The organism is Bradyrhizobium sp. UNPA324, from assembly GCF_006658635.1.
Classification (GTDB): domain Bacteria; phylum Pseudomonadota; class Alphaproteobacteria; order Rhizobiales; family Xanthobacteraceae; genus Bradyrhizobium; species Bradyrhizobium nanningense.
This window is the reverse complement of sequence record NZ_LFJD01000004.1, coordinates 2,820,989-2,935,514: the sequence shown is the minus strand read 5'-3', so window position 1 is coordinate 2,935,514 and position 114,526 is coordinate 2,820,989. Positions and strand designations below refer to the sequence as shown.

The 114,526-nt window shown below is 64.8% G+C and carries 103 protein-coding genes (2 of these 103 cut by a window edge); 65 read left to right on the top strand and 38 right to left on the bottom strand.

Going from position 1 to position 114,526, the window contains the following annotated elements; translation table 11 throughout:
- Together UNPA324_RS14265 and UNPA324_RS14260 are read left to right on the top strand one after the other, a co-directional pair.
- Positions 1-38, top strand: partial view of a thiamine pyrophosphate-binding protein gene (locus UNPA324_RS14265; RefSeq protein WP_141934947.1) — the 3' portion only. It extends 2,326 nt beyond the left edge of the window; only the last 38 of its 2,364 coding nucleotides appear in the window; its start codon lies off the left edge, out of view; the stop codon is at positions 36-38.
- Positions 39-364: 326 nt separating this feature from the next.
- Positions 365-1,795: an aldehyde dehydrogenase family protein gene (locus UNPA324_RS14260; protein WP_128916924.1), complete on the top strand. Its 1,431-nt coding sequence runs from the start codon at positions 365-367 to the stop codon at positions 1,793-1,795.
- A 272-nt stretch (positions 1,796-2,067) separates the two neighbouring features.
- On the opposite strand, the gene UNPA324_RS14255 is transcribed toward UNPA324_RS14260, so the two are convergent.
- Positions 2,068-3,045, bottom strand: a complete 978-nt coding sequence (locus tag UNPA324_RS14255; protein WP_141934946.1) for an SMP-30/gluconolactonase/LRE family protein — start codon at positions 3,043-3,045, stop codon at positions 2,068-2,070.
- 89 nt (positions 3,046-3,134) lie between these two features.
- Between UNPA324_RS14255 and UNPA324_RS14250 the strand changes: the two genes are divergently transcribed.
- Positions 3,135-3,959 (top strand): NAD-dependent epimerase/dehydratase family protein, encoded by an 825-nt coding sequence (locus tag UNPA324_RS14250; protein WP_141934945.1) that lies wholly within the window; start codon positions 3,135-3,137, stop codon positions 3,957-3,959.
- 219 nt (positions 3,960-4,178) lie between these two features.
- Here the strand turns inward: UNPA324_RS14250 and UNPA324_RS14245 are convergent, their stop codons facing one another.
- On the bottom strand, positions 4,179-4,862 hold the full coding sequence (locus UNPA324_RS14245; protein WP_128916927.1) for a GntR family transcriptional regulator: 684 nt from the start codon (positions 4,860-4,862) through the stop codon (positions 4,179-4,181).
- A gap of 172 nt (positions 4,863-5,034) precedes the next feature.
- On the opposite strand from UNPA324_RS14245, the gene UNPA324_RS14240 reads away from it, so the two are divergent.
- From UNPA324_RS14240 to UNPA324_RS14225, 4 genes are all read left to right on the top strand, one after another.
- Positions 5,035-6,750: an IlvD/Edd family dehydratase gene (locus UNPA324_RS14240; protein WP_164935915.1), complete on the top strand. Its 1,716-nt coding sequence runs from the start codon at positions 5,035-5,037 to the stop codon at positions 6,748-6,750.
- Positions 6,751-6,807: 57 nt separating this feature from the next.
- Complete coding sequence (locus tag UNPA324_RS14235; RefSeq protein WP_128916928.1) at positions 6,808-7,815, top strand: TRAP transporter substrate-binding protein; 1,008 nt, start codon at positions 6,808-6,810, stop codon at positions 7,813-7,815.
- A 173-nt stretch (positions 7,816-7,988) separates the two neighbouring features.
- Positions 7,989-8,567 carry a TRAP transporter small permease gene (locus UNPA324_RS14230; RefSeq protein WP_128916929.1) on the top strand — a complete coding sequence of 193 codons (579 nt, stop codon included), beginning with the start codon at positions 7,989-7,991 and terminating at the stop codon, positions 8,565-8,567.
- On the top strand, positions 8,564-9,904 hold the full coding sequence (locus tag UNPA324_RS14225) for a TRAP transporter large permease (RefSeq protein ID WP_128916930.1): 1,341 nt from the start codon (positions 8,564-8,566) through the stop codon (positions 9,902-9,904). Before UNPA324_RS14230 ends, UNPA324_RS14225 begins: the two co-directional genes overlap by 4 nt.
- 7 nt (positions 9,905-9,911) lie before the next feature.
- On the opposite strand, the gene UNPA324_RS14220 is transcribed toward UNPA324_RS14225, so the two are convergent.
- A complete protein-coding gene (locus UNPA324_RS14220) occupies positions 9,912-10,706 on the bottom strand; it encodes an enoyl-CoA hydratase/isomerase family protein (RefSeq protein ID WP_128916931.1) in 795 nt (264 codons plus the stop codon).
- A 228-nt stretch (positions 10,707-10,934) separates the two neighbouring features.
- Between UNPA324_RS14220 and UNPA324_RS14215 the strand changes: the two genes are divergently transcribed.
- Positions 10,935-12,155, top strand: coding sequence for an NAD(P)/FAD-dependent oxidoreductase (locus UNPA324_RS14215; protein WP_128916932.1), 1,221 nt, complete (start codon positions 10,935-10,937; stop codon positions 12,153-12,155).
- Here the strand turns inward: UNPA324_RS14215 and UNPA324_RS14210 are convergent, their stop codons facing one another.
- Entirely contained in the window at positions 12,156-13,073 is a 918-nt protein-coding gene (locus UNPA324_RS14210) for a ribokinase (RefSeq protein WP_128916933.1), read from the bottom strand.
- A 6-nt stretch (positions 13,074-13,079) separates the two neighbouring features.
- Positions 13,080-13,973, bottom strand: a complete 894-nt coding sequence (locus tag UNPA324_RS14205) for a sugar kinase (protein WP_128916934.1) — start codon at positions 13,971-13,973, stop codon at positions 13,080-13,082.
- Between the two features lie 223 nt (positions 13,974-14,196).
- Between UNPA324_RS14205 and UNPA324_RS14200 the strand changes: the two genes are divergently transcribed.
- The 10 genes from UNPA324_RS14200 (at position 14,197) to UNPA324_RS14155 (ending at position 24,452) form a co-directional block, all read left to right on the top strand.
- Positions 14,197-15,045 (top strand): VOC family protein, encoded by an 849-nt coding sequence (locus tag UNPA324_RS14200; RefSeq protein WP_128916935.1) that lies wholly within the window; start codon positions 14,197-14,199, stop codon positions 15,043-15,045.
- 224 nt (positions 15,046-15,269) lie between these two features.
- Positions 15,270-15,977, top strand: a complete 708-nt coding sequence (locus UNPA324_RS14195) for a TetR/AcrR family transcriptional regulator (RefSeq protein ID WP_181769395.1) — start codon at positions 15,270-15,272, stop codon at positions 15,975-15,977.
- A 314-nt stretch (positions 15,978-16,291) separates the two neighbouring features.
- A complete protein-coding gene (locus tag UNPA324_RS14190; protein WP_128916937.1) occupies positions 16,292-17,101 on the top strand; it encodes an ABC transporter permease in 810 nt (269 codons plus the stop codon).
- A gap of 58 nt (positions 17,102-17,159) precedes the next feature.
- Entirely contained in the window at positions 17,160-18,152 is a 993-nt protein-coding gene (locus tag UNPA324_RS14185) for an ABC transporter substrate-binding protein (RefSeq protein ID WP_141938867.1), read from the top strand.
- Positions 18,153-18,303: 151 nt separating this feature from the next.
- Positions 18,304-19,146 carry an ABC transporter ATP-binding protein gene (locus UNPA324_RS14180; protein WP_141934944.1) on the top strand — a complete coding sequence of 281 codons (843 nt, stop codon included), beginning with the start codon at positions 18,304-18,306 and terminating at the stop codon, positions 19,144-19,146.
- 214 nt (positions 19,147-19,360) lie between these two features.
- Complete coding sequence (locus UNPA324_RS14175) at positions 19,361-20,758, top strand: enolase-like domain-containing protein (RefSeq protein ID WP_141934943.1); 1,398 nt, start codon at positions 19,361-19,363, stop codon at positions 20,756-20,758.
- Complete coding sequence (locus UNPA324_RS14170) at positions 20,755-21,906, top strand: Gfo/Idh/MocA family protein (RefSeq protein ID WP_141934942.1); 1,152 nt, start codon at positions 20,755-20,757, stop codon at positions 21,904-21,906. Before UNPA324_RS14175 ends, UNPA324_RS14170 begins: the two co-directional genes overlap by 4 nt.
- A gap of 136 nt (positions 21,907-22,042) precedes the next feature.
- Entirely contained in the window at positions 22,043-23,233 is a 1,191-nt protein-coding gene (locus tag UNPA324_RS14165) for a dihydrodipicolinate synthase family protein (protein ID WP_141934941.1), read from the top strand.
- Positions 23,233-24,096, top strand: a complete 864-nt coding sequence (locus UNPA324_RS14160) for a sugar phosphate isomerase/epimerase family protein (protein ID WP_141934940.1) — start codon at positions 23,233-23,235, stop codon at positions 24,094-24,096. The genes UNPA324_RS14165 and UNPA324_RS14160 overlap by 1 nt, the downstream gene beginning before the upstream one ends.
- Positions 24,097-24,251: 155 nt before the next feature.
- Positions 24,252-24,452: a hypothetical protein gene (locus UNPA324_RS14155; RefSeq protein WP_141934939.1), complete on the top strand. Its 201-nt coding sequence runs from the start codon at positions 24,252-24,254 to the stop codon at positions 24,450-24,452.
- 146 nt (positions 24,453-24,598) lie between these two features.
- Here UNPA324_RS14155 and UNPA324_RS14150 read toward each other — a convergent pair whose 3' ends face one another.
- The 3 genes from UNPA324_RS14150 to UNPA324_RS14140 form a co-directional block, all read right to left on the bottom strand.
- The gene (locus tag UNPA324_RS14150; protein WP_181769394.1) at positions 24,599-26,035 is read right to left on the bottom strand and encodes a Spy/CpxP family protein refolding chaperone; all 1,437 of its coding nucleotides are present in this window, start codon (positions 26,033-26,035) and stop codon (positions 24,599-24,601) included.
- A 498-nt stretch (positions 26,036-26,533) separates the two neighbouring features.
- Positions 26,534-27,748 (bottom strand): ornithine--oxo-acid transaminase, encoded by a 1,215-nt coding sequence (gene rocD / locus UNPA324_RS14145; RefSeq protein ID WP_128916946.1) that lies wholly within the window; start codon positions 27,746-27,748, stop codon positions 26,534-26,536.
- 208 nt (positions 27,749-27,956) lie between these two features.
- On the bottom strand, positions 27,957-29,177 hold the full coding sequence (locus tag UNPA324_RS14140) for a cytochrome P450 (RefSeq protein ID WP_128916947.1): 1,221 nt from the start codon (positions 29,175-29,177) through the stop codon (positions 27,957-27,959).
- 105 nt (positions 29,178-29,282) lie between these two features.
- Here UNPA324_RS14140 and UNPA324_RS14135 point away from each other — a divergent pair, with 105 nt between their 5' ends.
- The 9 genes from UNPA324_RS14135 (at position 29,283) to cnbZ (ending at position 40,745) form a co-directional block, all read left to right on the top strand.
- Positions 29,283-29,825, top strand: coding sequence for a phosphonopyruvate decarboxylase (locus UNPA324_RS14135; protein ID WP_164935916.1), 543 nt, complete (start codon positions 29,283-29,285; stop codon positions 29,823-29,825).
- Positions 29,822-30,412: a thiamine pyrophosphate-dependent enzyme gene (locus UNPA324_RS14130; RefSeq protein ID WP_128916949.1), complete on the top strand. Its 591-nt coding sequence runs from the start codon at positions 29,822-29,824 to the stop codon at positions 30,410-30,412. Before UNPA324_RS14135 ends, UNPA324_RS14130 begins: the two co-directional genes overlap by 4 nt.
- Positions 30,413-30,557: 145 nt before the next feature.
- On the top strand, positions 30,558-31,259 hold the full coding sequence (locus UNPA324_RS14125; protein WP_141934937.1) for a TetR/AcrR family transcriptional regulator: 702 nt from the start codon (positions 30,558-30,560) through the stop codon (positions 31,257-31,259).
- Position 31,260: 1 nt separating this feature from the next.
- Positions 31,261-32,454, top strand: a complete 1,194-nt coding sequence (locus UNPA324_RS14120) for an efflux RND transporter periplasmic adaptor subunit (RefSeq protein ID WP_141934936.1) — start codon at positions 31,261-31,263, stop codon at positions 32,452-32,454.
- A 70-nt stretch (positions 32,455-32,524) separates the two neighbouring features.
- Positions 32,525-35,620, top strand: a complete 3,096-nt coding sequence (locus tag UNPA324_RS14115; protein WP_141934935.1) for a MexW/MexI family multidrug efflux RND transporter permease subunit — start codon at positions 32,525-32,527, stop codon at positions 35,618-35,620.
- 156 nt (positions 35,621-35,776) lie between these two features.
- Positions 35,777-38,359, top strand: coding sequence for a sensor histidine kinase (locus UNPA324_RS14110; RefSeq protein ID WP_141934934.1), 2,583 nt, complete (start codon positions 35,777-35,779; stop codon positions 38,357-38,359).
- Positions 38,356-38,745 carry a response regulator gene (locus tag UNPA324_RS14105; RefSeq protein ID WP_128916953.1) on the top strand — a complete coding sequence of 130 codons (390 nt, stop codon included), beginning with the start codon at positions 38,356-38,358 and terminating at the stop codon, positions 38,743-38,745. The genes UNPA324_RS14110 and UNPA324_RS14105 overlap by 4 nt, the downstream gene beginning before the upstream one ends.
- Complete coding sequence (locus tag UNPA324_RS14100) at positions 38,742-39,992, top strand: adenylate/guanylate cyclase domain-containing protein (RefSeq protein ID WP_128916954.1); 1,251 nt, start codon at positions 38,742-38,744, stop codon at positions 39,990-39,992. Before UNPA324_RS14105 ends, UNPA324_RS14100 begins: the two co-directional genes overlap by 4 nt.
- A 9-nt stretch (positions 39,993-40,001) precedes the next feature.
- Positions 40,002-40,745: a 2-amino-5-chloromuconate deaminase CnbZ gene (cnbZ, locus tag UNPA324_RS14095; protein WP_128916955.1), complete on the top strand. Its 744-nt coding sequence runs from the start codon at positions 40,002-40,004 to the stop codon at positions 40,743-40,745.
- Between the two features lie 114 nt (positions 40,746-40,859).
- On the opposite strand, the gene UNPA324_RS14090 is transcribed toward cnbZ, so the two are convergent.
- The 12 genes from UNPA324_RS14090 to UNPA324_RS14035 form a co-directional block, all read right to left on the bottom strand.
- On the bottom strand, positions 40,860-41,744 hold the full coding sequence (locus tag UNPA324_RS14090) for an ABC transporter permease (RefSeq protein ID WP_141934933.1): 885 nt from the start codon (positions 41,742-41,744) through the stop codon (positions 40,860-40,862).
- Positions 41,745-41,748: 4 nt separating this feature from the next.
- Positions 41,749-42,690 (bottom strand): ABC transporter permease, encoded by a 942-nt coding sequence (locus tag UNPA324_RS14085; RefSeq protein ID WP_141934932.1) that lies wholly within the window; start codon positions 42,688-42,690, stop codon positions 41,749-41,751.
- Positions 42,691-42,700: 10 nt separating this feature from the next.
- Positions 42,701-44,209 carry an ABC transporter substrate-binding protein gene (locus tag UNPA324_RS14080; protein WP_141934931.1) on the bottom strand — a complete coding sequence of 503 codons (1,509 nt, stop codon included), beginning with the start codon at positions 44,207-44,209 and terminating at the stop codon, positions 42,701-42,703.
- Positions 44,210-44,230: 21 nt separating this feature from the next.
- Complete coding sequence (locus UNPA324_RS14075) at positions 44,231-45,337, bottom strand: ABC transporter ATP-binding protein (protein ID WP_181769393.1); 1,107 nt, start codon at positions 45,335-45,337, stop codon at positions 44,231-44,233.
- Positions 45,337-46,326 carry an ABC transporter ATP-binding protein gene (locus UNPA324_RS14070; protein WP_128916960.1) on the bottom strand — a complete coding sequence of 330 codons (990 nt, stop codon included), beginning with the start codon at positions 46,324-46,326 and terminating at the stop codon, positions 45,337-45,339. The genes UNPA324_RS14075 and UNPA324_RS14070 overlap by 1 nt, the downstream gene beginning before the upstream one ends.
- Complete coding sequence (locus tag UNPA324_RS14065) at positions 46,323-47,033, bottom strand: DUF1028 domain-containing protein (protein WP_141934929.1); 711 nt, start codon at positions 47,031-47,033, stop codon at positions 46,323-46,325. The genes UNPA324_RS14070 and UNPA324_RS14065 overlap by 4 nt, the downstream gene beginning before the upstream one ends.
- A gap of 10 nt (positions 47,034-47,043) precedes the next feature.
- The gene (locus UNPA324_RS14060) at positions 47,044-48,849 is read right to left on the bottom strand and encodes a gamma-glutamyltransferase family protein (protein ID WP_141934928.1); all 1,806 of its coding nucleotides are present in this window, start codon (positions 48,847-48,849) and stop codon (positions 47,044-47,046) included.
- A gap of 81 nt (positions 48,850-48,930) precedes the next feature.
- On the bottom strand, positions 48,931-49,920 hold the full coding sequence (locus tag UNPA324_RS14055; protein ID WP_141934927.1) for an ABC transporter ATP-binding protein: 990 nt from the start codon (positions 49,918-49,920) through the stop codon (positions 48,931-48,933).
- Positions 49,917-50,903 (bottom strand): ABC transporter ATP-binding protein, encoded by a 987-nt coding sequence (locus tag UNPA324_RS14050; protein ID WP_128916964.1) that lies wholly within the window; start codon positions 50,901-50,903, stop codon positions 49,917-49,919. Before UNPA324_RS14050 ends, UNPA324_RS14055 begins: the two co-directional genes overlap by 4 nt.
- Before the next feature lie 28 nt (positions 50,904-50,931).
- Entirely contained in the window at positions 50,932-51,903 is a 972-nt protein-coding gene (locus tag UNPA324_RS14045) for an ABC transporter permease (protein ID WP_128916965.1), read from the bottom strand.
- Positions 51,904-51,914: 11 nt separating this feature from the next.
- The gene (locus tag UNPA324_RS14040; RefSeq protein WP_141934926.1) at positions 51,915-52,895 is read right to left on the bottom strand and encodes an ABC transporter permease; all 981 of its coding nucleotides are present in this window, start codon (positions 52,893-52,895) and stop codon (positions 51,915-51,917) included.
- A 103-nt stretch (positions 52,896-52,998) separates the two neighbouring features.
- Positions 52,999-54,594 (bottom strand): ABC transporter substrate-binding protein, encoded by a 1,596-nt coding sequence (locus UNPA324_RS14035; RefSeq protein WP_141934925.1) that lies wholly within the window; start codon positions 54,592-54,594, stop codon positions 52,999-53,001.
- A 374-nt stretch (positions 54,595-54,968) separates the two neighbouring features.
- Here UNPA324_RS14035 and UNPA324_RS14030 point away from each other — a divergent pair, with 374 nt between their 5' ends.
- From UNPA324_RS14030 to UNPA324_RS14005, 6 genes are all read left to right on the top strand, one after another.
- Entirely contained in the window at positions 54,969-55,226 is a 258-nt protein-coding gene (locus UNPA324_RS14030) for a DUF6489 family protein (RefSeq protein WP_028135213.1), read from the top strand.
- A gap of 59 nt (positions 55,227-55,285) precedes the next feature.
- The gene (locus UNPA324_RS14025; RefSeq protein ID WP_164935949.1) at positions 55,286-56,026 is read left to right on the top strand and encodes an esterase/lipase family protein; all 741 of its coding nucleotides are present in this window, start codon (positions 55,286-55,288) and stop codon (positions 56,024-56,026) included.
- 47 nt (positions 56,027-56,073) lie between these two features.
- Positions 56,074-57,624, top strand: a complete 1,551-nt coding sequence (locus UNPA324_RS14020) for a wax ester/triacylglycerol synthase family O-acyltransferase (protein ID WP_141934924.1) — start codon at positions 56,074-56,076, stop codon at positions 57,622-57,624.
- 10 nt (positions 57,625-57,634) lie between these two features.
- Positions 57,635-58,630 (top strand): alpha/beta fold hydrolase, encoded by a 996-nt coding sequence (locus UNPA324_RS14015; RefSeq protein ID WP_141934923.1) that lies wholly within the window; start codon positions 57,635-57,637, stop codon positions 58,628-58,630.
- A 154-nt stretch (positions 58,631-58,784) separates the two neighbouring features.
- On the top strand, positions 58,785-62,021 hold the full coding sequence (locus UNPA324_RS14010) for a bifunctional cytochrome P450/NADPH--P450 reductase (protein ID WP_141934922.1): 3,237 nt from the start codon (positions 58,785-58,787) through the stop codon (positions 62,019-62,021).
- A gap of 45 nt (positions 62,022-62,066) precedes the next feature.
- Positions 62,067-62,741, top strand: coding sequence for a spermidine synthase (locus tag UNPA324_RS14005; RefSeq protein WP_128916972.1), 675 nt, complete (start codon positions 62,067-62,069; stop codon positions 62,739-62,741).
- Here the strand turns inward: UNPA324_RS14005 and UNPA324_RS14000 are convergent.
- Complete coding sequence (locus tag UNPA324_RS14000) at positions 62,738-63,652, bottom strand: alpha/beta fold hydrolase (RefSeq protein ID WP_141934921.1); 915 nt, start codon at positions 63,650-63,652, stop codon at positions 62,738-62,740. The two genes, UNPA324_RS14005 and UNPA324_RS14000, sit on opposite strands and share 4 nt — an antisense overlap.
- Positions 63,653-63,812: 160 nt before the next feature.
- On the opposite strand from UNPA324_RS14000, the gene UNPA324_RS13995 reads away from it, so the two are divergent.
- The 16 genes from UNPA324_RS13995 to UNPA324_RS13915 all read left to right on the top strand — a co-directional run bounded on the left by UNPA324_RS13995 (position 63,813) and on the right by UNPA324_RS13915 (position 78,109).
- Positions 63,813-64,196 carry a hypothetical protein gene (locus UNPA324_RS13995; RefSeq protein ID WP_128916974.1) on the top strand — a complete coding sequence of 128 codons (384 nt, stop codon included), beginning with the start codon at positions 63,813-63,815 and terminating at the stop codon, positions 64,194-64,196.
- A complete protein-coding gene (locus UNPA324_RS13990) occupies positions 64,193-65,275 on the top strand; it encodes a PHA/PHB synthase family protein (protein WP_128916975.1) in 1,083 nt (360 codons plus the stop codon). Before UNPA324_RS13995 ends, UNPA324_RS13990 begins: the two co-directional genes overlap by 4 nt.
- Positions 65,272-65,865, top strand: a complete 594-nt coding sequence (locus tag UNPA324_RS13985; RefSeq protein WP_164935918.1) for a GNAT family N-acetyltransferase — start codon at positions 65,272-65,274, stop codon at positions 65,863-65,865. The genes UNPA324_RS13990 and UNPA324_RS13985 overlap by 4 nt, the downstream gene beginning before the upstream one ends.
- Before the next feature lie 210 nt (positions 65,866-66,075).
- Positions 66,076-66,531, top strand: a complete 456-nt coding sequence (locus UNPA324_RS13980; RefSeq protein ID WP_128916977.1) for a phasin — start codon at positions 66,076-66,078, stop codon at positions 66,529-66,531.
- Between the two features lie 232 nt (positions 66,532-66,763).
- Positions 66,764-68,047, top strand: a complete 1,284-nt coding sequence (locus UNPA324_RS13975) for a DUF445 domain-containing protein (protein WP_141934919.1) — start codon at positions 66,764-66,766, stop codon at positions 68,045-68,047.
- A 189-nt stretch (positions 68,048-68,236) separates the two neighbouring features.
- On the top strand, positions 68,237-69,007 hold the full coding sequence (locus UNPA324_RS13970; protein WP_128916979.1) for an esterase/lipase family protein: 771 nt from the start codon (positions 68,237-68,239) through the stop codon (positions 69,005-69,007).
- Between the two features lie 95 nt (positions 69,008-69,102).
- Positions 69,103-69,969, top strand: coding sequence for a phenylacetic acid degradation operon negative regulatory protein PaaX (gene paaX, locus UNPA324_RS13965; protein WP_141934918.1), 867 nt, complete (start codon positions 69,103-69,105; stop codon positions 69,967-69,969).
- A 76-nt stretch (positions 69,970-70,045) separates the two neighbouring features.
- A complete protein-coding gene (paaA, locus tag UNPA324_RS13960) occupies positions 70,046-71,038 on the top strand; it encodes a 1,2-phenylacetyl-CoA epoxidase subunit PaaA (RefSeq protein ID WP_164935919.1) in 993 nt (330 codons plus the stop codon).
- Between the two features lie 10 nt (positions 71,039-71,048).
- A complete protein-coding gene (gene paaB, locus UNPA324_RS13955) occupies positions 71,049-71,336 on the top strand; it encodes a 1,2-phenylacetyl-CoA epoxidase subunit PaaB (protein ID WP_128916982.1) in 288 nt (95 codons plus the stop codon).
- On the top strand, positions 71,336-72,112 hold the full coding sequence (paaC, locus tag UNPA324_RS13950; protein ID WP_164935920.1) for a 1,2-phenylacetyl-CoA epoxidase subunit PaaC: 777 nt from the start codon (positions 71,336-71,338) through the stop codon (positions 72,110-72,112). The genes paaB and paaC overlap by 1 nt, the downstream gene beginning before the upstream one ends.
- The gene (gene paaD, locus UNPA324_RS13945; RefSeq protein WP_128916984.1) at positions 72,106-72,609 is read left to right on the top strand and encodes a 1,2-phenylacetyl-CoA epoxidase subunit PaaD; all 504 of its coding nucleotides are present in this window, start codon (positions 72,106-72,108) and stop codon (positions 72,607-72,609) included. The genes paaC and paaD overlap by 7 nt, the downstream gene beginning before the upstream one ends.
- 136 nt (positions 72,610-72,745) lie before the next feature.
- Positions 72,746-73,828, top strand: a complete 1,083-nt coding sequence (paaE, locus tag UNPA324_RS13940) for a 1,2-phenylacetyl-CoA epoxidase subunit PaaE (protein WP_128916985.1) — start codon at positions 72,746-72,748, stop codon at positions 73,826-73,828.
- A 101-nt stretch (positions 73,829-73,929) separates the two neighbouring features.
- Positions 73,930-74,379, top strand: a complete 450-nt coding sequence (gene paaI / locus UNPA324_RS13935; protein ID WP_181769392.1) for a hydroxyphenylacetyl-CoA thioesterase PaaI — start codon at positions 73,930-73,932, stop codon at positions 74,377-74,379.
- A 47-nt stretch (positions 74,380-74,426) separates the two neighbouring features.
- Complete coding sequence (paaK, locus tag UNPA324_RS13930; RefSeq protein WP_141934916.1) at positions 74,427-75,755, top strand: phenylacetate--CoA ligase PaaK; 1,329 nt, start codon at positions 74,427-74,429, stop codon at positions 75,753-75,755.
- 180 nt (positions 75,756-75,935) lie between these two features.
- Positions 75,936-76,940 carry a quinone oxidoreductase family protein gene (locus UNPA324_RS13925; RefSeq protein WP_128916988.1) on the top strand — a complete coding sequence of 335 codons (1,005 nt, stop codon included), beginning with the start codon at positions 75,936-75,938 and terminating at the stop codon, positions 76,938-76,940.
- Positions 76,941-77,053: 113 nt separating this feature from the next.
- Entirely contained in the window at positions 77,054-78,109 is a 1,056-nt protein-coding gene (locus UNPA324_RS13915) for a YeeE/YedE family protein (RefSeq protein ID WP_128916990.1), read from the top strand.
- On the opposite strand, the gene UNPA324_RS13910 is transcribed toward UNPA324_RS13915, so the two are convergent.
- Complete coding sequence (locus UNPA324_RS13910; RefSeq protein WP_141934915.1) at positions 78,088-79,002, bottom strand: DMT family transporter; 915 nt, start codon at positions 79,000-79,002, stop codon at positions 78,088-78,090. The two genes, UNPA324_RS13915 and UNPA324_RS13910, sit on opposite strands and share 22 nt — an antisense overlap.
- Positions 79,003-79,102: 100 nt before the next feature.
- Between UNPA324_RS13910 and pdxR the strand changes: the two genes are divergently transcribed.
- A complete protein-coding gene (gene pdxR / locus UNPA324_RS13905) occupies positions 79,103-80,533 on the top strand; it encodes a MocR-like pyridoxine biosynthesis transcription factor PdxR (protein WP_181769391.1) in 1,431 nt (476 codons plus the stop codon).
- A 222-nt stretch (positions 80,534-80,755) separates the two neighbouring features.
- Here the strand turns inward: pdxR and UNPA324_RS13900 are convergent, their stop codons facing one another.
- The 4 genes from UNPA324_RS13900 to UNPA324_RS13885 form a co-directional block, all read right to left on the bottom strand.
- Positions 80,756-81,979 carry a bifunctional alpha/beta hydrolase/OsmC family protein gene (locus UNPA324_RS13900; RefSeq protein WP_128916992.1) on the bottom strand — a complete coding sequence of 408 codons (1,224 nt, stop codon included), beginning with the start codon at positions 81,977-81,979 and terminating at the stop codon, positions 80,756-80,758.
- Positions 81,980-82,006: 27 nt separating this feature from the next.
- Positions 82,007-82,669: a sulfite oxidase-like oxidoreductase gene (locus tag UNPA324_RS13895; RefSeq protein WP_141934913.1), complete on the bottom strand. Its 663-nt coding sequence runs from the start codon at positions 82,667-82,669 to the stop codon at positions 82,007-82,009.
- Between the two features lie 116 nt (positions 82,670-82,785).
- A complete protein-coding gene (locus tag UNPA324_RS13890; RefSeq protein ID WP_141934912.1) occupies positions 82,786-84,009 on the bottom strand; it encodes a cytochrome P450 in 1,224 nt (407 codons plus the stop codon).
- Positions 84,010-84,064: 55 nt separating this feature from the next.
- Positions 84,065-84,274: a ferredoxin gene (locus UNPA324_RS13885; protein ID WP_128916995.1), complete on the bottom strand. Its 210-nt coding sequence runs from the start codon at positions 84,272-84,274 to the stop codon at positions 84,065-84,067.
- Positions 84,275-84,411: 137 nt separating this feature from the next.
- On the opposite strand from UNPA324_RS13885, the gene UNPA324_RS13880 reads away from it, so the two are divergent.
- Positions 84,412-85,059, top strand: coding sequence for a TetR/AcrR family transcriptional regulator (locus UNPA324_RS13880; protein ID WP_141934911.1), 648 nt, complete (start codon positions 84,412-84,414; stop codon positions 85,057-85,059).
- Here UNPA324_RS13880 and UNPA324_RS13875 read toward each other — a convergent pair.
- The 4 genes from UNPA324_RS13875 to UNPA324_RS13860 all read right to left on the bottom strand — a co-directional run bounded on the left by UNPA324_RS13875 (position 85,056) and on the right by UNPA324_RS13860 (position 89,040).
- The gene (locus tag UNPA324_RS13875) at positions 85,056-85,706 is read right to left on the bottom strand and encodes an aspartate/glutamate racemase family protein (protein WP_141934910.1); all 651 of its coding nucleotides are present in this window, start codon (positions 85,704-85,706) and stop codon (positions 85,056-85,058) included. The two genes, UNPA324_RS13880 and UNPA324_RS13875, sit on opposite strands and share 4 nt — an antisense overlap.
- Before the next feature lie 84 nt (positions 85,707-85,790).
- Positions 85,791-86,804 (bottom strand): amino acid ABC transporter substrate-binding protein, encoded by a 1,014-nt coding sequence (locus UNPA324_RS13870; protein WP_128917185.1) that lies wholly within the window; start codon positions 86,802-86,804, stop codon positions 85,791-85,793.
- Positions 86,805-86,814: 10 nt separating this feature from the next.
- Positions 86,815-88,164 (bottom strand): aspartate aminotransferase family protein, encoded by a 1,350-nt coding sequence (locus UNPA324_RS13865; protein WP_141934909.1) that lies wholly within the window; start codon positions 88,162-88,164, stop codon positions 86,815-86,817.
- Positions 88,165-88,167: 3 nt separating this feature from the next.
- Positions 88,168-89,040 carry a MurR/RpiR family transcriptional regulator gene (locus UNPA324_RS13860; protein ID WP_141934908.1) on the bottom strand — a complete coding sequence of 291 codons (873 nt, stop codon included), beginning with the start codon at positions 89,038-89,040 and terminating at the stop codon, positions 88,168-88,170.
- Positions 89,041-89,127: 87 nt separating this feature from the next.
- Between UNPA324_RS13860 and UNPA324_RS13855 the strand changes: the two genes are divergently transcribed.
- Both UNPA324_RS13855 and UNPA324_RS13850 read left to right on the top strand, forming a co-directional pair.
- Complete coding sequence (locus tag UNPA324_RS13855) at positions 89,128-90,312, top strand: amino acid ABC transporter permease (protein ID WP_141934907.1); 1,185 nt, start codon at positions 89,128-89,130, stop codon at positions 90,310-90,312.
- A gap of 2 nt (positions 90,313-90,314) precedes the next feature.
- A complete protein-coding gene (locus UNPA324_RS13850; RefSeq protein WP_141934906.1) occupies positions 90,315-91,421 on the top strand; it encodes an amino acid ABC transporter permease in 1,107 nt (368 codons plus the stop codon).
- 146 nt (positions 91,422-91,567) lie between these two features.
- Here UNPA324_RS13850 and UNPA324_RS13845 read toward each other — a convergent pair whose 3' ends face one another.
- Together UNPA324_RS13845 and UNPA324_RS13840 are read right to left on the bottom strand one after the other, a co-directional pair.
- Positions 91,568-92,986 carry an amidase gene (locus UNPA324_RS13845; RefSeq protein ID WP_141934905.1) on the bottom strand — a complete coding sequence of 473 codons (1,419 nt, stop codon included), beginning with the start codon at positions 92,984-92,986 and terminating at the stop codon, positions 91,568-91,570.
- Positions 92,987-93,034: 48 nt separating this feature from the next.
- Complete coding sequence (locus UNPA324_RS13840; protein ID WP_141934904.1) at positions 93,035-93,811, bottom strand: SDR family oxidoreductase; 777 nt, start codon at positions 93,809-93,811, stop codon at positions 93,035-93,037.
- A 155-nt stretch (positions 93,812-93,966) separates the two neighbouring features.
- On the opposite strand from UNPA324_RS13840, the gene UNPA324_RS13835 reads away from it, so the two are divergent.
- Positions 93,967-95,040, top strand: a complete 1,074-nt coding sequence (locus tag UNPA324_RS13835; RefSeq protein ID WP_128917004.1) for a tartrate dehydrogenase — start codon at positions 93,967-93,969, stop codon at positions 95,038-95,040.
- Positions 95,041-95,229: 189 nt separating this feature from the next.
- Here UNPA324_RS13835 and UNPA324_RS13830 read toward each other — a convergent pair whose 3' ends face one another.
- From UNPA324_RS13830 to UNPA324_RS13815, 4 genes are read right to left on the bottom strand one after another with little or no spacing between them, the layout of a single operon-like run.
- Positions 95,230-96,303 (bottom strand): malate/lactate/ureidoglycolate dehydrogenase, encoded by a 1,074-nt coding sequence (locus UNPA324_RS13830; protein WP_128917005.1) that lies wholly within the window; start codon positions 96,301-96,303, stop codon positions 95,230-95,232.
- Between the two features lie 11 nt (positions 96,304-96,314).
- A complete protein-coding gene (locus UNPA324_RS13825) occupies positions 96,315-97,226 on the bottom strand; it encodes an NAD(P)-dependent oxidoreductase (protein ID WP_128917006.1) in 912 nt (303 codons plus the stop codon).
- A 12-nt stretch (positions 97,227-97,238) separates the two neighbouring features.
- Positions 97,239-98,489 carry a Zn-dependent hydrolase gene (locus tag UNPA324_RS13820; protein WP_141934903.1) on the bottom strand — a complete coding sequence of 417 codons (1,251 nt, stop codon included), beginning with the start codon at positions 98,487-98,489 and terminating at the stop codon, positions 97,239-97,241.
- 32 nt (positions 98,490-98,521) lie between these two features.
- Positions 98,522-99,439: a LysR family transcriptional regulator gene (locus tag UNPA324_RS13815; protein WP_128917008.1), complete on the bottom strand. Its 918-nt coding sequence runs from the start codon at positions 99,437-99,439 to the stop codon at positions 98,522-98,524.
- A gap of 120 nt (positions 99,440-99,559) precedes the next feature.
- Between UNPA324_RS13815 and UNPA324_RS13810 the strand changes: the two genes are divergently transcribed.
- The 6 genes from UNPA324_RS13810 (at position 99,560) to UNPA324_RS13785 (ending at position 105,144) form a co-directional block, all read left to right on the top strand.
- Complete coding sequence (locus UNPA324_RS13810) at positions 99,560-100,375, top strand: putative hydro-lyase (RefSeq protein ID WP_128917009.1); 816 nt, start codon at positions 99,560-99,562, stop codon at positions 100,373-100,375.
- Positions 100,376-100,463: 88 nt separating this feature from the next.
- Positions 100,464-101,708: an ABC transporter substrate-binding protein gene (locus tag UNPA324_RS13805; RefSeq protein ID WP_128917010.1), complete on the top strand. Its 1,245-nt coding sequence runs from the start codon at positions 100,464-100,466 to the stop codon at positions 101,706-101,708.
- Positions 101,709-101,899: 191 nt separating this feature from the next.
- Complete coding sequence (locus UNPA324_RS13800; RefSeq protein WP_245471619.1) at positions 101,900-102,733, top strand: branched-chain amino acid ABC transporter permease; 834 nt, start codon at positions 101,900-101,902, stop codon at positions 102,731-102,733.
- Positions 102,733-103,728, top strand: a complete 996-nt coding sequence (locus UNPA324_RS13795) for a branched-chain amino acid ABC transporter permease (RefSeq protein WP_128917012.1) — start codon at positions 102,733-102,735, stop codon at positions 103,726-103,728. Before UNPA324_RS13800 ends, UNPA324_RS13795 begins: the two co-directional genes overlap by 1 nt.
- Entirely contained in the window at positions 103,725-104,456 is a 732-nt protein-coding gene (locus UNPA324_RS13790) for an ABC transporter ATP-binding protein (RefSeq protein ID WP_128917013.1), read from the top strand. Before UNPA324_RS13795 ends, UNPA324_RS13790 begins: the two co-directional genes overlap by 4 nt.
- Entirely contained in the window at positions 104,440-105,144 is a 705-nt protein-coding gene (locus UNPA324_RS13785; RefSeq protein ID WP_128917014.1) for an ABC transporter ATP-binding protein, read from the top strand. Before UNPA324_RS13790 ends, UNPA324_RS13785 begins: the two co-directional genes overlap by 17 nt.
- 151 nt (positions 105,145-105,295) lie before the next feature.
- Here the strand turns inward: UNPA324_RS13785 and otnC are convergent, their stop codons facing one another.
- On the bottom strand, positions 105,296-105,970 hold the full coding sequence (gene otnC, locus UNPA324_RS13775; RefSeq protein WP_164937331.1) for a 3-oxo-tetronate 4-phosphate decarboxylase: 675 nt from the start codon (positions 105,968-105,970) through the stop codon (positions 105,296-105,298).
- Here otnC and ltnD point away from each other — a divergent pair.
- The 5 genes from ltnD (at position 105,930) to UNPA324_RS13750 (ending at position 113,316) form a co-directional block, all read left to right on the top strand.
- The gene (ltnD, locus tag UNPA324_RS13770; protein ID WP_349630207.1) at positions 105,930-106,994 is read left to right on the top strand and encodes an L-threonate dehydrogenase; all 1,065 of its coding nucleotides are present in this window, start codon (positions 105,930-105,932) and stop codon (positions 106,992-106,994) included. The genes otnC and ltnD overlap by 41 nt on opposite strands.
- A gap of 15 nt (positions 106,995-107,009) precedes the next feature.
- Positions 107,010-107,792, top strand: a complete 783-nt coding sequence (gene otnI, locus UNPA324_RS13765; protein WP_141934901.1) for a 2-oxo-tetronate isomerase — start codon at positions 107,010-107,012, stop codon at positions 107,790-107,792.
- The gene (gene otnK, locus UNPA324_RS13760) at positions 107,789-109,066 is read left to right on the top strand and encodes a 3-oxo-tetronate kinase (RefSeq protein ID WP_141934900.1); all 1,278 of its coding nucleotides are present in this window, start codon (positions 107,789-107,791) and stop codon (positions 109,064-109,066) included. The genes otnI and otnK overlap by 4 nt, the downstream gene beginning before the upstream one ends.
- Positions 109,067-109,236: 170 nt before the next feature.
- Positions 109,237-110,928, top strand: coding sequence for a methyl-accepting chemotaxis protein (locus UNPA324_RS13755; protein WP_141934899.1), 1,692 nt, complete (start codon positions 109,237-109,239; stop codon positions 110,926-110,928).
- Between the two features lie 291 nt (positions 110,929-111,219).
- The gene (locus tag UNPA324_RS13750) at positions 111,220-113,316 is read left to right on the top strand and encodes a methyl-accepting chemotaxis protein (protein ID WP_246667168.1); all 2,097 of its coding nucleotides are present in this window, start codon (positions 111,220-111,222) and stop codon (positions 113,314-113,316) included.
- Positions 113,317-113,392: 76 nt separating this feature from the next.
- On the opposite strand, the gene UNPA324_RS13745 is transcribed toward UNPA324_RS13750, so the two are convergent.
- Positions 113,393-114,526, bottom strand: partial view of an acetyl-CoA acetyltransferase gene (locus tag UNPA324_RS13745; protein WP_128917020.1) — the 3' portion only. It continues 375 nt past the right edge of the window; the window shows 1,134 of its 1,509 coding nt (coding positions 376-1,509); the start codon falls outside the window, past its right edge; the stop codon is at positions 113,393-113,395.

Genomic DNA, 114,526 nt, shown 5'->3' with positions numbered 1-114,526 from the left:
CCGGCGCACCGGTGCTGCATCGGAAGATGGCGGTGTAATCGGGGTAACCACGCGCATGGGCCCCGGCTCTGCAGCGCATCACTGAAGAAGTGCTGCGCTGTGTCCGGGGCACGAGCGTGTTTGCAGTCGTTCCAAGTATCGTGTCCCGGACATGGCGCGACATATCCCGGCGGTGCAAAGCACTGTCCGGTATGTCGCGGCGCAGAGCCGGGACCCAGGCCGCTTGCCTCGCTTCAAATCGCGTCCCATATTCCGCCCGTCCGGCGCAACGCTGGCCCCGCATATGACGGGTTCAATTGCCCGCGCTTTCGTGCAAGGATGCCTGCCGAAACGCCCCCACCATGCCCCCAAGAAGAGGTTAACGATGGTCAATCGCATGCAATTCTACATCGACGGCGCCTGGGTCGATCCCGCCGTCAAGAAGTCCACCGCCGTGGTCAATCCGGCGACGGAAGAGGCGATGTACGAGGTTGCGCTGGGCTCCAAGGCCGACGTGGACAAGGCGGTTGCCGCCGCCAAGCGCGCCTTCGCGACCTTCTCCCAGACCAGCCGCGAGGAGCGCGTCGCGCTGTTCTCCAAGATCATCGAGATCTACAAGGGCCGGCTCAAGGAGATCGGCGCTGCCGTCTCCGACGAGATGGGTGCGCCGCTGCCGATGGCGGAGAAGCTGCAGGCCGGCGCCGGCCTTGGCCATCTCATGACCACGCTCGACGTGCTCAAGAACTATCATTTCGAAGAGCCGGTCGGCACCGCCATGGTGCTGCGCGAGCCGATCGGCGTGGTCGGCATGATCACGCCCTGGAACTGGCCGCTCAACCAGATCGCCTGCAAGGTCGCGCCCGCGCTCGCCGCCGGCTGCACCATGATCCTGAAGCCGTCGGAGTTCACCCCGACCTCGGCGCTGATCTTCGCGGAAATCCTCCATGAAGCCGGCGTCCCCAAGGGCGTGTTCAATCTCGTCAACGGCCTCGGCCCCGAGGTCGGCGCCGCCATGAGCGAGCACCCCGACATCGACATGATCTCCTTCACCGGCTCGACCCGCGCGGGCATCGACGTTGCGAAGCGCGCGGCGCCGACCGTGAAGCGCGTCAGCCAGGAGCTGGGCGGCAAGTCGCCGAACGTCATCCTCGAAGGCGCCGACCTCACGAAGGCGGTGACCGGCGGCGTGATGCACATGTTCAACAATTCCGGCCAGTCCTGCAACGCGCCTTCGCGCATGATCGTGCCGGCCTCGAAGATGAAGGAAGTCGCGGCGATCGCGAAGGCCGTCGCCGACAAGACCAAGGCCGGCGATCCCCGCGCCGAAGGCACCACCATCGGTCCCGTGGTCAACCGCGGCCAGTGGGACAAGATCCAGGGGCTGATCAAGAAGGGCATCGACGAGGGCGCAACGCTCGTCGCCGGCGGCCCGGGGCTGCCCGAAGGCGTCAACAAGGGCTTCTATGTCCGCCCGACCATCTTCGCCGACGTCACCCCTGACATGACGATCGCTCGCGAGGAGATTTTTGGGCCGGTGCTGACCATCATCGGCGCCAAGGACGAAGCCGACGCGGTCAAGATCGCGAACGACACGCCGTATGGCCTGGCCGGCTATGTCTACGGTCCTTCGGTCGAGGATGCCAAGCGCGTCGGTCGTCAGATCCGCGCCGGCAACGTCAACCTGCAAGGCGTGCCCAACGACCGCACCGCGCCGTTCGGCGGCTATAAGCAGTCCGGCAACGGCCGCGAGTGGGGCAAGTACGGCCTCGAGGACTTCCTCGAAGTGAAGGCCGTCGCTGGCTTCAACGCAGCGTAAGCTTTCGTCGCGCGAACGAACATGACGCCGGAGTGGGAAACCGCTCCGGCGTTTTTCGTTTTCGTCATTGCGAGGAGCCCTTGCGACGAAGCAATCCAGACTGCTTCCGCGGAGACAGTCTGGATTGTTTCGCTTCGCTCGAAATGACGGAGGAGAGATCGGTAGGGTGGGCAAAGGCGCGCTCTTCGCGCGACGTGCCCACCATTGCGCGACGAGCAGGAAGTGATGGGCACGCTTCGCTTTGCCCACCCGACGAGACCGTCGCGGTGCGCCTATCCCCCCAGCGCGCCTTGCGTGTTCACATACAGCGCGTAGATCGACTGGCTCGCGGCCATGAACAGGCGGTTGCGCTTGACGCCGCCGAAGCACACGTTGGCGCAGCGCTCGGGCAGGGCGATGCGGCCGATCATGACGCCGTCGGGCGCGAACACCACGACGCCGTCGAGCTCGGGATCGCCCATGCCCCAGCCGCACCAGAGGTTGCCATCGATGTCGCAGCGCATGCCGTCCGGCGTGCCCGGGCCGGCATCGATATGGACGCGCCTGTTGGAGATCGTCGTGCCGTCAGCCGAGACGTCGTAGGCGAGGATCTTGCGGTTCGGTTGCCCACGGGATTCCACGACGTAGAGGATCTTCTCGTCCGGCGAAAAGCATAGGCCGTTCGGCCCGAGCACGCCCTCGGCGACGATGGTCGCTTTGCCGGTTGCGGGATCGAGCCGGTAGACGTTCGGCTCGATTTCAGGCTCGGCCTTGTAGCCCTCATAATTGCCGAGCAGGCCGAAGGTCGGATCGGTGAACCAGATCGAGCCGTCCGATTTAACAACGACATCGTTCGGCGAGTTCAACCGCTTGCCATTGAATTGATCCATCAGCACGGTGATGCTGCCGTCATATTCGGTGCGCACCACGCGCCGTCCGCCGTGTTCGCAGGTGACGAGCCGGCCCTGCCGATCGCGCGTGTTGCCGTTGGCGAAATTGGAGGGTTTGCGGAACACGCTGACTGCGCCGGTCTCCTCCTCCCATTTGATGATGCGCTGGTTCGGGATGTCGCTGCACAGGAGATAGCGGCCGTCGCCGAACCACACCGGCCCTTCGGCCCAGCGCAGGCCGGTCGTGAGGCGCTCCACCGCCGACAGTTTCAGCCAGTATTTTTCGAAACGGGGATCGAGCGCGTGAATGGCCGGATCGGGGTAATAGGTAGCCGGCCGCCAGCCGGGCCGTTCCTGGGTGCGGGACGATGCCTCATTCATGTCGGTTCTCTCGTTTCGTTCCCTCTGGACAATGCTGCTATCATTAGAGACATGTGACCGCAAATCGGTCACCAACGGCGAGGGACAACATGCCGCGTATTTTGATGACGGGAGCTTCGGGCGGAATTGGCACCAGCCTGCGAAAACTGCTGCCGCCGATCTATCCGGATCTCCTGCTCTCCGACATCAAGCCGCCTGCCGATCTCGGCGCCAATGAGAAGTTTCGAGCGGCGGACCTTGCCGATCTCGCGCAATGCGAGGCGATCTGCGAGGGCGTCGACGGCATCATCCACTTCGGCGGCTATTCGGTCGAAGGCACTTGGGATCAAATCCTCCAGGCCAACATCATCGGCGGCTACAATCTGTTCGAAGCGGCCTACCGCAAGGGCGTCAAGCGCGTGGTGTTCGCCTCGTCGAACCACGCCGTCGGCTTCTATCCGCGCCACCACAAGATCGGCACCGACGTCACCCCGCGTCCCGACGGGCGCTACGGCGTCAGCAAGGTGTTCGGCGAGGCCGTCGGCGCGCTCTACGCCGACAAGCACGGGCTGAGGGTGACCTGCCTGCGCATCGGCAATTTCGGCGACATGCCGCTCGATCAGCGCCGGCTCTCGATCTGGCTCCGGCCCGACGATCTCGTGCAGCTCTGCCGCATAGGGCTCGAACATCCCGACATCCATTTCGAAATCTTCTACGGCGCCTCCCTCAACGAGCGCGCCTGGTGGGACAACCACCGTGCCTACGAATTCGGCTATCGCCCTATGGGCCGCGCCGAGGATTTCCGCGAGCACGCCATGGCCGAGCAGGCCAAACTGAAGCCGGATCCGGTCGGCGATTATTTCCAGGGCGGTGCGTTCTGCAGCATGGAGTTCGACGCCGACCCCAGCCGCGTCATCGATTGGAATAAGCGGTAAAGCGCTCAGCTGTTGCTGCGACGGAAGTGCGCTCCCGGGAGAGGGTTGGGGGTAAAGGGGGAGTCTCCGTCCGCTCCACGTCATTGCGAGCGCAGCGAAGCAATCCAGAAATCCTCCGCGAGACAGTCTGGATTGCTTCGTCGCAAATGCTCCTCGCAATGACGCGGTGAGGGAATGCCGCTGCCAGCGAGCATATGACTTGCGGAGGCGAAGGAACGTTCACTGGCTCTCGCCCTCACCAATGCGCGCCAGATAATCCCTCTTGCTGAACTGCATGTGATCCACGCACAGCTGCGCCAGCGCCCAGCTGTCGCGGCCCTTCAACAACTCGATCATCATCTCATGCTGGCGCCGCGATTGCGCGAGGCCCTCGCGGTCGGCGAGGTTCTTGGCGCGCATCGGCAGCGTCAGGTTCATGTAGTCCTGCAGCGAGCGGACCAGATAGGGGTTGCCGCAAGCGGAGAACAGCGCGAGGTGGAAGGCGTCGTTGGCTTCGTGGATGCCGCGCAGGTCTTGCGCGTCGGCTCTCGCGGAATATTGCCGTTGCAGGCCGGTCAGTTCGTCGATCAGGGCCTGCGGTGCCGGCAGAGCGATCATCAGCGCGGCCTGCCGGGTCAGCATCTCCCGGACCTCATAGATCTGCCGGACCTCCTCGGCGGAGTAGAACCGCACGGTGGCGCCGACGTTCTTCTCGCGGCGGACGATGCCGCGGCGCTCGGCGTCCACGAGCGCCTGACGCACGAAGTGGCGCGAGGTGCCATAGCGCGACATCAGCGCGTCCTCGGTGAGCCGTGCGCCCGGTGCGATGCGGCCGAAGATGATGTCCTCTTCCAGCCGCGCGACGACGTCGTCCGGATCGTCGCGCCGGACTGGCGTGCTGTCTGCGGTATGAATGTCGGACATGCCCTCGGCCTCCGGCTGCAGCCGGTCTGCCCTGTGGAGCAGGGAAGGGGCAGATTGTCAATAATTTGCGTCCCAAGCGGTGCCATGAGCCGGAAAGAGCGACAATATGGACCAATCTTATTGACAATCAGGGCTCAGGCTGTACCACAATGCCAACTTGAGGAGTGGCATGATGACGAGTGGTTTGCGCAAGGGTCTGACGAGCTATGGCGATGCCGGCTTCTCGCTGTTCCTGCGCAAGGCGTTCATCAAGGCCATGGGCTATTCCGACGACGCGCTGGAGCGCCCCATCGTCGGCATCACCAACACCTATAGCGACTACAATCCCTGCCACGGCAACGTCCCGCAGATTATCGAAGCCGCCAAGCGCGGCGTGATGCTGTCGGGGGCGATGCCGTTCGTATTCCCGACCATCTCGATCGCCGAGAGCTTTGCGCATCCGACCTCGATGTACTTGCGCAATCTGATGGCGATGGACACCGAGGAGATGATCCGCGCCCAGCCGATGGATTCGGTGATCGTGATCGGCGGCTGCGACAAGACGCTGCCGGCGCAGGTGATGGCCGCGATCAGCGCCGACCTTCCGACGGTGGTCATTCCGGTCGGCCCCATGGTGGTCGGCCATCACAAGGGTGAGGTGCTGGGCGCCTGCACCGACTGCCGCCGCCTCTGGGCGAAATATCGTGCTGGCGAGATGGACGATTCCGAGATCGAGGCGGTGAACGGGCGTCTGGCGCCGTCGGTCGGCACCTGCATGGTGATGGGCACGGCCTCGACCATGGCCTGCATGATCGAAGCCATGGGCCTGTCGTTGCCGATGAGCGCGACAATCCCGGCGCCCCATGCCGAGCGCTTCCGCCTGGCAGAGGCCAGCGGCAAGGTCGCCGCCGAGATGGCCAAGACCAAGGGGCCGAAGCCGAGCGAATTGCTGACGCCTGCTTCCTTCAAGAACGCGCAGGTGGTGCTTCAGGCCATCGGCGGTTCGACCAACGGCCTGATCCATCTGACCGCGATGGCGCATCGCTCGCCGCACCGGCTCGATCTCGAGGTCTTCGACCAGATCGGCCGAGAGGTGCCGGTGCTGGTCGATCTCAAACCGTCCGGCGAGCACTACATGGAGCATTTCCACCACGCCGGCGGGGTGCCGAAATTGCTGGCGCAGCTCGGCGACCTCGTCGATCTCGACGCCAAGACGATCAGCGGCCAGACGCTGCGCGAGATCGCGGCGAATGCCGAGGACGTGCCGGGGCAGGACGCGATCCGCTCGCGCGACAATCCAATCAAAAAGGAGGGCGGCCTCGCCGTCCTGCACGGCAATCTCGCGCCGCGCGGCGCCGTCATCAAGCAATCGGCGGCGAGCCCGAAGCTGTTGAAGCATACCGGGCGCGCGGTGGTGTTCGAATCGGTCGAGGACATGACCTTGCGGGTCGACGATCCCGATCTCGATGTCACTGCTGATGACGTGCTGGTGTTGCGCAATGCCGGCCCGAAGGGAGCGCCCGGCATGCCCGAGGCCGGCTATCTTCCGATCCCGAAGAAGCTCGCGCGCGGCGGCACCAAGGACATGGTGCGCATTTCGGATGCGCGGATGAGCGGCACTGCGTTCGGCACCATCGTGCTGCACATCACTCCGGAATCCGCCGTCGGCGGGCCGCTGGCACTGGTGCAGAACGGCGACATGATCAGCCTCGATGTGGCCAAGCGCAGCATCGAGCTGCAGGTCGATGCCGCCGAGCTCGATCGGCGCCGTGCTGCGCTGAAGCCCGCCTCAGCGCCGGAGGAAGCACGGCGCGGCTACGCCTGGCTGTTCAACGAGACCATCATGCAGGCCGACGAGGGCTGCGATTTCGATTTCATGCAGAGGACTGGGAAGACCGAGACAAGCTGATCGAATGACGAACGCTCAGACCGCTTAAAGCGGCGGGCGATAACACAGGGGGAAACGATGATTGCGCGATCCATGCCAAGAGTCTTGCATGGCTTGGCGGCCGCAGCCGCCATGCTTTTCGTCACCGGAGCCGGGGCACAGGAGGTGAAGCATTATCGCTTCGCCTACGACCAGCCGCGCAACACCGGCTATTCGATCGCGGGTGACCTGTTTGCCGAGAAGCTCAAGGAATTGAGCAAGGGCACCATGATCATCGATCAGTATCCCGGCGCGCAGCTCGGGCAGGAGCCGCAAGTGCTCCAGCTCGTGAAGGCCGGCGACGTTGAATTCTCGATCATCTCCTCCGCCAACACCGCGACGATCTCGCCGCAGGCTGGCGTAATGTCGTTGCACTATCTGTTCCGCGACGAGAATCACGTCGTCAAGGGGCTGGCCGATCCCCGCGTGTTCGAAGCGCTCAAGACCATGATCGACGAGACCACGCAGGGCCTGCATGTGATCGCGACGGGCTCGCAGGGCGTGCGTCATATGTATGCGAAGCGGGAAATCCACAATGTCGGCGACATCAAGGGCCTGAAGGTCCGCGTGCAGGCGACTGCAACCGAGGACACCATGTTCCCGGCCTATGGCGCCCAAACCGTGCACATGCCGTTCGGTAGCGTCTACACCAGCTTGCAGACCGGTGTCGTCGACGTCGCCGAGAACAGCATCAACGTCTATCTCGTCAACAAGCACTACGAAGTCGCGCCCGTCCTCAACATCACCGAGCACGAGGCCAACAACGCGCTGGTGTTCGTCTCCGACAAGCTCTGGCAGAGCCTCTCGGCCGAGCAGAAGGGGTGGGTGCAGACCGCGGCCAACGAGATCAGCACCAAGGAGCCGCAGAAGGCGTTCGATCTGGAGCGCAGCGCCGCCGAGAAGTTGAAGAAGATGGGCGTGAAGATCGTCGACAACGTCGACAAGAAGAGCTTTACGGCGGTCGCCGATCCCTATCTCGACAAGCTTGCCAAGGAGCTCGGCCCGCACGCCGAGAAGATCAAGGATTTGATCCGCTCGATTAATTAGGGTGCGCGCCGGACGACAGTGCGCTCCCTCTCCCGCTTGCGGGAGAGGGCAGGGGAGAGGGTGTCTCCGCAATGGGACAGCCCCCAAGAGAAAAGAGCCCTCACCCGCGCCTTCGGCGCGACCTCTCCCGCAAGCGGGAGAGGTGTAGCTACCCTGCAGCCAGGACGACGATAATGGCCATCGCCGACAAACTGCTCGTGCAACGCCAGCGCCATCTGAAATGGCGTTGGCTCGACTGGCTCGAGCTTGCGCTGATGACCCTCTGCGGTGTGCTGTGCTTCGGCTTCTCCCTGTCGGTCACCGCGGACATCGTCACCCGCACCATTGGCCATCCCTGGCTGTGGCTCCAGGAGGTGACATCGACGCTGTTCATCTACGCGATCTTCATCGGCACGGCCGCTGCGACGCGCCGCAACGACCACCTCTATCTCACCGCGATCTCCGAGGCGTTGCACGGCACCTCGCGGCTGATCGTCGAGGTGATCATCCGCTTCGTCGTGCTCGGCGTGGCCTTCTGCCTGATCCGGTATGGCTATCAGAATTATCTGCGCGGCTTCGGCAGCTTCCGCCTGCCGTCCGGCACGCCGATCGCCTCGCTCTATGCGATCATCCCGCTGTCGGGCGTGCTGATCGGTCTGTTCACCATCGAGCAGCTCGTCAACGGCCTGCGCAACGGCTTCGACCATCCCGAGCCCCCCGACGATGACGCTACGTCCGTCGTCACCGACGCGCAGGCGAGGGCGCAGCTATGAGCGCACCTGTTGTCCTGGCCTTGATGACGTTCTGCTTCCTGTTCTTCGGCTATCTCGGCGTGCCCGTGCCGTTCTCGCTGATGGCGGGTGTCTTCATCGGCGCGCTGCTGTCGGATGTCTCGCTCGCCGCGATCATCCAGAAGATCTTTGACGGCGTCGATTCCGAGGCGCTGCTGGCGATTCCGTTCTTCCTTCTGGTCGGCGAGCTCATGAGTTCGGCGAACGTCGTGGTGCGAATAGCCAATCTCTCGGTATCGCTGGTCGGACATATCAGGGGCGGGCTGTCGCAGGTCGTGGTCGTCTTCAGCATGTTCTTCTCGGAGATGTCGGGCTCGACCACCGCCGACGTCGCGGTGATGAGCCGCGCATTGGGTGGTCCGATGAAGCAGGAGGGTTACGAGCCCGCCTTCATCGCGGCCATCATTGCCTCGGCTTCGACGATTGCCGCTTTGGTGCCGCCGAGCATCACTGCCGTGGTCTACGGCGCCGTCGGCAACGTCTCGATCGCCGGCCTGTTCATGGCAGGCGTGGTGCCGGGCCTGATGATCGGCTTCGGACTGATGATCTATTGCTATTTCTTCGGCCCCTCGGGCCTGCGCAAGCCGCGAGCGCCGCTGCGGCAGGTGGTGTTCGCGGCGGGTGATGCCGCTCTGCCGCTGATGATCCCGGTGATCCTGCTCGGCGGCATCCTGACCGGCTGGTTCACCCCGACGGAAGCCGGCGTCGTCGCCGTGGCCTGGATCATCCTGGTCGTGATCCCCGCGCTCAATCGCGGGCATATCAGGAAGATCCCTTACGATTTCTGCCTCGCCGGCCTGATCTTCTCGCTGCCGCTGATCACCATCGGCGCCGCCAATGCCTTCGGCTGGATGCTCGCCTACTTGCGCGGCGCTACCTACATCGCCGAGTTGATCACGTCCATTGCCGGCAACGACCCGCATCTGATCATGCTGCTGATGGTGCTGCTCTTCACCGTGGTCGGCGACTTCATCGAGCCGGTGCCGACCATCATCATCTTCATGCCGCTGGTCAATGCGCTGACGGAAGCCGGCGAGATCAACGCCGTGCATATGGGCGTGGTGTTGATCGCAACGCTCGCCTTCGGCCTGATCACGCCGCCCTATGGCCTGGTACTGCTGATGGGCTCGAAATTCGTCGGCGTCAGCTTTGCCAAGGCATTGCGCGCAGCATTGCCGATCTATGTCGTGTTCCTGGCGACGATCGCGTTCGCGATCTATTTCCCGAGCGTGGTACTGTGGCTGCCGCGGCACGTGCTTCCCGAATCGGTCGGCTGCTTCAAGTCGCCGGCGGGCACGGGGTATATCTGTCCGCAGTAACTGAGCGCTACTTGCCCTTGCTGGTGAACTTCTTCACGGCGGTGCGGAAGTCTTCCGTGTTCATCGCCATGATGATCTTGTGTTCCTCGGCATCGAGCTGCTGCTTCACCGGCGTGGTCGCGGCCTGATAGACCAGCTGCTTGGTGCCGGCGATCGCCGCCGGCGGGTTCTGCGAAAGACGCTCGGCGAGTTTTCGCGTGGCGGCCTTCAATTCCGCGGCGGGAACGACCTTCGCGACCAGGCCCCATTCATGGGCCTGCTGCGCGGTAAAATTGTCCTCGGCGAGAAAGATCTGCAGCGCACGGCGCGAGCCGACCGTGCCGACGATGCCGACCGTCGAGCCGCCATCCGGCGACACCCCGATCTTGGCATAGGCCGGGGTGAACTTGGCATCGTCAGCGGCGATGCAGAGATCGGTGACGAAGGCGAGGCCCATGCCGGCACCGGCGGCCGAGCCATGCACGCTCGACAACGAGATTTTTGGCATGCGCCTGATGATCTCGATGAAGGCATGATAGTGCTTCAAAAGCTCGCCGACGACCGGTGTTACGGTGCCTGCTTCGGCGGCCGCCCCAATCGTCTGCAGATCGCCGCCGGCCGAGAAGGCGCGGCCTTCGCCTTCGATCACCAGGACCTTGATGGCGTCGTCGCCTTCGATGGTGGCCGCGAGCTGCTCGAGCTTCTGCGCGATCGCGAGGTTGATCGAGTTGAACGCGGCGGGGCGGTTGAGCGTAATGGTCGCGATCGGGCCGTCGATCCCCAGCAAAGCGGGATCGTCGGACTTTGAGACGGGTGCTGGCATTCTGGATATCCCCGGCATGTGGTGGCTAGTAGCGACTAAATCGCAGAAGGCGCGGGGAGACAATCCCCGCGCTGCGCCCTTGCACTGGGCGGACCGATAGGCTCAAATGGGCAGGCCTTTGCCAAGGGACGGACACGAGCGCCGGCTCCTCGTAAGGTCAGCAACCAAAATCAGCGAGAGAGGAGACGGCATGGGTCACGCTCGTGTCTTCCGGAAATGGGCTGTCCAATGAGTGACGGTCCGGTGATCATCGTCGGTGCCGGCCATGGCGGCTACCAGGTCGCGGCGTCGCTGCGCCAGGCCGGCTTTTCGCAGCGCATCTGCCTCATCAACGACGAGGCGCATCTGCCTTATCAGCGGCCGCCGCTGTCCAAGGCTTACATCAAGGGCTCGGCCGGCCCTGAAAGCCTGATGTTCCGCCCCGAAAAATTCTACCAGGATCAGAAGATCGAGCTGATCGCGGGCCGCGCGGTATCGATCGACCGCTCGGGGCGCAAGGTGCAGCTCGCGTCCGGCGAAACGCTTGCCTACGGCCATCTCGTGCTGGCGACGGGCGCGCGCAACCGGCTGCTCGACCTGCCCAACGCCAATCTGCCTGACGTGAAATACTTGCGCATCCTCGACGAGAGCGAAGCGCTGCGCCAGATCATGCCGTCGAAGACGCGCGCCGTGATCATCGGCGCCGGCTTCATTGGCCTCGAATTCGCCGCAACCGCCCGGATCAAGGGCCTCGAGGTCGACGTGCTCGAGCTTGCCCCGCGCGTGATGGCGCGTGCGGTGACGGCGGAGGTCTCGGAATATTTCCAGGCGCGGCATCGCGAGGCCGGCATTCGCATCCATCTCGGCGTGCAGGCGACCTCGATCGAGGCTGAAGGCGGCAAGGTCACCGGCGTGTCCTTGAGCGACGGACGGCATCTGCCCGCCGACCTCGTCGTGGTCGGCGTCGGCGTGCTGCCGAACATCGAGCTCGCAGCGGAGGCGGGGCTGCCGGTCGCCGCCGGCATCATTGTCGACGAATATCTTGCGACGGCCGACCCTGACATCTCTGCGATCGGCGATTGCGCGCTGTTCGCCAGCCCACGCTTCGGCGGATCGCTGCGGCTGGAATCGGTGCAGAACGCGACCGATCACGCCCGCTGCCTTGCGGCGCGGCTGACCGGCGACAAAAAGCCTTATGACGGCCATCCCTGGTTCTGGAGCGACCAGGGCGACGACAAGCTCCAGATCGCAGGGCTGACCACGGGCTACGACCGCGTCGTGCTCCGCGGCGATCCCGCCAAAAAGGCGTTCTCGGCGTTCTGCTATCACGGCGACAAGCTGCTCGGAATCGAATCGATCAACCGCGCGGGCGATCACATGTTCGGCCGCCGCTTGCAGGGCATGGACCGCTCGATCACGCCGGAGCAGGCCGCGGACGAAAGCTTTGACCTGAAGAGCGCGCTGGCCTGATCAGCCGGCGCCGAGAACAGCTTTAACTTCCGCGGCCGTCGGCATCGACGGCCCCGCGCCCATCCGCTGCACGCTGATCGAGGCGGCGGCGTTGGCGAAGGCGAGGGCGGTGCGCAAAGCCGCACCGTCAGCGAGCTCTGCGGCAAGTGCGCCGACGAAGCAGTCGCCGGCACCAGTGGTGTCGACTGCCTTCACCGCGCGTCCCTGCACCAAAATCTCCTCGCGCCCGGCGAGTGCGAGCACGCCGCGCTTGCCGAGCGTCACGCAGATGGTCTGATCCTCGCGCACTTGAATTTTTCGCGCGGTGTCGACGATCTTTGCGGTCTCGTCGCTGTCAGACAGGTCCACGCCGGCGAGGAAGCCGAGCTCGGTCTCGTTCAGCACGAGGATGTCGACCAGCGCCAGCAGCTCATCGGGCATCTTTTGTGCCGGCGCCGGGTTGAGCAGCGTCGTGGCTCCGGCGGCACGGCCGCGCCGGAAGAACGCGGCAATTGCCGGCAGCGGGATCTCGAACTGGCTGACGGCGACGTCGCCGGCCAGCAGCGGCACGACCTCGACGTCATCCGCGCCGACCAGCCCGTTCGCCCCGGGAATGACGACGATGGTGTTGTCGGCCTCCGCCACCGTGATGATGGCCGTGCCAGTGTGCGCCTCCGCCGTCTCCGCGACATAGCCGAGATCGATGCCTTGGTCGCCGAGGAACGTCCTCAACTCGGCCCCGAACGAATCCTTCCCCAGCCGCCCGATCAGCGTGGTCCGCGCGCCGAGCCGCGACGCCGCGACCGCCTGGTTCGCGCCCTTGCCGCCCGGAAAATACAGCACCTGCCGGCCCGCGACGGTCTCGCCGACGCGTGGATGGCGATCGGCCGTCGCCACCACGTCCATGTTGATGCTGCCGGCGACGAAGACCCGCCCCATCTGGATCTAGACCCTGACCTCGAACTCGTGCCTGACCTTGGCGATGTCGACCAGCGTCGGCAGGCCGGCCTCGTTGCCGAGGCGCTGGATCTTGAAGGTCGAGGCGGCCCTCGCGAAATCAAAATGCTCGCGCCAGCTTTTGCCGGGATGAGCGAGATAGGAATAGATATAGGCGCCGTGGAAGACGTCGCCGGCGCCATTGGTGTCGATCACGCGCTCGCGCGGGATCGGCATCGCCGGCATCACCTGCACCGTCCCGGTTTCGTCGTACCAGAAGAGGCCCTTCTCGCCCATGGTGACGCCGCCGATCTTGCAGCCGCGGCTCTTGAGGTAGTCGAGCATCTTCTCGGGCGTCAGGTCCATCTGCTCGCACAGGCGCTCTGCGACGATCGCGACGTCGATGAATTCCAGGAGCTCATGGGTGTTGGTGCGCAGGCCGCCGCCGTCGAGCGAGGTCAGGATGCCGGCCTCGCGGCACACCTTGGCGTAGTGCATCGCGGCATCCGGCTGGTGGCCGTCGACATGCAGCGCGCGGCAGCCGCCGAGATTGAGCATCGGAAAGGGATGGATGTGCTCGTCGTCGCGGCAGCGGACGATGGCGCGCTTGCCGTCCTTCGGCATGATGAAGGAGAGCGAGGACTGGTTGACCTTCCGCCCGTGCAGCGAGATCGCGTATTTCGCACACATGTCCTGGAACATGCGGCCCAGCCAGTCATTGGCCGCGGTGGCGATGAGATCCGGCACGATGCCGAGCTTGGCGCAGCAGAACGCCGCCGTCACCGCGTTGCCGCCGAAGGAGACGGCATAGTCCGAGGCCACGTGCTTTTCGTCGCCGGTCGGCATGTGGTCGGTGATGAAGACGACGTCGATATAGGTCTGTCCGATGAAGAGAGCCTGCATTGCTTGTCCGTCATGCGCTTAGTGGTCCCGGCCGGTGGGCTTACTGTAACACCGGTTCCGCTCCGGCGGGACGCTGAAATTATTCGCAAAACTGCCGCCCGAAGCGCTTGAGGTCAGCATGGTCAGGGAATACGACCATCACCGGGCAATGCCAAGCCCGGACAAACGCCGTATTTCGGCCCATGGGTTCCAGGGTTATGAAAGGGGCGATCAAGAGGGAAAAATGATCACCGGCCTCGATCATGTCGTCGTTCTGGTGGGGGACATCGGGGCGGCCAAGGCGGCTTACCAGACGCTGCTTGCCCGTGCGCCCGCCTGGCAGAACTCGGGCGAGGGCGCCGACCGCGTGCTGTTCACCCTCGCAAACATGACGATCGAGTTGATGGCGCCGAGCGGCTTCAGCGTAACTGCGGATCGCATGCGCGCGCTGCTCGATGACCAGGAGGGCGTGCTCGCCAGCCTGTGCTTTCGTGTCGCAGACATGAGCCGGATGCACCGGCGGCTGGAGCGGGTGGCCTTGAACCCGGATCCGGTCGCCGAGGTCGAAAGCAGCGATACGGAAACAGGCAACGTCCTGCACTGGAAGCGCACGCGCGCCGCCACGGAACTCACGCGCGGCGTGCGCATGTTCTTCCTCGAGCTGGCCGACGAGCGGCCACTTTCCCCGGCGACCGACATCGCGCCGATCGACGCGCTCGACCACGTCGTGGTCACCACCGAGGATTCCGACCGCGCCGCCGCGCTCTACGGCGCGCGGCTCGGCCTCGACCTGGCGCTCGACCGCTCGCACCAGGATTGGGGCCAGCTGATGTTCTTCCGCTGCGGCGACCTCATCGTCGAGGTGGTTCGCCGGCCCGTCGCCGGCAGTGACCTCGCGCACGACCGTCTGTGGGGCCTGAGCTGGCGCGTCGCCGACATCGACGCCACCCGCGCCCGCCTGATTGCGAGCGGGCTCGACGTCAGCGAAGTGCGCAACGGCCGCAAGCCGGGCACGAAGGTGATGACGGTGCGGAGCGGCACTTGCGGGATTCAGACGGTGCTCTTGGAGCGCTCGCCGAAGCCGGCGGAGTAGGGCGATGCGTAAATGCACTCTCGTGTCCCGGACGCGCTGCAGCGCGTAGCGCTGCTGCGCAGAGCCGGGACCCAGAAGCCGACGACCTCTCACCCGGAAACATGGGCCCCGGCTCTGCAGCGCACCGCTGAAGTAGCGCTGCGCTGCGTCCGGGGCACGAGATCGTTCTCAAATGCTCGCCCGCATGATACATGCGATGGACAACCATCCAGCGAGCACCCGGTTTGGCGAAGGCAAAGCGAACTCTGAAATGGCAGCGTGACCCCGAAGGGATGCGGCTGCGCATTCTCGAAGCCGCCAAGCAGGAGTTTTCCGCCCATGGTCTCGCCGGTGCGCGGGTCGACCGCATTGCGGCCAAGGCCGGCGCCAACAAGCGCATGCTGTACTATCACGTCGGCAACAAGGACGAGCTCTATCTGGCGGTGCTCGAAGGCGCCTATGACAAGATCCGCAGCGAAGAACGCGGGCTCGATCTCGAGCATCTCGATCCGCCCGAGGCGATCAGACGCCTGATCGAGTTCACCTGGAATTATTTCCTGCGCAATCCGGAATTCCTGTCGCTGCTCCAGACCGAGAACCTCGCGCGCGCAAAGCACCTGAAGAAATCGACCAAGGTCAAGTCGATGCATTCGCCCTTCGTCGAGATGATCCGCACCGTGGTGCGGCGCGGCGTCGACAGCGGCGACTTCCAGGTCGCGGTCGATCCGGTGCAGCTCTACATCTCGATCGCAGGGCTGTGCTTCTTCTATCTCTCCAACTCGGCAACGCTCAGCGTGATCTTCGGCCGTGATCTCTTGGACAAGAAGGCCAAGGACGAGCGGCTCGCCCACATGGTCGGCCTCGTGCTCGCCGCGCTGACGGGGCGGTCGGCGGAACTGTTCGAGCTCGCCAAGGCCCCGAAGTCGCGCAGCGCTGTGGCGCAGACGGTGTAGTCCGTAGCCCGTATGGAGCGCAGTGCAATCCGGGCTACGATGCGGTGACCTCGCACCTTGCTCGGTCATTGCGAGCGTAGCGAAGCAATCCAGAATCTTTCCGCAGCGGCACTCTGGATTGCTTCGCTGCGCTCGCAATGACGAGGTGGCGGCAAGCGGGCCCAAATAGCGCTCTCGTGCCCCGGACACGGCGCCGCCGCCACTCACCCAAATGCCCGGAACCCGCCGCAATACGTCACAGGGAAAGCTCTGGACAGTATTTATCCAACGGGTTAATTTCTCCCCACAACGAAGAAGACTGCCGGGAGTGAAAATTGGCCGAGCCGAAGCCGCAAAACGCTGTTTCCAAGATGCTGAATGCTGCTTGGGTTCGGCCGTTCTTGTTCCTGGTCTTCATCGTGGTCGCCTGGGATCTTTCGATCCGGCTGTTCAGGATTCCCGCCTACCAGATACCGTCGCCTCTGGATGTCGTGGCGGTGCTGCGCACGGAATGGCCGGAACTGCTGCGCCAATCCTGGCCGACGACCTATGCGACCGTCTGCGGCTTCCTGCTGTCGGCGCTGTTCGGCATTCCCGTCGCCATGCTGATCGCGGGCTCGAAGACGGTGGAGAGCTACGTCTATCCGCTGCTGGTGTTCTCCCAATCCGTGCCGAAGATCGCGATCGCGCCGCTGTTCGTAGTGTGGTTCGGCTTCGGCATCATTCCCAAGGTGATCTCGGCCTTTCTGCTCGGCTTCTTCCCGGTGGTGGTCTCAGCGGTGCAGGGCTTCAAGTCGGTCGATCCCGACATGGTCGATCTCGCCCGAGCCATGCAGGGCAGCCGTTTTCAGGTGTTCCGCGCGGTGAACCTGCCGCATGCGCTGCCGGCGATCTTCTCAGGTCTCAAGGTGTCGGTGACGCTGGCCGTGGTCGGCGCCGTCGTCGGCGAGTTCGTCGGTTCCAATTCCGGCATCGGCTACGTCATGCAGCGCTCGATCGGCACGTTCGACCTGCCGACGATGTTCGCGGCGCTCGTGATCCTCGCGCTGCTCGGCGTGGTCCTGTTCTGGATCGTCGACCGCATCGAGAAGCTGGTCATTCCCTGGCATGTCAGTCAGCGCGAGGACGTGATTTTCGCATCTTGACCAAAGCGACCAACGGCCACCAACGGCCGAAGCAAACAACGACAAAGGGAGAGCAATGATGAAGTGGTGGATAGGAGCCGTCTCGGCGGCGCTGATGGTGTTTGCGGCGGTGCCGGCGCAGGCAGCCGACAAGGTCGTGCTGATGCTGAACTGGTACGTTTATGGCGAGCATGCGCCGTTCTATTACGGCAAGGCCAAGGGCATCTACGCGGCCGAGGGCATCGACCTCGAGATCCAGGAAGGCCGCGGCTCGGCTGCCACCACCCAGGCCGTCGCGGCCAAGACCGCCAATTTCGGCTATGTCGACGTCCCTACCATGATGCGCGCCGCGATCAAGGGTGCGCCCGTGGTCGCGACCGGCGTGCTGCTGCAGACCTCACCGATGTCCGCCATGGGCTTCGTCGACAAGAACATCAAGAAACCCGAGGACATCAAGGGCAAGACGGTGGCGATCACACCCGCGGATTCCATGACCCAGATCTGGCCGCTGTTCCTGAAGAAGACCGGCTTGAAGGAGAGCGACTTCCAGACGGTCGCCGGCGACGGCCAGACCAAGCTCAACGCCGTCATCAACGGTCAGGCTGATCTGTTGCTCGGCTATGTCATGGACCAGTCGATGAAGATCAAGGACGCCACCGGCAAGGACGTCTATCCGATCAAGTTCGCCGACTACGGCATCAACATGGTGTCGTCAGGCATCATCGCCAACACCGACTACGTGAAGGCCAATGCCGATCTCGTCCGCCGCTTCATGTCGGCGACGACCAAGGCCGTCGAAGCCGCCGAGAAGGAGCCGAAGGCGGCGGCGCAATCGATCCTCGATGCCAACCCCAAGGGCGGCAAGATCGACACGCTGACGCAAGGTTTCGAGCTGACCATTCCGCTCTATCGGACCGCGGAGACCAAGGGCAAGCGTCCGTTCCAGGTCACCGACCAGAACATGACTGAGACCGTCAATCTGCTGGTCGAATATGGCGGGCTGGATGCCAAGGCCAAGGAAAACCCGAAGGCGTTCTACACCAACGATTATCTGCCGAAGAGCGGCTCGTGAGCGATCAATCTCCGCTGTCGTCCCTGCGAACGCAGGGACCCATAACCACCGGCCTTGATGATTCCGGAAGGTCTCCACCTGCGTGCCCGGTAGCGCGGGCACGGCATATGGGTCCCTGCGTTCGCAGGCACGACGGGTGGAGAGAGCGGTGATGAACCCAGCGACCAAGCCAATCGATATTCAGCGGGCCGCGCATCTGAGATTGGTGAGCGACCGGGCCGGCGAAGCATCCGGCATCCAACTGTCCGGCGTGTCCAAGACCTACCGGACGCGCGACGGCGATGTGCCGTCGCTGCGGCCGCTCGATTTCCACATCAATGACGGCGAGTTCTTCGTCGTGGTCGGCCCAAGCGGTTGCGGCAAGTCTACGTTGCTCAAGCTGATCTCGGGATTGCTGCCGCCGACATCGGGCGAGATCCTGGTCGAGGGCGAGAAGGTGACGACGCCGCACGGCAATGTCGGCATCGTGTTCCAGAACGCACTGCTGCTGCCATGGCGCAACATCCTCGGCAATGTGATGCTGCCGATCGACATGAAGCGCCTGCCGCGGCAGCAATATCTCGATCGCGCCAAGTCGCTGCTGAAGCTGGTCGGGCTCGACGGCTTCGAGAAAAAGCTGCCGTGGCAGCTTTCCGGCGGCATGCAGCAGCGCGCCTCGATCTGCCGCGCCCTGGTGCATGATCCCAAGATCATGCTGATGGACGAGCCGTTCGGCGCGCTCGATGCGCTGACGCGCGAACGCATGAATGTCGAATTGATGCGGATCCAGCGCGAGACCAGGAAGACGGTACTGCTGATCACGCATTCGATTCCGGAGGCCGTGTTCCTCGCCGACCGCGTGCTGGTCATGACCGAGCGCCCCGGCGCGGTCGCCGCGATCTACGACGTGCCCCTGCCGCGCCCGCGTTCGCTCGACGTGATGGCTGATCCGGTGTTCACGGAACTCGTGCAGCGGGTCCGCAAGCATTTCTTCTCAAAAGGTGCATTGGATTAGAGGCGATGATGTTCTCTGACGCCGCCACAGGCACGGTGCGCTCCCTCCCCCGCCTGCGGGGGAGGGAGAGGGTGTCTCCGCTAGCAAGAGTCCCCCAGAGGAGAAAGCCCTCACCCGTCGCGCTGCGCGCGTCGACCTCTGCCGCAAGCGGGAGAGGCGCATCGCCCGCGGCCATACCGCTCGCACTAAGTTCACCTCGTTTTGTTGTGAGATCATGTCCCCCCGCCTGAAGCTGCGAGACATCGCCTTCTTCGAACGCCCCGTGCAGTTCGCGCGGCCGTTCCGCTTCGGCGCGGTGACCATCAACGCGACGCCGCAGCTGTTCGTGCGGGCCGAGATCGAAGTCGAGGGCAGGGGGAGCGCGGTCGGTGCCGGTGCCGAGCTGCTGGTGCCGAAATGGTTCGACAAGCGGCCGGAACTGTCGCCGGCGCAGACGGTGGATGGGCTGCGACGGTCGCTCGCGATTGCGCGCGGGCTCTATCTGGCGCGCACCGGATACCAGACCGCCTTCGATCTGCACGCCTCGTGCATCGGTGCCCAGATCGCGACCTGCGCGAAGAAAAATATCCCCGCGCTCGCGGCGGCTTATGGCCCGGCGGAGATCGACAAGGCCATCCTCGATGCATTGTTGCGCGCCGTCGAGACCAGCTTCTTCGACGGGATGGCCGCGAACATTGCCGGTATCGATGCGCGGCTTTCGTCTGACCTGAAGGACGCTGATCTCACGACCTTTCTCGCGGGGCGCAAGCCGCTGCCGTGCGTTGCGATCAGGCATACGGTGGGCCTCGACGACATCGTCGAAGGCGAGGGCGGTGTTGCGGATGCTCACGAGAACGCCGGGGCAAACTATTTCAAGCTGAAACTGTCGGGCGATCCCGCAGCCGATGCTGCGCGACTCGCGCGCATTGGCAAGGAGCTCGACACGCTGGGACGCGATACCAAGGTGACGCTCGACGCCAATGAGCAGTATGCGGATCTGGCCGCGTTGCGGGCATTGATGGATCGGCTCGATCACGACGCCGCGCTGCGCCCGATCGCCACGCGCTTGCTTTATGTCGAACAGCCGATGCCGCGCGACGTCACCAGACAATCGCCGCTCGGCGCCCTGGCCGCTCACGGCTTCATCATCGACGAGGCCGACGATTCGTACGATGCCTTTCCGGCTGTGCGCGCGCTCGGCTATTGCGGCATTTCCTCGAAGTCCTGCAAGGGACTCTACAAGTCCATTGTCAATGCGACGCGTGCGGCGAAATGGACTGCCGGTGGTGCGCGGTTCTTCGTCACCGGCGAGGACCTCACCTGCCAGGCAGGCCTCGCCGTGCAACAGGACCTCGCGCTCGGCGCGTTCATCGGCGTCACCCATGCCGAGCGCAACGGCCACCACTACGTCGACGGTTTTGGCGAGACGCCCGCCGCTGAAGCGCAAGCCTTCGCCGCCGCGCATCCCGATCTCTATGCCGATGCCGGGCAGGGCATCCGGCTTTCCATTCACGACGGCGATCTCCTGACGGGATCGCTTCACACAACGGGCTTTGCGACGCCGGTCCATCCGGACTGGTCGGCGCTCCGCCCGCTCGAACAGCCAAGATCACTTCAGGAGCAATTGGCATGACCACCCAACGCCTCGGCCTCATCATGAACGGCGTCACCGGCCGCATGGGGCTCAACCAGCATCTGATCCGCTCGATCGTCGCGATCCGCGATCAGGGCGGCGTCCGGCTCAAGAACGGCGACCGCGTCATGCCCGATCCGATCCTGGTCGGCCGCAGCGCCGAGAAGGTCGAGGCGCTCGCCAAGCGCTTCAACGTCACGCGCTGGACTACCGATCTCGACGCGGCGCTCGCCGACAAGAACGACACCATGTTCTTCGACGCCGCGACCACGCAAGCCCGGCCGGGACTTCTGACCCAGGCCATCAATGCCGGCAAGCACGTCTATTGCGAGAAGCCGATCGCGACGAATTTCGAGGAGGCCGTCGAGGTCGTGAAGCTTGCCAACGCCAAGGGCGTCAAGCACGGCACAGTGCAGGACAAGCTGTTCCTGCCCGGCCTGAAGAAGATCGCCTTCCTGCGCGATTCCGGTTTCTTCGGCCGCATCCTCTCGGTGCGCGGCGAGTTCGGCTATTGGGTGTTCGAAGGCGGCTGGCAGGAGGCGCAGCGGCCGTCCTGGAACTACCGTGACGAGGACGGCGGCGGCATTATCCTCGACATGGTCTGCCACTGGCGCTACGTGCTCGACAATCTCTTCGGCAATGTCCAGAGCGTGGTCTGCATCGGCAACACCGACATTCCCGAGCGCTTTGACGAGCAGGGCAAGAAGTACAAGGCGACCGCGGACGATTCCGCCTACGCGACCTTCCAGCTCGAGGGCGGGGTCATCGCCCACATCAACATGTCCTGGGTGACGCGCGTCTATCGGGACGACCTCGTCACTTTCCAGGTCGACGGCACACTCGGCTCGGCGGTCGCGGGCCTTACCGACTGCATGATCCAGGCGCGGCAGGCAACGCCGCGGCCGGTGTGGAATCCCGACGAGAAGCGGCTGCACGATTTCTACGGCGACTGGCAGAAGCTGCCCGACAACGTCACCTACGACAACGGCTTCAAGGAGCAGTGGGAGATGTTCATCCGCCACGTCTACGAGGATGCGCCCTACAAGTTCACCCTGCTCGAAGGCGCCAAGGGCGTGCAGCTCGCCGAATGCGCGCTGAAGAGCTGGAAGGAGCGGCGCTGGATCGACGTCGCCCCGATCAAGGTCTGAGGTTGATTGGATAAGCCCCGATGTCTACCAAGCCGTCATTGCGAGCGCAGCGAAGCAATCCAGAATGCCTCTGCGGCAACAGTCTGGATTGCTTCGTCGCTCCGCTCCTCGCAATGACGGGGAGAGGTCCGAAATCATGAACAAGCCCGTCCAGCCGATGTCGTCATTGTCGCTCAAGCTGCCCAAGGCCGATCGCTCGATCGAGACCTATCGGCTCGCGGCTTCGCGCACGTTCCCCACAAAGCTCGAGGGGCCGCTGAATCGCATCGCCTTCTCGGCGGTGCATACGGTCGCCGATCCCTTTGCCGACAACGATCCCTGGCTTTCGGTGGCCGTCGACTGGGACAAGACCATCGCCTTCCGCGAACACGTCTGGGACCTCGGTCTCGGCGTTGCCGAAGCCATGGACACCGCGCAACGCGGCATGGGGCTGGATTGGCCGACCTCGCTGGAGCTGATCACGCGCTCGGTCGGGGCCGCCAAGCACCGCAACGCGCTGGTGTTCTCGGGCGCAGGTACTGACCATCTCGCTGTCGACGATGCCAAGAGCCTCGACGACGTGATCCGCGCCTATGAGGAGCAGATCTCGGCGGTCGAGAAGGTCGGCGGTCGAATCATCCTGATGGCGTCGCGTGCGCTGGCGAAACTCGGCCGCAATGCCGACGATTATGCCAAGATCTACGATCGTGTGCTCTCGCAGGTCCGCGAACCCGTGATCATCCACTGGCTCGGCGACATGTTCGATCCGGCCCTGACCGGCTATTGGGGCACCAAGGATCTCAATAAGGCGATGGACATTGCGGTCGCCATCATCAACGGCAACGCCGCCAAGGTCGACGGCGTGAAAGTCTCGCTGCTCGACAAGCAGCGCGAGATCGACATGCGCAGGCGCCTGGACAAGCGCATCAAGATGTACACCGGCGACGACTTCAACTACGCGGAGCTGATCGCCGGCGACAGCGAGGGCTTTTCGCATGCGCTGCTCGGCATTTTCGACGCGATCGCTCCGGCCGCCTCCTACGCGCTGTCGCGGCTCGCAGCCGGCGACGAAGCCGGCTTCCACGACGTGCTCGGCCCGACCGTGCCGCTGTCGCGTCACATCTTCAAGGCGCCGACGCGGTTCTACAAGACCGGCGTGGTTTTCATGGCCTATCTCAACGGCCACCAGGACCATTTCACCATGGTCGGAGGACAGGAGAGCACGCGCTCCACGCTGCATCTGGCCGAGCTGTTCCGTCTCGCCGACAAGGCCGGCCTGCTCGCCAACCCTGAACTCGCGACGCAGCGGATGAAGACCGTGCTCGCCACCCACGGTATCGAATCCTGATGCGCGATTTCTCGTCCGACCACCGCTGGCTGTCGCTGAACACGGCGACCGTTCGCAAGCAGGGTGATCTCGTCGCGATCATCGATGCCTGCGCGAAGCACGGCATCCGCGCCATCGATCCCTGGCGCGATCAGGTCGCCGCGGTCGGTCTCGACCGCGCCGCGCGTGCGGTGCGCGATGCAGGGCTCGATCTCTCAGGCTATTGCCGTGGCGGCATGTTCACCTCGGACGCTTCGCGCCGGGGCGAGGTGCGCGACGACAACCGCCGCTGCGTCGACGAAGCCAAGGCGCTGGGCGCGCCCTGCATCGTGCTCGTCGTTGGCGGCCTGCCGCAATATTCGCGGCCGGGCAGCGAGGCCTCGAAGGATCTCGTCGCAGCACGCGGGCAGGTCGAGGAGGCGCTGGCCGAGATGCTCGACTACGCCAAACAGGCAAAGCTGCCGCTGGCGATCGAGCCCTTGCATCCGGCCTATGCGGCCGATCGCGCCTGCGTGAACACGACAAAACAGGCGCTCGACATCTGTGACCGGCTCGACCCCGGCCGCAGCGGCATGCTCGGCGTCGCGCTCGACGTCTATCACATCTGGTGGGACCCGGATCTGATGGGCCAGATCGCACGTGCCGGCAAGGATCGCTTGCTCGCCTTCCACGTCTGCGACTGGTTGGTGCCGACCAAGGACATGCTCAACGACCGCGGCATGATGGGCGACGGCGTCATCGACATCAAATCGGTGCGTGAAGCGGTCGAGGCGCAGGGTTTTGCCGGCTATTCGGAGATCGAGATCTTCTCCAACGACTGGTGGGGCAAGCCGATCGACGAGGTGCTTCGCACCTGCATTACGCGACATAAGACGGTGATTTGATTCACGCGCGCGTCGGACCAGTCGGTGAAAAGTCAGACGATTGCGCTGTCATCGATTCACCGTCAAACACCGGGCTATCACTCGTCAATTCGATCTGCGAAGCTGTGCCAACACAAATGCCCTTGCAAACGAGCAAGCGCGAAGGGAGGTTGGCAGTGGATAAAGTGCGACGGTTGCGTGCGATGAGCTCACTGTGCCGCCAACAGGCCGCGTACAACAGCATGAACAAGTGGAAGCTGCTCGCGGAGGCAGAATACTGGGATCATCTGGCCGAGCTTGCGTTGTCGTCTCACTTCCAACAATGCAACGCGATCACTAACGCGAATGATGCTGAGGCGAAGACGATTTCCCCGTGAGGTCAGAATAGAGGCGGTCGTTTGCGTTACATCCTGCTGCACTCTTTTAGAGAGTGCGCGGCAGGGACACGCGTGGTCTCGTCCAGCTTTGAAGCAGCACGATTATGTCGCTGCGCAAATCGCAACGAGAGAACGCGACGCAGTCCTCACGGCCCTGCGACCTGTTGCAGCGTGTTGAAGCGCGCCTTCTGCTCGCTGCTCAGCGTGGCATAGAACTCGTCCAGGGCAGGCTCTACCAGCTTGGCGGCGGTCTGCATCGCCTCGAGCCGGTGCTGCATCGCCTCCAGCCGTCCAACCGGCGTCAGCGGTACATCGTTCGGGCAAGCCGCCTGCAGGCCTTCAACGCCCTTGGCGGTCGCTTCACTCAGGCGGTCGAGCGCCTCCTTCTGCTTGCCGGCAGGGTGGAGCACAGCCTCAATCCTCTGGATCGGCAGCTGGGTCAGGCCGGATTTCGGATCGCCACAGCCCTCGGCGGTGGCTTGCTGCTGCGGCGAGCGCTCGCCGACATTGGGGCCGAGCGCGTTGAAGCTGGCCTGCTGCTCGTCGCTGAGCGAGTTGTAGAAATTCTCCAGTGCCGGTCGCACGATCTTGACGGCTTCCAGCGTCGCGCTGATGCGGTTGATCATCGCGCGCAGGCGGCCAGGTGGAGTCAGTGCATAAGTCTCCGCGCAGGAGTCCTTGAACACACCGGCTGCGTTGGCTGCTGCGGCCTTCAGCTCGTCGAGCAGTGCGCGTTGCTCCGGTGTCGGCCGTACAGCCCGCGCGATGTCGGCCAGCGGCCAGGCGGTCACACCCTTGTCCGGCGTGCCGCACAATTGCTGTAGCGTTCGCGCGCTCACGCTGGAGCGTTGGCGGGCGCGGGAGCCGCCGCCTTGCGGATAGTCATACGGATTGATGCTGGCATAGGCGGAATAGGGGCTGTCATTCCCCCAGAACACGGTGTCGACGAAGTCGTCATACGCGTACGCCCAATAGCCGGGCTCGTAGGCATAGGACCAGAACGTGTAGTCGAAGATGTCGGAATAGGCATAAGGCCAGAACACGGGCCCAAGCCAGGCCACGAACACCGCGGGATGGCGATGTCGCCAGGCCTGCCGGGGGGCCCAGCCGCTCTGGCGGGTGGTGAGCGCCGCCTGGGCTTGCGCAGGGGCCTGCTCGCGGAAGCGCTCGGCAAACCGCCCGCGTTGGTCGACCTGGGCAGCGGCCGCAATCGCCGGCGCCCGACCGGCCGGAGCTTGCAGTCCAAGCCGCTGCTGGCGCGCCAGGTCGCTTTGCTGGGCGCGCCGCTCACGCTCGAGCAAGCGGTTCTGCGTCTGGAGGGTCCGTTGCTGCTCGCGCAACGCCCGAGCACCTTCCGGTTTCTGCGACTGGAGTTGCTGCACGCGCTGCTGCAGGCGATCGATGCGGGTCTGGCGCTCCGTGGTCTGGCGCGACAGCATCTCGCGCTGCCGCTGCTGCACCATCTGCTGGCGCAGTTGCGCGCGCTGTTCGATCTGATCCCGCCGCGATATCCGCTCGCTCGCGGCCGGCGGTCCGCTGGGCCGGGAGGGGGCGGCGATGTGCGGCGTCGGCCGGGGTGCCATGGCCGGACGTTGCGGTGCTGCCGGCGCCCGATGGAATTCAGGTCGCGGCGCCGCCACGTGCGGAGCTGCCCGCGGTGGCGGCGCAACGAAATGTGGGGCTGGGCGCGGTGGCGGCGAGGCGATGTGCGGCGCAGGATGCGGCGCCATAGCCGGCCGCTGCGGCATGGCCGGGGGATGGAATGCCGGCGCGGCCGGACGGGCCATGGCGGGCGGCGCAGCCGGACGTGCCATGGCCGGTGGTGCTGCTGGCCGAGGTGCCGGCGCTGCGGCTGGGCCGGGTGGCCCGCCCCTTCCATGTCCCTGGCCGGGTCCTTGGGCGAGCGCGCTGACGCTCGTCGCCAGCACCGAGACACCAACTAAAACCGCCGTCAGGCAAACGCCACGCGGAAGCATGATCTTAGCTCCCAGCTCGTAATCGCCCACGACGTTCAACGCATAGCTGGCGAAATCGTTCGTTATTGGCCACGGCCGGCATTGCGATCTTCCGACGCAGGCAGCTCAGGAGAAATCCTGCGTCAGGGTGGTGGCGAGCCGCTCCAGCGCCCAGTCGACCTGGTCGCTTGTGATCACCAGCGGGGGAGCGATGCGGATCGTTTGCCCATGCGTATCCTTGGCGAGGATGCCCTTGCCCTGAAGCGCCTCGCAGTAGCGGCGGGCGCGGCCGGCCTCGGGATGCAGCTCGACCGCCAGCATCAGGCCGCGCCCGCGCACCTCGCGGATCGTGTTGGCACGAATGTCTTTCAAGCCTTCCAGCAAGCGCGCGCCTTGCCTCGCCGCATTCTCGATCATGCCTTCCTCGACCAGCACGCGCATCGCCGCGCGCGCCACCGCGCAGGCAAGCGGGTTGCCGCCGAAGGTCGAACCATGTTGCCCGGGTCGCAAAGTCCCGAGCACGTCGTTGTTCGAGAGCACGGCCGACACCGGATAGAAGCCGCCGGACAAGGCCTTGCCGAGCAGCGTCACGTCCGCCTCGATTCCCTCGTGCTGCTCGGCGAGCAGCTTGCCGGTGCGGCCGAGGCCGGTCTGGATCTCGTCGAGCACCAGCATCACGTTGCTGGCGGTGCAGAGTTCCCGCACCTCAGTGAAATAGCCGGGTGGAGGAATGACGACACCAGCTTCGCCCTGGATCGGCTCGACCAGGAAGGCGACGGTGTTTGGCGTGATTGCCTCCGCCAGCGCCGCGGCCTCGCCGAACGGGATGATCTTGAAGCCCGGCGCGAACGGCCCAAAGTGTCCGCGTGTCTCGGGGTCGGTCGAAAAGCCGACGATGCCTAGCGTACGTCCGTGGAAATTGTTGGCGCAGACGATGATTTCGGCCTGGCCGTCCGGCACACCTTTCACCTCATAGCCCCATTTGCGGACCGCCTTGATCGCGCTTTCGACCGCCTCCGCGCCGCTGTTCATCGGCAACACCTTGTGGGAACCGGTGAGCGCGGCGATCTCCTCGTAGAACAAGGCAAGCTGGTCGTTGTGGAAGGCCCGCGAAGTGAGCGTCAACCTGTGCGCCTGTTCGACCATTGCCGCCAGAATCTTGGGGTGGCAATGGCCCTGGCTGACCGCCGAATAGGCCGAGAGGCAATCTAGATAACGGTTGCCGTCGGTATCCCAGACCCAGACGCCTTCGCCGCGCGACAGGACGACCCCGATCGGCTCGTAATTATGGGCTCCAAAACGTGCTTCCGTTGCGATGAAATCAATGACCGACGAGCTCATCTGTCGTCACTCCATTGCTGCCCGCGGGGGGCGCCTTCAGCTTGATTTGGGTATCAGCCCGCCGCCTTGTAAGCCTCCATGCGCCAATGGCGTGGCGCGGCCCGATTTGCCCGAAACGTCAGATGGTTCTGTGGAATCACATGGTGTCGTTTGCCGACCCGGCCTCTACTGTGCATGGGGTTGTTTTCGCAGTTTTGGTGTCGAGCCCTCAGCCGATCGTGCAGGGCACGCTCAAAAAGCCGCGAAACCGCACCCGTCCGCCCCGCACCGGTTTTCCGCTCACGGCATAGTTCGGGAAGCGCGCCAGGAAGCGTGAGATCGCAATCGCGCCCTCCAGCCGCGCCAGCGCCATGCCGGCGCATTGATGCGCGCCGGTGGCGAAGGCGAGATGCCGGTTCGGCGCGCGCGCGATGTCGAGACGTTCGGGGTCGGGAAACTGCGCGGGATCGCGGTTGGCCGCGCCAATGCACAGCGTCACCGACGTGCCGGCCTCGAGCATGACGCCGCCGAGCTCGACGCGCTCGGTGGTCATGCGGTTGCCGAGTTGGTTGGAGCTCTCGTAGCGCAGCATCTCCTCGACCGCGGTCTTGATCATGTCGGGGTTGTCGATCAGCCGCTGCTTCTGGTCCGGATGCTGGTCCAGCGCCACGAGGCCGTTGCCGATCAGGTTGGTGGTGGTCTCGTGCCCGGCATTGAGCAGGAAGATGCAATTGTGCAGCAGCTCCTTCTCGGTCAGCCGCTCGCCGTTCTCCTCGCCCTGGATCAGGCGTGTCAGCACGTCGCGCTCGGGATTGCCGGGTCTTTGGCGCCGGCGCGCCACCAGCGTTTCGAGATAGACGAGGAAATCCGTCACCGCCTTGTTGCCGCGCGCGGCGGCTTCCGTCGACACGACGGGTTCGAGCGCGCCCAGGATCGCCAGCGACCAGTCGCGCAGCGGTCCGCGCTCGTCATGGGGCACGTCGAGCAGGTTGCCGATCACCTCGATCGGAATGGACGCGGCGAAATCCTCGATCAGTTCGCAAGCGCCCTTGGCCGCGATGGCGTCGAGCAGGCCGTCGACCAGCTTGATAAGGTCGCCCTCCATGCCCGCGATCGCCCGCGGCGACAGCGCGCCCATGATCAGGCGGCGCACGCGGGTATGCGAGGGCGGATCGTTGAAGACGAGGCTGGTGGTGTGGTGCTCGTAGAGCGGAGTGTCGCCGTATTTCGGCGCGAACTCGCGCTTCTTGTCCGAGCTGAATGATTTCGTGTTCTTGTAGGTGGTGACGAGATCGTCATAGCGGGTCAGGAACACGGTGCCGCTGCGCAGACGCTTGACCGGCTCGTTCTCCCGCAGTGCACGATAGGTCGGATAAGGGTTTTCGTAGAACTCGGCCGTCAGCTTCTCCAGGTCGAAGCTTGCCGCCAGCTCCTTCGCACTTGCGTTCATCCCGTTATACTCGCCGGTTAAATCCGTTATGCCTTTTTTGTTGTTCTGATGGACGCGCGCATGCGTCTACAGTCTTCGAACACTGCTAGCCGACCGGACAGGAAAATGCACGCGCGCGCTGACGCTCCCGACACGGCCCCGAATTGGCCCGACGATATCTTTGCGACCCTGCAACGCTTCGACGTCCGGCAGGTGCCTTACGTGCCCGACGCGGGTCATGCGAAGCTGATCAACCGTGTGCTGGCCTCACCCCCGATGCGCGGCATTCCCCTGACCACGGAGGAGGAGGGCGTGGCGCTGCTTGCGGGCGCCTGGGCCGGCGGGCAGCGCGGCGTGCTGCTGATGCAGTCGAGCGGCGTCGGCAATTGCATCAACATGCTGTCGCTGATCCCGATCCTGCGCTTTCCCTTCCTCACCCTGGTGACGATGCGCGGCGAGTGGGGCGAGTTCAATCCCTGGCAGGTACCGATGGGATCGACCACGCAGGGCGTATTCGAGCTCTCCGGCGTCAAGGTGCTGCGCGCCTCGAACGCGGCCGAGGTCCCGGCCGTGTTAGAGGCCGCTGCATCGCAAGCCTACAACGCGCTGACGCCCACCGCCGTCCTCCTGTCGCAGCGCCTGATCGGCGCCAAGGTTTTCACCAAATGAGCAAGGCCAATCTCCTCGACCGCCGGCAGGTGGTTTCCACGCTGCTTGCGAACCGCAAGGACGTCGTTGCGATCGGCGGCTTAGGTGCCTCTACCAACGACATGCGCGCGGCCGGCGACCACGCCCGCAACTTCTACCTCTGGGGCGGCATGGGCGGCGCCGCGATGATCGGGCTCGGCCTTGCACTGGCGCAGCCGAAGCTGCCGGTACTGGTCATCACCGGCGACGGCGAGATGCTGATGGGCATGGGCAGCCTTGCCACCATCGGCCTGCAGAAGCCGTCCAACCTCTCGATCGCGGTGCTCGACAACGAGGCCTATGGCGAGACCGGCGGCCAGACCAGCCATACCTCGGCCGCCGCAGACCTCGTCGGCGTCGCCAAGGCTTGCGGCATCCAGGACAGCCGGGCGGTCACGACCATGGCCGAGGTCGAGGCTTTCGCCAAAGCCGTCCACGACGTTTCGGCCGGGCCGCGCTTTGCCAATGTGAAGATCGACAGCGCCAGCCTGGAGCGGATTCTGCCGACCCGGGATGGGACTTACATCCTCAATCGGATTCGCGGCGACCTCGGCTTTCAGCCGATCTAGGGGTGGACCAGTCCATTCGCGCGGCGCCCAGGTCCTGCACGCGCCCCGTGCAGACGGGCCAATTTCCACTGAATTTACAACGCACTTAGGTTGCGATGCAACATAATGCTTGACTTCTGCGTGGGTGAGTGCTTACTCACCCAACATGAGCTCATTGCGTATGACGAGCGACCTGAGGCGTCAATTGATCCTCGGCGCCGCGAAGCGTTGCTTTGCCCGACATGGCTATAACGGCACCACGACGAAGAGCGTGGCGGCTGCCGCTGCCATTTCCGAGGCGCTGCTGTTCAAGCATTTCCCGTCCAAGGCGGCGCTCTACGCCGAGATCCTCAGCGACGAATGCGAGGCCGATCCGGCGCTCACCGAGCTGCTCGAACGGGAGCCTTCGACCGCCACACTGGTCGAGGTGATCCGCGGCATGGTCCAGCATTTCCTGCACATCGCTGATGGTCCCGATCAGGAAGAGGCGCAGCGCCTGCGACTGATGGCCACGAGCCATTTGGATGATGGCGAATTCGCCCGTTTGCTATATGCCAAGATCGAGACGTTGATCGGGGCGATCTTCGTCGCCTCGCTCGAACGTGCCGTTGCTAGCGGTGACGCGCGGCCATGCAGCGGCGAACCGCTCAACCTGTTCTGGTTTGCGCATCACACGGTGATGACCGCAGCGCTGACCAGGCTGCCGGCCCCGCCTTGCCTCGTCTACGGCAAGGCCGAAGACCTCGAGCGGGGACTATGCGAGTTTCTCCTGAGGGGTATTGGACTTAACGACGCCGCAATTGCTTCGCATCTGGGCCGCAATCAGGCCGCGGACGCCGGCAAGGCGGCGATTGCAGAAAGTGCATGACATGAACATCGTAACCGAACACAAGATTTCGGGCGAACCGATCGACAACAAGGCTCCCAAGCGCCCGGTCCGGCCGGTGCTCTGGTTCATCATCGTCGGCACGCTCCTGGCCGTGCTCGTCGGCGGCCTCGTCTGGTTCAATTATTTCCGCGGCCAGATGATCAAGCAGTTCTTCGCCAACAACAAGCCGCCGCCGACCGCCGTCAGCGCCGCCGAGGCGAAGTCCGAGGTGGTGCCGAACCTGCTCACCGCGGTGGGCAGCCTCGTCGCCGTGCATCAGGTCGACGTCAGCGCCGACGTCAACGGCCGCGTCACCGAGATCAAGTTCGAGCCGGGCACGCGCGTCGAGGCCGGCACGCCGCTGGTGCAGCTATTCGATGCGCCGGAGCAGGGCGACCTTGCCAACTACAAGGCCCAGGCGACCGTCGCGCAGCTGTCGCTCGACCGCGCCAAGCAGCTGGCCTCGCGCCAGTTCGGTCCGCAGGCGACCGTCGATTCCGCGCAGGCCGCCTACGACCAGGCGCAGGCCGGCATCGCCAAGACCGAAGCCTTGATCTCGCAGAAACTGGTGCGCGCGCCGTTCGCCGGCGATCTCGGCGTCCGCAAGGTGGAGGTCGGTCAATATCTGACGGCGGGTACGGCGATCGTATCGCTGACCGACCTGTCGGAGCTGTGGGCCAACTTCACCGTGACCGAAAAGGATTCCGGCAGCCTCAAGGTCGGCCAGACTGTCCGGCTCAAGGTCGACGCCTATCCGGGCCGCGTCTTCGAGGGCAAGATCACCACGATCGAGCCGCAGATCTCGACTGACACCCGCAACATCCGCGTGCAGGCGACGATCGCCAATCCGGAGAAGATCCTGAAGCCCGGCATGTTCGTGACCACCACGGTTGTGCTGCCGGACAAGCCGGCCGTGATCACCGTGCCTGAGACGGCGGTCGACTACACGCTGTACGGCGACTCGGTGTTCGTGATCACCGAGAAGAAGGAAGCGGACGGCAAGACCAGCCTCTCCGCGGTGCGCACCTTCGTGCAGACCGGCAACCGGGTCGAAGGTCGCGTCGAAATCCTCAAGGGCGTGAAGCCGGGTGACAAGGTCGTCGCCGTCGGCCAGCTCAAGCTGCAATCGGGCGCGGCGGTGTCGATCTCGACCGATCCGGCCCCGCAGATTCCTGCGCAGCCGCCGCGCTACTGATCCATGACGTTCAAGTGATCCGGCTTGGCCGGATCACTTCTCTTGAGACAAAGAAATCGAGATCGCCGCGATGGCCCTTACCGATATTTTCATCAAGCGCCCGGTTCTGTCGGTCGTCGTCAGCCTTCTGATCCTGCTGATCGGTCTGCGTGCGGCGATGGTGCTGCCGATCCGGCAATATCCCAAGCTGTCTAACACGGTCATCAACATCACGACCGTCTATCCCGGCGCGTCCGCCGACCTGATCCAGGGCTTCATCACGACGCCGATCGAGCAGGCGGTCGCCTCCGCCGAGGGCGTCGACTACATCACCTCGTCCTCGGTGCTCGGCACCTCGACGATCCAGGTCTACATCAAGCTGAACTTCGATCCGAACCAGGCGCTCACCGAGGTGCTGGCGAAGACGAACTCGGTGAAATACCTGATTCCTAAAGAATCCAACGACCCGATCGTGACCAAGACTACCGGCCAGACTACGGCCGTGATGTATCTCGGCTTCTCGTCCGAGGAGCTGTCGGGCTCGGCGATCTCGGACTACCTCACGCGGGTCGTGCAGCCGGTGCTTTCCACTGTCGACGGCGTCGCCTCGGCTGACATTCTCGGCGGCCAGACCTTTGCGATGCGGCTCTGGCTCGATCCTGTGAAGATGGCCGGCCGCAATGTGTCGGCGGCCGACGTTGCGGCGGCGATCGCCGCCAACAACTTCCAATCTGCGGCAGGCCAGACCAAGGGCTACCTCATCGTCTCCAACGTTTCGACGAACACCGACCTGACCAACGTCGAGCAGTTCAAGAAGATGATCGTGAAGGCCAAGGACGGCGGCTTCGTGCGGATGGAGGACATCGCCACCGTCGAGCTTGCCGCCCAGAGCACGAACGCCAGTGTCGCCTTCAACGGCGAGCACGCGATCTTCATCGGTGTGCAGGCGACGCCGCAAGGTAATCCGCTGACGCTGGTCAAGGGTGTCCGCGCGTTGTTCCCCGAGCTCGAACGCAATCTGCCGCCGTCGATGAAGATGAAGGTCGCCTACGACTCGACCAAGTTCATCCAGTCGTCGATCGACGAGGTGGAGAAGACGCTGGGCGAAGCCGTGATCATCGTGATCGTGGTCATCTTCCTGTTCCTGGCCTCGCTGCGATCGGTCATCATTCCCGTCGTCACCATCCCGCTGTCGATGATCGGCGTCTGCACCCTGATGCTGGCGCTGGGCTTCAGCTTCAACCTCTTGACGCTGCTCGCGATGGTGCTGGCGATCGGCCTGGTGGTCGACGACGCCATCGTGGTGGTGGAGAACATCCACCGCCATTTGGAGGAGGGCAAGACGCCGGTCCAGGCGTCGTTGCAAGGCGCGCGTGAGATCGTCGGTCCGGTCATCTCGATGACCATCACGCTCGCCGCTGTGTACGCGCCGATCGGTTTCCTCGGTGGCCTCACCGGTTCGTTGTTCCGCGAATTCGCCTTCACGCTGGCGGGCTCTGTGATCGTGTCGGGCGTGATCGCGCTGACCTTGTCGCCGATGATGTGCTCGGTGCTGCTGAAGAACACCGAAGAGGGCCGCTTCGCCAAGCTCGTGAACCGGGTGTTTGGCGCGATAACGCGCTGGTATGGCCGGAGGCTCGACCGCTCGCTCGACTACAAAGCGATCACCGGCCTGTTCGCGGTGACCATCCTCGGGCTCGTCGGCTTCCTCTACATGCACACCTCGAAGGAGCTGGCACCGGAGGAGGACCAAGGCATCGTGTTCGCGGTGACCAAGGCACCGAAATACGCCAATATCGACTATGTCGATTTCTACGGCGAGAAACTCGACGAGAAATTTCAGCATTTCCCCGAGACCGACCTGCGCTTCGTGCTGAACGGCATCAACGGCCCACAGGGCGGCATCGCCGGCATGCTGCTCAAGCCCTGGGACGAGCGCAAGCGCTCGTCGATCCAGCTGAAGCCGCTGGTCCAAGCCGAACTCTCCAAGATCGAGGGCGTGCAGGCGTTCGCCTTCAACCTGCCGCCGCTGCCGGGCGGACCGGGCGGCCTGCCGGTGCAGATGGTGATCAACTCCACCGCCGGCTTCCAAACGGTCTATGAACAGATGGAGAAGCTGAAGGATGCCGCGCGCAGGAGCGGCATGTTCATCGTCTCCGACAGCGACCTCGCCTATAACCAGCCGAACGTCGAGGTCACGATCGACCGCACCAAGGCGCAGGATCTGGGCGTCAACATGCAGAATCTCGGCTCGACGCTCGCGGTCCTGCTCGGCGGCAACTACATCAACCGTTTCAATCTCGAGGGCCGCTCGTACCAGGTCATTCCGCAGGTGCCGCGCGTCAACCGGCTCTCGCCGGAATCGCTCGGCGGCTATTATGTGGCCACGAACACCGGCCAGCAGCTTCCGCTGTCGACCGTGGTCTCGATCAGGACCAAGACCGACCCGAACTCGCTGACGCACTACAATCAGCTCAATTCGGCGACGTTTTCGGCCGTGCCGATGCCCGGCGTGACCATCGGCGCTGCGGTCGACTTCCTCGAAAGCGAGGCCAAGAAGCTGCCGCAAGGCTTCAGCCACGACTATCTGGCGGACAGCAGACAGTATGTTCAGGAAGGCAACCAGCTCGCGATCACTTTCGGCTTCGCGCTGATCATCATCTTCCTGGTGCTGGCGGCGCAGTTCGAGAGCTTGCGCGACCCGCTGGTGATCATGATCTCGGTGCCGATGGCGATCGTCGGCGCGCTGATCCCGCTGTTCTTTGGCGCCGCGACCATGAACATCTACACGCAGGTCGGTCTTCTGACCCTGGTCGGCCTGATCACCAAGCATGGCATCCTGATGGTGGAGTTCGCCAACGAGCTCCAGGTCAACGAGCGGCTCGACCGCCGCTCGGCTATCGAGATGTCGGCCCGCATCCGCCTGCGGCCGATCCTGATGACGACGGCCGCGATGGTGACCGGCCTGATTCCGCTCTTAACTGCGACCGGCGCGGGCGCGGCCAGCCGCTTCTCGATCGGCCTGGTCGTCGTCGCCGGCATGTCGATCGGCACGCTGTTCACGCTGTTCGTGCTGCCGGCGGTGTACGTGGTGCTGGCGACTGACCACCGTGCTGCGGCCGATTCCGAGCGGAACAAGCAGGTCAACGAGCTCGATCTCGGCGCCAAGGCCCTGCGGCCGACCTGAGACGGCTCGCACGCGAACCAGAGGGCGGCAGCGTCAAAACCGTTGCCGCCCTTTTTCGTTGTGCCCAGCACCGGCCATTCGGCGCCGCAGCATCGGGCGGGGGCGTTCTCGGGCTTGCGAGAGACAAGGTCCGCTCTTCTTGCTAGGTTCCGCCGGATGAGCCTTTCCCTCCATCCCGACACCCCGCAAGCCAGGACGCTGCCGAGCGCGGCGCCGGCTGGTGCTGCCTCCGGCGCGACCGCAGGGCGGGGGATCAGGACGCGGCTGTTCACCAAATATGTTGCGCTGTTCGTGGCCGTCGTCGCCATCGCGCTGCTGGCCAACGGCCTGTTCGAGGTCTTCTTCTATTATCGTGAGCACAAGGCGTCGTTGATCCGGGTCCAGCATGAGCAGGCCGAGGCGGCTGCGGCCAAGATCGGCCAGTTCGTCAAGGAGATCGAGAGCCAGCTCGGCTGGACCACGCAACTGCCGTGGTCGGCGGGCTCGATCGAGCAGCGCCACTTCGACGCGCTGCGGCTCCTGCATCAGGTGCCTGCCATCACCGAGCTTGCCCAGGTGGATTCGACTGGCAAAGAACGGCTGCGGGTCTCGCGGCTGGCGATGGACTCTCTCGAGAGTGGGATCGACCTGTCCGGTGATCCGAAGTTCGCCGAGGCCGTCGCGCACAAGGTCTATTACGGGCCGGTTTATTTCCGCCGGGAGTCCGAGCCCTACATGACGCTGTCATTGGCCGGCGCGCGCAAGGACGCCGGTGTCAGCATCGCCGAGGTCAATCTCAAGCTGATCTGGGACGTGGTTTCGCAGATCAAGGTCGGCGAGCACGGGCATGCCTATGTCGTTGGCCCCGAGGGCCGCTTGATCGCGCATCCCGACATCAGCCTCGTGCTGCGCAACACCGACATGTCCAGCCTCGCCCAGGTACGCGCCGCTCAGGCTGCCGGCGGCACGATGCCGGATGCGCTCGAGGAAGCGCGCAACATCCAGGGCCAGAAGGTCTTGACGGCATCGGCTCCCATCGAGCCGCTGCACTGGACCATGTTCGTTGAGCTGCCGGTCGAGGAGGCCTATGCATCGCTCTACGCTTCGCTGCAGCGGCTCGCGATCGTGCTGCTCGCGGCGTCGATCTTCGCGGTGCTCGCGGGGATTTTCCTCGCGCGCCGCATGGTCGGGCCGATCCAGGCGCTACGCAGCGGCGCCGAAAGGATCGGCGGTGGCGACTTCTCCCAGCGCATCTCGATCCGGACGGGTGACGAGCTCGAAGGGCTTGCCGACCAATTCAACGACATGGGCGCGCGTCTTCAGGAATCCTATGCGGACCTCGAAAACAAGGTGGAACGGCGAACGGCGGAATTGAGCGAGTCCTTGCAGCAACAGACGGCGACCGCCGATGTGCTGAAGGTCATCAGCCGTTCGACATTCGATCTGCAAACCGTGCTAAACACGCTTGTCGGATCGGCGGCCCGCTTGTGTGACGCCGACGAGGGGACGATCTTTCGACCTCGCGATGGCGTCTTCTACCTGGCGGCAAGCTGCGGGCTTGATGTGGAGCAGGAAAACAAGCTTCGCACATTCGCTCCCGTACCCGAACGCGGAAGTGTGGTCGGGCGCACGCTGCTTGAGACCAGGACGGTTCATGTCCCGGATGTGCAGGCCGACCCGGACTATGCCCCCTCGTCCGCGCGAAGGCGTTCTAACGTACGTACGATGCTTGGTGTCCCCCTCCTTCGAGAGGGAACGCCGATCGGCGTATTCGTTCTGACGCGGCACATGGTGCGGCCCTTCAGTGAGAAACAAATAGAACTCGCCACGACCTTTGCAGACCAAGCCCTTATCGCGATTGAGAATGTCCGGTTGTTCGAGGAGGTTCAGGAACGCACGACAGAGCTGTCGCGATCCCTCGACGATCTGCGCACCGCGCAAGACCGGCTTGTCCAGACCGAAAAGCTCGCTTCCCTCGGCCAGCTCACGGCCGGCATCGCTCACGAGATCAAGAACCCGCTCAACTTCGTCAACAATTTCTCCGCTCTCTCGACCGAGCTGATTGACGAGCTCAAAGAGGTGCTCGAAGCGGCAAGCCTCGACGGCAAGACCAAGGCAGAGGTCGAGGAGCTCACCCACATGCTCAAGGGCAACCTCGAGAAGGTGGTGCAGCACGGCAAGCGGGCCGATTCCATCGTCAGGAACATGCTGTTGCATTCGCGCGAGGGCTCCGGCGAGTATCGCGCGGTCGACATCAACGCCGTCGTGGAGGAGAGCCTCAATCTCGCCTATCATGGCGCGCGGGCCGAACGGCCGTCCTTCAACGTCACGCTCCAGCGCGCGCTCGATCCCGCCGCCGGCATGGCCGGCATCTATCCGCAGGAGATCACGCGCGTTCTCCTCAACCTGATTTCCAATGGCTTCTACGCCGCGGCCAAGCGCATGGAGAGCGGCGGAGACGCCTTCGAGCCAACCTTGAGTGCGACCACGAAAAACCTCGGCGACAGGATCGAGATCCGGATCCGCGACAATGGCACCGGGATTTCCCCCGAGGTGATGGAGAAGATGTTCAATCCCTTCTTCACCACCAAGCCGGCCGGCGAGGGCACCGGACTCGGCCTGTCCATGAGCCATGATATCGTCGTGAAGCAGCACGGCGGCACCATCGACGTGAACACCGAGCCCGGTGTATTTACCGAATTCATCATCACCCTGCCGCGCACGATGGCGGCAGGCGGCACGTCCGGAGGGAAGCCTTGAACGTTTACATCCTGGTCGTCGACGACGAGCCCGACGTCGAGGCGCTGTTCCGGCAGCAGTTCCGGCGCGAGCTGCGTGCCGGCCGCTTCCAGATGGAGTTCGCCGCCTCCGCGCCCGATGCGCTCAAGCGTGCCGCCGAAATTCGCGACCCCTCGTTGATCCTGATCCTGTCCGACATCAACATGCCCGGCATGAGCGGGCTGGACATGCTGCCAAAGGTGCGCGCCGCGCATCCGGACGTTCCCGTGATCATGATCACGGCCTATGGCGATGCCGAGACGCGGCGGAAGGCGATCGAGCGCGGCGCCGTCGGGCTCCTCACCAAGCCTATTGACTTTGCCCTGCTGCGGCAGGAGATCGACACGAGGCTCGAGCAAGCCGCATGAGTGCGACCATCCTCTTCGTCGACGACGAGCCGGATCTCGAGGCGCTGGTCCTGCAAAAGTTCCGCAGGCAGATTCGCGACGGAGAGGTGACTCTCATGTTCGCGCGCGACGGCCTGGAGGCGCTGGCCTCGCTCGAACAGAATCCGCAGGTCGACATGGTGGTCTCCGACATCAACATGCCCCGGATGGACGGGCTGTCGCTGCTGGCGAAGCTCCAGGAGGCCGAGGACAAGAAATCGACCATCATCGTCTCCGCCTACGGCGACATGAGCAACATCCGAACCGCCATGAACCGCGGCGCGTTCGACTTCCTGACCAAGCCGATCGACTTCGCCGATCTGGAAGCCACGATCGGGAAGACCATCCGTCACATCGAGATGCTGCGCGAGGTGCGGCGACGCCAGATGGAAGCTGAGCGGGCCCATGCCGCGCTATCGCGTCATTTCTCGCCCGAGCTTGCCAAGCGTCTGGCCGCCAGCGGCGAGGGCGAGGGAATCGAAGTACAGTGGCGGGATGTCGCCACCATTTTCACAGACATTACGGGCTTCACCTCGCTGGTCGAGACCGCCCCGCCCGAGGCATTGGGCAAGCTGCTCAACGAGTATGTCGGCGGCATGACCGAGGTCGTCTTCGCTCACGAGGGGACGGTTGCAAAGATCATCGGCGATGCGATCCAGGTGCTCTTCAACGCGCCCGGGGATCAGCCGGATTATGCCACGCGCGCGGTCGCCTGCGCCCACGCGCTCGATGCCTGGGCGGAGGAGTTTCGCGCGCGGCAGCATGCCCTAGGCATTACCTTCGGTGCCACCCGTATCGGCATTCACGCCGGGCCGGCGCTGGTCGGTAATTTCGGCGGCAACCGCTACTTCGATTACACCGCGTATGGAGATTCCATCAACATCGCGGCGCGGCTGGAGGCCGCCAATAAGCATCTGGGGACGCGCATCTGCGTCAGCGCCAGCGTTGCGGAGTCAGCTGAGAATTTTCAAGGGCGCCCCGTGGGGGAGCTGATGCTGCGCGGACGCAGCGAGCCGTTGCGCGCGTTCGAGCCGCTGCCACAAGCCAAATTCGAAGCGCCGGCAACGGCGCTGTATGCGGAGGCTTTCGCCAAGATGGCGGCCGGCGACGCCGCGGCCATGCCGGCCTTTGCCGCGCTGGTCGGGATGCACGCCGACGATTCCCTGGCCGGCTTTCACCTGAAGCGGCTGCTCAACGGCGCCAAGGGCATTCGCATGCAGCTTGAATAGGAGTTCGTCATGATCCGTGAGTTCTCTGCCGGCAATTACCGCTTCATTCCGTCGGTGTTTCAATATTCAGCGGGCGCCGCCGCGGATGATGGCTACGAGATCGAGCGTGTCCGCTTCGATCGCCTGGTCCCGCTTGCGGAAGGGTTTGCGCTGGCGGCAAAGTTCATCCAGGAGGCAGGCCGTCCGCTGACGGCGTTCTGCGCCTGCGAGCTTCGCTCGCCGGCGGCCTTCAGCGAGGAAGGCTTTCGCGCGTTCAACCTGCATTATGTGAAGACACTCGCTGAATGGGGCATCTTCGACGGCACGACCAATCCGGTGGCGCGCAGTAATGTCTGTCCAGAGATCGATCCGCCGTCCGAACCCTCGTTCTATGCGTTCTCCTTCACGCGACCGACCCGCTCCAAGGCGCCGTCATTCGTGATCGCCGGCGGCGCCGAGGCGCGCGAAGGCGGCGGGACCTATGTCGAGCGTACCGTGCGCTATCGTGATCTCAGCCCGGAGGGGCTGCGGGACAAGGTGCGCTTCACCACCGCGCAGATGGAGACCCGGATGGCGGCCTTCGGCTTCGGCTGGAAGGACACGACCGGCGTGCAGGCCTATTCCGTCCACGACTTCCACCATGCCCTCGTCGACGAGCTGGTTCGCCACGGCGCGCTGCGCTCCGGCCTGACCTGGCATTTCGCCCGCCCGCCGGTGGTCGATCTCGAATACGAGATGGATTGCCGCCGCGTGATGCGGGAAGCGGTGATCTGAGTTCCTCATCCAGACGAGCGGCCATCAGGCCGCGTCTCGAAGGATGGCCGCGAGCGACGGCCTTCATGGTTCGAGACGCGCGCGAAGGGGCGCGCTTCTCACCATGAGGAACTTCTACCGCTGCCTTGGATCGAGCGCGTCGCGCAGGCCGTCGCCGAGCAGGTTCAGCGACAGCACCACGAGGAAGATCGCAAGTCCCGGCCAGATCGCCATCCACGGCGCCTGTGTCAGGAAGCGTTGCGCGGCGTTGAGCATGCTGCCCCAGGACGGCGCCGGCGGCTGCTGGCCGAGACCGAGGAAGGACAGCGCGGCCTCGGCGATGATGGCGGCGGCGATCGAGAGCGTCGCCTGCACCAATAGCGCGGGCAGGATGTTCGGCAGGATATGCGAGAGCGCGATCCGCCACGGCGGATTGCCGAGCGCGCGCGCAGCCTCGACGTAGTCCTCGGCCTTGACGACGAGCACCTGGCCGCGGGTCAGGCGGACGAAGATCGGCGTCGCCGAAATGCCGATCGCAATCATGGCATTGCCGAGGCTCGGTCCGAGGAACGCCGCGAGCGCGATCGCCAGGATCAGGAACGGGCAGGCCAGCATCGCGTCCGTGATCCGGCTGATCAGCGCATCGATGAAACCGCCGCGATAACCGGCGAGGAGACCGAGCGGCACGCCGATGCCGAGCGCAATCGCAACCGAGATGAGGCCCGCGAGCAGCGAGGCGCGCGCACCGTAGACGACCCGGCTGAGAATGTCGCGGCCGAGCTCGTCGGTGCCGAACCAGTGCGCCGCATTGGGCGGCTTGCGCACCAGGCTCCAGCTCGTCGCGATGGGATCATAGGGCACGACGAGTGGGGCAAGCACGGCGAGCGCGATGAACATCGTGAGCACGACCAGCCCGAACACCGCCGCCTTGCGCTTGAACAGCCGCCGACGTGCACGGCGGGCCGGGCTATCCAGCTCGTCAGCTTGCGTGAGAGGGCCGGGCAGCGCGGCATCGGTCATGGATCTAGCCCCGCAGCCGCGGATTGACGAGGATATAGGCGATGTCGGCAACGAGGTTCAGCGTGATGTAGATCGTAGCCGTCACCAGCACCACGCCCTGCACCACGGCATAATCGCGGTTGAAGACGGCATCCACGATCAGCTTGCCGAAGCCGGGAATGGAGAAGATCTGCTCGGTCAGAACGGCGCCGGACAGCAGCGTGCCGAGCTCGAGCGCGCCGAGCGTGATGACGGGCGTCAGCGCATTGCGCATGGCGTGCTTGAGGATTACGGAGCGCTCCAGGAGTCCCTTGGCGCGCGCGGTGCGGACGTAGTCGCTCTCCAGCACCTGGAGCATGGCGCTGCGCGTATGCCGCATCAGGACCGCGGCAATCGCATTTCCGAGCACGAAAGCCGGCATGATGGTGGCAGCTAAGCTCGCGCGCCAGTTCTCGGTGAGCGGCACGTAGCCGGACGCCGGCAGCCAGCCGAGCTCGATCGAGAACAGGAAGATCAGCATGATCCCGAGCCAGAAATTCGGCGTCGAGATGCCCCACAGCGCAAACAGGTTCGCGCCATAGTCCCAGGCCGAACCTTTCCTCACGGCGGCGACGATGCCGGCGGGAATGCCGATCAGGAAGGCGATCACGATCGCCATCGAGCCGAGCTGCAATGTCACCGGCAGCTTCTGCGCGATCAGCTCACGCACCGGCATCTTGTTGCGCAGCGACTCCCCGAAATCGCCCGAGAGCACGCCCTTGATCCAGTACGCGTATTGCACCGGGATGGGCTGATCGAGCCGGTACTGGCGGCGGATCTGCTCGATCACGGCCGGATCGCGCTCTTCGCCCGCCATCACCAGCGCAGGGTCGCCCGGCAGCAATTGCTGCAGCGAGAAGATCAGCACCGAGACGAAGAACAGCGTCGGCACGATCTGCACGAGTCGGCGGGCGAGAAAGTTCAACATCCTCGCAGCGTCACTTCAGCTTGAGTCCGACCACGCGCACAAGGCCGTCGGGCATCTGCTTGTAGCCTTCGAGCCTGGTCGTGTGCGCGATGATGATGCGGCGGTGGTAGATGTAAAGGAGCGGCTCCTCCTCCTGGACCAGTTTGGCGAGCGTCTCATAGCTCGCTTTGCGCTTGGCGGGATCGGTGACCAGCCGCGCGTCTTCCAGCGCCTTGTCGGCTTGCGGATTGTTCCACGCGCCGTAGTTCTGCGGCGCGCCACTATGCAGGAACACGAAAGTGTTGCCATCGGGGTCGACGCGGCCGCTCCAGGCGAGCATGTAGGCCTGATAGTCGCCGGCCTCGGCCTGCTTCAGCCCGGTTGCGAATTCGGTGAGGCGTATCTTCATGTCGAAGCCGGCTTCGGCCGCCATCGACTGGATCACCTGCGCAGGCGTCTCGGTCTCGGCGCCCTTGGGCACCAGGAAGTCGACGCTGACCGGCGGCGTCACGCCGGCTTCCTTCAACAGCGCCTTGGCCTTCTCGACGTTGCGGGGACGGACCGGAAGCGATTTCTGATAGTAGGGATGATCGGGGTTGACCCATTGATTGCCGACCTGAAACTCGCCGTTGAACACGACCTGGTTGATCGCCTCGCGATCGATGGCGAGGTCGAGCGCCTGCCGTACCTTGGCGGATTGGCTGAGCGGGCCCTTGGCCTTGTCCTTGCCGATGTTGAGCGTGATGCCCTGATACCCGAGCTCGATCGCGGTCGCGACCTTCAGACGCGAGTCGGCGCGCACCTCCTTCAGATCAGTGGCGAGCACGCGCTCGATCAGGTCGAGGCCGCCGGATTTCAGGTTCGCGAGCCGCACGGTGGCATCGACGATCGGCTGGAACACGATCTTGTCGATGAAGACATTGTCCTTGTTCCAATAATCGGCGAACTTCTCGAACACGATGCGGTCCTGCTGCACCCGCTCGACGAATTTGTAGGGGCCGGCGCAGACCGGGCGCAGGCCGAACTTGTCGCCGGCTTCCTTCGCCGCTTTCGGCGACATCATCATCCCGGCGCGGTCGGTGAGCTGGGCGAGCAGCGGCGAGAATGGCGACTTCAGCACCAGCTTGACGGTGAGGGGATCGACGACCTCGATGTGATCGACCGAGGCGAGCTCGGGCTTGCGGAACGAGCCGGGGAACGTCAGATGGCGCTCCAGTGAGAATTTTGCGGCCTCGGCATCGAACGGCTCGCCGTCGTGGAATTTCACGCCGGGGCGCAGCTTGATGACGAGGCCCTTGCCGTCGTCGACGGTCTCGCTCGACAGCGCGAGCTGCGGCACGATGTTGAGCTTCTCGTCGATGTCGAACAGTTTGTCGCAGAAGGCGGAGAACACGATGCGGCCGACATAGGTGCGCGCCATCGTGGGGTCGAGGATATCAGGGTCTTCGGCGAGGCCGATGCGCAAGCTGGTCTGGGCCTGCGCGGCTCCGATCGACAACAGGACAGCGGCGGCAATTGCGGCCAGGCGAAACATCTTCATCGGCAATCCCCATTGTTTCGGCTATTTCGTTGCGGGCGCGGCGTCTTGTATACCAACCCCGGTGGGGCTCCCGCCTTCCGTCTTTTGGCTGAAGGCCGCCACCAATTTTGCAAGCGCCGGCGAAAACCCGCCGGCCGCCGGCAGAATGGCATCGGCAGACGGCAGCTCCGCGGTGCGGTGACAGGCGGTGGCGTGGCCCGTGCCGTCGGCCAGGAGCGCCGGTGCCTCGTTGCGGCAGCGCTCGATCACGAACGGGCAGCGGGTGTGGAAGCGGCAGCCGGTGGGTGGATTGAGCGCGCTCGGGATTTCGCCCTCCAGCAGGACCGTCGTTCGCTTTGCCTTCGGTTGGGGTAACGGGATCGCGGACAGCAGCGCCCGGCTATAGGGATGACGTGGCGAGGCGAACAACGCGTCGGCCTCCGCCGTCTCGACGATCTGGCCGAGATTCATCACCGCCACGTGGTCGGCGATGTGCTTGACCACGGCGAGGTCGTGCGAGACGAAGATGTAGGCGAGGCCAAGCCGGTCCTGGAGCTCGCGCAGCAGGTTGAGGATCTGCGCGCGGATCGAGACATCGAGCGCCGAGACCGGCTCGTCGCAGATGATCAGCTTCGGCTCGACCGCGAGCGCGCGGGCGATGGCGATGCGCTGGCGCTGGCCGCCGGAGAATTCGTGCGGATAGCGCCGCGCCAGGCGCGGCTCCAGCCCGACCAGCCGCAGCAGGTCGGCGACGCGCGCGCGCCGCTGCGCGGGCGGCATGAGATCGTGCAGGGCCAGCGGCTCGGTCAGGATCTGGCCGACGGTCATGCGCGGATTGAGCGAAGCGTAGGGGTCCTGGAAGATGATCTGCGCGTCGCGGCGGAAGGCGCGTAAGCCGCCGGCGTCGAGTGCGAGCAGGTCGCGCCCGTCGAACCGCACCGTGCCTGCGTCCGGCTCGATCAGCCGCAGCACCAGACGGCTGACGGTGGATTTGCCGCAACCGGATTCGCCGACGAGCGCCAACGTCTTTCCAGCGTCAAGTGAGAAGGAAACGCCATCGACCGCCTTGACGTGCGCCAGCGGCCGGCCGAACAGCGAACGCTCGGTGACGAAATGCTTGACCAGACCCCTGACTTCGAGCAACGCCATCACGACACCAAACGTTCGAGCGGCGCGCGGATGCAGCGCGAGAGGTGGCCGGGGCCGACTTCGATCAATGGCGGCGGTGCATGGGTGCAGGCCTCCAGCACGAAGGGGCAGCGCGCGGCGAAGCGGCAGCCGGCCGGTGGCTGCGCCATGTTCGGGACCATGCCTTCGATCGTCGCAAGCTGTTCGGCGCGATGGTCGAGCCGCGGGATCGAGCCGAGCAGGCCGACGGTGTAGGGATGCTGAGGCGCCGAGAACAAGTCGTCGACCGGGGCGCGCTCGACGATCTCGCCGGCATACATCACCGCGACCTCGTCGCACACTTCTGCAACGACGCCGAGATCGTGGGTGATCAGGATGATGGCGGCGCCGCTCGCGGCTTTCAGCTCGCGCATCAATTCCAGGATCTGCGCCTGCAAGGTGACGTCGAGTGCGGTGGTCGGCTCATCGGCGATCAAGAGGTGCGGATCGCAGGCCAGCGCCATCGCGATCATCACGCGCTGGCGCATCCCGCCGGAGAGCTTGTGCGGATAGTCGTCGATCCGACGCTCGGGCGAGGGGATATGGACGCGGCGCAGCAGCTCGATCGCCCGCTCGCGCGCGCTGCGACGCGAGCCGCCGCGATGGCGCAAGATGGTCTCGATGATCTGGTCGCCGATGGTGAAGCTCGGGTTGAGCGAGGTCATCGGCTCCTGGAAGATCATCGCGAGCCGGTTGCCGCGTAGGTCGCGCAGGGTCTGGTCCGGCGTCTGCAGGAGATCGAGGCCGTCGAACCGGATCGCGCCGGATATCTCCGCGCTTTGCTTCGGCAAAAGGCCCATGATGGCCAGTGACGTCACGCTCTTGCCGCAGCCGGATTCGCCGACGAGGCCGAGCGTCGCGCCGTTGGCGACGCTGAGATCGACGCTGTCGACCGCATGGGTGATGCGGCCGTCGTCGCCGTGGAAGCGGATGCGCAGGTCCCTGATCTCGATGAGGGGGCTCGCGCTCATGATCGTCTTGCGCGCGCGGCGTTGATGCTGGCGTCGATGACGCTGCGGTCGGTGTTGCCGGCCGGATTCTGCCGCGTCGGCATCGACGCGCGAAAGTGCACCCAGAGCTCATGGCTGACGCTTTCGAGCCGTTCGAGCTCGCCGAGCGGATCGGGATGATCGTCGGCGCGAATGTCCAGCGCCGGCCATTCCTCCTCGCCATGGATCAAGAGCGCAGCCGACTGCTTGCCGCGCTTGTCGCCGCCGGCGGCTTCCCCTGCGCGCATCGCCGCGAGGAGGCGGCGCGGGAAGGGCAGGCTGTCGTTGGCGATATAGGTCTTTGCCGTCTCGGCGAGCACGTCGGCGCCCGCGAGCATATTGCCGGCGACCGAGTAGCCACTGCCTGCGATATGCCCGCACCAGTCGACGCAGTCGCGCCCGGTATGTGCGGCGATCGCGCCGCTCGCATCCATGATGTGGACCTGCCGGCTCTCGCGGCCGTCGTCCACCGCGAGCAGCGCGGCGAGCACGCCATGCGCGTTGAGGCGCTCGCGTAAGAGCTTCACCCCGTCGATGCCGTAATAGGGATTGACGAATGCCTGTGTCGCGATGGCGCCGAGACCGGCGGCAATATACGGCACGCGTGCGCCGACGGCGAAGAACCGGGTCGCAACCGCGATGCCGAACTGGCCGGTGGCAGGATCTTTCGCGATGATCGACCAGGTCATATGCTGCCTATCAGCGTCCCGCGGCGTAACCTTGCATGCCGCGCGGATTGGCGGCGGCGCGCCGGCGCGGACCGACACGGGAGGCCGCGGTGAGGCGGCCTTCGGACCAGTCGGGACCGACCTCGACGATATGCCCGCGCTCGCGCAGATTCTCGATCGTCGCCTTCGGCACGCGGTTCTCGACCACGAGCACGCCGGGACGCGCGGTGCGCGGCCAGAACGAGATCGGGAAATGCTCGGAGTGCCAGGCTGGCGCGTCGATGGCTTCCTGCAGATTGAGATTGCAATGGACGTGGCGCAGGAAGAATTGCGTGATCCACTGATCCTGCTGGTCGCCGCCGGGCGAGCCCCAGGCGAGGTAGGGCTCGCCATCGCGCAGCGCCATGGTGGGCGACAGCGTGGTGCGTGGCCGCTTGCCCGGGGCGAGCGAACTGGGTTGGTTCTCCTCCAGATCGAACATTTGTGCGCGGCTGCCGAGGCAGAAACCCAATTCGGGAATGACAGGCGAGGATTGCAGCCAGCCTCCCGACGGCGTCGAGGACACCATGTTGCCAGCCTTGTCGATGATGTCGAAATGCACGGTGTCGCCGCGTACTTCGCCGAAGCGCCCCACAGTCGGTTCACCGGCGCCTAAAGCGCCGACGGCCTCGCGTTGGCCTTCAGCGCGGCGCAGCTTGACCACGCCGCCAAGGCCCTCGATCGCGCCGGGCCGGAGATCGAGCGAAGCCTTGTCGGTGACGAGCTTGCGGCGCTCGTCGTTATAGGCGTCCGACAGCAACGTTGTGATCGGGATCTCGCTGAATTTTGGGTCGCCGTAGAATTTTTCGCGGTCGGCGAAAGCGAGCTTGGCGCACTCGATCTGCAGATGGATGAACTCGGGTCCGGCCGGATCGAGGCCGTCGAGCGCAAAGCCCTTCAGCAGTGCGAGCTGTTGCAGCGTCACCGGGCCCTGGCTCCAGACACCGGCCTTGCAGACGGTGTAGCGGCCATAGTCGTAGGTAAGGGGCGCCTCTACCGTCGGCTGCCAGCGCGCCATGTCGTCGGCCGAGAGCACGCCGCGATGCGGCGAGCCGCTGACGTCCATCACTTCCTGGGTCCGGCAGAACTTGTCGATGGCCTCGGCGACAAAGCCTTGCGACCAGGCTTTGCGCGCGCGCTCGATCTCGGCGTCGCGGTCACCGCCGCCGCTCTCGGCCTCGCTGAGAATCCGGGTGTAGGTCGCAGCCAGCGTCTTGTTGGTGAACAGCGTACCCGGCTTCGGCACCTCTCCGTTCGGCAGGTAGACGGCGGCGGAGGTTGGCCAATGCTTGCGGAACAACTGCTCGACGGTCTGGATCGTGGCGCAGGCGCGCTCGACCAGCGGGTAGCCGTCGCGGGCGTAGGAGATCGCCGGCTCCAGCACGTCGCGTACGCGCATCGTACCGTAGTCGCGCAGCAGCATCATCCAGGATTCGAAGGTGCCGGGGACGCAGGCGGCGAGCAGGCCGGTGCCCGGCACCATGTCGAGGCCTTCGCTCTTGTAATGCGCGATGGTGGCGCGCGCCGGGGCCGGGCCCTGGCCGCAGATCACCTCGGTGCGGCCGCGCTTGACGTCGTGCACGATGACCGGCACGTCGCCGCCTGGGCCGTTCAGGTGCGGCTCGACCACCTGGAGCGTGAAGGCGGTGGCGACGCCGGCGTCGAAGGCGTTGCCGCCCTTCTCGAGGATGGCCATGCCGACAGCGGTCGCGATCCAGTGTGTGGTGGCGACGACCCCGAACGTGCCCTCGATCTCGGGGCGCGTCGTGAAGGGATCGGGATTGATCTTGCTGGTCATGGGCTTCCTCATTTGCGGCGCGCGCAATTGATCACAGCGGCAGGCCGCCGCCAAATGCGCAGGCTGCATGGCACGCGCGCGTCACGCCGGGACCGGCGCGGCGTTAACTGCGTGGCAGGCGACGCCGTCGATCAGTTCCGGGGTCTCCTTGCGGCAGAGATCGAACGCCAGCGGACAGCGCGGATTGAAGGCGCAGCCGGAGGGCGGGTTGATCGGGTTCGGGATCTCGCCCTTCACGGGGATACGCTGGCGACCGCTCATGGCAAGATCAGGCACGGCGCCCAGCAGCATCTTGGTGTAGGGCATGCGCGGATTGGCGAACAGCTCGCGCCCCTCCGCGATCTCGACGATGCGGCCGAGATACATCACGCCGACGCGGCTCGCCATGTGGCGGACCACGGCAAGGTTGTGGCTGATGAACATGTAAGTCAGGCCGAACTTGTCCTGGAGGTCGCGCATCAGGTTGAGAATCTGCGCCTGCACCGAGACGTCGAGCGCCGAGGTCGGCTCGTCGCAAACGATGAACTCGGCATCAGATGCGAGCGCCCGTGCAATCGCGATGCGCTGGCGTTGGCCCCCGGAGAATTCGTGCGGAAATTTCAGCCGGTCGTCGGGATGCAGGCCGACCAGGGTGAGCAACTCGCCGACGCGGGCCTGGATGTCGCGCTCGCCCTGGATCAGGTCGAAAGCGCGGATCGGCTCGGAGATGATGGCATCGACGCGGAAGCGCGGGTTCAGGCTCGCATAGGGATCCTGGAAGATCATCTGGATGCGGCGGCGAAGCTTTCGCCGCGCCGGCGCCTGCCGCGGATCAGTCATCGAGATGCCGTCGATCAGGACGTCGCCGGCGCTCGGCGGCAGCAGGCCCACGACCATCCGTGCCACCGTGGTCTTGCCCGAACCGGACTCGCCGACCAGCGCAAACGTCTCACCCTTCCTGATATCGAAGGTGACGTGATCGACCGCCTTGAGATATTCGAGGTGCCCGCCCTCGAGCACGCGGTTGAGCCAGGGTTTTGAGACGTCGAATACCCGGCGCAGATTTGTGGCCTGAACGAAGGGGGCGCTCATGCTGCGCTCTCCGCCGGTACGCTGTCGTAGAGATGGCAGGCGACCGATTGTGCGCCGCGCGGCAGTGGCTCCGGCCGCTCGACCCGGCAGCGGTCGAAGGCGAAGGCACAGCGCGGATTGAACGAACAGCCGCGGGGGATCGCCGACAGGCGCGGCATCGAACCGGGAATCTGCTGCAGGCGTTTGTCGTCGCCGGCAAGCGTCGGGATCGCGCCCATCAGACCCTTGGCGTAAGGGTGCAGTGGATTTCTGACGACATCCTGAACCGGTCCGATCTCGGCGACCCGGCCGGCATACATCACCGCGACGCGGTCCGAGGTCTCCGCGATCACGCCCATGTCGTGCGTCACCAGCATCACGGCAGTGCCGTGGTCGCGGCCGAGCCGCTTGATCAGCGAGATGATCTGCGCCTGCACGGAGACGTCGAGCGCGGTGGTCGGCTCGTCGGCGATGATCAGCTCGGGTTCGGCGCAGATCGCGAGCGCAATCACGACGCGTTGGCGCATGCCGCCGGAGAATTCATGCGGATAGCCGTCGATGCGCTTTTCCGGCGCCGGAATGCCGACCTCGGCCAGCAGGTCGATGGCGCGGCGGCGGGCGGCCGTCTCGGACAGGTTCAGATGGGTCCTGATCGTCTCGATGATCTGGTCGCCGACCCGGTAGAGCGGATTGAGCGAGGTGAGGGGGTCCTGGAAGATCATGCCGATCCGCTTGCCACGGATGCGGCGCATCTCCTCCGGCGGCAGATTGTCGATGCGGCTGCCGGCGAGATGAATCTCGCCGCCGGCGATGCGGCCGGGGGGATCGATCAGGCCGATCACGGCGAGGCCGGTGACGGATTTGCCGGCGCCGGATTCGCCGACCACGCCCAGCACTTCGCCCTTGGCGATGTCGAAGGAGACCCCGTCGATAGCGCGCAGCGTGCCGCGGCGGGAAGCGAATTCCACCTGAAGGTTGCGCACGGAGAGAATGGTTTCGGTCATGAGCGAGGCGTACTCATCGAGGTGTTGCTCATCGGAGTTTCGGGTTGAGCGCGTCGCGCAACCAGTCGCCGAGCAGGTTGATCGACAGGATCAACCCAGCCAGCGCGAGGCCCGGGAAGGCGACGATCCACCATTCGCCGGCGAACAGATAGTTGTTGCCGATGCGGATCAGCGTGCCGAGTGAGGGCATCGTGTCGGGCAGGCCGACGCCGAGGAAGGATAGCGTCGCCTCGGTGATGATGGCCAGCGCCAGGTTGATGGTGGCGATGACCAGGATCGGACCCATCGTGTTCGGCAGCACGTGCCGCAGCATGATCTTCGGCGCGGGCAGGCCGATCAACTGCGCGGCGGCCACGTAATCCTTGTTCTTCTCGACCATCACGGAGCCGCGCACCGTTCGGGCATACCCTACCCAGAAACTCAGGCCGATCGAGATCACCAGCACCACCAGCATGCTGGTGGCATCCAGCCGGTTGCCAAAGATCGATTTCGCGATGCCGTTGACCAGAAGCGCGATCAGAATGGCGGGGAAGGTGAGCTGCACGTCGGCGATCCGCATGATCACGCCATCGACCGCGCCGCCGAAATAGCCGGCGATCAGGCCGAGCGCGATGCCGAGCGCGCCGGCGAAGATCACGCCGGCAACGCCCACCGCGAGCGAGATGCGCATCCCGTAGAGGATGGCGGAGAACACGTCGCGGCCCTGCTCGTCGGTGCCGAGCAGGAAGGGGCTCTGACCGTCGGCGGTCCACAGCGGCGAGATGCGCGAATTCATCAACTGGAGCTGCGCCGGATCGAACGGGTTCTGCACCGCGAGGGCGGAGGCAAAGATCGCGAGCAGGAAGAACAGCACGGTAATGGCCGCCGCCACCATGGTCAGCTTGGAACGGCGGAACGAATAGAAGATGTCGCTGTCGAGCGCGCGGCTCAGCCAGCTGCGGCCGGCATGCGCGGGCGGCGCGCTCTGCTGGTCGGGATTGGAGGCGACTGCGTCGGACATGCAGGGCTGCCTTATGTGGCGCGGCCGACGGTCGCGCGCAGGCGCGGGTCGACCACGGTGTAAAGAATGTCGACCACCAGATTGATGGTGACGAAGATCAGCGAAACCATCAGCAGATAGGCGGCCATGATCGGGATGTCGACGTTTTGCACGGCCTGCACGAATAGAAGTCCCATGCCCGGCCATTGGAACACGGTCTCGGTGATGATCGAAAAAGCAATAACCGAGCCAAACTGAAGTCCGGCCACCGTGATCACGGGAATCAGCGTGTTCTTCAGCGCGTGGCCGAAATGGATGGCGCGGGTGGTCAGCCCCCGGGCGCGGGCGAAGCGGATATAGTCGGTTCGCAGCACTTCCAGCATCTCCGCGCGCACCAACCGCATGATCAAGGTCATCTGGAACAGGCCGAGGGTGATCGAGGGCATGATCAATGCCTTCAATCCCGACAGCGTGAGCAGGCCCGTGCTCCACCAACCGAGCTTGACCACCTCGCCGCGGCCGAACGAGGGCAACCAGCCCAATGTCACAGCGAACAGATAGATCAGGAGAATGCCGATCAGGAAAGTCGGCAACGAGATGCCTATAAGCGAAACCGCCTGGAATAATTTGGTCAGCATGGTGTCGCGCCGGAGCGCCGAATAGACGCCCATCAGGATGCCGAACACCATTGCAAACACGGTGGCGCAGATCGCGAGTTCCAGCGTGGCGGGCATACGCTCCATCAACAGCGTCGAGACCGGCTGGCGGAACTGATAGGAGACGCCGAACTTGAACTGCGCGGCATCGGCGAAATAGCGCGCGAACTGCACCGGCACGGGGTCGTCGAGGCCGAGCGATTTGCGCACGATTTCGCGTTCGGCCGCCGACGTGTCGATCGAGACGATCTGGTTGACGGGGTCGCCGGCGAAACGGAACATCGAGAAGGCGATGATGCCGACGGCGAACATGACGCCGATGGCCTGAACGGCGCGGCGAAGAGTGAAAGCGAGCATGCCTTCCACTATCCTTGGGTGTGCGTGCGGCCGACGACTTTGTCAGCCGGAAAAGGAAAGGTCCCGGACGCCTGGCGCGCCGGGACCTCGTGTTCAACTGATGCTATTCCTTCTTGGTCGCCCAGTGGAACATCACCAGGTTGTCGGCGCGCTGCGGCAGGTTGACGTTTTTCGATACGCCCCAGGCCAGTGCCTGCTGATGCAGCGGGATGTAGGCCCAGTCCTTGATGCTGATTTCGTAGGCCTGCTTGATCAGCTGGTTGCGCTTGGCGGTGTCGGTTTCGACCAGCACCTTGTCGGTGATCGCGTCGAACTCCTTGTTGCAATAGCCGCCGAGATTGGCCTCGCCGCGCGAGGATTTCGCATCGTCGCGGCAGCCCATGATGTCGTAGAGCACGTTGTGAGAGTCCATCGTGCTCGGCGTCCAGCCCAGCAGATAGAACGAGGTCTGGTAGCCGCCCTGTTTGAGCACCTTGGCGAAGTATTGCGCCTTCGGCTGCGCCAAGAGATTGATCTTGACGCCGATGCGGGCAAGCATGCCGACGACGGCCTGGCAGATTGCGGCGTCGTTGACGTAGCGATCGTTCGGGCAGTCCATCGTGACCTCGAAGCCATCAGGGTAGCCGGCTTCAGTCAGGAGCTTCTTGGCGCCGTCAGGGTCGAATTTCGGTCGTGTGAACTCCTTGGACAGCGCGAACAGTTCCGGCGCGATCATCAGGGCCGACGGCGTCGACAGCCCGCGCATCACGCGCGTCTTGATCAACTCGATGTCGATCGCCTTGTAGAAGGCTTCGCGGACACGGGCGTCCTTGAACGGGTTCTTGCCCTTGATGTTGGAGTAGAGCAGTTCGTCGCGGGTCTGGTCGAAGCCGATGAAGATGGTGCGCAGCTCCGGCCCCTTCAGCACCTGGGCGTTCGGGCTGGAATCGACGCGGGAGATGTCCTGGATCGGCACCGGCTCGATGACGTCGACTTCGCCCGAAAGCAGTGCGGCGACGCGCGTGGCATCGGAGGAGATCGGGGTGAAGATGATCTCCTTCAAATTACCTTCCATCTTGCCCCAGTAATTGGGATTCGCCTTGAACACCGTCTTCACGCCGGGCTGATGGCTTTCGATGATGAAGGGACCGGTGCCGTTCTCGTGCAGCGAGGCGTAGCTCGGCGTGGTCGCCGCCACCGGCGTCGGATCGACGACGTTGTTCTCCTCGGCCCATTTCTTGTCCATGATGTACCAGACATCCCACGAATTATGCAGGATGGGATTGGGCGAGGGCAGGACGAAATCGACGGTGTAGTCGTCGACCTTGACGACCTTGACGTCGGGCGCAAGGCGGGTCTGCATATTGGACCCCTTCTTGCGGACGCGATCGGCGGAGAACACGACGTCGTCGGCGGTGAAGGGGTCGCCGTTGTGGAATTTCACGCCCTTGCGCAAATGAAAGCGCCAGCGGGTCGGCTCGGGGGTTTCCCAGCTCTCCGCCAGCGCCGGAATGATCTTGAGCTCTTTGTCGCGCGCGGTGAGGCCTTGATAGACGTGACCGAGATGGGCGTGGGTCGTGCTCTCGTTGAGCGTATAGGGGTCAAGGGACTTCAGGTCACCCTGGTTGGCATAACGTAGTGTCTGGCTCGACGCCGGCGTGACCGCCAACGCAAGCGTACCGGCGAGCGTCGCCGCAAACAGACTTCGACATACTGACATTCTTGACCCTCTCCACACCGCCGCGCCGGTGGTTTTTGATTGTTCGGCCGGCCGATTAGTCCATGTTGCCCAGAGTTCTCGATCGGTGCAAGCGCCATTCCAGCAAGGAACGCGCCAAGTTGCGCCGCTGTGCAGCAATGCTGACCAGCGAATTGGGGGGGGGAGGCCTGGTGGGAGATATTCGACTTTCGACCTGTGAATTTCCCCGGATCAGGGCGGTGACGCCTTCGCTGCGGGGCGTCGCCAAGGGGTTGATTGACCATACCCCTCGATTGCGGAAACCGGCACCTTGCCGTCCGCCTCAGGTCGCTTGCGTTGCACACCGTGTCGCGGCGATACTCCGCCGGGCCGCTCGAATCTCATCTGGAGGGGACATGAAAGTAAACATCGAAATCGACTGCACCCCTCTCGAGGCCCGCCAGTTCTTCGGCCTGCCTGACGTGGGGCCGATGCAGACGGCGGTGATGGACAAGTTGCAGCAGCAGGTGCTCAGCAACATCGAGAAGGTTTCGCCGGAATCGCTGATCCAGAGCTGGTTCACGTTCGATCCGAAGATCGCCGAGCGATTTCAGGATATGTTCGTCACGATGGCCGGCCTCGGCGGCACGCGCAGCAGCGACAAGAAAAAATAGTGTCGCCCGGACAGGAGGGGAAGCTGGAGCGAGGCCGGCTTCGTCCGCCGGGTCTCGGCATGTTGCTCGCCGAAGCCCGTGGCCTGTTCGAGCTCAATGCGAGCCTCTTGCTGTCGCCGGTCCTGATGCGGGCGCCGAGGGGCGACGGCCATCCGGTGCTGGCGCTGCCAGGCTTTCTCGCCAGCGACCTCTCGATGGCGCCGATGCGCCGCTATCTCAGCGAGCTCGGCTACGAGGCACAGGCCTGGCGGATGGGCCGCAATCTCGGCGGGCTGGAGCGCATGCGGGAAGCCCTGCGCGCCCGTCTTGCCGAGATTCATGCCGTGAGCGGACGCAAGGTCAGCCTGGTCGGGTGGAGTCTCGGCGGCGTCTATGCCCGCGATCTCGCGCTTTGGGCACCCGACATGGTCCGCTACGTCATCACGCTCGGCAGCCCCTTTGCCAACGACGTGCGGGCGACCAACGCCACGCGGCTCTACGAGGCGCTGTCCGGTGAGCGGGTCGAGGATTTTGCGGAAGCGCGCGAGGCAATCGCCGGCGATCTGCCGGTGCCGACAACCTCGATCTATTCGCGTGCCGATGGTGTGGTTAACTGGCGGACCTGTCTGCTCCGCCCCTCCGACCGTGCCGAGAACATCGAGGTGTACCTCGCAAGCCATATCGGGCTCGGGGTGAACCCCGCAGCGCTGTGGGCGGTCGCGGACCGGCTGGCGCAACCGGAAGGGGAATTCTCGCCATTCGACAGGGCGGGGCCGTTTGCCATTGCATATGCCCCGCCGGAACAGGCAGTATCGGCCTGACGAGAAGCGCCGGCCAAGGCGCCCGTCAGATCTTGCGGGAGGGAACTATGGCTGACGGTAAGAAGCTGTCGTCGCTGGACGCGTCGTTTCTCTATCTGGAAACGCCGGAAATGCCGATGCACGTCGGCAGCATGGCGATCTTTCGCCTGCCCGACGACTACAAGGGCGACTTCTTCGAAGACTTCAAGGCGATGATCGTCTCGCGCCTGCATATCGCGCCGATCCTGAAAGCGCGGCTGGAGAAGGCGCCGCTCGACATCGATCATCCCTCCTGGGTCGAGGACGACCAGTTCGACATCGATCGTCACATCTTCCGCGCCAGCCTGCCGCAGCCGCGCGACCGCGCCACGCTCGAGCGCATCGTCGGCTGGATGCATGCCAAGCTCCTGAACCGCGCCCGGCCGCTGTGGGAGTTCTACGTGTTCGAGGGCATGAAGGACAACGAGGTCGGGCTCTATTCCAAGATGCACCATGCCGCGATCGACGGCGGCGCCGGGGCGGCGCTGACCAACATGATCTACGATATCTCGCCGATCCCGCGGAAGGTCGATCCGCCGGCGGCAGGATCCAAGCCGGGCCAGGAGCCGCGCGACATCGCCGCGAACCTCTTGGATTCCTATCAGCAGCTGTTCAGCCAGCCACTCGATGCCTCGGCGGCGGCGAAGAACCTGCAATTGCCGCGCACCGGCAAGAGCGACATGGGCTCGATCCTGTTCGACAATGCGATGTACCAGATCGAGAGCGCCGTGCGCTTCGCCGGTAACATCCCGACCGTGCTCAAGAGCGTGTCCGACGTGCTCGGCAAGGTCGCCGATCCCAAATCGCGCGAGAGCCTCGCCAGCATGGTGTCGCCGCCGACCATGCTCAACAAGACCATTTCCTCCGAGCGCAGCTTCGCCGGCGTGTCGATCCCGCTGTCGCGGGCGAAGGCGCTCGCCAAGCAGGCCGGCGGCAAGCTCAATGACGTCGTGCTGGCGCTCGCCTCGGGTGTGGTCCGCCGCTATCTCCTGCAATACGGCACGCTACCGGCGAAATCGCTGACGGCTGCGGTGCCGATCTCGCTGCGCGAGGAGGGCAACACCGAGGCCAACAACCAGGTGTTCGGCATGATCTGCGCGATCGCGACCAATGTCGCCGATCCCAAGGCGCGGCTCGAGGCCATCATCGCGCAGTCGACCAAATCCAAGGAGATGTCGCACCCCTTGCGCGCTTTGATGCCGCAGGTCTCCAACATCTCGATGCTGGGCGCGCCCATCATGGTGCAGATCCTGGCCTTGCTCTACAGCCGCTCGAACCTCTCGGACGTGCTGCCGCCGGCCGCCAACATCACCGTGTCCAACGTGCCGGGACCGCGGCAGACGCTCTACGCCGCCGGCGCCGAGCTGCTGCACATCTTCCCGGTGTCGATCTCGACGCACGGGCAGGCGCTCAACATCACTGTGCAGAGCTATCGCGACCAGCTCGATTTCGGCTTCATCGTCGGCGCCAACATCATTCCGCATGTGCAGGTGATGTGCGACATGCTGCCGGAGGAGTTTGCCGCACTGGAAGCTGCCTACGTGCCTCCGGCGGCGGACATCAAGGGCGCCGCCGAGTAGGAATGTTGCCATGATCGAAATGCCGCCGCTCAAGTTCGCGACGACGAACGGAATCCGCATGGGCTATTACGAGGCTGGCCCGGCCGACGACAAGCCGCCGGTGGTGCTGTGCCACGGCTGGCCCGAGCTCGCCTTTTCCTGGCGCCATCAGATCAAGGCGCTGAGCGAGGCCGGGATCCGGGTGATCGCCCCGGACCAGCGCGGCTATGGCGCGACCGACCGGCCTGAGCCGATCGAGGATTACGACATGGAGCATCTGACCGGCGATCTCGTCGGTCTGCTCGATCATCTTGGGATCGGCAAGGCGATCTTCGTCGGTCACGACTGGGGCGGCTTCGTCGTCTGGCAGATGCCCTTGCGGCACCCTTCGCGCGTCGCCGGTGTGGTTGGCGTCAACACGCCGCATTGGGATCGCGCGCCGATCGATCCCATTGCGCTGTTCCGCCAGCGCTTCGGCGACCGGATGTACATCGTCCAATTCCAGGATCCCGCGCGCGAGCCGGACAAGATCTTCGGCAGCCGGGTCGAGCAGACCTTTGACGCCTTCATGCGTAAGCCGGCCGCGCGCCCTCCGGGTGCGCCCGAGGAACAGCCGATTGCCGGCATTGGTGCTTCGCCCCGCATCAACCTGGCGTTCCCGCAGATGATCGCGAATTACGACGCCAGACATGATCCGCGCACGCCGATTCTGTCGGCCGACGAGAAGAAGATGTTCGTCGACACCTTCACGAAGACCGGCTTCACCGGCGGCATCAACTGGTACCGCAACTTCACCCGCAATTGGGAGCGGTCGAAGGGCCTGGACCACCACATCCATGTGCCGTCGCTGATGATCATGGCAGAGAACGACGCGGTGCTGCCTCCCTCGGCCGCCGACGGCATGGAGAAGCTGATCGGCGATCTCGAGAAGTATCTGGTGAAGGATAGCGGCCATTGGACGCAGCAGGAGAAGCCGGAAGAGGTCAGCGCCAAGCTGATCGAATGGCGTAGAAGGCGGTTTGGGTGATCGTCATTGAGCTCGTCATTGCGAGGAGCCCGCGACACATTGCGAAGCAATTTGCGCTGGCGACGAAGCAATCCAGACTGCCGCCGCGGATATATTTCTGGATTGCTTCGCTTCGCTCGCAATGACGACATTGAAGCAGGGGGACTACATTTCGATGTCATCCAAGAACCGTCTGGACCCGATCCCGCATCCGCCGACCAAGCCGGTGGTCGGCAACATGTTGTCGCTGGATTCGGTCGCCCCCGTGCAGCACCTGACACGGCTCGCCAAGGAGCTCGGCCCGATCTTCTGGCTCGACATGATGGGCTCGCCGATCGTGGTCGTCTCCGGACATGATCTCGTCGACGAGCTCTCCGACGAGAAGCGCTTCGACAAGACGGTGCGCGGCGCGCTGCGGCGCGTGCGTGCGGTCGGGGGCGATGGCCTGTTCACGGCCGATACCAAAGAACCGAACTGGAGCAAGGCGCACAACATCCTGCTGCAGCCGTTCGGCAACCGCGCCATGCAGTCCTATCACGCAAGCATGGTCGATATCGCCGAGCAGCTCGTCCAGAAATGGGAGCGGCTCAACGCCGACGACGAGATCGACGTCGTTCACGACATGACCGCGCTGACGCTGGACACGATCGGCCTATGCGGCTTCGACTATCGCTTCAATTCGTTCTACCGGCGCGACTACCATCCCTTCGTCGAGTCGCTGGTGCGCTCGCTCGAAACCATCATGATGACCCGCGGCCTGCCGTTCGAGCAGCTCTGGATGCAGAAGCGCCGCAAGACGCTCGCTGAGGACGTCGCCTTCATGAACAAGATGGTCGACGAGATCATCGCCGAGCGACGCAAGAGCGCGGAGGGGATCGACGACAACAAGGACATGCTGGCCGCGATGATGACCGGCGTCGATCGCGCGACCGGCGAGCAGCTCGACGACGTCAACATCCGCTACCAGATCAACACGTTCCTGATCGCGGGCCACGAGACCACCAGCGGCCTTTTGTCCTACACGCTTTATGCGATGCTCAAGCATCCGGAGATCCTCAGGAAGGCCTATGACGAGGTCGATCGCGTCTTCGGACCCGATGTCGATGCGAAGCCCACCTATCAGCAGGTGACGCAGCTCACCTACATCACGCAGATACTGAAAGAAGCGCTGCGGCTGTGGCCGCCCGCGCCGGCCTACGGCATCTCGCCGCTGAACGACGAGACCATCGGCGGCGGCAAGTACAAGCTTCGGAAAGGCACGTTCACCACGATCCTGGTGACCGCACTGCATCGCGATCCCTCCGTCTGGGGACCGAATCCCGATGCCTTCGATCCCGAGAATTTCAGCCGTGAGGCGGAGGCGAAGCGGCCGATCAATGCCTGGAAGCCGTTCGGCAATGGCCAGCGCGCCTGCATCGGACGCGGCTTTGCGATGCACGAGGCCGCGCTCGCCCTCGGCATGATCCTGCAGCGCTTCAAGCTGATCGATCATCAGCGCTACCAGATGCACCTGAAGGAGACGCTGACCATCAAGCCGGAAGGCTTCAAGATCAAGGTGCGCCCGCGCGCCGATCGCGAGCGCGGTGTTTATGGCGGGCCCGTTGCGGCTGCACCCTCAGCGCCAAAGGCGCAGCGCAAGCCCACCACGCGGCCCGGTCACAACACGCCGATGCTGGTGCTTTACGGCTCCAATCTCGGCACCGCCGAGGAGCTCGCGACGCGCATGGCGGACCTTGCCGAGATCAACGGCTTTGCCGTGCATCTCGGACCGCTCGACGATTACGTCGGCAAGCTGCCGCAGGAGGGCGGCGTGCTGATCATCTGCGCCTCCTACAACGGCGCGCCGCCCGACAACGCGACGCAGTTCGTCAAATGGCTTGGCGGCGACTTGCCGAAGGATGCCTTTGCCGGTGTGCGTTATGCCGTGTTCGGTTGCGGCAACAGCGACTGGGCCGCGACCTATCAATCGGTGCCGCGCCTGATCGACGAGCAATTGTCGAAGCATGGCGCGCGCGGGGTCTATCCGCGCGGCGAAGGCGATGCGCGCAGCGATCTCGACGGCCAGTTCCAGAAATGGTTTCCAGCAGCCGCCCAGGTCGCGACCAAGGAATTCGGCATCGACTGGAATTTTACGCGGACCGCGGAGGACGATCCGCTCTATGCGATCGAGCCGGTGGCGGTGACCGCGGTCAATACCATCGTGGCCCAGGGCGGGGCGGTGGCGATGAAGGTGTTCGCCAACGACGAGCTTCAAAACAAGGCTGGGCCCAATCCGTCGGAGCGCTCGACGCGTCATATCGAGGTGCAGCTGCCGTCCAACGTCAGCTACCGCGTCGGCGATCACCTCAGTGTCGTTCCGCGCAACGATCCGACGCTGGTGGATTCGGTGGCCCGCCGTTTCGGTTTCCTGCCAGCCGACCAGATCAGGCTGCAGGTTGCCGAGGGACGCCGCGCGCAATTGCCGGTAGGCGATGCGGTGTCGGTTGGCCGCCTGCTCAGCGAGTTCGTCGAGCTGCAGCAGGTCGCGACGCGCAAGCAGATCCAGATCATGGCGGAGCACACGCGATGCCCTGTCACCAAGCCGAAGCTGCTGGCCTTCGTCGGCGAGGAGACGGAGCCGCTCGAGCGTTATCGCGCCGAGATCCTTGCCAAACGCAAATCGGTGTTCGACCTGCTGCTCGAATATCCCGCCTGCGAGCTGCCGTTCCATGTCTATCTGGAGATGCTCTCGCTGCTGGCGCCGCGCTATTACTCGATCTCGTCCTCGCCGTCGGTCGATCCGTCGCGCTGCAGCGTCACGGTCGGCGTGGTCGAGGGGCCGGCTGCTTCCGGCCGCGGGGTCTACAGGGGCATCTGCTCGAACTATCTCGCCAATCGTCGGGCGGGCGACGCGATCTACGCGACCGTGCGCGAGACCAAGGCCGGGTTCCGACTTCCCGACGATCCGGCGGTGCCGATCATCATGATCGGCCCGGGCACCGGCCTTGCGCCGTTCCGCGGCTTCCTCCAGGAGCGCGCCGCGCGCAAGGCGAAGGGCGCCGCGCTCGGGCCATCGATGCTGTTCTTCGGCTGCCGCCATCCCGATCAGGATTTTCTCTATGCGGAGGAGCTGCAGGCGCTTGCCGCAAGCGGCATCACCGAGCTGTTCACCGCGTTCTCTCGCGCCGACGGACCGAAGACCTATGTGCAGCACGTGCTTGCCGCGCAGAAGGACAAGGTCTGGCCGCTGATCGAGCAGGGCGCGATCATCTATGTCTGCGGCGACGGCGGCAAGATGGAGCCCGACGTGAAGGCGGCCCTCGTTGCGATCCATCGCGAGAAGAGCGGCAGCGACGCGACCGCCAGTGCGCGGTGGATCGACGAGATGGGGACGAGGAACCGCTATGTGCTCGACGTCTGGGCGGGAGGGTAGGCGAGGATCACCCGGGCTACGAATTATTCGTGCTAAACGTCAGGGATGATTCCCTGGGAAAAGCTCGACACCGCAAAAATCCCCGGCTCCGACGAGGAGCTCCGCCTGATGCGGCGGGGTAAGGAGTTTTCCATCAAGCTCGGCACCAACGAGCTGATGAACAATCGCTTGTCCGGCTCGGAGGCCGCGCTGGCGACGCTCGCGGCGAAGCAAATCGAGAAGGTTGCCAAGCCCGTCGTCCTGATCGGCGGCCTCGGCATGGGCTTTACGCTGCGTGCGGCGCTCACTGTGCTTGGGCCCAAGGCGAAGATCGTGGTGTCCGAACTGGTACCGGCGGTGGTGGCCTGGGCGAAAGGTCCGATGGCTGAGGTCTTCGGCGACAGCCTCGACGATGCCAGGGTGAACGTCCGGGAGATCGACGTCGGTGAAATCATCCGCGCGCAGCGGTCGGCCTTCGACGCCATTCTCCTCGACGTCGACAACGGGCCGGAAGGGCTGACCCGCAAGTGCAATGATGCGCTCTACAGTGCGAGCGGGCTCTCGGCGGCGAAGGCGGCGCTGCGGCCGGCCGGCGTGCTCGCGGTCTGGTCGTCGGGACCCAACCCCGCCTTCACCAGGCGTCTCCGTACCGCCGGCTTCGACGTGAATGAAGTCAATGTCCGCGCCACCGGGCGAGGCGGTGGCGCGCGCCACGTGATCTGGATCGCGCGGAAGGCTTAGGCGGCCTGTGCAGCCGCGCCATGCGCGTGCTTGTCGATGGCGCCGATGATCTCGGGCCAGAAGCGCATCGGTAGGGCGTGCCCCATGCCTTCGATCATCAACAATTTTGCGTTCGGGATTGACGCCGCCGTGTCCTTGCCGCCCTCCGGCCGCACCAGCGGATCGGCGGTGCCGTGAATGACCAGTGTCGGTGTCTTCACGGCGTGCAGCCTTTCCTTGCGGCTGCCGGACGCCAGCACGGCGCGGAGCTGTCGGCCGACGCCGGCCGGATTGAGTCCGCGCGCGAACACGCGCTCGGCACGCTCAGGGTCGAGCGCTTCCTCCTCCGGAAAATGTCCGGCGCGGAGGACCTTCCAGGTCTGGCCGTAGCGGACCATGAATTCCTCCTTGCTGCGCGGTGGCGGCGCCATCAGCATCGCGGCAGCCTCGCGCGACGGCGGCGGTATGCGCGGATTGCCTGTCGTCGACATGATCGATGTCAACGAGCGGACCCGGTGCGGAAACGACAGCGCCGCCTCCTGCGCGATCATGCCGCCCATGGACGCCCCGACCAGATGCGCCGATTTGATGCCGAGCGCATCCATCAGCCCGACCGTGTCCTTCGCCATGTCGATCAGTCTGTAGGTCGCGGCGACGGGAATCCTGAGGAAGCGCAGCTTCAGCAGCTCGAGCGGCGTCAGGCGCTTGCCGCCGATGAGATGGCTGGATTTGCCGATATCGCGGTTGTCGAAGCGGATCACGCGGAAACCGCGCGCGGCGAGCTGCTCGCAGAACGCATCGTCCCAGTGGATCATCTGCGCTCCGAGCCCCATGATCAGCAACAGCGGTTCGGCATTGTCGTTGCCAAAAATCTCGTAGCAGATGTCGATGCCGTTGGCGCGGACGGTCTGGGGCGGCTGATGGGTGGTCACGGGTCCCTCCTGCTGATCGATGCTGTATCGCACGGTTTGCCGCAACAAAGAAGCTGTGCGCGACACCGGGCCTCTGCTTCCCGGTTGACCACTCCCCCGCAACGGTGTCGTATGGCGGAAAAGAAAGGGCATCGAAGCTCTCGATTTCAGGAGGACGCCGATGACCGACAAGATCAACGACCCCGTCGCCATGTGGCAGAAGATGGTCGGCGAGATGGAGAAGGGGTTCAACTCTTTCGCCAATCAAGCCATGTCGTCGCCAGAATTTTCACAGGCGATGAACCGTGCGGGCGGTGCTGCTGCAGGTGCTCAGAAGCAGCTCGGCGAGCTCATGGAGAAATACCTCGTCACGATGAACCTGCCGAGCCGGGAGCAGGTCACCGGTCTTGCGGAGCGGCTGCAGTCGATCGAGGCTCAGATCGGCGAGATGAAGTCGATGTTGAGCCAGATGGCGGCGAGTTCCGGCATCACGCAAGGCTTCGATAGCGCGCCGCGGCCGCCGCGCACCAAGCGTCCGCCCTCCGAGAACGGAGAGCCGACATGAATGCGCCGGCGGGACTTGATTTCGCGTCCATCCCGGAACGCATCCAGTCCGAGGTGCAGCGCGCGATCCAGCGCAGCATCAAGGGTGTCGAGTATTTCTCGACCTCGGGACCTTCGCTCGGCTCGACGCCGAAGGACGTGCTGCATTCGCGCGGCACCATGAACCTCTATCACTACCGGCCGATGTCGGACGAGATCTACCGCGTGCCGGTGCTGATCGTGATGGCGACCACCAACCGCGGCTACATCCTCGACCTCGTCCCCGGGCAGAGCTTCATCGAGTTCCTGCTCAAGCGCGGTTATGACGTCTACATGCTCGACTGGAGCGCGCCGCGGCCCGAGGAAAAGAGCCTGCGGATGGAGGACTATGTCCTCGACTTCATCCCGGATTGCGTCCGCCGCGTGCAAGCCGATTCCGGCGAGCAGGACGTCTCCGTCATCGGCTACTGTTTCGGCGGCGTGCTGTCGCTGCTCTACGGCTCGATCCACAAGGACGGGCCGATGAAGAACCTGATCTGCTTCACCACCCCGATCGACTTCCGCGAGATGAAGCTGTTCTCGAACTTTTCCGACCGTCGCTATTTCGACGTCGACCATCTCGTCGACAGCGTCGGCAACGTGCCGCCGGAAATGATCCTGTCCTCGTTCGAGATGCTGCGCCCGGCCTCGCGCACGGTGAGCCAGATCCAGCTTTGGGAGAACATCTGGAACGACGAGTTCGTCAAGTCGTATCGCATGTTCGACCGCTGGGCGACCGACACGCTGCCGCTCGCGGGCGAATATTTCCGCACCATTACCAAGGACCTGATGTGGGACAACAAGCTGTTCAACGACACCATGTCGGTCGGCGGCCGTGCGGCGAAGCTCGAAGACATCAAGGTGCCGATCCTGCATGCGGTCGCCGAGCACGACCACATCGTGCCGTATGAGGCCGCCAAGCACCTGATCGCGAAGATTGGATCTGCGGACAAGGAAGAGGTGATGCTGAAGGGCGGTCACGTCTCGTTGGTCGCGGGCGCCAACGCCGTGAAGCGGCTATGGCCGAAACTGGATTCCTGGCTGGGAAAGAGATCGACATGAGCGAGCAGCGTTCTTATCCGCGTCACGTCAAGACGGACGCCGGCGATATCGAGATTCGCCTGATGGCACCTTCGGACGAGGCCGCAGTGCTCGCCTTCGGCAAGGGCCTGCCGACCCACGATTTGCTGTTCCTGCCTCGCAATATCAGCGAGCCGAAGGTGCTGTCGGCCTGGATCAAGGAGATCGAGCGCGGCGCGATCACGAGCCTGCTCGCGGTCAAGGACGGCAAGGTCGTCGGCTGCGGCACGCTGGTGCGCGATCCCCATTCCTGGTCGCCCCATGTCGGCGAGATCCGCATGGTGGTCTCGCTCGATGTGCGCGGGAAGGGGGTGGGGCGGGCGCTGTCGCAGGAGACCTTTGCGCTCGCGCTCGGGGCGGGCCTGGAAAAGCTCTCGGTTCAGATGACAGTCGACCAGCAGGCGGCGATCACCGTGTTCGAGAGCCTCGGCTTCAAGGCCGAAGCCTTGCTGCGGGACCACGTCCGGGACGTCGACGGCAAGACCCACGACATCGTGGTGCTCGGTCACAACATCGCGCAGGTCCAGGCCCAGATGGAAGCCTACGGGCTGCCGGGCGCGGTGCAGCACTAGAGGCCGCCCCAGAAGGCGGCTCGCGCCGTCGGAGGCCAAGTGGCCAGGGAGGCATCAGGATGCCCCTATTAGGTCGTTCACGATTTCGTGATATCGCGCTGCAATATGTATATTGCATCGCACAATTAACTGTGCCATATAAGTCATGCCCCGGGCCAATGCGGACGGGGTGAGCCCATAGCTCAGACCAATGAGGATGGAGAGAACCCCATGACCGCTGAAACCAACACCGCTTTCGAGGGCTTCAAGGACGCTTTCAAGAACATCCAGAATCTGGAAGTTCCCGAGGCCGCCCGCGAGTTCGTCAAGAAGACCGCCAACACCGCCAAGGACCGTGCTGCCGAGGCTTTCGCAGGCTCGGAGCGCGTGACCGCCGCCGTCGAGAACGCGGTGACCGAATCCGTTGCCGAGGCCGGCAAGATCAGCCGCAACATCCAGCAGGCGATCTACGAGGACGCCGAGGCGTTCTTCTCGAGCATCGACAAGCTGGCGTCCGCCAAGTCGTTCAGCGAGGCCGTCGAGATCCAGTCGGGCCTGCTCCGTTCGCGTGGCGAAGTGTTCGTCTCGCGTGCCAAGGCGACCGCCGACTATTTCGGCAAGCTCGCTGCTAATGGTGCGAAGTCCGCTCAGGACAATTTTGCCAAGGTCTACAACAAGACCGCCTGATCCGGCGCCCTGCGCAGAAACTGGAATTTGAGGCCCGCTTCGGCGGGCCTTTTGTTTTTGGTTTGCGTTCCCCGGATGCAGTGCAGCGCGCCGCCTGGCGATGCGAAGCGTCGTCCAGGTGGCGTGGTGCACTGTTGATCCGGGGCCCACGCTGGGTCCCGGCTCTGCGGCGCATCGCTTCGCGCAGCACCGCGTCCGGGACACGGGAAGATCGACGCGCTAAGTATCTACAATGAACGCACCCGCCACCTTCTTCGACACCCCCGGCGATGCCGACCGCGCGGCCGAACTGCGCCGCGTCAAGGCGCTGGCGACGCTGGTGCTGGCGTCGACGCTTGCGCTCTTCATCGTCGCAAAATGGCTCCTGCCGGTGCATCCCGTCTTTGGCTTCATCGCCGCCTTCGCGGAAGCCGCGACCATCGGCGGCCTCGCCGACTGGTATGCCGTGGTCGCACTGTTCAAGCGGCCGCTGGGCCTGCCGATCCCGCATACCGCGATCATCCAGAGCAATCAGGCCCGCATTGCCGACAAGCTCGGCGAATTCATCCAGGTGCATTTCCTCGAGGCAGGTCCCGTCGAGGCCAAGTTGAACGAGATCGATTTCGGCTCCTTCGTGGCCGACTGGCTGCGCGACCGCAAGCGCAGCGATGATCTTGCGCGCTTCGCGCTGCGGCTGTTGCCCGAGGCCGTCTCGGCGACGGAGAGCTCGGGCCTGATGACCTTCATCATCCGCCGCATGTCATCGCAGGTCCAGGCGATCGATCTTGCGCCGCTTGCCGCCGGCACGCTGCGCGGCTTCGTGGCGGAGGGACGCCACCAGATCCTGTTCGACGATCTCCTGCGCGTGATGCACGAGACGCTGACCCAGAAAGAGACGATGGGGATGATCCGCGAGAAAGTACGCGCGGAGTTGCCGACCCTGCTCCGGCTCTATCGCGCAGACAAGTTTCTGGTGAACAAGATCGTGGCATCGGCGACCGCGTTCTTCAACGAGGTGCGCAGCGATGCCAAGCATCCGTTCCGCGGCGAGTTCGACCGCATGGTGCTGAGCTTCGTCGACCGGCTCGGCACCGATCAGGCCTATATCGACCGCATCGACGGCTTGAAGCGTGACCTGCTGGCGCGGCCCGAGCTCGCGGATCTCGCCCGTACCGTCTGGGCCAACACGCGCTCCTTCATCGAGCGCAGCGCCTCAGGCGAAACTCAGGTGCTGCAGCATCATCTCGCCGGCATGTTCGTCGCGGCAGGCGAAGCGCTCGCGGGCGATGCCGAGCTGCGCGGCGAGATCAACAAGGGCCTGGTGACGGTGCTGCGCAGCTTCGTCGCCGACCAGAAGAGCGGCGTTTCGATCTTCATCTCCGATCAGGTCAAGGCGTGGGATATGGCGCAGCTGATTTCGCTGATCGAAATCAACATCGGGCGCGACCTGCAATACATCCGCTTCAACGGCTCGCTGATCGGCGGCCTCGCCGGGCTCGCGCTCTACTCCGTAGAATTCCTGCTTCGATGGCTGTGACTTTTGCGTCACGGCCGTTAGCATTAACGCGCGGGCCTATTGTCGCCCCGCATCTCTCCCGCTTGAATGTCGGGAACCGGCCGCCTAGCTGATTCATGTTGCGCTGCGGAACGATCAAGAAGCCGGCGTATTGGAATTCATGCCCATTTGCCGGCCATCGCGGCCGGCGTCTTCCCAGGGGAAACATTGATGACCGCTACTGCCCAGACGCTGCGCCCGCCGTCCAGAACTCTGATGTTTCTGGAAGGGCGCGCGATCCACGAGTTCGGCGCATTCCTCGGCGCGCTGCCGCTGCTGAGCCTCGCGCCGCGTGGCGACGGGCATCCGGTTTTGGTCCTGCCGGGCCTGGTGGCGTCCGATGCGTCGACGCGCGCGCTGCGCGGGTTTCTGACCAGCAAGGGCTACGCGGTGAGCGGCTGGCGCCAGGGCCGCAATTACGGCCTGCGCGACGGCGTGCAGCACGCGATGGTCGATCTGGTCCAGGAGCTCAACGAGACCCACGGCCGCAAGATCAGTCTTGTGGGCTGGAGCCTAGGTGGCCTCTATGCACGGCAGCTCGCCAAGATGATGCCCGAGCACGTGCGCCAGGTGATTACGCTCGGCAGCCCCTTCGCCGGCAATCCACGCTCCACCAACGCCTGGCGCGTCTATGAATGGGCGAGCGGTCGGAAGTCTGACGAGGTCGATCCGCAGTTCGGCGGCGAGCTCGCCGTCCCGCCGCCGGTGCCGACCACCGCCATCTTCAGCCGCACCGACGGCGTCTGCGCCTGGCAGGGCTGCATGGAGAAGACGGGAGCGCAGACCGAGAGCATCGAGGTCGAGAGCAGCCATTGCGGCATGGGCCATCATCCCGCCGTGGTCTACGCGGTGGCCGACCGCCTCGCACAGAAGGAAGGCCAGTGGCGTCCGTTCGATCGCAGCGGCTGGCGCAGCCTGGCTTATCCCGATCCGCATCGGTAGTTTCTTCGCCTCTCCCCGCAAGCGGGGAGAAGGAGAAGTAGCGGCGTCGCTCCCGTCCATTGTCGCGCCCGCACCAAACGCGCTATGCCTCGCGCATGGCGCATCCGCTCTCTCGCATCATCGACCAGCTCAAGCGCGAACCGTCGCGCACTGGCTCCATCGTCATCACCGTGTTCGGCGATGCCATCGTGCCGCGCGGCGGCGTGGTGTGGCTCGGCACACTGCTGGAATTCTTCGAGAGTCTGGACATCGACAATGGGGTCGTCCGCACCGCGATGTCGCGGCTTGCGGCAGATGGTTGGCTTACCCGGGAGAAGGTCGGTCGCAACAGTTTCTATCGGCTTGCCGATAAGGGACGCCAGACCTTTGAAGCTGCCACGCGCCACATCTACGATCCGCCGCCGTCTGACTGGACCGGACGCTTCGAGCTGCTCCTGATCGGCAACGGCGAGGATCGTGACGTCTCGCGCGAAGCGCTTCGCAACGCCGGCTTCGGCAGTCCGTTGCCGGGGGTTTGGGTTGCGCCGTCGGGCGTGCCGGTGCCGGAAGAAGCCGCGGGCGCCATCCGTCTCGAGGTCTCGGCGGAGGATGACAGCGGGCGTCGTCTGCTCAGTGCGAGCTGGCCGCTGAATCGCACCGCGGACGCTTATCTGAAATTCATGAAAACGTTCGAGCCGCTGCGCGCCGCGATCGCGCGCGGCACGGCTTTGTCTGAGGCCGACGCCTTCACCGCGCGCATCCTGCTGATCCACTATTATCGCCGTGTCGTGCTGCGCGATCCCTTGCTGCCCGAAAGCTTATTGCCGGCGGACTGGCCGGGCAGGGCGGCCCGCGAGCTTTGCGGTGAGATCTATCGCGCGCTGCTCGCTCCATCCGAGCAATGGCTCGGTGGTCATGGAACCAACGAAAAGGGGCCATTGCCGCCGGCGCGAAAACTCCTGGAACGAAGGTTCGAGGCCTGATCTTTATGTTACAGAAATATCTTGCATGAGCTAATTCTTGTTATATATTGCCTCTCAATTCATCGGGAGGATGCGCATGTATACCCAGGCGCTCAACACGGCCGAGACCGACGACCGCGGTCTGGAAGACGCAGCCAAGGCTGCGCAATTCCAGGCCCGCATCGACGCCGAGGAGCGCATCGAGCCGAACGACTGGATGCCGGCGGCCTATCGCAAGACGCTCACCCGCCAGATCTCCCAGCACGCCCATTCCGAGATCGTGGGCATGCTGCCGGAAGGCAATTGGATCACGCGCGCACCGACGCTGCGCCGCAAGGCCGCGCTGCTCGCCAAGGTGCAGGACGAGTGCGGCCACGGCCTCTATCTCTACGCCGCCGCCGAGACGCTCGGCGCCTCGCGCGAGGAGCTGGTCGACGCGATGCTCGCAGGGAAGGCCAAGTATTCCTCGATCTTCAATTATCCGACGCTGACCTGGGCCGATATCGGCACCATCGGCTGGCTGGTCGACGGCGCCGCGATCATGAACCAGATCCCGCTGTGCCGCTGCTCCTACGGTCCCTATGCGCGCGCGATGATCCGGGTCTGCAAGGAGGAGTCCTTCCACCAGCGCCAGGGCTACGAGATCATGCTGACGCTGTGCCGCGGCTCGGACGAGCAGAAGGCGATGGCGCAGGATGCGCTGAATAGATGGTGGTGGCCGGTGCTGATGATGTTCGGCCCGCCCGATGCCACGAGCCAGCACAGCGACACCTCGACCCGATGGAAGATCAAGCGCTTCTCCAATGACGAGCTGCGCCAGAAGTTCGTCGATGCCACCGTGCCGCAGGCGCAATATCTCGGTCTCACCATTCCCGATCCCGGCATGATTCAGGACGCCGAGGGACACTGGCGCTACAGCGAGATCGACTGGGCCGAATTCAAGCAGGTGCTCGCCGGCAACGGCCCTTGCAATCGCGACCGCATGGCGGCGCGCCGCAAGGCGCATGAAGACGGCGCCTGGGTGCGCGAGGCGGCCGCAGCCTATGCCGCGAAGCGCACGCAGCGTCAGACCGCGCAAGCCGCCGAATAGGGAGATCGAGATGGCCACGCCGAACACGCCGCTGTGGGAAGTCTTCATTCGCAGCCGCAACGGGCTCGCGCACAAGCATGTGGGATCGCTGCATGCGAGCGACGCCACGATGGCGGTGCAGGCCGCCCGCGACATCTACACCCGCCGCGGCGAAGGCCTGTCGATCTGGGTCGTGCCGTCCAGCGCGATCACCGCGAGCGATCCCGCTGAGAAGGCCATGATGTTCGAGCCGGCGGAATCGAAGATCTACCGGCATCCGACGTTTTACGAGGTGCCCGAGGAAGTGGGGCATATGTGATGGCGACCGCCAACATCGAGGTCTCCGAAACGCCTCTGGTGCTGTACGCGCTGCGCCGCGCCGACGATGCGCTGATCCTCGGCCATCGGCTGTCGGAATGGTGCGGGCACGCGCCGATGCTGGAAGAGGATATGGCGCTCTCCAACATCGCGCTCGACCTGATCGGCCAGGCGCGCGAGCTCTACAGCTACGCGGCCAAGGCGGAAGGCGGGGACAACGACGAGGACAAGCTCGCTTACTTGCGTGATGTCAGGCAGTACCGAAACCTGCTGCTGGTCGAGCAGCCCAACGGCGACTTCGCCCAGACCTTGGTGCGGCAGTTTTTCTATTCCGCCTTTGCCGACCTCTACTGGCGCGCGATGATGACCTCGCGCGACACGACGCTGGCCGCGATCGCCGCCAAGTCGGAGAAGGAGAGCGCCTATCATCTGCGCCACGCCTCGGAGTGGCTCATCCGGCTCGGCGACGGCACTGATGAGAGCCATGCCCGCGCGCAAGCCGCGATCGATCACCTCTGGGCCTTCACTGGCGAGATGTTTGCCGTCGATGACGGCGCGCGTGGTCTGATCCATGCCGGCATCGCCGTCGATCCCGGTCCGTTACGCGGCCGCTGGCTGCAGACGATTACCGATGTCGTCAGCGAAGCCACCCTGGTCCTGCCGCAGAACGACTGGATGCAGCAGGGCGGCCGCGCGGGCCGCCACAGCGAGCATCTCGGCCATCTCCTGTCCGAGCTGCAATCGATACAGCGCACCTTTCCGGGGTTGACATGGTGAGCGTGCTGGAGCGCGACAGCGAGCTGCGCCGGCGCGCCTGGGACGCCGCGGCGAGCGTGGTCGATCCGGAGATACCCGTCTTGACCATCGCCGATCTCGGCGTGCTCCGCGATGTCGTCGTCGACGGCGACCATGTCGAGGTTGCGATCACCCCGACCTATTCGGGCTGTCCGGCCATGAATATGATCGCGCTCGAAATCGAGATCGCGCTGGAGCGCGCTGGTTTCCATCATCCGACGGTGCGAACCGTGCTGTCGCCGGCCTGGACCACCGACTGGATGAGCGAGGAGGGGCGCCAAAAGCTGCGCGCCTATGGCATCGCGCCGCCGCAGGCCGCGAGCTCGCGCCGCGCGCTGTTCGGCGCGCAGGCCGTGGCCTGCCCGCAATGCGGCTCGGAAAACACCGAGCTGCTCTCCGAATTCGGCTCGACCTCCTGCAAGGCGCTGTGGCGCTGCAGATCGTGCCGCGAACCTTTTGACTATTTCAAGTGTCATTGAGGCACACAATGCCAACCCCATCGTCATTGCGAGCGCAGCGAAGCAATCCAGTCTGCTTCTGTGGTGACACTCTGGATTGCTTCGTCGCAAGGGGTCCTCGCAATGACGGCGGAGAGACCAATGTAGGATATCTCTGATGTCAGCAGCCGCACCACGCTTCCATCGCCTGGCCGTCCGCGACCTCCGCCGCGAGGCATCCGACGCCGTCTCGATGACCTTCGCCATTCCCGGCGAGCTCGCGCGCGATTACGCCTTCACGCCCGGCCAGTATCTCACGCTCCGCACCACGCTGGACGGAGAGGAGGTGCGCCGCTCTTATTCGATCTGCTCCGGCCCCGACGATGGCGAGATCCGCATCGCCGTGAAGAAGGTCGACGGCGGCGCGTTTTCGAGCTGGGCAGCCGAAGAGCTCAAATGCGGCGACGAGCTCGACGTGATGACGCCGACCGGGCGCTTCGGCGTGGTCCCGCCGGCAGACCGGGCGCGCGTTCATGTCGGCTTCGCCGCAGGCTCCGGCATCACCCCGATCCTGTCGATCATCAAGGCCGTGCTTGCGCGCGAGCCGGACAGCCGCTTCTTCCTGTTCTACGGCAACCGCACCACCGACAACATCATGTTCCTCGAAGCGCTCGAGGAGCTGAAGGACCGCTTCATCGATCGTCTCTCGATCTTCCACGTCATCTCCGGCGAGGAGCAGGACATCCCGATCCTGCATGGCCGGCTCGACGGCGACAAAGCGAGGGTGCTGCTGCGCTCGCTGGTGCCCGCGGCCAGCGTCGATCATCTCTATATTTGCGGGCCGCTTGGCATGAGCGAGGACATCGAGGCAACCTGCCGCGAGCTCGGCATCGTGCAAGACCGCATCCACGTCGAGCGCTTCGTCTCCGAATTCGGCGGCAAGCCGCGGCCGAAGAAAGTGTTTGCGCCCGATGCGCCGCCGAAAGCGATCGCCTCGCTGATCATCGACGGCAAGCGCCGCGACGTGCCGGTGGCCGAGGACGAGGCGATCCTCGATGCCGCGCTGCGCGCCGGCGTCGATCTACCCTTTGCCTGCAAGGGCGGCATGTGCTCGACCTGCCGCGCCAAGCTGGTCGAGGGCGAGGCGCCGATGGATATCAACTATTCGCTGGAGCCGTGGGAGCTGAAGGCGGGCTTCATCCTGACCTGCCAGGCCAAGCCGTCGTCGGAGCGCGTCGTGGTCGATTATGACCATGTCTGAGCAGGCGCATCAGACGCCGGCGATGCAAATGCGTCGCATTATTTGACAGTCTTGGCCAACCAGCAGAACATCATGTGCAAGCATTTGACCGGGAGAGGCGCGTGAACCTCAAAGCCGCTTTGTCGCCTGAGAATGTTGCCCGTGCCTGCGCTGACGCGATGTGGGCGGACGACGATGCCTCCAAGGGGCTCGGCATGGAGATCGTCGAGATCGGCCCGGGCTTCGCGACGCTCGCAATGACGGTGCGGCCGGACATGGTCAACGGCCAGCGCATCGCTCATGGCGGCTTCATCTTCACGCTCGCCGATTCCGCCTTCGCGTTCGCCTGCAACTCGCACAATGATCGCGTCGTTGCGGCGCAGGGACAGATCACCTTCATCAAGCCGGGCAAGCTCGGAGATCGCCTCGTTGCGAAGGCGCGCGAGATCACGCGCGCGGGGCGCTCCGGCATCTATGACGTGCGCGTCACCGTCGGCGACGCAACAATTGCGGAATTCCGCGGACATTCACGGGTCATCCCCGGCACGTGGCTGCCGACCGAAGAACCGTAAAATCAATAACACAATGAAAAGAAAACCGATGATGTGGGGAAACGAAGATGAACCTGACGAGGCTCAAGCAAGGCGGCGGCTATAGCCCCGAGATGGATGCGCATGAGCGTGCCTCGCGCGACGAGATCATGGCGCTGCAGAAGCGGCGGCTGGCCTGGTCGCTGAAGCACGCCTATGACAACGTCGCACATTATCGCAAGGCTTTCGACGCGGCCGGCGTGCATCCGTCCGACTTTCGCGATCTGCCCGATCTCGCGAAGTTTCCGTTCACCGTGAAGACCGATTTGCGCGACAATTATCCCTTCAACATGTTCGCCGTGCCGCGCGAGAAGCTGGTGCGCGTGCACGCCTCCTCCGGCACGACGGGCAAGCCGATCGTCGTTGGGTATACGCAAGCCGATATCGACACCTGGTCCGAGGTGATGGCGCGATCGATCCGTGCCGCCGGCGGCCGCACCGGCATGATCATCCACAATGCCTATGGCTACGGTCTCTTCACCGGTGGGCTCGGCGTGCACTATGGCGCGGAAAAACTCGGCTGTACCGTGGTGCCGATCTCCGGCGGCATGACCGAGCGGCAGGTTCAGCTCATCAACGATTTCCGGCCCGACATCATCACGGTGACGCCGAGCTACATGCTGGCGATCCTCGACGAGTTCAAGCGCCAGAGGCTCGATCCGCGCCTGTGCTCGCTCAAGGTCGGCGTCTTCGGCGCCGAGCCCTGGACCAACGCCATGCGCGGCGAGATCGAGGACGCCTTCGACATGGACGCGACCGACATCTATGGCCTGTCCGAGGTGATCGGCCCCGGCGTCGCGCAGGAATGCATCGAGACCAAGGACGGCCTTCACATCTGGGAGGATCATTTCTACCCCGAGGTGATCGACCCCGAGACCGGTGCGGTGCTGCCGGATGGGGAGAAGGGCGAACTGGTCTTCACCTCGCTGACCAAGGAAGCGTTCCCGGTGATCCGCTATCGCACCCGCGACCTGACGCGGCTTCTTCCCGGCACGGCACGCCCCGGCATGCGTCGCATGGAGAAAGTGACCGGTCGCTCGGACGACATGATCATCCTGCGCGGGGTCAATCTGTTCCCGACCCAGATCGAGGAGGTGCTACTCGCGACCGATTGGTGCGGCGGGCACTTCATCCTGGAACTGACCCGCGAAGGCCGCATGGACGAATTGACCATCATCGCCGAGGCGCGGCCCGAAAGCTGGGACGGCCGGGGCCTCATCGACCACGCCGACCGGATCTCGACCCATATCAAGAACACGATTGGGATTAGCTCCAAGGTGAGGGTGGTCGCGCCCGCCACGCTGGAGCGCTCGCTCGGCAAGGCCAAGCGGCTCTACGACAAGCGGCCCAAAGACTAAGTCTCCCCCCTCATGGTGAGGAGGCGCGTTAGCGCCGTCTCGAATCATGCAGGCCCGGCTCGCGCTGCGGGCCTTCATCCTTCGAGACGCCTGCTTCGCAGGCTCCTCAGGATGAGGAGAGGCGGTTGACTCGACCGGTCCCAAAGGCGACAAGGCCCGCGAGAAATCGCGGGTCTTTTCATGTCGCCAGTTGATGCCAAATCGGTCGAAGCGCGCTGCGTGCGCCTCAAGGCCAAGGCCGAAAACGCCGCCGCGCTTGCGCCGGTGGTCGAGCGTCACGTGCTAACGCGCGGTTCGAACGATCTCCTGATCGAGGTGAAGGCCGCCGCCGTAAATCCCTCCGATGTGAAGGCCGCAACCGGGCTGATGCCCTATGCCGTGTTCCCGCGCACGCCGGGCCGCGACTATTCCGGCATTGTCATCGACGGGCCAGCCGGCACCGTCGGCCGCGAGGTGTTTGGCTCCTCCGGCGATCTCGGCATCCGCCGCGACGGCACCCATGCCAGCCATTTCGTCGTCGAGGCCGATGCCGTGGTGGAAAAGCCGAAGAAGGTGTCATGGGAGGAGGCAGCCGGCATCGGTGTGCCCTTCGTCACCGCGATGGAAGGCTTTCGCCGCGCCGGCGTGCCGAAGAGCGGTGAGACCGTGCTGGTGTTCGGCGTCAACGGCAAGGTCGGCCAGGCCGCGGTGCAGATCGCGACATGGCAGGGCGCGAATGTCATCGGTGTGGTGCGCAGGGCCGAACCTTACGAAGGCCACAGCAACGCACCGATCGAGGTGATCGATGCCTCCGCGACGGACGTCGCAGCGCGCGTGCGCGCATTAAGTGGCGGCAAGGGCGCCGACATTGTCTTCAACACGGTGGGCGATCCCTATTTCCAGGCAGCGCACAAGTCGCTCGCCTTGCGCGGTCGCCAGATCCTGATTGCCGCGATCGACCGTATCGTGCAGTTCAACATCCTCGAATTTTATCGTGGCCAGCACACCTATGTCGGCATTGACACGCTCGGCCTGTCCTCAGTCGCAACTGGCGCGGTGCTGCGCGACCTGGGTGCGGGCTTTGCGAGCGGCCAGCTGAAACCGTTTCCGATCAAGGCGAATGCCGTCTATCCGCTTGAGCGTGCCAGGGAGGCCTATGTCGCCGTCGCCGGCTCATCGCGGGATAGGATAATTCTGCGGCCATGAAGTTCGTCATTGCGAGCGCAGCGAAGCAATCCAGCGGCTTTCCGCAGTGGCAGTCTGGATTGCTTCGCTGCGCTCGCAATGACCGAGAATGGCGAGAGGTCTGAGAATAATCGATGGAATCCTCCCAACTCGTCATCCTCGCCGGCCTCGGCATCGGTCTCGTTTACGGCGCCGTGGGTTTGCTCAGCGGCTTCTGCCTGATGAGCAGCATGCGCGGCTGGCTGGCCGAGGGAGATGGACGGCTGGTGCGGACCTATGCGCTGGCAATCGCGGTGGCGATCGCCGCGAGCCAATTCCTCGCCGGCAATGGCATGGTCGATCTCGGCAAGACGATCTACCTGCAACAATCGTTCTCGGCGCCGGTTCTATTCCTCGGCGGCCTGCTGTTCGGTTACGGCATGGTGCTGTCGAACGGCTGCGGCTCACGCGCGCTGGTGCTGCTCGGCCGCGGCAATCTCCGCTCGTTCGTCGTTGTGATCGTGCTCGCCATCGCCGCCCAGATGACACTCAAGGGCCTGATCGCGCCGGCGCGCATCGCGCTGGTTCAGGTCTCGCAAACCACGGTCAGCGTGAATTCGCTGCCGTCCCTGCTAGCGATGCTCGGTCTGACGGAAGCGGTTTCGCACGCGCTGGCCGCTGCCGTGATGGTCGTCGCGTTGATCCTGTTCGCCTTCACGCATCCGGCGTTCCGCCGCTCGCCCGGTCAGATCGTCGCGGGCATCATCGTGGGCCTGCTCGTCGCCGGCGGCTGGTACGTCACCGGCTATCTCGGTGCCGACGACTTCAATCCCATCCCGGTGACCTCGCTTACCTTCATCGCGCCGATCGCCGATAGCCTGCAATACGCCATGCTCTCGACCGGCCTGACGCTGAACTTCGGCATTGCGACGGTCGCCGGCGTCTTCTCCGGCAGCCTGGTCACCGCGCTTGCCACGGGCCGCTTCAAGCTCGAAGGCTATTCCTCGCCAAGCCACATGCTGCGCTCGGGGAGCGGCGCCGCGCTGATGGGCATTGGCGGCGTGATGGCATTCGGCTGTTCGATCGGGCAAGGGCTCACCGGCGTGTCGACGCTCGCACTGGGCTCGTTCGTCGCGCTCGCAGGCATCATGCTCGGAACCACGGCAGGCCTGCGCGGCGTGCTCCGGGTTCAGCCGCTCGCTGTGGCCTGACTTCGCAGGAACCGGTCGCCTAGCGTCGCAAGGCCGATGCCGCTGACGATCAGCCCGGCCGCGAGAGCGAGACTCACGTCGATGGGCTCACCGAGCAGGATCGCGGCGCTGGCAATGCCGACGAGCGGCGTTCCCGTGGTGCCGAGCGCCGTCGTCAGCGCCGAGATGCTCTTGTTGACCATCGACATCGCCCAATAGGCCAGCGCTGTCCCGATCAAGCCGGAATATAGAAACAACAAGACGAGTCTCCACGACCATTCCGCATGCGGCAGGCCATCCGTGACCAATGCTGACCCCGTCAGCACGATCGTCGCGACGAGCACCTGCCAGATCAGGAGTTGGAGGGGCGATGCGATCCAGCGGTGCGCGCGGATGTAGATGATGTTCGCGGCCCAGCAGATCGCGGCGAGGATCACCATGCCGGCGCCGGCCAGGACGTTGACATTCGCCCAGTCGATCGATGTCGGGTTCAGGATCACGACGAGCCCGACCAATCCGAGCAGGGCGCCGGCGAGCTTCGGCGCGGTCAGCATATCCTTGCCGAGCAGCGGCGCGGCGATCGCAACCCAGAGCGGCGTGGTGTAGCCGAGCACGATGGCCTTGCTCGCGGGCAGGAAGCGCACACCGGCCGCCACCAGGACCGAGAACAGCGTCATGTGCAGCAGCGCCACGCTCAGGACGACAGGAATGTCGCGCCGCTCCGGGATCACCAGGTTCTTAGTCAGTCCGAGGATCACGAACAATCCAGCCAGCGCGATCCAGCTGCGGATCGCTGAGGTCCACAATGGCGGAAGGACCTGGACGAGCTGCTTCGTGACCGACCAGTTCACGCCCCAGGCCAGCACGACGATGAGGAACAGGCCGATGGCGGCGCGGGGGGACAGGGAGTTCATCGCAAGGTCCTTGAAGCAGTCCAGTCCGGTGGATAGCATTTCGTCTGGCTCCTGAAAAAGTACCAGATCGGAAAGGAATAAGGTGCCAGTCTCGGAAAGTATGATCTCTGCCCTGATCGATCTGAGGCGGGTCGACGGCGAAAGGCTTGTGGTGCAACTGACAGGCCAGCTTCGAAGCCTGATCGCGACCGGACGTCTCGGCAAAGGCCGCGCATTGCCGTCGAGCCGACGGCTTGCAAGCGATCTCGGCGTTTCGCGCAACACCGTCACTTATGCGTTCGAGCAGCTTGCCGCCGAAGGATACCTCGAAGCGTCGCACGGTCGCCGTCCGGTGGTCACGTTTGACGGCAGCGAACGGGTCCAAGGTCCGCGCGTTGTCACGTCGCGCCTGGGTCCTCGCAATCCGCGGCTCTCGCCCTGGGCTTCGAGGCTCAAGCAGACCGACTGGCCGATGTCCTATCAGGCGCCGCTAAAACCGCTGCGTCCGGGGCATGGAGATTTCCGGGAATTTCCAAACGATGTTTGGGCCCGCTGCCTGCGCCGCAGCATCGTGCGTGCGGCCAAACGTGATCTCGGACTGGTGAACCGAACGCGCCTGCGCGAGGCGCTGGCGCATTATCTGGCGACCAGCAGGGGCGTCCGCGCCACGGCGGAGCAGATCCTGATCTTGCCGAGCGCGCAGGCCGTCCTGACCTTGATTGCGGCGGCGCTCATCACGCCCGGTGACGAGGTCTGGGTCGAGAACCCCGGTTACCCCGGCGCCACGGCTGCCTTCCGGGCGTCCGGCGCGCGCGTGACCGGCATCGGTCTCGATGGACAAGGCATGCAGCGAATGCCGGGGCTGCCGCCTCCGACGCTGATCTTCATGACTCCCTCGCACCAGCATCCAACCGGACGGCTGATGTCGCTTTCCCGCCGCACCGAGTTCCTTGGGCCGAGCAGGCCCGACAAGGCATGGATCGTCGAAGACGACTACGATGGCGAATTTCACTATGACAGCCGGCCGGTGCCGGCCTTGCAGGGGCTCGATGCCCATGGTCGCGTGTTCTATGTCGGAACGTTTTCGAAGGCGATGACGTCGGATATCCGGCTCGGTTATCTCGTTGCGCCGCCGGCGCTGGCCGGCACCTTGGAGATTGCGCAGCGGCACATCGGCCTGATCGCCGCCAGCCACATTCAGGAGGCGCTCGCCGAGTTCATTGTCGACGGCCATTTCCTCGCGCATCTGCGCAGGATGCGCCGACTCTATCACGCGCGCCGCGATCACCTCGTCGAGGGACTTCAGCGCCATCTGGGCGAGGTGCTCTCGGTCGAAGTGCCCTCCGGCGGCATCCAGCTTGTGGCTCGCCTCAAGCACGGGCGCGCCGATCAGGCGGCGGTCAAGCGGCTGATCGACGCCGGCGTTGAAGCGCGGGCATTGTCCAGCCTGTCGCTGGGCCGGCCGCGTGACCATGGCTTGCTGCTCGGCTTTGCGGCTTGGCGAGAGAGCGAAATCAATGCGGCATTGCGGACGATGGCATCGTGCTTCTAAAGCAGCATGGCTTTACGTTGAATCGATTGTCGCGGGTCGTTCACCTCTCCCGCTTGCGGGAGAGGTCGGCGCGAAGCGCCGGGAGAGGGCTTTCTCCTCTTGGGCACTGTCCCACTGAGGATACACCCTCTCCCCAGCCCTCTCCCGCAAGCGGGAGAGGGAGTGCACTTCCGTCGTTGCCGCGATAAAGCCTCATCCCATCGTGCTTCTAGCGATCGCGCGCTAATCCGTGGCCTTCGTCACGATGCGGATCTCCGACGTCAGCGTCCGGTGCACCGGACACTTGTCCGCGATCTCCATCAGCTTCTTGCGCTGCTCGGCATCGAGCACGCCGTCGATCGTGATGTCGCGTTCGATCTGGTCGAGCATGCCCTCGCGCGTGTCGCACTCTGCACAGTCCTTGGCGTAGATCTTGGAGTGCTTCAGCCTGACGGTGACGCGGTCGAGCGGCAGCGACTTGCGGTCGGCATAGAGGCGCATGGTCATAGAGGTGCAGGCGCCCAAGCCGGCAAGCAGGAAATCGTAGGGCCCGGGGCCTGCATCTTCGCCGCCGGCAGCGATCGGCTCGTCCGCCACAAGCCGATGCGGGCCGACGGTGATGATCTGGTTGAACTTGCTCTTGCGGGTCTCCTGCACCACGACCTGACGCGGCGCCTCGGGGAGGTCCATCGCCTTCGCAGGCTGCGCCGCGTCGATGTAGCGGTTCGCCCAGGCCGCGATCACGTCGGCCGCGTAGAGCGCGTCGGCGGGCTTGCTCAGCAGATGATCGGCGTGATCGAGCGAGACGAAGCTCTTGGGGTGCCTGGCGGCAACGAAGATCTTGGTGGCGTTGTCGATCCCGACGGTGTCGTCGACCGGTGAGTGCATCACCAGCAGCGCTTTGTGCAGGCCGGTGATATCCCTCATCAGCTCGTGCTCGGCGATGTCCTCGAGAAATTCGCGCTTGATCCGGAACGGGCGTCCCGCAAGCGAGACCTCGACCTCGCCCTGCGCGCGGATGTCGTCGAGATGCTCCCTAAAGAGGCCGGTCACGTGCGCCGGGTCGGAGGGGGCCGCGATGGTCGCAACCGCCCTGGCTTCCGGGATCTTCCCGGCGGCCGCAAGGATTGCGGCGCCGCCGAGGCTATGCCCAATCAGGATCGACGGCGCCCTGCGGACGCTGCGCAGATGATCGGCGGCGCGCACGAGATCGGCGACGTTGGAGGAAAACGTCGAATTGGCAAAATCGCCCTCGCTCGAGCCGAGCCCGGTGAAGTCGAAGCGCAGCACCGCGATGCCCTTGGCGGCGAGCGCGACCGCGATGCGCTTGGCCGCCAGCGTATCCTTGCCGCAGGTGAAGCAGTGTGCGAACAGCGCGTAGGCCGCGGGCTCGCCGTCTGGCAACTCCAGCGCGGCCGCCAACTGATGGCCGCCTTCGCCCGTGAATTGAAAGCGTTCCGTCGGCATGGGCTTCCCCTTGTTGCTGCTTGAAGTCTAGTCGCCTGAATAGCGCTGCTCGGCCCAGGGATCGCCGCGGTTATGATAGCCGCGGACCTCCCAGAAGCCCGGCGCGTCCTCGGTCAGGAATTCGATGGCCTGCAGCCATTTCGCGCTCTTCCAGAAATAGAGATGCGGCACGACCAGCCGCACCGGGCCGCCATGCTCCTCCGTCAGCGGCTGGCCGGACCAGCTATGGGCGAGCAGCGCATCCTCGGCGGCAAAGTCTTCCAGTGCGAGGTTGGTGGTGTAGCCGTCATAGGAATGCAGCGCCACGAAGCGTGCATCCTCGCGCGGTTGGCAGGTCGCGAGCAGCTCGCGCGTGGCGAGCCCTTCCCAGTCGTTGTCATATCGCGACCAGGTCGTCACGCAATGGATGTCGGAGGTGAACCGGGCCTGCTTCTGCGCCGCGAACTCCGCAAAGGTCCAGAACACGGGGCTCTCGACCGCGCCGTAGACGTCGAGCCGCCAGCGCTCGCGCGAGATTGGCGGCACGACGCCGAGGTCGAGCACCGGCCAGTCCTTGGTGAGATGCTGGCCCGGCGGCAGGCGCTGGTCTTCCGGTCGTGCGATCTTGCCCGTGAGGAAGCGGCCTTCGCGCGCCCACTTTTCCTTGGTGCGGGTCAGCTTGCTGTCGGGCGGCTCGTTGTCGTCAGACATGGCCAACTCTTGCCGATGCCTCGATCCGCCGCTTGGCATTGGCGACGTCGAAATGCTCGGAGGTCGGTTGGGTTGCCTGCTCAGTCACGTCCGGCCTCTCCGCTGTCTGGAAAGGCTTACATCGCCTTTCCGAGCAAAAATGGCAACTGGCGGGGGCCTCGCACCGTGCCTTGCGACCAGGTCACCGTGCCTGCCGGATCGAGCCGGAAGTCCGGAATGCGCTTCAACCATTCCTCCAGCGCAACCTGCATCTCCATACGCGCCAGGTTGGAACCGACGCAGCGATGGATGCCGAGGCCGAAGGCGGCGTGGCGATTTTCGCGGCGGTCGATCACGACTTTGTCAGCATCCGGAAACATCTTCGGATCGCGGTTGGCGGCCGGGAAGGACAACAGCACCATGTTGTTCGCCTTGACGGGGCAGCCCGAAATCGTGGTGTCCTTGACGACCTCACGGGCCATCGTCACAGGCGAATAGGCGCGCAACAATTCCTCCACCGCGGTCGGGATCAGTGCGGGTTCGGCGATCAGCCGCTCGCGGTCGGCCGGCGTCTTCGCCAGATGCCAAAGTGAGGACCCGATCGCGCTCCAGGTGGTGTCGATGCCTGCGATCAGAAGCAGGCGCAGCGAGCCAAGCACGTGGGAATCTTCGAGCGGGTTGCCCTCCTTATCCCTGGCGTTCATCAGGTAGGAGATGAGATCGTCGGTCGGCTTGTTCTTGCGCTCCTCGATATGCGCGCCGAAATAGGCGCTCATCTCCTGCACGGCCTGGAGCAGCTTGGTCTCGTCCTTGATGCCGAGTTCGAGGATCATGTGAATCCAGTTGATGAAGAGATCGCTGTCGCTCTCGGGGATGCCCAGCATGTGAGCGATGGCTCGAACCGGGATGTACTTGCTGTAGCGCGCTGCGGCATCGACCTTGCCGTCGGCGATGAACCCGTCGATCAGCTCGTTGCAGATCGCGCGCATCCGCGGTTCCAGCTTCTTCATCGCATCCGGCGTGAACGGCGGCAGCAGGAGCTGCTTGGCCGGCTTGTGCACGGGCGGATCGGACGTGATCGGCGGGGCGGCGTTCCTGCTGGTGATCTCCGGCCGCACGTCGCGCACGATGATTCGGCGCGAGGAGAAATGTTCGGTGTCGTTGGCGATCTCGCGCACGGCTTCATAGGTCGTCGGCATGTAGCAGCCGAGGAAGCGCTCGGTGTGCACGACCGGGCTTGCGCCGCGCATCTCCTCCCAGATCGGGAACGGGTCTTCCGTCCATTGCGGATCGGTGTGGTCGAAATCGTTGACCCAGTCGATGACGGGCGGATGGGCGACAGGCTGGCTGACGTCGGACATCTCGAGAATCCCTTGGCTCGTGTTCGCTGATAGGATGCAAGCGGCGGAGGCCGCGCTACTCCTCGATCACATCGATTGCGATTTCCGGGCAATTGGATTTGGCAAGCCAGGCCTTGTCTTCGAGGCCCGGCGGGACAATGCCGTCGCCGGCTTCGTGCGCGTTGCCAAATTCGTCGAGCTCGAAAAGTTCCGGCGCGAGTGCCTTGCAGCGCGCGTGGCCCTGGCATTTGTCGGGATCGACGTGAACCCTCAGTCGCTCGGTCATGGCGGCATCCTCGGTGCGTATGCGCGGGCCGCGAGAGGCGGCGCGCGTTCCTCATCTGAATCTTATCTAAGTTATAGTATATTACATTCGCGACAGGCTTCCCCTGTCAAGCGCAAACTTATAGGCTCTGCCGCAACATGCGCTCACAACTCCCCCGCAAGCCCGCGAACACCTACCACCATGGGGATCTTCGCGATGCTTTGATCAGGGCCGCGCTGCGCGAGGCGGAGCAGGGCGGCGCCGAGGCGATCAGCATCAAGGGGCTGGCGAAACAGCTCGGCGTCTCGCAGCCGGCGCCATATCGGCACTTTGCCGATCGCGAGGCGCTGCTTGCGGCGGTGACGGCGGAGGCGTTCCGGCAGCTCAGCGCGACACTGCGCGATGCGATGGCCAAGCCGTCGAAGCAATCGAAGCTGTCGCGGCTGGCACAGGCCACTCTTGATTTCGGCCTGCGCCGTAACGGCATCTACCGCCTGATGTTCGCATCGCGCACCGTCTCATGCGCGGCCAAGGGCAGCGAGCTGCACCAGGCCACGCGCGAGACGTTTGGGCTCGTGATCGAAGCGCTGGAAGCGCCTGCCGTCGGCTATTTGCGCGAGCGGCAAGCGCTCAAGATCTGGGCGGCGCTGCACGGCGTCGTCATGCTGGCCGAGCAGGGTTTGTTCACAGGCGAGGCCGCCCATGCCACGCGCGAGGAACTGGTCGAGGATTTCGTCAACGAGACGAAGGCCGCGCTCGCGGTCGCGATCAAGGACGCGCGGCGTCGAAAGGCGACTGGGACCTAAGCCTTCACTCTCAACAGCGTCATCAGTTTGTCGACGGCGCTGTCGGGCGTGGTCACGACAGGACGACCAGTGGCTTCTGCGACCAGCGGTGCCGTTGCCGCGATGCTGAACTGCGCCAGCGCGATGACGTCGCAATCGCGCAGGTCCTTTGACGCTTCGACGATCAGCCGGTCGTGCGTGGCGCGATCGCCGCGGTCGAGCGCCGCCAGCGCGCCCTCGGCGAGTTTCGGAACCACCTGGACCGAGGCCGGAAACTCCGGCGGCATCGAAGCCAGCGTCGGCGGAAAGGTGGAGAGCAGGCCGATGCGCCTGCCCATCGTCACCGCGCGCTCGATCATCGCCTCGTTGGGCTTGAGCACCGGCATCGGCGCCTGCGCGCGCGCGACCGCCTCGATGCAGGGGCCGAAGGCCGAGCAGGTGAACAGAATCCCATTCGCGCCGGTCGCCGCCGCATAATCGCCGAGTGCCAGGAAGCGCTCGGTCATGGCGTCGTTGAGCTTGCCGTCGCGCGCCAGATCCGCCGACAAGCTGTCGTCGAGCAGGTTCATCAGTCGCGCCGCCGGCCACGCGGCCGCGAACGCCGCCTCGATCGGGGCGATGGAGTGCTTGAGGGCGTGGATCAGGGTGATGCGAGGGGGCGTCGTCATTGAAGTGACTACCTGACAGGTCTCGTGCCCCGGACGCTGCGTAATGCGAAGTATTGCGCTGCAGAGCCGGGACACGAGGACTGTTTACTTGAACGGCACGGCGTACATCAAGCCGCCCTTGCTCCAGAGGCCGTTGAGGCCGCGATCGAGCTTGAGCGGGCTCGCCTTGCCGACATTGCGCTCGTAGATCTCGCCGTAATTGCCGGTGGCCTTGATCGCGGCGACCAGCCATTTGTTGTCGAGCCCGAGCCGGGAGCCGAGATCGCCGGAGGCGCCGAGCAGACGCTGGATCGCAGGCGTTTGCGACTTCGTCATCTCCTCGACATTGCCTTGCGTGACGCCGAGCTCCTCGGCCTCGATCAGGCCGTAATGCAGCCAGGTGATGATGTCGCTCCAGACCTCGTCGCCGTTGCGGGTGAAGGGCCCGAGCGGCTCCTTGCTGATGGTCTGCGGCAGCACGACGTAATCGGCGGGGTTCGGCGCCGCGGTGGTCACGGCGCCGGCGAGCGCGGAGGCGTCCTGGGTCATCGCATCGCAGCGGCCGCCGAAGAAGGTCTGGTACATGGTGTCGACGCGGTCGAACACCAGCGGCTTCCAGTCGATGCCGTTGGCGCGGCCGTAATCGCCGAGCGTGACTTCGTGCGTGGTGCCCTGCGCGACGCAAACGGTGGCGCCTTTGAGGTCCTTGATGTCCTTGACGCCCAGATCCTTCTTCACGACGAAGCCCTGGCCGTCATAGAAGTTGATCGGGCCTTGCCGCAAGCCCAGCGTCACGCCACGCAGATAGGTCTGCGTCGAGTTGCGGTAGAGCACGTCGATCTCGCCCGACTGCAGGGCGGTGAAGCGATTCTGCGCGGTCAGCGAAACGTAACGCACCTTGCTGGCGTCGCCGAGCACGCCGGCCGCGAGCGCGCGGCAATAATCGACGTCGAGACCTTTGTAATTGCCTTGCGAGTCCGGCGCGGAGAAACCGGCAAAGCCGGCGCTGACGCCGCACACCAGCGTGCCGCGGCTCTTCACCGTGTCGAGCGTCGCGGCCGACGCGACAATTGTCGATGCAGCGATCACACTCGCCGCGATAACCACTATCCTCATGATGCTACTCCCCTCAATGATTGGCACTACGCAACACGTTGTCGACGGCCGAGCCGAGCTTGTCGACGATCAGGTCGATCTCGTCGGCCGAGGCGATATAGGGCGGCGCCAGCAACACGTGGTCGCCGCGCACGCCGTCCACGGTGCCCCCGCCCGGATAGCAGCCGAGCCCATTGGCGAAGGCTTCCGCCTTGATCTTCTGATGGAGCTTGAGCGCGGGATCGAACGAGGCGCGGCTGGCGCGATCGGCGACCAGCTCGATCGCCCAGAACAGGCCGCGGCCCCTGATGTCGCCGACATGCCGGTGATTGCCGAAGCGCTCGGTCAGCCGCTGCTCGAGCTGCCGGCCGCGCTCCTTGACGCAGTCGAGCAAGCCATCTTCGCGGATCACCTCCTGCACCGCGAGTGCGGCCGCGCAGGCGAGGGGATGTGCCAGATAGGTGTGGCCGTGCTGGAAGGCGCCCGAGCCGGCGCGGATGGTGTCGATGACCTTGCCGCTGGCGAGCATCGCTCCGATTGGCTGGTAGCCGCCGCCGAGCCCCTTTGCGATGGCCTGGATATCCGGCGCGATGCCTTCCTGCTCCCAGGCATGCATGGTGCCGGTGCGGCCCATGCCGCACATGACCTCGTCGAGGATGAGCAGCGCGCCGTGCCGGTCGCAGATCTCGCGCATCGCCCTGAAGTAGCCGTCCGGGGCCGTCACGGCGCCGGCGGTGGCGCCGACGACCGGCTCGGCGAGGAATGCCGCGACGGTCTCAGGGCCAAGCCGCTGGAACTCGGACTCCAACTCGGCCGCGAGCCGTGCCACGAACTGCGCATCGGATTCACTGTCGTGCTTCTCGTGATAGGCAAAGGCCGGTGTCACGTGGCTGAAGGCTCCGGAGAGCAGCGGCGCGTAGGGCGCACGCCGCCAGGCATTGCCGCCGGCGGCGAGCGCACCGAGCGTGTTGCCGTGGTAGCTCTGACGCCGCGCGATGAAATGCTGCCGCTGTGGCTCGCCGCGTTCGAGGAAATATTGCCGCGCCAGCTTGATGCTCGCTTCGATCGCCTCGGACCCGCCGCTGACGAAATAGGCGTAAGCGAGACCGCCGGGCTCGTGCCCGACCAGCGTCTCCGCGAGGGCTTCGGCGGGCTCGGACGAGAAGAAGGCGGTGTGCGCATAGGCCAGGGTCGAGGCCTGCTTCGCCATCGCCGCGATCACGCGGGGATGCTGATGGCCGAGGCACGAGACGGCCGCGCCGCCGGAAGCGTCGATCACACGCCGCCCGTCCTCGGCGAAGAGATAGATGCCTTCGCCGCCGATCGCCTTGGGCGGCGTCTCGCGCAACGAGCGGTGCAGCACGCGGCTGGTGCGGGCGGCCATGGGTCAACCTTTCTCTGAAACGTAGGTGGAGGCGGCGGCGAGGCGCGCCTCGGTATTCTCGAGGCGCTTCTTGGCGGCGGCGCCGCCGAGCGAGAACGTCACTGCGGCCAGCGACTGCGCGATCGCGATCGCGCCGGTGAGGCTGGGGAAGAAGCCGGGAGAGGAGGCCGCTTCGAACAGCAACACGTGATCGGCGCCTTCCGCCATCGGTGCCGAGAGGCTGTCCGCGATCGCGATCAGCATTGCGCCAGCGCGATGAGCGGCTTGCGCGACGCGGACGCTCGCATGGGTATAGGGCAGGAAGCCGATGACGATGACGGCCTCGCCGGGCCGGAACGCGCCGAGATCGAGATCGTCAGGGCCGGAGACGCCAACGATTTGCACCTGCTCGGGTCGGAATAGCCGCAGCTCGTAGTTCAAGAGCTCCGCAACGCTGCGGCAGCTCCGGTAACCCGCGATCCAGATCCGCTTGGCCTCGTGCAGCGCGCGGGCCGCCTCTGCGATCGGTCGGGCCGGAATCCGCGGAAGGCCGGCGGCCTCCGCCTCGAGCTTGTCGGTGACGAGCGCGACATCGGCGTTCGGGCCAGGCCTGCGGCTTCTGGCGCGGCCGGAGAAGGGCGAGGTCTGCGACGGTCGCCGTGCCTCGGTCAGCGCCGCTCGCAATTCGTCCCAGCCGGAATAGCCGATCGCCTTGGCGAGGCGCGTGAAGGCGGCGGGGTCGGCGCCGGCCTCTGCCGCGAGGTCGCGCATCGAACGGGTGGTGGCATCGTAATCGTTGGCGGCGACGAAGCGTCCGACCTCCTGCAGCCGCATCGGGAGCGATGGCAATGCAATGCGCAGTTCGCTCAACGGCGAGGATTTCGCGGGCTCAGCCATGAAACATTTGTTGCATGGATTTTGGATCGGTGCAACAGTTGACGTGCGCTGCCGGAAATCGTCGCTATCGAGAAGGATTTTTGCGCTGTGACCACCGACGCCCGGAGACCGCCGCCGCGCCGCCTGTTCGGCGCATGGGGACGCCGCGAGCTGCAAGGCCTGTTCTGGCAGGTGCTGGTGGTCGGGATCGCGGTCGCGGTCATCGGCTTCCTCTGGTCCAACACCGTCACCAACCTCTCGGCTCGCCGCATCACGACCGGCTTTGCCTTCCTCGGCCGCGAGGCCGGCATGCCGATCGCCGACAGCTTGTTCGCCTATAATCCCAAAGACACGTATCTCTGGGCCTTCGTCGTCGGCGTCGGCAACACCTTACGCGTTGCCGTGATCGGGATCGTGCTCGCGACCGTCCTCGGCACGCTGATCGGCATCTCGCGCTTGTCGGCCAACTGGCTGCTGTCGCGCCTCGCCGCCGTCTATGTCGAAACGCTCCGCGACATCCCGCTGCTGCTCCAGCTCCTGTTCTGGTACGTGCTGATGCAGGCGCTGCCGGCCGCCCGCGCGGCATGGCGGCCTGTCGAAGGCGTGTTCCTTTCCAATCGTGGCCTGATCCTGCCGGCAATTCCGATTGGCCCGCCGCAGCTTTGGGTACTCGGCGCTGCTGTGCTCGGATGTGCCGGGTTCTATCTCATCAGGAGGCGGCTGATCGCGCAGCAGATGCGCGACGGCAGGCCGCGGCCGGCCTGGCCGTTTGCGCTCGGCCTTATCATCGTGCTGCCGGCAGCCCTCTCGCAGGTGGTTGGCGTGCCCTGGACGATCGAGTGGCCCCAATTGCGGGGCTTCAATTTCGTCGGCGGGCTGACGCTCGCCCCGGAATATTTCGCGCTGCTGATCGCGCTCGTGACTTACACCTCGGCCTTCATTGCCGAGATCGTGCGCAGCGGCATCCAGTCCGTGCCGCGCGGGCAATGGGATGCCGCCAACGCGCTTGGCCTGCGCCGCAGTTTCATGCTGCGCCAGATCATCCTGCCGCAGGCGCTGCGCGTGATCGTGCCGCCGATGACGAGCCAATATCTCAACCTGACCAAGAATTCCTCGCTCGCGGTCGCGATCGGCTACCAGGACGTGGTCTCGGTCGCCAACACCACGCTGAACCAGACCGGCCAGGCGATCGAGGCCATCGCGCTGATCATGGCGGTGTTTCTGACGATCAGCCTTTCCATCAGCTTCTTCATGAACTGGTACAACGCGCGCATCGCACTGGTGGAGCGCTGATCATGACCGTGATCGCCGACATTCCGGACGCACCGCGCGCCGCCCGCCGTCCGCAGAGCGGAAACCCCGTGCTGCGCTGGCTGCGCGCCAATCTGTTCTCATCGATCCCGAATGGCATTCTCTCGGTCGTGCTGCTCGCGATTCTCGCCAAGGGCATCTTCAGCTTCGTGCAGTGGGGTATCGCGAATGCAGTGTGGCTGACGCCTGCAAACGATTCCAGTGCCTGCCGGGCGGCGCGAGGCGTCGGCGCCTGTTGGGCGATCATTCCCGAAAAGTATCGCTTCATCCTGTTCGGCACCTATCCGTTCGACGAACAGTGGCGGCCGGCGCTAGCCGTGCTGCTGTTCATTGCACTGTTCTATCTCTCGACCCGCCGCGCTTTGTGGCGGCGCGAACTCGTCTTGCTCTGGATCGGAGCGCTCGCGCTGATCAGCGTGTTGATGTGGGGCGGAGTGCTCGGGCTGTCCTTCGTCTCGCAAGATCGCTGGGGCGGATTGCCGGTCACGCTGATCCTTGCGACCTTCGGCCTCGCATTCGGCTTTCCGCTCGGTATCCTCGTCGCGCTCGGCCGACGCTCGAAGCTGCCGGCGATCCGCTCCCTCAGCGTGCTCTATGTCGAGCTGATCCGCGGCGTGCCGTTGGTCAGCCTGCTGTTCATGGCGAGCGTTATGTTCCCGCTGTTCATGCCTAGCGGATTCAACATCGACAAGCTGTTGCGCGCGCAGATCGCGATCATCCTGTTTGCGGGCGCCTATCTCGCCGAGGTCATCCGCGGCGGGCTTCAGGCCGTGCCGCGCGGGCAGTACGAGGCAGCGGACGCGCTCGGGCTGTCCTACTGGCGCAAGAACCGGCTGATCATCCTGCCGCAGGCGATCCGCCACGTCATCCCGCCGCTGGTCAACACCTTCATCGCCTTCTTCAAGGACACCAGCCTCGTCCTCATCATCGGCATCTTCGACCTGCTGACGACGGCGAAGACCGCGATCATCGATCCGGCGTGGCAACAATTCTCGGTCGAGGTCTATATCTTCGTCGCCGCGATCTATTTCGTGTTCTGCTTCGCGATGTCGCGCTACAGCCGCGGTCTGGAAGCGACGAGGGGAAGGTGAGAGTTTCGTGTCCCGGACAAGGTGCGGCGCGTCAGCGCTGCGCCGCCGAGCCGGGACCCAGGGACGCACGGCAAGTCCTCGGCGAGATGGGCCCCGGCCCTGCAGTGCACCGCCGAAGAGGCGCTGCGCTGCGTCCGGGGCATCAGCTACTTGCTCGCTTTCGGATCGATCGGCGTCGTGCCGCGCAGGCCCAGAATATCCTCCAGCACCTTCGCGCCGGCGAGCACGTCCGCATCGCCCCTGGGCGCGCCGACCACCTGAACGCCGACCGGCAAGCCGGACGCCGTAAAGCCGCATGGCAGCGACAGCGAGGGGCAGCAGGCGAGCGTGATGGCGTAGACGATGCCGAGCCATTCGACATAGTTGTCGAACCTCTTGCCGGCGCATTCGGCGACATAGCGGTGCTCGATCGGGAAAGGCGGCACGATCGTGGTGGGTGTCAGCAGCAAATCGTAGGTCTTGAAGAATTCGACCGCGCGTGCGGTCATGCCGACGCGCTGGGCCTCGGCGCGCTCGAGCTGCTCGACCGTGAGCTTGAGGCCTTCCTCGATGTTCCAGATCACCTCGGGCTTGAGCAGGTCGCGCTTGGTTCTCAGCAATTGCGCCTTGCTGATCGCGAAATCGAATGCGCGCAGCACGTGGAAGCACTCGTGCGCCTCGCGCCAGTCCGGATGGGCTTCCTCGACGATCGCGCCGGCCTCGGCAAAGCGTTCCGCCGCCTTGCGCGTGATCGCCTTCACCTCGGCATCGACAGGCGTGATGCCGAGATCGGGCGAATAGGCGATGCGCTTCGGCTTCCTGCCTGACTGTGCCGCCGACAGGAACGAGGTCGCGGGCGCTGGCAGCGACAGCGGATCGGCGGCATAGTCGCCGCTCATGGCATCCAGCAGCAGCGCGAGATCCTCGACGTTGCGCGCCATCGGGCCCTGCACGCCGAGATTGCGATCGATGCCCGCCTTCGGCGTATGCGCGACCCGGCCGATGCTCGGCCGCATGCCGACGATGCCGCAGAAGGCCGCCGGACTGCGCAAAGATCCGCCCATGTCGGAGCCCTGCGCCAGCCAGGCCATGCCGGTCGCCAGCGCCACCGCCGCACCGCCGGAAGAGCCCGCCGCGGATTTCGTCGTATCCCAGGGATTGAGCGTCGCTCCGAACACCTCGTTGAAGGTGTTGGCGCCGGCGCCGAATTCCGGCGTGTTGGATTTGGCGTAGACGACCCCGCCGTTGGCCTCGAGGTTCTCGACCATCAGGTCGGACTTGGCGGGAATATTGTCCTTGAAGATCGGCGAGCCCTGCGTGTTCAAGACGCCTGCAACGTCGGTCAGATCCTTGATCGGCACGGGCAGGCCCGCGAGCAGCCCCCGCGCGCCGGCGGGCTTGCGCATCAAGGCCTTGGCGCTGTCCCGCGCGCGATCGAAACAGAGTGTCGGCAGTGCATTGACCTTGCCGTCGACTTCACTGATGCGCTTCTGCAGGACGTCGAGCAGTTCGAGCGGCGAGACGTCGCCGGAGCGCAGCTTGTCGACGACGGCGCACGCGGTTTCGCGGATCAGATCTTGAGACAATTATTTTACTCCTAAGCCCATTCTCGGTTCGCAATGACGAGGATAGAGTTAACCCCAGCCTGCGCTGATGCCGCCGTCCACCGTATAGATCACCCCAGACGTGTATCCGGCGCGGTCCGACGCCAGGAATGCCATGAGGTCGCCGATCTCGCGCGCATGCGCGGGGCGACCGAGCGGCAGGCTCTTCTGGAATTCCTTGTAGCGGCTCTCGTCGCCGAACTGGTGCTTGGCCCGCGTCTTCAGCAGCGTGACGTGGCGATCGGTGCCGACGGGGCCCGGATTGATGCCGACCACGCGGATGTTGTCGGCGAGGCTTTTGCCCCCGAGCGCGCGGGTGAAAGCCATCAGCGCGGCATTGCCGGCGCTGCCGCAGATGTAGTTGGCGTCGAACTTCCCGCCGGCCGCGCCAATGTCGTTGACGATGACGCCGCCGCCTTTGGCCTTCATCTGCGCGTAGATATGGCGCGTGAGGTTGATATAGCCGAACACCTTCAATTCCCAGGCGTGACGCCAGGTCGCCTCGTCAATCTTGTCGATCGAGCCGCCGGGGATGTCGCCGGCATTGTTGACGAGCACGTCGACGTCGGCGGCTTCTTTCGCCAGCCGCGCCACGTCCTCTTCCTTGCGCAGATCGACGATGCTCGTTGCAGCATCGATCTGGTGCGCGGAACGCAAGCGCTCGGCCAGCGCCTTGAGCTGGTCGCCGCTGCGGGCGGCGAGCAGGAGATGTGCGCCTTCCTCGGCGAACGCCTCGGCCGCGGCGGCGCCAATGCCCTTGGACGCGCCCGTGATCAGGACGCGCTTGCCACGCAGATGCAGATCCATGAGGGTACTCGCAGGATAGGAACAGGATCAAATCAGTAGGCGCTCGGCCGCGCCACGGTCAACATTGCAGTGCAGCGTTGCACTGCCGACGCGTTTGGTCCATTGCAGTGCGGTCAAAAAGGCGGCGGCTGCCGGACCAAAGAGGGACGTTCTCAATGAGCAAGAAACAATACCGGATCGCGGTCATTCCCGGCGACGGCATCGGCAAGGAAGTGATGCCCGAGGGCCTGCGTGTCCTGGAGGCGGCGGCGAAGAAGCATGGCGTCGCCCTGCATTTCGACCATTTCGACTTCTCGTCCTGGGACTATTACGAGAAGCACGGCCAGATGATGCCCGATGACTGGAAGGAAAAGATCGGCAAGCACGATGCGATCTATTTCGGCGCGGTCGGCTGGCCAGCCAAGATTCCGGACCACGTCTCGCTGTGGGGCTCCCTGATCAAATTCCGCAGGGAGTTCGACCAGTATGTCAACCTGCGCCCGGTGCGGCTGATGCCCGGGGTGCCGTCGCCGCTGGCGGGCCGCAAACCCGGCGACATCGATTTCTGGGTGGTGCGCGAGAACACCGAAGGTGAATATTCCTCCGTCGGCGGCCGCATGTTCCCGGACACTGATCGCGAGTTCGTGACGCAGCAGACGGTGATGACCCGCATCGGCGTCGACCGCATCCTGAAATTCGCCTTCGAGCTCGCGCAGTCGCGGCCGAAAAAGCACCTGACCTCGGCGACCAAGTCCAACGGCATCTCCATCACCATGCCCTATTGGGATGAGCGCGTGGAGGCGATGGCCAAGAAATTCCCCGGCGTGAAGTGGGACAAGTACCACATCGACATCTTGACTGCGAATTTCGTGCTGCATCCGGACTGGTTCGACGTCGTGGTCGGCTCCAATCTGTTCGGCGACATCCTGTCCGACCTCGGTCCGGCCTGCACCGGCACGATCGGCATCGCGCCGTCAGGCAACATCAATCCCGAAGGTAATTTCCCCTCGGTGTTCGAGCCGGTGCACGGCTCGGCGCCTGATATCGCCGGCCAGGGCATCGCCAACCCGATCGGCGCGATCTGGTCGGGCGCGATGATGCTCGAACATCTCGGCGAAAAGGAAGCCGGCAAGTCGATCGTCGAGGCGATCGAGCGCACGCTGGCCGAACGCACGCTGCGCACCAAGGATCTCGGCGGCAATGCCGACACCACGGCCTGCGGCAAAGCCGTCGCGGATATGGTGGATTGAGGCGGGGCGCTTGATGAAGGCTCGCTCCGGCGTTGCAACAAACTCCCCTGTCGTCCCTGCGAAAGCAGGGACCCATAACCCCAGGGAGAGGTTGTTGCCCGAGCTGGTAACCGCGAGTCTTCGCCAGACCACGTCCTTATGGGTCCCGGATCTGCGCTGCGCTTGTCCGGGACGACACCGTTATGGTGTTCAACCCGCGATCTTCTCGATCGCCGCCTGATCGAGCCCGAACTTCTTCCCGGCCTCCAGAATCTCCTGCCAAGTGGTCGGGTCGACCGGAATGCCTTCGGCAAGGCGCTTCTTCTTGGTCTCGCGCTCTGGCTCGCCGGCGATCTTGACCTTGTCGACGCCGGAGGCGGGCGGCGAGCCCGTGTGCCAGGCCACAAAACTCTCGACCTCACGTGCGAGATTCTCGCCGGTGCCGAGCTTGTCCGGGTCGATGACGATCGAGAGCATGCCGTTGAGGACGTTGTACTTGCCGTCGGACGGACCCTTGACCACCTGGCCACCGGAGAGTGCGCCGCCGAGGATTTCGCACACCAGCGCGAGCCCCGAACCCTTGTGCTCGCCGAACGGGAGGATGGCGCCGTACGGCGGGATCACGGTGTAGCGCGGATTGACCGTGGGCTTGCCTTCATCGTCGATGATGGTGCCGGGCTCCAGCTCGACGCCCTTGTTGTGGGCGACGCGGGTCTTGCCCTGCGCGATCCTGCTGGTGGCGAAGTCGAGCACGATCGGGTCCTTGTCCCGGCGCGGAATGCCGACGCAGAACGGGTTGGTGCCGTGGCGCGCATCGCTGCCGCCCCAGGGCGCTACGATCGGACGCGATATCACGTTGACGAAGTGGATCGAGACCAGGTCGTGGTCGATGCACTGCTCGGCCCAATGGCCGATGCGGCCGATGTGATGCGAATTGGAGAGGCCGACGAGGCACACGCCGTTGCGCTTGGCACGCTCCGCCGCCAGCTCCATCGCTTCATGGCCGATCACCTGGCCATAGCCGGTGAGGCCATCGAGAGTGAGGAGCGGGCCGGTGTCGAGCACGATCTTGACGTGCTGGTTTACGGCGAGGCCGCCGTTGGTGACGCTCTGGACGTAGCGCGGGATCATGCCGACGCCGTGCGAGTCGTGTCCCTTCAGATTGGCCTCGACAAGATTGGTGGACACGAGCTCGGCCTCGCGGTCCGAGGAGCCGCCGGCCTTGACGATGGCGTGGATGGCATTGGTGAGCGGCTCTGCCTTGATAGTGCGGTAATCGGCCATTGTTGTTGCTCTTATCCCTTCACGATCCGGCGGCAATGGACCCATGCGGCTTCAATCAGGTTCTCGCTCGCTTCGGGCGTACGGAACGCCGAATGCGCCGAGAGCGTCACGTTCGGAATCTTCGTCAGCGGATGATCGCCGGGCAGGGGCTCGGTGTTGAAGACGTCGAGGCCGGCATGACGGATATGGCCCGACTTCAGCGCCTCGATCATGGCGGCTTCGTCGACGATCGCGGCGCGGGCGGTGTTGATGAGGATGACACCGCGCTTCATCGCAAAGATCTTCTCGCGCGTGATCATGCCGCGCGTTTCGTCGTTGAGCAGCAGATGCAGCGACACCACGTCGCTTTTCGCTAGCACCGTGTTGAGATCGGTGAAGTCGACGCTCGGATGGCTCTTCGGCGAGCGGTTCCAGGCGATTACTTTCATGCCGCTGCCGGACGCAATGCGCGCGACCTCCGCGGCGATGCCGCCAAAGCCGATCAGCCCGAGCGTCTTGCCGGTGAGCTGCATGCCGTCCTCGCGCAGCCAGTTGCCGGCGCGCATCTCGCGATCCATCATCGCGATGACGCGGGCCGAGGCCCACATCAGCGCGATCGCGGATTCGGCGACCGCGGTGTCGCCATAGCCCTTGATCAGATGCACGGAAATGCCGAGCTGGCTAAGCTCATCCGGGTTCATGTAGCTGCGCGCACCGGTGCCGAGGAACACGACGTGCTTGAGGCCGGCGCATTCCTTCGCGACCTCGGTCGGCAGCGCGGTATGGTCGACGATCGCGATTTCGGCGCCGTCGAGAATATCAGGATATTCCTCCGGCTTGATATCGGGGTTCCGGTGAATTCGCACCTTGGGATCGCCGGGCCTCGTTAGCCGCTCCATGATCACGGCCAAGGTTTCATTGGCGTCGACGAAAACTCCGCGCATGGCTCTCTCCGGTCAGGACGCGACGCCGGCGATTGCCAGCACGGTATGCATGAGGACGTTGGTGCCCGCGGCGCAGTCGGGCTGCGTCGCGTCCTCCAGCTCGTTGTGGCTGATGCCGTCCTTGCAGGGCACGAACACCATCGCGGCAGGCATGATTGTGTTGAGGTTGCAGGCGTCATGGCCGGCGCCGGAGGTGATGCGGCGGGATGAATAGCCGAGCGTCTTCGCCGCGCTCTCGACCGCCGCGATCAGCTTGGGATCGAAATGGGTCGGCGGCTTGCGCCAGACCAGATCGATCTTCACCTCGACCTTGCGGCGGGCGGAAATCTCGGCAATCGCTCCGCGCAAATCGCGGTCGAGAGCATCCATGATCGCGCCGTCTGCACTGCGGCAATCCATCGTGAAGGCGATCTCGCCGGGAATGACGTTGCGCGAGGGATTTGCGATCACGGCCTCGCCGATGGTGCCGACCGCGTTCGGCCCGTGCTTCCTGGCAATGGCTTCCATCGCCAGCACGATCTCCGACAACGTCGCCAGCGCATCGCGGCGCAGCGGCATCGGTGTCGAGCCGGCATGGCTCTCGAAGCCGGAAATCTTGCCGTCGTACCACAACACGCCCTGGCCGGAATCGACGACGCCGATGGTCTTGCCTTCGGCCTCCAGGATCGGGCCCTGCTCGATGTGCAGCTCGACGAAGCAGCCGAGCTTCTGAAAGCCCACCGGCTTGTCGCCGCGATAGCCGATGCTATCCAGCGCCTGGCCGACAGTGGTGCCCTCGGCGTCCTTGCGCGACAAAATGTCGTCGGTGGTGAAATCGCCGACGTACGCCGCGGAGGCCATCATCGCGGGTGCGAAGCGCGAGCCTTCCTCATTGGTCCAGTTGACGACGCAGATCGGTGCGTCGGTCTCGATCCCCGCGTCGTTCAGCGTGCGGATCACTTCGAGCGCACCAAGTGTGCCCAGAATGCCGTCATATTTGCCGCCGGTCGGCTGGGTGTCGAGATGCGAGCCGATGCCGACCGGCGGCTTCGACATGTCGCGGCCTTTGCGCAGGCCGAATTGCGAGCCGAGTGCATCGGTGTGCACCTCAAGCCCTGCCTCCTCGCACGCCTTGCGGAACCAGTCGCGCACCTGCTTGTCCTCGGCACTCAGCGTCAGCCGCCGTACGCCACTCTTGGCCGTCGCGCCAAATTGCGCGGTCTCGTGGATGGAGCCCCAGAGGCGGGCGGAATCGATTTGCAGGTTGGTGACGGCTCGGCTCATGCGTTCGTTCTCTCGATTTTCCGGCGCCTTTTTCAATGACCCGCCAGCGCGGGCGCGTCAACCGCGAGGCTGCTCTGCGCAATCTGCCGTGCAAGCTCGGCGACGCGCTCCACGGCGACGACGTCAGGCGAGGCGAGCCAGCTTGCGGTGAAGGTCAGCGGCGCGATGGCAAGATCGGTGTCGAGCAGTTGCAGCCGCCCGTCGGCGAGCTCGCTCTCGACGATGGCGTCGGGAATCACGGCGACGCCGAGCCCTTCCACCGCCATGTGGATCACGGTCGCAAGCGAAGCGGAGGCGTGCAGTCGGATCGGCGGCAGCTCCGGCCGGTCGAATACCTCGCGCACGACCTCGTAAGGCTTGGTCTTGCGCGGGAAGGTGATGATCGGAAACCGCGCAAGCTCCGCCGGTGTCACAGGGCCCTTGCCGAGCCCGAGCGAAGGACTTGCGAGAAAGCCGATCGGATAGTCGGCGAGCACGCGGTTGTGCACGCCGGAGGCGGACAGGGGGCCGACGACGAAGGCGAGCTCGATCTCCTGCGCGAGCAGGCGTGCGGTGAGGTTCGGCGTGATGTCGACCTCGATCTCCAGCGACAGGTTCGGATAGACTTGGTTCACGCTCTTCACGAGGCGCGGCAGCCAGGTGTGCACGATGGTCTCGGCGACGCCGAGCCGCATCACGCCGCGCATCGCCGAACGGTCGCCAATCTCGGCCATCATCTGTGCACGCAGGCCGATCAGCTTCTCCGCATAGACCATCATCTGCCGGCCGCTCGGGGTGGGTGAGGCCACGCGATGATCGCGGTTGAGCAGCTTCACGCCCATTTCGCGCTCGAGCTGGGCGATCCGCTGGGAGATCGCCGGCTGGGTCGTGTTGAGGCGTTGGGCGGCGCCGCGAAAGCTGCCGAGCTTCACAACCCAAAGGAATGTCTCGATCGACCTGAAGTCCAGCATTGGAAGGATTTTCCCGATCGATAAATCAGATTTATCGAGATTGATTAGAAACGACGATTAGACTTTATAGCACGCTTGGTGTTGGCTTGTCTTTGTCGAGTTTATAGGCAGGTCGATCACATGACTGTTTTGGTGGCAGCGCAGCAAACTGAAACGCCCGACACGCTCCCGAGCCGCAAGGCCCGGCTCGCTTACCGCGAGGGACAGGTCGCCTCCACCGCCGGAATCGCTCCCGGCTTTGTTCAGGGCAATCTCGCGATCCTGCCGGCGGACTATGCCGGTGCCTTCCACCGCTTCTGTCAGCTCAATCCGAAGCCGTGCCCGATCATCGGCATGTCCGACGTCGGCAGTCCTTTCATCCCCGCGCTCGGCGCCGATCTCGACATCCGCACCGATGTGCCGCGCTACCGCGTCTGGCGCGATGGTGAGGTCGTCGACGAGCCGACTGATGTGACGAAGTACTGGCGGGACGATCTCGTGACCTTCGTGCTCGGCTGCTCGTTCTCGTTCGAAGAGGCGCTGCTCGACGAGGGCATGCCGATCCGCCACATCGAGCAGAACGTGCGCGTGCCGATGTACCGCACCAATATCGCCTGCGGCGAGGCCGGCCCGTTCGCAGGTCCCATGGTGGTATCGATGCGGCCGTTCAAGCCGGCGGACGCGATCCGCGCGGTGCAGATCACCTCGCGCTATCCCGCCGTGCACGGTGCGCCCGTGCATCTCGGTCATCCGCATCTGATCGGCATCAAGGACATCTCCAAGCCCGACTACGGCGATCCAGTGCCGGTCGCCGACGACGAGATTCCGGTGTTCTGGGCCTGCGGCGTGACGCCGCAATCGGTGATCAACGCCGCGAAGCTCCCGTTCGCGATCACGCATTCGCCCGGCCTGATGCTGGTAACGGATCTCAAGAACAGGACCATGGCCGTGATTTAGTGGGCAGCATCTGCTGCTTCTTCGAGCTTTACCGCATCCATCAATCGCTTCATTCGATCAGCCAAATTCAGTCACAGGGGACTTTGCCATGACGATCACTCGCCGCGACGTGTTGTTAGGAGCCACCGCCACTGCCGCTCTGGTGCCGCTCGCTGCGCGCGCGCAGACGCCGGAAGTCGTGATCGGCGTGATCTATCCGTTCTCCGGCGGCAGCGCGCAGCAGGGCGTCGACGCGCAGAAGGCGTATGAGACTGCGCTCGAAGTCATCAACAAGGATACCGACTTCGATCTGCCGCTGGCCAAGGGCGAAGGCCTGCCGGGTCTCGGTGGTGCCAAGGTCCGCCTCGTCTTCGCCGACCACCAGGCCGATCCGCAGAAGGGCCGCGCCGAGGCCGAGCGCCTGATCACGCAGGAGAAGGTCTGCGCCATCATCGGCACCTATCAGAGCGCGGTCGCCGTCACCGTCAGCCAGATCTGCGAGCGCTACCAGGTCCCGTTCGTCTCCGCCGACAATTCCTCGCCGAGCCTGCATCGCCGCGGCCTGAAATATTACTTCCGCGCCGCGCCGCACGATGAGATGTACTCGGCCGCGATGTTCGACTTCTTCGATGCCATGAAGAAGAAGGGCACCAAGATCGAGACGCTGTCGCTGTTCCACGAAGACACCATCTTCGGCACCGATTCCGGCAACGCCCAGGCCAAGATCGCGGGCGAGCGCGGTTACAAGATCGTCACCGACATCAAGTATCGCGCCAACTCGCCCTCGCTCTCGGCCGAGGTGCAGCAGCTCAAGTCCGCGAATGCCGACGTGCTGATGCCCTCGAGCTACACCACCGACGGCATCCTCCTGGTCAAGACCATGGCCGAGCTCGGCTACAAGCCGAATGCGATCGTGGCGCAGGACGCCGGCTTCTCCGAGAAGGCGCTCTATGATGCCGTCGGCAACAAGCTCGAAGGCGTGATCTCGCGCGGCACCTTCTCGCTCGACCTCGCGCAGAAGCGCCCGATGGTCGGCAAGATCAACGACATGTTCAAGACGCGATCGGGCAAGGACTTCAACGACCTGACCTCGCGCCAGTTCATGGGCCTGATCATCCTCGCCGACGCCATCAGCCGCGCCAAGTCGACCGACGGCGAGAAGATCCGCGATGCGCTGGCGGCGACCGACATCCCGGGCGAGCAGACCATCATGCCCTGGAAGCGTGTCAAGTTCGACGAGATGGGCCAGAACAACGACGCCGATCCGGTGCTGCTGCAATATGTCGGCGGCAAGTTCGTCACCATCTTCCCGCCGCAGGCCGCGATCGCCGAGGCGATCTGGCCGATGAAGTAAGCAAAAGCGGGACTGAGACAGTAGTTCCCGCCCTCATCCTGAGGGCGGGTGCAGCCCGCGTCTCGAAGGACGAGGGCGGGCCATCCTTCGAGACGCGCGCTGCGGCGCGCTCCTCAGGATGAGGTCGGAGTGTGGGGGACGATGCAGTGACAGCCCAAGCCATTATCCAAAGTCTCGCAAGCGGCCTTCTGATGGGGCTGCTCTACGGGCTGATCGCAGTCGGCCTCGCGCTGATCTTCGGCCTGATGGACGTCGTGAACTTCGCCCATGGCGAGTTCCTGATGATCGCGATGTATGTGAGCTTCTTCCTGTTCACGTTCTTCGCCATCGACCCCTTGCTGTCGGCGCCACTGGTTGCCGCGGCACTCTTCGTGTTCGGGGCCGTCATCTACCTCTTGGTCGTACGGTTCGCCATGCGGGCCAAGGCCAATGCCGGCATGGTGCAGATCTTCTCCACCTTCGGTCTTGCCATCGTGATGCGGGGCCTGGCGCAATTCTTCTTCACGCCGGACTATCGCAGTATCCCGCAATCCTGGCTTGGCGGAAAAACAATATCGATCGGCGGCATCTTTCTGCCGGAGCCGCAGCTGATCGGTGCGCTGGTCTCGATCGCCGCGTTCGCCGGCCTCTACTTCTTCATCCACCGCACCGATTTCGGCCGTGCGCTGGAAGCGACACGCGAGGATCCCGGCGCGGTCGCCCTGGTCGGCATCGACAAGAACCGCGTGTTCGCGCTCGGCTGGGGCCTCGGCGCAGCACTGGTCGGTCTTGCCGGCGCGATCATGGCGGTGTTCTTCTACATCTACCCCGACGTCGGCGCGTCCTTCGCGCTGATCGCCTATGTCACGGTGGCGCTCGGCGGTTTCGGCAGCGTGTTCGGCGCGTTTGCCGGCGGCATCATCGTCGGTCTCGTCGAAGCGGTCACCGCCTTGGTGCTGCCGCCGTCGCTGAAGTCGGTCGGCATCTACGCCGTCTATCTGCTTGTCGTCTTTATCCGGCCGCGCGGCCTGTTCGGGTCGATGTGATGGACAAGACTTTCGCCGCGCGGCGCCGCCGCGACCTCATCATCGCCGCGGTGCTGGCGGCCCTCGCCGCGCTCGCGCCGCTGTTCGTCAAGGACGTCTACGTCCAGAACATCCTGATCCTGACCCTGATGTATGCGGCGCTGTCGCAGAGCTGGAACATCCTCTCCGGCTATTGTGGGCAGATTTCGCTGGGCCACGCGCTCTACTTCGGCATCGGCGCCTACACCACCGAGCTTCTCTTCACGAAGTTCGGCGTGCTGCCCTGGTTCGGCATGCTCGGCGGCGGCGTGATTGCGGCCCTGATCGCAATGGGGCTCGGCTATCCCTTCTTCCGCCTGCGCGGCCACTACTTCGTCATCGCGACCATTGTCATCGCAGAAATCGGCCTGCTGCTGTTCCAGAACTGGGAATGGGCGGGAGCTGCGATGGGCATCACCGTTCCGATCCGCGGCGACAGCTGGCTGAAATTCCAGTTCATGCGCACCAAGCTGCCGTACTTCTATTTCGCGCTGGCGCTCTGCTGCCTCGCCTGGTTCGTCACCTGGTGGCTGGAGGACTCCAAATGGGGCTTCTGGTGGCGTGCGGTGAAGGACAATCCGGAGGCGGCCGAAAGCCTCGGCGTCGTCGTGTTCAACTCCAAGATGGGCGCGGCAGCCGTCTCCGCCTTCCTCGTCGCCATCGGCGGCGCCTTCTATGCGCAGTTCCTCGCCTATATCGACCCTGAGAGCGTGATGGGCTTCCAATTCTCGCTGCTGATGGCGCTGCCGGCGGTGCTCGGCGGCATCGGCACCCTCTGGGGGCCTGTGCTCGGTGCGGCCATCCTGATCCCGATGACGGAGCTGACGCGCTCCTATATCGGAGGCTCCGGCCGCGGCGTCGATCTGATCGTCTACGGCGCGCTGATCGTGGCGATCTCGCTCGCCTTGCCGCAAGGTCTGGTGAGCCTGTTCTCGCGGACAAAAGCCAAGAACCAGATCAAGGGAGCCACACGATGACCGCGCTCCTCGAAACCCGCGGCGTCTGGCAGCGGTTCGGCGGCCTCGTCGCCAACAGCGACGTTTCGATCTCGGTCGGCCGCGGCGAGATCGTCGGCTTGATCGGCCCCAACGGTGCCGGCAAGTCGACGCTGTTCAATCTCATCGCCGGCGTGCTGCCGCCGACGCAAGGTTCGATTCTATTCGACGGCGACGACGTCACCCACATGCCGGCGGCCGAGCGCTGCCAGCGTGGCATCGGGCGCACCTTCCAGGTGGTGAAGAGCTTCGAGACCATGACTGTCATCGACAACGTCATCGTCGGTGCGCTCGTGCGTAACACCGTGATGCGCGAAGCCCGCCGCAAGGCGCACGAGGTGCTGGAGTTCACCGGCCTTGCCGCGCGCGCCGACGTGCTGGCGAGCGACCTCGTGCCGGCCGAGAAGCGTCGCCTCGAAGTCGCACGCGCGCTCGCGACCGAGCCGAAGCTGCTGCTGCTCGACGAAGTCCTCACCGGCCTGACGCCGACCGAGGCGCAGACCGGCGTTGCGCTGGTGCGCAAGGTCCGCGATGCCGGCGTCACCGTCTTGATGGTCGAGCACGTCATGGAGATCGTGATGCCGCTGGTCGACCGCGCCATCGTGCTCGACCTCGGCAAGGTGCTGGTCGAGGGCAAGCCGAACGATGTCGTCCGAGATCCCAAGGTGATCAAGGCATATCTGGGAGATCGTCATGCTGTCGGTGCGTGAAGTCACCACTGCCTATCAGGGTCTGGTCGCGATCTCCGCGGTCTCGATCGAGGTCCAGAAGGGCGAGATCGTCTGCGTCGCCGGCGCCAACGGCGCGGGCAAGTCGACGCTGCTGAAGTCGATCGCCGGTGCCGAGCGTCCGCGCTCGGGCAGCGTGACCTTCGACGGCAAGCGCCTCGACGGCATGGCGCAGCACCATATTACGGCCACCGGCATCGCCTATGTCCCGGAGAACCGCCGCCTGTTCCCCCGCCTGTCGGTGCGCGACAATCTTCGCCTCGGCAGCTATCTCTACCGGGGCGAGGCGAACCGCGAGGCGCCGCTCGACCTCGTCTTTCAGCTGTTTCCGCGTCTGTCCGAGCGCCTCGAGCAGCGTGCCGAAACGCTCAGCGGCGGCGAGCAGCAGATGCTCGCGATCGGCCGCGCGCTGATGACGCGCCCGCGGCTTCTGATGCTGGACGAGCCCTCGCAGGGCATCATGCCAAAACTCGTCGACGAGATCTTCCAGGCGGTAAAACGCATCCGCGACGCCGGCATGACCGTCCTGATCGTCGAACAGCGCATGGCCGAATGCCTCGAGATCGCCGACCGCGCCTACATCCTGCAAACCGGCCGCGTGCTGATGCAGGGCCCGGCCGCGGAGATCAAGGGCAATCCCGACGTGAGGAAGGCGTATCTGGGGCTGTAGTTGCGAAGTGTGGCGCAAGCTCGCCCCGCGCACTCAGTGTCATCGCCCGACTTGATCGGGCGATCCAGTATTCCAGAGACGCCAGAGGGATACGGATAGGCCGCGGCGTACTGGATTCCCCGCCTTCGCGAGGAATGACAGCGGTGGGGAGCTAGTGCTCGTGCCCATGCTCCGGCAGCGTCACCCCGAACACCTTCACCAGATCTTTCACCTGCTCCGGCGACAGATATCGCGGGTTCATCCCGCGGAGCAGCAGGTACAGCTTCGCCGTCTCTTCCAGCTCCTCCGTTGCGAACACCGCGGCCTCCAGCGTGTCGCCGGCGACCACCGGGCCGTGATTGGCGAGCAGTACGGATGAATATCTTCCCGCGAGGCCCTTGATCGCATCCGCCACGGCGGGATCGCCGGGGCGGTAATAGGGCACGAGCGCGGTGGCGCCGCATTTCATCAGGTAATAGGCCGTCATCGGCGGCAGTGCGGCGCGCGGGTCGATCTCCGGCAGCATCGACAGCGCGACCGAATGCGTGGAGTGCAGATGCACGATCGCGCGCGCACTGCCGCGCGTGTCGTAGAGCGCATTGTGCAGCGGAACTTCCTTGGTCGGGGCATCGCCAGAGACCAGCCGGCCCTGATCGTCGAGCCGCGACAGCTTTGCCGGATCGAGGAAGCCGAGCGAGGCGTTGGTCGGCGTCACCAGCCAGCCGCCGCCGTCCAGCCTGACGCTGATATTGCCGGAGGAGCCCGGCGTCAGCCCGCGCTCGAACAGGGACCGTCCGAAGCGGCAGATGTCCTCGCGCAGCCGGATCTCATTGCTCATGGCCGTCATGTCCGCTTGTCTCATGCTTTGGCAGCGCGGCCAAGCCGTGATATCGGTTCGCCGAGCCGCCGCAAAGGCCGGCCGTCCAGGAAACGTTCGCAAGGGTCAGTTGCATATGTCCGCCTCCACGTCTCAAAATCAGCGCATCGCCGTCATCGGGCTCGGCTCGATGGGCTACGGCATGGCGACCTCGCTGAAGCGCGCCGGCCACATCGTCACCGGCTGCGACGTTTCGGCTGACGCGGTGGCGCGTTTCGCGAAGGATGGCGGCGCGGGCGCCAAAACGCCGGCCGAGGCGGCCGGAAATGCCGACATCGTCGTCAGCGTCGTCGTCAATGCTGGGCAGACCGAGGCTGTTCTGTTCTGCAAGGATGGTGCCGCCGAGACCATGCCCGAAGGCAGCGTCTTCATCTCCTCCGCCACGATGGACCCGGACGTGGCGCGCCGGCTTGCCAAGCAGCTGGAGGCGACGGGCCGGCATTATCTGGACGCTCCGATCTCCGGTGGGGCGCAGCGCGCCGCGCAAGGCGAGCTGACGATCCTGGCCTCCGGCAGTCCTGCCGCGTTTGCGAAAGCGCGGCCGGCGCTCGATGCCATGGCTGCGAAGCTCTACGAGCTCGGTGATGCCGCCGGTCAGGGCGCCGCCTTCAAGATGATCAACCAATTGCTCGCCGGCGTGCACATCGCCGCCGCCAGCGAAGCGATGGCGTTCGCGGCCAAGCAGGGCCTCGACATCCGCAAGGTCTATGAGGTGATCACGGCCTCCGCCGGCAATTCCTGGATGTTCGAGAACCGCATGCCGCACGTGCTTGACGGCGATTACACGCCGCGGAGCGCGGTCGAGATTTTCGTCAAGGACCTCGGCATCATTCAGGACATGGCGCGCAGTGCCCGGTTCCCCGTGCCGGTCTCCGCCGCCGCACTCCAGATGTTTCTGATGACATCAGCCGCCGGCATGGGCCGCGACGACGACGCGTCGGTGGCGCGCATGTACGCGCAGGTCACCGGCGTGAAGCTGCCCGGCGACAAGTAAGTTAAGGGGATTCCAATGCCGCGTTTTGCCGCCAATCTCTCGATGATGTTCACCGAGGTGCCGTTCCTCGATCGTTTCGATGCCGCCGCGCAAGCCGGTTTCACCGCGGTCGAGTTTCTCTTTCCCTACGAGCATCCAGCTGAGGTGGTTGGCGAGCGGCTCAAGCGCAACGGCCTGACCCAGGCACTGTTCAACCTGCCGCCGGGCGACTGGAACGCCGGCGAGAAGGGCTTTGCGGCGCTGCCGGCGCGGTTCAATGATCTCAAGGCGAGCCTGGAGACGGCGCTGCCTTACGCCAAGGCGACCGGTGTCAAACGCCTGCACCTGATGGCCGGCATCGCCAACCGCGGCGAACGCGTCGCGATCGAGGCTTTCTACAAGTCGGTGGCATGGGCCGCGGAGTTCTTCGCGCCCCACGGCATCGACGTCGTGATCGAGCCGATCAATGCGCGCAACGTGCCCGGCTATTTCCTCAACGATTTCGGCTTCGCCCGCGACCTGATCCAGGAGCTGAGGCTGGCGAACCTCAAACTGCAGTTTGACCTCTATCACTGCCAGATCATCCATGGCGACGTCACCATGCGGCTGCGCGAGATGATGCCGATCATCGGCCACGTCCAGATCGCCAGCATTCCCTCGCGCAACGAGCCCGACGGTGAGGAGCTCAACTATCCGTTCTTGTTCGAAGAGCTCGACCGCCTCGGCTATACCGGCTTCGTCGGCTGCGAATACAATCCGCGCGGCAAGACCACCGACGGCCTTGCCTGGTTCAAGCCCTACGCTGGAGTGAAGCCGTGACACTTGCGTTGGGCTGCATCGCCGACGATTACACCGGCGCTTCCGATCTCGCCAACACACTGACACGCGCGGGCCTGCGCACCGTGCAGACCATCGGTGTGCCCTCTGACGATCTCGCGCTGCCCGAGGTCGATGCCGTCGTGGTGTCGCTGAAGAGCCGCTCGATCGAGGCCGGCCTTGCCGCCTCGCACTCGCGCGCGGCGGACAAATGGCTGCGCAGCCGCGGTGCTGGCCATGTGCTGTTCAAGATCTGCTCGACCTTCGATTCCACGGATGCTGGCAATATTGGCCCGGTGATGGACGCGTTGCGTGCCGATAGCGGCGAAGGCGCCGTTCTGGTGACGCCGGCGTTCCCGGAGACCGGCCGCACCGTGTACCAGGGCAACCTCTTCGTCGGCGCCGTACCGCTCAACGAGAGCCCGCTGAAGGATCATCCGCTCAACCCGATGCATGATTCGAACCTGGTGCGCGTGCTCGCGCGTCAGAGCAGGACGCAGATCGGTCTCGTCGACCTCGCCACCGTCACGCGCGGCGTAGATGCCGTGCGGGCGCGGCTGGCCGAGCTTGCAGGCAAGGGCATCGGCGCTGCCATCATCGACGCCGTGTTCGACCGCGACCTCGAGACCATCGGCCTCGTGGCCGGCGAACATCGCCTGTCGGTCGGGGCCTCCGGCATTGGCCTTGGGCTCGCGCGCGCGCTGGTATCGACGGGCAAGGTCAGGCCCGGTGCCGCGAGCAGCGAGACCGGAGCTGCCGTCGGCGGACCTGCAGCGTGTCTTGCCGGAAGCTGTTCACAGGCCACGCTTCAGCAGATCGCGAATGCCGAGCGCATCATGCCGGTGCTCCATCTCGACCAGGACCGTATTATTACGGGAGCGAAGGAAGCCGAGCGCGCGCTCGACTGGGCGAGGCCGCGACTTGCCGACGGCCCGGTGCTGATTGCCTCGAGCGCGAAGCCCGAAGAAGTCGCCGCATTGCAAGCCCGTCACGGACGCGACGCCGCGGGCCACGCCATCGAGCAGGCCATGGCCGATATCGCGGAAAACCTCGTGAAAGCAGGGGTTCGGCGGCTCATCGTCGCCGGCGGCGAGACATCCGGCGCGGTCGTCGACCGCCTCGAAATCCCGGGCTTCCTCGTCGGCGCCGAGATCGCCGCGGGCGTCCCCGTGTTGCGCGCCGTTGGCGCCGAAGCAGGCGAGATGCTGCTCGCGTTGAAGTCCGGAAATTTTGGCGGCCCGGAGTTTTTCGCGGATGCGCTTAGGCTCATGCGCTGAACGCAGGGCGTTCTTAGGCCCCTGTTCATTTCTTTCGACTTCCGTGCTCGCGCGGAGTCGTAGTTAACATCTTTCGCAGACGGTCTGCTGTCTGATGTCGGCGCTGTTCCGCTTTGGTTGATTCTTAGAGCTTCCGACGCGCGCCCGCGCCAGCACAACGAGACCCGATTATGTTTGCCAAGCTTTCCATCCGCGCCAAGATCATCAGTGTCGTGGCGTTCCTGCTGGTCGCGATGACCGGCATGGGCCTGCTCGCCGTCTCGAAGATGCGGTCGATGAATGCCAACACCGTCGACATCACGACGAACTGGATGCCCAGCGTCAAGGTGATCGGCGATCTGCGCGCCGCAGTCATCACGTATCGGAACGTGGTGCGCCAGCACATGCTGGCGGAAGCTCTGGAAGACAAGCTCGCGACGGAGAAGACCGCTGTCATGGTGACCGAAGCGCTCGCCAAGACGCGCAGCAAGTATGAGGCCATGATCAGCTCGCCGGAAGAGCGCGCGCTCTACAGCCAGTGGTCCAGGCTCTGGGACGATTACAAGAAGGGCACCGAGGACGTGATGGCCTTGTCGCGCAAGGAGGCTGGCAAGATCCCGCGCGAGGCGCAGGAGCTGAACTCCAAGACCGTCAACAAGATCGGCCTTCAGGCGGATGAGGTCCTGAACAAGGACATCGAGCTCAACACCAAGGGCGGCGAACAGGCCGCTCAGGATGCCGGCGACAGCTACGCCTACGCCTTCATGCTGGTTTCGGTCATTCTCGGCGCCGCCGTCCTGATCGGCATTGGTCTCAGCTTCTATCTCGTCCGCGACGTCTCCAGCGGCATCAATTCCATCACCGAGCCGATGCAGGCGCTGGGCCGGGGGGATCTGACGGCCGAAGTTCCGCATCGCGGCGAGAAGACGGAGATCGGCGCCATGGCCGATGTGCTCCAGATCTTCAAGGAGGCGCTGATCGCCAAGAAGGCCGCGGACGAGGCTGCGGCGGCCGATGCTGAAGCCAAGATCGAGCGCGGCCGCCGCGTCGACAACATCACCCGCGAATTCGAAACCATGATCGGCGAGATCGTCCAGACCGTGTCGTCGGCTTCGACCCAGCTGGAGGCCTCCGCCTCGACGCTGACGTCGACTGCCGACCGCTCCCAGAGACTGGCGACCACCGTGGCTGGAGCTTCGGAAGAAGCCTCGACCAACGTGCAGTCGGTGGCCTCGGCGACCGAGGAGATGGCCTCGTCGGTCGGCGAGATCAGCCGTCAGGTGCAGGAATCGGCGCGGATGGCGGGCGATGCCGTCGGCCAGGCACGCGCCACCACCGAGCGCGTCAGCGAGCTGTCCAAGGCCGCCGCCCGCATCGGCGACGTCGTCGAGCTGATCAACACCATCGCCGGCCAGACCAATCTGCTGGCGCTGAACGCGACCATCGAAGCCGCACGTGCCGGTGAGGCCGGCCGGGGCTTCGCGGTGGTGGCCTCCGAAGTGAAGGCGCTCGCCGAACAGACCGCGAAGGCGACCGGCGAGATCGGCCAGCAGATCTCCGGCATCCAGGCGGCGACCAACGATTCGGTCGGCGCCATCAAGGAGATCTCCTCGACCATCGAGCGTCTCTCGGAGATCTCCTCGGCGATCGCGGCCGCGGTGGAGGAGCAGGGCGCGGCGACGCAGGAGATCGCCCGCAACGTGCAGCAGGCGGCGCAGGGCACCCAGCAGGTCTCCTCCAACATCACCGACGTGCAGCGCGGCGCGACCGAGACCGGCACGGCCTCCTCGCAAGTGCTGTCGGCGGCGCAGATGCTGTCGAACGACTCGGGCCGGTTGAAGAACGAAGTCAGCAAGTTCCTGACCGACGTCCGCGCGGCCTGACTTTCTCCAACAGGTATTCGACTACGCGAGAGCGGCGCCACCGGCGCCGCTCTTTGCTTTTAGGCAAGCGCCCGGCAAGGCCGGACGCGGCTTCGCCTGATCGAAGCGATCCCTGCGGCTTGCTCCGCACATGGCGGCAACGATTCGATAATCATAAAGTCGATGAGCCGCGTGCAGAGGCGAGGTTCGCGATGATCTTTGATGTGAGACAACCTCGCGTTGCCGGAGGCGGGTATTGCTTCCGTGGAACTGCTCTTTTTCTGGGACAGTGCTCACGAGAGGAAGCGAGCCGTGCACTTGCGAATTGGAACGATCCTGCCTCTGATTGTCTCGGCCCTCGCCCTGATGGGGGTGGCCGCCACCGGTTACACGGCCTTTGGGGCCTATCACGACCGAGAGGAGGCGCACGCCTTCGTCGAGCTCAACGGGATATCGCAGCAACTGCTGCTGAGCGCCGGACAATGGGCTCTGGAGCGGGGCATGACCAACGCGGCGCTGAACGCGCCCGAGCCCGTCGCTGCAGACCGCCGCGCCGAAATTGACGGACTCCGTGCAGCTTCGGGGCGGGCGTTCCGCGATGCCGCGCAGCGCCTGCGCAGCCAGCCCGCCCTGAAATCCATCGATACCAACATTGCGGAGGCTGAGCGCGCGCTTCAGGGGTTCGAGAGCCTCCGCCGCAAGGTGGACGCGGATCTGGTCAAGCCGAAGGCTGAGCGCGATCCTGCAATCGTCAATGCAGTCGTTCCGGCCCTGACCGAACTCATCGAGATCGCCGCCAACCGGCTGCGACTGACTTTGGAGACGTTGACGGATACGCCATCGGCGGCAATGACGCGGCTTGTAGGGCTTCGCAATCTCACCGCGGAGATGGCTGAGAATGCCGGTCGCGAGCGAGCCTTCCTTGCGGGCTTGATCAGCGCCCATGCGAAACTCACCGCGGACGGCATCGGTGTGGTGTCCGGATTCCGCGGTCATGTCGAGCTCGCCTGGGAGACCATCTCACCTGTGGCCCACCGCGCCGATATTTCGGCGGGTCTTGGCCAGGCGATCAAGGACGTGGAGGAGAAATACTTCCGCACTTACGGTTCGCTGCGTGCAGATGTCATCGGCGACGGCAAGACGGGCGAATACAAGATCTCAGGCAACGACTATGTGGCGCGTGCGACGAGCGCCATCAACGCGATCCTGCAGCTCGGTCAGGCCATCGCAGCGGATGCGGATCGGGAGGCAGCGGGGCTGGCCGCAAGAAGTACGTCAAATCTGGTCGTCAGCGGCGGCATTCTCTTTGCGAGCGTCGTTCTCGCACTGCTCAGCTTCTGGATCGCATTCTCGCGGATCTTGCGCCCGCTGTCTGCCCTGACGAGCGCGATGGGCGAACTTGCCGCCGGCAATTTCTCCGTCGTCCTGCCCGGCCTCGGCCGTAAGGACGAAATCGGCGACATGGCGCACGCGGTCGAGGTCTTCAAGGTCAAGGCCGAAGAGAAGGCGCGCATGGAGGCCGAGGCGAAGATCAGGCAGGATCAGATTGCGGCCGAGCAGCGAAAGGCCGACATGCACAGGCTCGCCGGCGCATTTGAGACGGCCATCGGCGAGATCGTCGAGACGGTATCCTCTGCGTCGACCGAGCTCGAAGCCTCGGCCGGGACGTTGAATACGACTGCCGAGCGCGCACAGCAATTGGCGGTCGTGGTCGCGGCGGCGTCGGACGAAGCGTCGTCCAACGTCCAATCGGTCGCGTCGGCGACGGAGCAGCTATCGTCCTCCGTCAACGAGATCAGCCGGCGCGTGCAGGACCAGGCCCAGATGGCGAGCGAGGCCGTCGGCCAAGCGGGACGAACCAACGAGAGGATCGGCGAATTGTCGAGAGCGGCCGCCAGAATTGGCGACGTCATCGAGCTGATCGACCAGATCGCCGGACAGACCAATCTCCTGGCTCTCAACGCCACGATCGAGGCCGCGCGCGCGGGCGACGCCGGCCGTGGCTTTGCCGTGGTCGCTTCCGAGGTGAAGGCACTCGCCGAACAGACGGCGAAGGCCACCGGAGAGATCTCCCAGCAGATCACCGGCATTCAGGCGGCCACCCAGGACTCCGTCGGTGCGATCCGGGAAATCGGCGGCTCGATCGGGCGCCTGTCGGAGATCGCCTCGGCCATCGCGGCGGCCGTCGAAGAGCAGGGGGCAGCCACTCAGGAGATCGCGCGTAACGTTCAGAAGGCGGCCCAGGGAACGCAGCAGGTGTCGGCCAATATCGGCAATGTCGAGCACGGCGCCACCGAGACCGGTTCGGCCTCGTCTCAGGTGCTGTCGGCCGCGCAGATGCTGTCGCGCGACTCCAATCGCCTCAAGCTCGAGGTCGGCAAGTTCCTGGACTCGGTCCGCGCCGCCTGAGGCGCGGGGGCTGAGATCTCGTGCCCCCGGGACGCAGGGCGGCATTGCATGCCGCACCGCGTCCGGGACACGAGAGCTACGCCACCCGCCACTCCGGCACCGCGTCCGCGGCCATCGCGATCTCGCCGAGCGATCCCACTGGCGTCCGCTCCATCTCGAGCAGATGCGCCAGCGTCGCGCTATCGCTCGCCGGAATCCGCGCCAGCGTGCGGCAGTCATCCGCGGTGCGCAGCATCACGACGCCGTGCTCGACCTCGCCGCCGCGGCCGTAGAGCACCGTAAAGCTCTCGACCTTGCCTTTGCCTGAGGCCTCGGTGACGAACTCCGGCACCGCGCCCTTGTTGCGGTCGGCCTCGCCTTGCACGCTGGTTTCCTGCGTCAGCGCCGCGAGCGGCGGCGTCTTCGAGACCACCAGCGCGTGATGCTTGGTGACGAAGCCGCCCTGGCCATAGAGCAGGCCGATCCTGGCGCCGTCGCGCACGCGCCGCACCATCGCGCAGGCCGCGTGCGTCATGTAGGTGTTGAGCGGTGCGCCGAAGAAGGTGAGGCCGCCGGTCACTGTCGGCTGCACGTCGTCACCCAGACCTAGCGTCCGCCGCGCCATCTTGGGCACGCAGGGGAAGCAGCTGTAGAGCTCGATCGCGTCGAACTCTTGGCCGTCGCCGCCGGCGAGCTCCATCACGTTCCTGAGCACGGCGTTCTGCGGATGGCTCTCATAGAACTGGTCGCGCAACAGATAGTCGCGCGGCTCTTCCGCCGAGGCGCCGCCGAGCGGATAGACCAGCTTCTCTTCGGGAATCCCGGCCGCACGGGCCTTGGCAAGGCTGGTCAGCAGCAGGGCGCCGCCCATGTTGACGCTGGGATTGGCGACCATGAGCTTGTTGTAGGGCCACGCGATCAGGCGATTGTCCGCCGTCGGCGTCGTGATCTCCTCCCGCGCATAGCGCCGCTTCAGCCAGGCATTGGGATTTTGCGCGGCGGCTTCCGAATAGCGCGACCATAGCGTGCCGGATTCCGCCATCGCTTCGCGCGGCGTCTGGCCCCAATGCGCGGAGGAAGCCGCCTCGTAGAACGGATAGACCGTGACGGGGCGGAACACGCCGAGCTTCACCGCCAGCGGCTTCTGGAACGCCGCGCCGCGCTTGGGCTCCTCGACGTCATGGGCGAACGGCGTCCATGGCAGTTTTGCGCCGGCGCGCTCCGCCTTGGT

Bases quoted from the DNA above. Each gene is read 5' to 3' on its own strand.
- UNPA324_RS14260 (WP_128916924.1), top strand. From the start codon at position 365: ATGGTCAATCGCATGCAATTCTACATCGACGGCGCCTGGGTCGATCCC.
- UNPA324_RS14255 (WP_141934946.1), bottom strand. From the start codon at position 3,045: ATGAATGAGGCATCGTCCCGCACCCAGGAACGGCCCGGCTGGCGGCCG.
- UNPA324_RS14250 (WP_141934945.1), top strand. From the start codon at position 3,135: ATGCCGCGTATTTTGATGACGGGAGCTTCGGGCGGAATTGGCACCAGC.
- UNPA324_RS14245 (WP_128916927.1), bottom strand. From the start codon at position 4,862: ATGTCCGACATTCATACCGCAGACAGCACGCCAGTCCGGCGCGACGAT.
- UNPA324_RS14240 (WP_164935915.1), top strand. From the start codon at position 5,035: ATGACGAGTGGTTTGCGCAAGGGTCTGACGAGCTATGGCGATGCCGGC.
- UNPA324_RS14235 (WP_128916928.1), top strand. From the start codon at position 6,808: ATGATTGCGCGATCCATGCCAAGAGTCTTGCATGGCTTGGCGGCCGCA.
- UNPA324_RS14230 (WP_128916929.1), top strand. From the start codon at position 7,989: ATGGCCATCGCCGACAAACTGCTCGTGCAACGCCAGCGCCATCTGAAA.
- UNPA324_RS14225 (WP_128916930.1), top strand. From the start codon at position 8,564: ATGAGCGCACCTGTTGTCCTGGCCTTGATGACGTTCTGCTTCCTGTTC.
- UNPA324_RS14220 (WP_128916931.1), bottom strand. From the start codon at position 10,706: ATGCCAGCACCCGTCTCAAAGTCCGACGATCCCGCTTTGCTGGGGATC.
- UNPA324_RS14215 (WP_128916932.1), top strand. From the start codon at position 10,935: ATGAGTGACGGTCCGGTGATCATCGTCGGTGCCGGCCATGGCGGCTAC.
- UNPA324_RS14210 (WP_128916933.1), bottom strand. From the start codon at position 13,073: ATGGGGCGGGTCTTCGTCGCCGGCAGCATCAACATGGACGTGGTGGCG.
- UNPA324_RS14205 (WP_128916934.1), bottom strand. From the start codon at position 13,973: ATGCAGGCTCTCTTCATCGGACAGACCTATATCGACGTCGTCTTCATC.
- UNPA324_RS14200 (WP_128916935.1), top strand. From the start codon at position 14,197: ATGATCACCGGCCTCGATCATGTCGTCGTTCTGGTGGGGGACATCGGG.
- UNPA324_RS14185 (WP_141938867.1), top strand. From the start codon at position 17,160: ATGAAGTGGTGGATAGGAGCCGTCTCGGCGGCGCTGATGGTGTTTGCG.
- UNPA324_RS14180 (WP_141934944.1), top strand. From the start codon at position 18,304: ATGAACCCAGCGACCAAGCCAATCGATATTCAGCGGGCCGCGCATCTG.
- UNPA324_RS14175 (WP_141934943.1), top strand. From the start codon at position 19,361: ATGTCCCCCCGCCTGAAGCTGCGAGACATCGCCTTCTTCGAACGCCCC.
- UNPA324_RS14170 (WP_141934942.1), top strand. From the start codon at position 20,755: ATGACCACCCAACGCCTCGGCCTCATCATGAACGGCGTCACCGGCCGC.
- UNPA324_RS14165 (WP_141934941.1), top strand. From the start codon at position 22,043: ATGAACAAGCCCGTCCAGCCGATGTCGTCATTGTCGCTCAAGCTGCCC.
- UNPA324_RS14160 (WP_141934940.1), top strand. From the start codon at position 23,233: ATGCGCGATTTCTCGTCCGACCACCGCTGGCTGTCGCTGAACACGGCG.
- UNPA324_RS14150 (WP_181769394.1), bottom strand. From the start codon at position 26,035: ATGGCACCCCGGCCGACGCCGCACATCGCCGCCCCCTCCCGGCCCAGC.
- rocD (WP_128916946.1), bottom strand. From the start codon at position 27,748: ATGAGCTCGTCGGTCATTGATTTCATCGCAACGGAAGCACGTTTTGGA.
- UNPA324_RS14140 (WP_128916947.1), bottom strand. From the start codon at position 29,177: ATGAACGCAAGTGCGAAGGAGCTGGCGGCAAGCTTCGACCTGGAGAAG.
- UNPA324_RS14135 (WP_164935916.1), top strand. From the start codon at position 29,283: ATGCACGCGCGCGCTGACGCTCCCGACACGGCCCCGAATTGGCCCGAC.
- UNPA324_RS14130 (WP_128916949.1), top strand. From the start codon at position 29,822: ATGAGCAAGGCCAATCTCCTCGACCGCCGGCAGGTGGTTTCCACGCTG.
- UNPA324_RS14125 (WP_141934937.1), top strand. From the start codon at position 30,558: ATGAGCTCATTGCGTATGACGAGCGACCTGAGGCGTCAATTGATCCTC.
- UNPA324_RS14120 (WP_141934936.1), top strand. From the start codon at position 31,261: ATGAACATCGTAACCGAACACAAGATTTCGGGCGAACCGATCGACAAC.
- UNPA324_RS14115 (WP_141934935.1), top strand. From the start codon at position 32,525: ATGGCCCTTACCGATATTTTCATCAAGCGCCCGGTTCTGTCGGTCGTC.
- UNPA324_RS14110 (WP_141934934.1), top strand. From the start codon at position 35,777: ATGAGCCTTTCCCTCCATCCCGACACCCCGCAAGCCAGGACGCTGCCG.
- UNPA324_RS14100 (WP_128916954.1), top strand. From the start codon at position 38,742: ATGAGTGCGACCATCCTCTTCGTCGACGACGAGCCGGATCTCGAGGCG.
- cnbZ (WP_128916955.1), top strand. From the start codon at position 40,002: ATGATCCGTGAGTTCTCTGCCGGCAATTACCGCTTCATTCCGTCGGTG.
- UNPA324_RS14090 (WP_141934933.1), bottom strand. From the start codon at position 41,744: ATGACCGATGCCGCGCTGCCCGGCCCTCTCACGCAAGCTGACGAGCTG.
- UNPA324_RS14085 (WP_141934932.1), bottom strand. From the start codon at position 42,690: ATGTTGAACTTTCTCGCCCGCCGACTCGTGCAGATCGTGCCGACGCTG.
- UNPA324_RS14080 (WP_141934931.1), bottom strand. From the start codon at position 44,209: ATGAAGATGTTTCGCCTGGCCGCAATTGCCGCCGCTGTCCTGTTGTCG.
- UNPA324_RS14075 (WP_181769393.1), bottom strand. From the start codon at position 45,337: ATGGCGTTGCTCGAAGTCAGGGGTCTGGTCAAGCATTTCGTCACCGAG.
- UNPA324_RS14070 (WP_128916960.1), bottom strand. From the start codon at position 46,326: ATGAGCGCGAGCCCCCTCATCGAGATCAGGGACCTGCGCATCCGCTTC.
- UNPA324_RS14065 (WP_141934929.1), bottom strand. From the start codon at position 47,033: ATGACCTGGTCGATCATCGCGAAAGATCCTGCCACCGGCCAGTTCGGC.
- UNPA324_RS14060 (WP_141934928.1), bottom strand. From the start codon at position 48,849: ATGACCAGCAAGATCAATCCCGATCCCTTCACGACGCGCCCCGAGATC.
- UNPA324_RS14055 (WP_141934927.1), bottom strand. From the start codon at position 49,920: ATGAGCGCCCCCTTCGTTCAGGCCACAAATCTGCGCCGGGTATTCGAC.
- UNPA324_RS14050 (WP_128916964.1), bottom strand. From the start codon at position 50,903: ATGACCGAAACCATTCTCTCCGTGCGCAACCTTCAGGTGGAATTCGCT.
- UNPA324_RS14045 (WP_128916965.1), bottom strand. From the start codon at position 51,903: ATGTCCGACGCAGTCGCCTCCAATCCCGACCAGCAGAGCGCGCCGCCC.
- UNPA324_RS14040 (WP_141934926.1), bottom strand. From the start codon at position 52,895: ATGCTCGCTTTCACTCTTCGCCGCGCCGTTCAGGCCATCGGCGTCATG.
- UNPA324_RS14035 (WP_141934925.1), bottom strand. From the start codon at position 54,594: ATGTCAGTATGTCGAAGTCTGTTTGCGGCGACGCTCGCCGGTACGCTT.
- UNPA324_RS14030 (WP_028135213.1), top strand. From the start codon at position 54,969: ATGAAAGTAAACATCGAAATCGACTGCACCCCTCTCGAGGCCCGCCAG.
- UNPA324_RS14025 (WP_164935949.1), top strand. From the start codon at position 55,286: ATGTTGCTCGCCGAAGCCCGTGGCCTGTTCGAGCTCAATGCGAGCCTC.
- UNPA324_RS14020 (WP_141934924.1), top strand. From the start codon at position 56,074: ATGGCTGACGGTAAGAAGCTGTCGTCGCTGGACGCGTCGTTTCTCTAT.
- UNPA324_RS14015 (WP_141934923.1), top strand. From the start codon at position 57,635: ATGATCGAAATGCCGCCGCTCAAGTTCGCGACGACGAACGGAATCCGC.
- UNPA324_RS14010 (WP_141934922.1), top strand. From the start codon at position 58,785: ATGTCATCCAAGAACCGTCTGGACCCGATCCCGCATCCGCCGACCAAG.
- UNPA324_RS14005 (WP_128916972.1), top strand. From the start codon at position 62,067: ATGATTCCCTGGGAAAAGCTCGACACCGCAAAAATCCCCGGCTCCGAC.
- UNPA324_RS13995 (WP_128916974.1), top strand. From the start codon at position 63,813: ATGACCGACAAGATCAACGACCCCGTCGCCATGTGGCAGAAGATGGTC.
- UNPA324_RS13990 (WP_128916975.1), top strand. From the start codon at position 64,193: ATGAATGCGCCGGCGGGACTTGATTTCGCGTCCATCCCGGAACGCATC.
- UNPA324_RS13985 (WP_164935918.1), top strand. From the start codon at position 65,272: ATGAGCGAGCAGCGTTCTTATCCGCGTCACGTCAAGACGGACGCCGGC.
- UNPA324_RS13980 (WP_128916977.1), top strand. From the start codon at position 66,076: ATGACCGCTGAAACCAACACCGCTTTCGAGGGCTTCAAGGACGCTTTC.
- UNPA324_RS13975 (WP_141934919.1), top strand. From the start codon at position 66,764: ATGAACGCACCCGCCACCTTCTTCGACACCCCCGGCGATGCCGACCGC.
- UNPA324_RS13970 (WP_128916979.1), top strand. From the start codon at position 68,237: ATGACCGCTACTGCCCAGACGCTGCGCCCGCCGTCCAGAACTCTGATG.
- paaX (WP_141934918.1), top strand. From the start codon at position 69,103: ATGGCGCATCCGCTCTCTCGCATCATCGACCAGCTCAAGCGCGAACCG.
- paaA (WP_164935919.1), top strand. From the start codon at position 70,046: ATGTATACCCAGGCGCTCAACACGGCCGAGACCGACGACCGCGGTCTG.
- paaB (WP_128916982.1), top strand. From the start codon at position 71,049: ATGGCCACGCCGAACACGCCGCTGTGGGAAGTCTTCATTCGCAGCCGC.
- paaC (WP_164935920.1), top strand. From the start codon at position 71,336: ATGGCGACCGCCAACATCGAGGTCTCCGAAACGCCTCTGGTGCTGTAC.
- paaD (WP_128916984.1), top strand. From the start codon at position 72,106: ATGGTGAGCGTGCTGGAGCGCGACAGCGAGCTGCGCCGGCGCGCCTGG.
- paaE (WP_128916985.1), top strand. From the start codon at position 72,746: ATGTCAGCAGCCGCACCACGCTTCCATCGCCTGGCCGTCCGCGACCTC.
- paaK (WP_141934916.1), top strand. From the start codon at position 74,427: ATGAACCTGACGAGGCTCAAGCAAGGCGGCGGCTATAGCCCCGAGATG.
- UNPA324_RS13925 (WP_128916988.1), top strand. From the start codon at position 75,936: ATGTCGCCAGTTGATGCCAAATCGGTCGAAGCGCGCTGCGTGCGCCTC.
- UNPA324_RS13915 (WP_128916990.1), top strand. From the start codon at position 77,054: ATGGAATCCTCCCAACTCGTCATCCTCGCCGGCCTCGGCATCGGTCTC.
- UNPA324_RS13910 (WP_141934915.1), bottom strand. From the start codon at position 79,002: ATGAACTCCCTGTCCCCCCGCGCCGCCATCGGCCTGTTCCTCATCGTC.
- pdxR (WP_181769391.1), top strand. From the start codon at position 79,103: ATGATCTCTGCCCTGATCGATCTGAGGCGGGTCGACGGCGAAAGGCTT.
- UNPA324_RS13900 (WP_128916992.1), bottom strand. From the start codon at position 81,979: ATGCCGACGGAACGCTTTCAATTCACGGGCGAAGGCGGCCATCAGTTG.
- UNPA324_RS13895 (WP_141934913.1), bottom strand. From the start codon at position 82,669: ATGTCTGACGACAACGAGCCGCCCGACAGCAAGCTGACCCGCACCAAG.
- UNPA324_RS13890 (WP_141934912.1), bottom strand. From the start codon at position 84,009: ATGTCCGACGTCAGCCAGCCTGTCGCCCATCCGCCCGTCATCGACTGG.
- UNPA324_RS13885 (WP_128916995.1), bottom strand. From the start codon at position 84,274: ATGACCGAGCGACTGAGGGTTCACGTCGATCCCGACAAATGCCAGGGC.
- UNPA324_RS13880 (WP_141934911.1), top strand. From the start codon at position 84,412: ATGCGCTCACAACTCCCCCGCAAGCCCGCGAACACCTACCACCATGGG.
- UNPA324_RS13875 (WP_141934910.1), bottom strand. From the start codon at position 85,706: ATGACGACGCCCCCTCGCATCACCCTGATCCACGCCCTCAAGCACTCC.
- UNPA324_RS13865 (WP_141934909.1), bottom strand. From the start codon at position 88,164: ATGGCCGCCCGCACCAGCCGCGTGCTGCACCGCTCGTTGCGCGAGACG.
- UNPA324_RS13860 (WP_141934908.1), bottom strand. From the start codon at position 89,040: ATGGCTGAGCCCGCGAAATCCTCGCCGTTGAGCGAACTGCGCATTGCA.
- UNPA324_RS13850 (WP_141934906.1), top strand. From the start codon at position 90,315: ATGACCGTGATCGCCGACATTCCGGACGCACCGCGCGCCGCCCGCCGT.
- UNPA324_RS13840 (WP_141934904.1), bottom strand. From the start codon at position 93,811: ATGGATCTGCATCTGCGTGGCAAGCGCGTCCTGATCACGGGCGCGTCC.
- UNPA324_RS13835 (WP_128917004.1), top strand. From the start codon at position 93,967: ATGAGCAAGAAACAATACCGGATCGCGGTCATTCCCGGCGACGGCATC.
- UNPA324_RS13830 (WP_128917005.1), bottom strand. From the start codon at position 96,303: ATGGCCGATTACCGCACTATCAAGGCAGAGCCGCTCACCAATGCCATC.
- UNPA324_RS13825 (WP_128917006.1), bottom strand. From the start codon at position 97,226: ATGCGCGGAGTTTTCGTCGACGCCAATGAAACCTTGGCCGTGATCATG.
- UNPA324_RS13820 (WP_141934903.1), bottom strand. From the start codon at position 98,489: ATGAGCCGAGCCGTCACCAACCTGCAAATCGATTCCGCCCGCCTCTGG.
- UNPA324_RS13815 (WP_128917008.1), bottom strand. From the start codon at position 99,439: ATGCTGGACTTCAGGTCGATCGAGACATTCCTTTGGGTTGTGAAGCTC.
- UNPA324_RS13810 (WP_128917009.1), top strand. From the start codon at position 99,560: ATGACTGTTTTGGTGGCAGCGCAGCAAACTGAAACGCCCGACACGCTC.
- UNPA324_RS13805 (WP_128917010.1), top strand. From the start codon at position 100,464: ATGACGATCACTCGCCGCGACGTGTTGTTAGGAGCCACCGCCACTGCC.
- UNPA324_RS13800 (WP_245471619.1), top strand. From the start codon at position 101,900: ATGGGGCTGCTCTACGGGCTGATCGCAGTCGGCCTCGCGCTGATCTTC.
- UNPA324_RS13795 (WP_128917012.1), top strand. From the start codon at position 102,733: ATGGACAAGACTTTCGCCGCGCGGCGCCGCCGCGACCTCATCATCGCC.
- UNPA324_RS13790 (WP_128917013.1), top strand. From the start codon at position 103,725: ATGACCGCGCTCCTCGAAACCCGCGGCGTCTGGCAGCGGTTCGGCGGC.
- UNPA324_RS13785 (WP_128917014.1), top strand. From the start codon at position 104,440: ATGCTGTCGGTGCGTGAAGTCACCACTGCCTATCAGGGTCTGGTCGCG.
- ltnD (WP_349630207.1), top strand. From the start codon at position 105,930: ATGTCCTCGCGCAGCCGGATCTCATTGCTCATGGCCGTCATGTCCGCT.
- otnC (WP_164937331.1), bottom strand. From the start codon at position 105,970: ATGACGGCCATGAGCAATGAGATCCGGCTGCGCGAGGACATCTGCCGC.
- otnI (WP_141934901.1), top strand. From the start codon at position 107,010: ATGCCGCGTTTTGCCGCCAATCTCTCGATGATGTTCACCGAGGTGCCG.
- UNPA324_RS13755 (WP_141934899.1), top strand. From the start codon at position 109,237: ATGTTTGCCAAGCTTTCCATCCGCGCCAAGATCATCAGTGTCGTGGCG.